At 66.5% G+C, this 113288-nt stretch carries 99 protein-coding genes, 3 tRNA genes and 1 pseudogene (2 of these 103 cut by a window edge); 39 read left to right on the plus strand and 64 right to left on the minus strand.

Translation table 11 applies throughout. The annotated features are described in order from the left end of the window. On the plus strand, positions 1–200 hold the 3' end of the coding sequence (locus tag M1L61_RS06785; protein WP_057503243.1) for a serine hydrolase. It extends 1360 nt beyond the left edge of the window; 200 of the gene's 1560 nt are visible here — the last part of the coding sequence; the start codon falls outside the window, past its left edge; it ends in the stop codon at positions 198–200. Between the two features lie 174 nt (positions 201–374). Further along, a complete protein-coding gene (smrA, locus tag M1L61_RS06790) occupies positions 375–2207 on the plus strand; it encodes a multidrug efflux ABC transporter SmrA (protein ID WP_248854484.1) in 1833 nt (610 codons plus the stop codon). Positions 2208–2246: 39 nt separating this feature from the next. Here smrA and M1L61_RS06795 read toward each other — a convergent pair whose 3' ends face one another. The 4 genes from M1L61_RS06795 to M1L61_RS06810 form a co-directional block, all read right to left on the minus strand. Continuing rightward, positions 2247–3323, minus strand: coding sequence for a TraB/GumN family protein (locus M1L61_RS06795; RefSeq protein ID WP_248854485.1), 1077 nt, complete (start codon positions 3321–3323; stop codon positions 2247–2249). Between the two features lie 2 nt (positions 3324–3325). Then, complete coding sequence (locus M1L61_RS06800; protein ID WP_197601183.1) at positions 3326–4303, minus strand: hypothetical protein; 978 nt, start codon at positions 4301–4303, stop codon at positions 3326–3328. Further along, positions 4281–5003 carry a hypothetical protein gene (locus tag M1L61_RS06805; protein ID WP_248854486.1) on the minus strand — a complete coding sequence of 241 codons (723 nt, stop codon included), beginning with the start codon at positions 5001–5003 and terminating at the stop codon, positions 4281–4283. The genes M1L61_RS06800 and M1L61_RS06805 overlap by 23 nt, the downstream gene beginning before the upstream one ends. Before the next feature lie 68 nt (positions 5004–5071). Continuing rightward, positions 5072–5242 carry a hypothetical protein gene (locus M1L61_RS06810; RefSeq protein WP_157999904.1) on the minus strand — a complete coding sequence of 57 codons (171 nt, stop codon included), beginning with the start codon at positions 5240–5242 and terminating at the stop codon, positions 5072–5074. A gap of 601 nt (positions 5243–5843) precedes the next feature. Between M1L61_RS06810 and agp the strand changes: the two genes are divergently transcribed. Further along, positions 5844–7013, plus strand: a complete 1170-nt coding sequence (agp, locus tag M1L61_RS06815; RefSeq protein WP_248854769.1) for a bifunctional glucose-1-phosphatase/inositol phosphatase — start codon at positions 5844–5846, stop codon at positions 7011–7013. 495 nt (positions 7014–7508) lie between these two features. Here the strand turns inward: agp and M1L61_RS06820 are convergent, their stop codons facing one another. Next, on the minus strand, positions 7509–9317 hold the full coding sequence (locus M1L61_RS06820; RefSeq protein WP_126559932.1) for a DUF885 domain-containing protein: 1809 nt from the start codon (positions 9315–9317) through the stop codon (positions 7509–7511). 112 nt (positions 9318–9429) lie between these two features. Here M1L61_RS06820 and M1L61_RS06825 point away from each other — a divergent pair, with 112 nt between their 5' ends. Together M1L61_RS06825 and M1L61_RS06830 are read left to right on the plus strand one after the other, a co-directional pair. Continuing rightward, a complete protein-coding gene (locus M1L61_RS06825; protein ID WP_019337620.1) occupies positions 9430–9786 on the plus strand; it encodes a GFA family protein in 357 nt (118 codons plus the stop codon). A 5-nt stretch (positions 9787–9791) separates the two neighbouring features. Continuing rightward, the gene (locus M1L61_RS06830) at positions 9792–10598 is read left to right on the plus strand and encodes a DUF4349 domain-containing protein (RefSeq protein ID WP_248854770.1); all 807 of its coding nucleotides are present in this window, start codon (positions 9792–9794) and stop codon (positions 10596–10598) included. 31 nt (positions 10599–10629) lie between these two features. Here M1L61_RS06830 and M1L61_RS06835 read toward each other — a convergent pair whose 3' ends face one another. Together M1L61_RS06835 and M1L61_RS06840 are read right to left on the minus strand one after the other, a co-directional pair. Next, positions 10630–10923, minus strand: coding sequence for a hypothetical protein (locus M1L61_RS06835; protein ID WP_005415831.1), 294 nt, complete (start codon positions 10921–10923; stop codon positions 10630–10632). A 68-nt stretch (positions 10924–10991) separates the two neighbouring features. Further along, positions 10992–11936: a LysR substrate-binding domain-containing protein gene (locus M1L61_RS06840; RefSeq protein ID WP_010486365.1), complete on the minus strand. Its 945-nt coding sequence runs from the start codon at positions 11934–11936 to the stop codon at positions 10992–10994. Positions 11937–12051: 115 nt separating this feature from the next. On the opposite strand from M1L61_RS06840, the gene M1L61_RS06845 reads away from it, so the two are divergent. Then, positions 12052–12924 (plus strand): DMT family transporter, encoded by an 873-nt coding sequence (locus M1L61_RS06845; protein WP_099560113.1) that lies wholly within the window; start codon positions 12052–12054, stop codon positions 12922–12924. A gap of 585 nt (positions 12925–13509) precedes the next feature. Here M1L61_RS06845 and M1L61_RS06850 read toward each other — a convergent pair. After that, a complete protein-coding gene (locus M1L61_RS06850) occupies positions 13510–14412 on the minus strand; it encodes a peptidylprolyl isomerase (protein ID WP_248854487.1) in 903 nt (300 codons plus the stop codon). A gap of 136 nt (positions 14413–14548) precedes the next feature. Here M1L61_RS06850 and M1L61_RS06855 point away from each other — a divergent pair, with 136 nt between their 5' ends. Together M1L61_RS06855 and M1L61_RS06860 are read left to right on the plus strand one after the other, a co-directional pair. Beyond that, positions 14549–14914 (plus strand): PadR family transcriptional regulator, encoded by a 366-nt coding sequence (locus M1L61_RS06855; protein WP_049411468.1) that lies wholly within the window; start codon positions 14549–14551, stop codon positions 14912–14914. Continuing rightward, positions 14911–15900, plus strand: coding sequence for a sensor domain-containing protein (locus M1L61_RS06860; RefSeq protein WP_248854488.1), 990 nt, complete (start codon positions 14911–14913; stop codon positions 15898–15900). Before M1L61_RS06855 ends, M1L61_RS06860 begins: the two co-directional genes overlap by 4 nt. Before the next feature lie 148 nt (positions 15901–16048). Here M1L61_RS06860 and phaZ read toward each other — a convergent pair whose 3' ends face one another. Both phaZ and M1L61_RS06870 read right to left on the minus strand, forming a co-directional pair. After that, entirely contained in the window at positions 16049–17356 is a 1308-nt protein-coding gene (gene phaZ / locus M1L61_RS06865) for a polyhydroxyalkanoate depolymerase (RefSeq protein ID WP_043396483.1), read from the minus strand. Positions 17357–17449: 93 nt separating this feature from the next. Then, positions 17450–18040 carry a class I SAM-dependent methyltransferase gene (locus M1L61_RS06870; RefSeq protein WP_071305495.1) on the minus strand — a complete coding sequence of 197 codons (591 nt, stop codon included), beginning with the start codon at positions 18038–18040 and terminating at the stop codon, positions 17450–17452. A gap of 149 nt (positions 18041–18189) precedes the next feature. Here M1L61_RS06870 and M1L61_RS06875 point away from each other — a divergent pair, with 149 nt between their 5' ends. Then, entirely contained in the window at positions 18190–18645 is a 456-nt protein-coding gene (locus M1L61_RS06875; RefSeq protein ID WP_019337631.1) for a CopD family protein, read from the plus strand. A gap of 313 nt (positions 18646–18958) precedes the next feature. Here M1L61_RS06875 and M1L61_RS06880 read toward each other — a convergent pair whose 3' ends face one another. The 3 genes from M1L61_RS06880 to dnaE all read right to left on the minus strand — a co-directional run bounded on the left by M1L61_RS06880 (position 18959) and on the right by dnaE (position 24556). After that, positions 18959–19918, minus strand: coding sequence for an acetyl-CoA carboxylase carboxyltransferase subunit alpha (locus tag M1L61_RS06880; RefSeq protein ID WP_043396479.1), 960 nt, complete (start codon positions 19916–19918; stop codon positions 18959–18961). Between the two features lie 113 nt (positions 19919–20031). After that, complete coding sequence (locus tag M1L61_RS06885) at positions 20032–20901, minus strand: hypothetical protein (RefSeq protein ID WP_248854489.1); 870 nt, start codon at positions 20899–20901, stop codon at positions 20032–20034. A gap of 64 nt (positions 20902–20965) precedes the next feature. Beyond that, positions 20966–24556 (minus strand): DNA polymerase III subunit alpha, encoded by a 3591-nt coding sequence (gene dnaE / locus M1L61_RS06890; RefSeq protein WP_248854490.1) that lies wholly within the window; start codon positions 24554–24556, stop codon positions 20966–20968. Positions 24557–24992: 436 nt separating this feature from the next. Between dnaE and M1L61_RS06895 the strand changes: the two are divergent. Continuing rightward, positions 24993–25364, plus strand: a pseudogene (locus M1L61_RS06895) (transposase); the annotation flags it as partial. A gap of 226 nt (positions 25365–25590) precedes the next feature. Continuing rightward, positions 25591–25956, plus strand: coding sequence for a transposase (locus M1L61_RS06900; RefSeq protein ID WP_248854771.1), 366 nt, complete (start codon positions 25591–25593; stop codon positions 25954–25956). A gap of 30 nt (positions 25957–25986) precedes the next feature. On the opposite strand, the gene M1L61_RS06905 is transcribed toward M1L61_RS06900, so the two are convergent. The 21 genes from M1L61_RS06905 to M1L61_RS07005 all read right to left on the minus strand — a co-directional run bounded on the left by M1L61_RS06905 (position 25987) and on the right by M1L61_RS07005 (position 48351). Then, positions 25987–26622 carry a ribonuclease HII gene (locus M1L61_RS06905; protein WP_248854491.1) on the minus strand — a complete coding sequence of 212 codons (636 nt, stop codon included), beginning with the start codon at positions 26620–26622 and terminating at the stop codon, positions 25987–25989. After that, a complete protein-coding gene (gene lpxB / locus M1L61_RS06910) occupies positions 26619–27878 on the minus strand; it encodes a lipid-A-disaccharide synthase (protein ID WP_049455669.1) in 1260 nt (419 codons plus the stop codon). The genes M1L61_RS06905 and lpxB overlap by 4 nt, the downstream gene beginning before the upstream one ends. Then, positions 27875–28666 (minus strand): acyl-ACP--UDP-N-acetylglucosamine O-acyltransferase, encoded by a 792-nt coding sequence (gene lpxA / locus M1L61_RS06915; RefSeq protein ID WP_010486342.1) that lies wholly within the window; start codon positions 28664–28666, stop codon positions 27875–27877. Before lpxA ends, lpxB begins: the two co-directional genes overlap by 4 nt. A 16-nt stretch (positions 28667–28682) precedes the next feature. Next, complete coding sequence (gene fabZ / locus M1L61_RS06920; RefSeq protein WP_008265823.1) at positions 28683–29141, minus strand: 3-hydroxyacyl-ACP dehydratase FabZ; 459 nt, start codon at positions 29139–29141, stop codon at positions 28683–28685. Next, on the minus strand, positions 29138–30160 hold the full coding sequence (lpxD, locus tag M1L61_RS06925) for a UDP-3-O-(3-hydroxymyristoyl)glucosamine N-acyltransferase (protein ID WP_248854492.1): 1023 nt from the start codon (positions 30158–30160) through the stop codon (positions 29138–29140). Before lpxD ends, fabZ begins: the two co-directional genes overlap by 4 nt. A 435-nt stretch (positions 30161–30595) precedes the next feature. Further along, positions 30596–32959 (minus strand): outer membrane protein assembly factor BamA, encoded by a 2364-nt coding sequence (gene bamA / locus M1L61_RS06930; protein WP_010486337.1) that lies wholly within the window; start codon positions 32957–32959, stop codon positions 30596–30598. A gap of 74 nt (positions 32960–33033) precedes the next feature. Continuing rightward, positions 33034–34392 (minus strand): RIP metalloprotease RseP, encoded by a 1359-nt coding sequence (rseP, locus tag M1L61_RS06935; RefSeq protein WP_043396457.1) that lies wholly within the window; start codon positions 34390–34392, stop codon positions 33034–33036. A gap of 56 nt (positions 34393–34448) precedes the next feature. Then, entirely contained in the window at positions 34449–35639 is a 1191-nt protein-coding gene (locus M1L61_RS06940) for a 1-deoxy-D-xylulose-5-phosphate reductoisomerase (protein ID WP_010486332.1), read from the minus strand. A gap of 2 nt (positions 35640–35641) precedes the next feature. Further along, on the minus strand, positions 35642–36478 hold the full coding sequence (locus M1L61_RS06945; protein WP_010486331.1) for a phosphatidate cytidylyltransferase: 837 nt from the start codon (positions 36476–36478) through the stop codon (positions 35642–35644). Next, positions 36475–37242 (minus strand): polyprenyl diphosphate synthase, encoded by a 768-nt coding sequence (uppS, locus tag M1L61_RS06950; RefSeq protein WP_191863014.1) that lies wholly within the window; start codon positions 37240–37242, stop codon positions 36475–36477. The genes M1L61_RS06945 and uppS overlap by 4 nt, the downstream gene beginning before the upstream one ends. 5 nt (positions 37243–37247) lie before the next feature. Next, entirely contained in the window at positions 37248–37802 is a 555-nt protein-coding gene (gene frr / locus M1L61_RS06955; RefSeq protein ID WP_010486327.1) for a ribosome recycling factor, read from the minus strand. 96 nt (positions 37803–37898) lie between these two features. Then, entirely contained in the window at positions 37899–38627 is a 729-nt protein-coding gene (gene pyrH / locus M1L61_RS06960; RefSeq protein WP_010486325.1) for a UMP kinase, read from the minus strand. A gap of 121 nt (positions 38628–38748) precedes the next feature. Continuing rightward, positions 38749–40287 carry a GGDEF domain-containing protein gene (locus M1L61_RS06965; RefSeq protein WP_248854493.1) on the minus strand — a complete coding sequence of 513 codons (1539 nt, stop codon included), beginning with the start codon at positions 40285–40287 and terminating at the stop codon, positions 38749–38751. A 258-nt stretch (positions 40288–40545) separates the two neighbouring features. After that, a complete protein-coding gene (tsf, locus tag M1L61_RS06970) occupies positions 40546–41421 on the minus strand; it encodes a translation elongation factor Ts (RefSeq protein ID WP_010486320.1) in 876 nt (291 codons plus the stop codon). 126 nt (positions 41422–41547) lie between these two features. Next, on the minus strand, positions 41548–42354 hold the full coding sequence (rpsB, locus tag M1L61_RS06975) for a 30S ribosomal protein S2 (RefSeq protein WP_005408748.1): 807 nt from the start codon (positions 42352–42354) through the stop codon (positions 41548–41550). 220 nt (positions 42355–42574) lie between these two features. Beyond that, positions 42575–43273: a molecular chaperone gene (locus tag M1L61_RS06980; RefSeq protein WP_248854494.1), complete on the minus strand. Its 699-nt coding sequence runs from the start codon at positions 43271–43273 to the stop codon at positions 42575–42577. After that, complete coding sequence (locus M1L61_RS06985) at positions 43273–43491, minus strand: hypothetical protein (protein WP_010486315.1); 219 nt, start codon at positions 43489–43491, stop codon at positions 43273–43275. Before M1L61_RS06985 ends, M1L61_RS06980 begins: the two co-directional genes overlap by 1 nt. Positions 43492–43651: 160 nt before the next feature. Further along, positions 43652–44689 (minus strand): spore coat U domain-containing protein, encoded by a 1038-nt coding sequence (locus M1L61_RS06990; RefSeq protein WP_010486313.1) that lies wholly within the window; start codon positions 44687–44689, stop codon positions 43652–43654. Next, positions 44686–47064: a fimbria/pilus outer membrane usher protein gene (locus M1L61_RS06995; protein ID WP_248854495.1), complete on the minus strand. Its 2379-nt coding sequence runs from the start codon at positions 47062–47064 to the stop codon at positions 44686–44688. Before M1L61_RS06995 ends, M1L61_RS06990 begins: the two co-directional genes overlap by 4 nt. A gap of 7 nt (positions 47065–47071) precedes the next feature. Beyond that, on the minus strand, positions 47072–47806 hold the full coding sequence (locus M1L61_RS07000) for a molecular chaperone (protein WP_029550703.1): 735 nt from the start codon (positions 47804–47806) through the stop codon (positions 47072–47074). 14 nt (positions 47807–47820) lie between these two features. After that, the gene (locus M1L61_RS07005) at positions 47821–48351 is read right to left on the minus strand and encodes a spore coat U domain-containing protein (protein ID WP_010486309.1); all 531 of its coding nucleotides are present in this window, start codon (positions 48349–48351) and stop codon (positions 47821–47823) included. A 173-nt stretch (positions 48352–48524) separates the two neighbouring features. On the opposite strand from M1L61_RS07005, the gene map reads away from it, so the two are divergent. From map to dapE, 6 genes are read left to right on the plus strand one after another with little or no spacing between them, the layout of a single operon-like run. Continuing rightward, positions 48525–49367 (plus strand): type I methionyl aminopeptidase, encoded by an 843-nt coding sequence (gene map / locus M1L61_RS07010; protein WP_019336946.1) that lies wholly within the window; start codon positions 48525–48527, stop codon positions 49365–49367. A gap of 2 nt (positions 49368–49369) precedes the next feature. Continuing rightward, positions 49370–51997, plus strand: coding sequence for a [protein-PII] uridylyltransferase (locus tag M1L61_RS07015; protein WP_248854496.1), 2628 nt, complete (start codon positions 49370–49372; stop codon positions 51995–51997). Then, entirely contained in the window at positions 51997–53061 is a 1065-nt protein-coding gene (gene dapD, locus M1L61_RS07020; RefSeq protein ID WP_019336948.1) for a 2,3,4,5-tetrahydropyridine-2,6-dicarboxylate N-succinyltransferase, read from the plus strand. The genes M1L61_RS07015 and dapD overlap by 1 nt, the downstream gene beginning before the upstream one ends. A gap of 2 nt (positions 53062–53063) precedes the next feature. Further along, positions 53064–53930, plus strand: coding sequence for a hypothetical protein (locus M1L61_RS07025; RefSeq protein ID WP_019336949.1), 867 nt, complete (start codon positions 53064–53066; stop codon positions 53928–53930). Between the two features lie 31 nt (positions 53931–53961). Further along, positions 53962–54333, plus strand: coding sequence for an arsenate reductase (locus tag M1L61_RS07030; protein WP_012510522.1), 372 nt, complete (start codon positions 53962–53964; stop codon positions 54331–54333). Continuing rightward, the gene (dapE, locus tag M1L61_RS07035; RefSeq protein WP_049455679.1) at positions 54330–55457 is read left to right on the plus strand and encodes a succinyl-diaminopimelate desuccinylase; all 1128 of its coding nucleotides are present in this window, start codon (positions 54330–54332) and stop codon (positions 55455–55457) included. The genes M1L61_RS07030 and dapE overlap by 4 nt, the downstream gene beginning before the upstream one ends. Positions 55458–55580: 123 nt before the next feature. Here the strand turns inward: dapE and M1L61_RS07040 are convergent, their stop codons facing one another. Further along, complete coding sequence (locus M1L61_RS07040; RefSeq protein WP_049411535.1) at positions 55581–56459, minus strand: tetratricopeptide repeat protein; 879 nt, start codon at positions 56457–56459, stop codon at positions 55581–55583. 338 nt (positions 56460–56797) lie between these two features. Between M1L61_RS07040 and asnB the strand changes: the two genes are divergently transcribed. Together asnB and M1L61_RS07050 are read left to right on the plus strand one after the other, a co-directional pair. Continuing rightward, a complete protein-coding gene (gene asnB, locus M1L61_RS07045; RefSeq protein WP_248854497.1) occupies positions 56798–58489 on the plus strand; it encodes an asparagine synthase B in 1692 nt (563 codons plus the stop codon). Positions 58490–58620: 131 nt separating this feature from the next. Next, on the plus strand, positions 58621–60009 hold the full coding sequence (locus M1L61_RS07050; protein WP_159359950.1) for a cation:proton antiporter: 1389 nt from the start codon (positions 58621–58623) through the stop codon (positions 60007–60009). A 123-nt stretch (positions 60010–60132) separates the two neighbouring features. Here the strand turns inward: M1L61_RS07050 and M1L61_RS07055 are convergent, their stop codons facing one another. Continuing rightward, positions 60133–62460 carry a penicillin acylase family protein gene (locus M1L61_RS07055; RefSeq protein WP_019336955.1) on the minus strand — a complete coding sequence of 776 codons (2328 nt, stop codon included), beginning with the start codon at positions 62458–62460 and terminating at the stop codon, positions 60133–60135. A 123-nt stretch (positions 62461–62583) separates the two neighbouring features. Here M1L61_RS07055 and bfr point away from each other — a divergent pair, with 123 nt between their 5' ends. Further along, the gene (gene bfr / locus M1L61_RS07060) at positions 62584–63072 is read left to right on the plus strand and encodes a bacterioferritin (protein WP_010486279.1); all 489 of its coding nucleotides are present in this window, start codon (positions 62584–62586) and stop codon (positions 63070–63072) included. Positions 63073–63316: 244 nt separating this feature from the next. On the opposite strand, the gene parC is transcribed toward bfr, so the two are convergent. Together parC and M1L61_RS07070 are read right to left on the minus strand one after the other, a co-directional pair. Next, positions 63317–65560, minus strand: a complete 2244-nt coding sequence (parC, locus tag M1L61_RS07065) for a DNA topoisomerase IV subunit A (protein WP_057502320.1) — start codon at positions 65558–65560, stop codon at positions 63317–63319. A gap of 59 nt (positions 65561–65619) precedes the next feature. Further along, positions 65620–66501, minus strand: coding sequence for a helix-turn-helix transcriptional regulator (locus M1L61_RS07070; RefSeq protein ID WP_010486276.1), 882 nt, complete (start codon positions 66499–66501; stop codon positions 65620–65622). Positions 66502–66673: 172 nt separating this feature from the next. Here M1L61_RS07070 and emrR point away from each other — a divergent pair, with 172 nt between their 5' ends. The 4 genes from emrR to emrB are packed head-to-tail and all read left to right on the plus strand — an operon-like array spanning position 66674 to position 71403. Then, the gene (gene emrR, locus M1L61_RS07075) at positions 66674–67117 is read left to right on the plus strand and encodes a multidrug efflux system transcriptional regulator EmrR (RefSeq protein ID WP_005415875.1); all 444 of its coding nucleotides are present in this window, start codon (positions 66674–66676) and stop codon (positions 67115–67117) included. Continuing rightward, on the plus strand, positions 67114–68607 hold the full coding sequence (gene emrC, locus M1L61_RS07080; RefSeq protein ID WP_248854498.1) for a multidrug efflux transporter outer membrane subunit EmrC: 1494 nt from the start codon (positions 67114–67116) through the stop codon (positions 68605–68607). Before emrR ends, emrC begins: the two co-directional genes overlap by 4 nt. An 11-nt stretch (positions 68608–68618) precedes the next feature. Further along, a complete protein-coding gene (gene emrA, locus M1L61_RS07085) occupies positions 68619–69800 on the plus strand; it encodes a multidrug efflux MFS transporter periplasmic adaptor subunit EmrA (protein WP_010486273.1) in 1182 nt (393 codons plus the stop codon). 7 nt (positions 69801–69807) lie between these two features. Beyond that, positions 69808–71403 (plus strand): multidrug efflux MFS transporter permease subunit EmrB, encoded by a 1596-nt coding sequence (gene emrB, locus M1L61_RS07090; protein WP_248854499.1) that lies wholly within the window; start codon positions 69808–69810, stop codon positions 71401–71403. Between the two features lie 111 nt (positions 71404–71514). Here emrB and M1L61_RS07095 read toward each other — a convergent pair whose 3' ends face one another. The 3 genes from M1L61_RS07095 to M1L61_RS07105 form a co-directional block, all read right to left on the minus strand. Continuing rightward, complete coding sequence (locus M1L61_RS07095; protein ID WP_010486261.1) at positions 71515–71793, minus strand: hypothetical protein; 279 nt, start codon at positions 71791–71793, stop codon at positions 71515–71517. A 323-nt stretch (positions 71794–72116) separates the two neighbouring features. Further along, positions 72117–72201: transfer RNA gene (locus tag M1L61_RS07100), tRNA-Leu, on the minus strand. A gap of 50 nt (positions 72202–72251) precedes the next feature. Beyond that, a complete protein-coding gene (locus tag M1L61_RS07105) occupies positions 72252–73151 on the minus strand; it encodes a LysR family transcriptional regulator (RefSeq protein WP_029380078.1) in 900 nt (299 codons plus the stop codon). A 99-nt stretch (positions 73152–73250) separates the two neighbouring features. Between M1L61_RS07105 and M1L61_RS07110 the strand changes: the two genes are divergently transcribed. Continuing rightward, the gene (locus M1L61_RS07110) at positions 73251–73997 is read left to right on the plus strand and encodes a sulfite exporter TauE/SafE family protein (RefSeq protein WP_248854500.1); all 747 of its coding nucleotides are present in this window, start codon (positions 73251–73253) and stop codon (positions 73995–73997) included. A 71-nt stretch (positions 73998–74068) separates the two neighbouring features. Here M1L61_RS07110 and M1L61_RS07115 read toward each other — a convergent pair. Beyond that, positions 74069–74153 (minus strand) — tRNA-Leu (locus M1L61_RS07115). A 72-nt stretch (positions 74154–74225) separates the two neighbouring features. Further along, a complete protein-coding gene (locus M1L61_RS07120) occupies positions 74226–74918 on the minus strand; it encodes a hypothetical protein (protein WP_197579175.1) in 693 nt (230 codons plus the stop codon). On the opposite strand from M1L61_RS07120, the gene M1L61_RS07125 reads away from it, so the two are divergent. Further along, on the plus strand, positions 74892–75503 hold the full coding sequence (locus M1L61_RS07125; protein ID WP_197579174.1) for a CFI-box-CTERM domain-containing protein: 612 nt from the start codon (positions 74892–74894) through the stop codon (positions 75501–75503). The genes M1L61_RS07120 and M1L61_RS07125 overlap by 27 nt on opposite strands. 4 nt (positions 75504–75507) lie before the next feature. After that, positions 75508–76614 (plus strand): SPFH domain-containing protein, encoded by a 1107-nt coding sequence (locus M1L61_RS07130; RefSeq protein ID WP_197579173.1) that lies wholly within the window; start codon positions 75508–75510, stop codon positions 76612–76614. 133 nt (positions 76615–76747) lie between these two features. Here the strand turns inward: M1L61_RS07130 and M1L61_RS07135 are convergent. Next, positions 76748–76832 (minus strand) — tRNA-Leu (locus M1L61_RS07135). A 128-nt stretch (positions 76833–76960) separates the two neighbouring features. On the opposite strand from M1L61_RS07135, the gene rnr reads away from it, so the two are divergent. The 3 genes from rnr to rlmB all read left to right on the plus strand — a co-directional run bounded on the left by rnr (position 76961) and on the right by rlmB (position 80871). Then, positions 76961–79420, plus strand: coding sequence for a ribonuclease R (gene rnr / locus M1L61_RS07140; protein WP_049436503.1), 2460 nt, complete (start codon positions 76961–76963; stop codon positions 79418–79420). Positions 79421–79539: 119 nt separating this feature from the next. Further along, entirely contained in the window at positions 79540–80034 is a 495-nt protein-coding gene (locus M1L61_RS07145) for a GFA family protein (protein ID WP_235652101.1), read from the plus strand. Between the two features lie 93 nt (positions 80035–80127). Then, on the plus strand, positions 80128–80871 hold the full coding sequence (gene rlmB, locus M1L61_RS07150; protein WP_005408775.1) for a 23S rRNA (guanosine(2251)-2'-O)-methyltransferase RlmB: 744 nt from the start codon (positions 80128–80130) through the stop codon (positions 80869–80871). 73 nt (positions 80872–80944) lie between these two features. On the opposite strand, the gene M1L61_RS07155 is transcribed toward rlmB, so the two are convergent. Genes M1L61_RS07155 through M1L61_RS07165 form a run of 3 tightly spaced genes read right to left on the minus strand, consistent with a single transcriptional unit; the run spans position 80945 to position 85577 of the window. After that, a complete protein-coding gene (locus tag M1L61_RS07155; protein WP_197598239.1) occupies positions 80945–82384 on the minus strand; it encodes a TolC family protein in 1440 nt (479 codons plus the stop codon). Further along, entirely contained in the window at positions 82381–84339 is a 1959-nt protein-coding gene (locus M1L61_RS07160; RefSeq protein WP_010486241.1) for a MacB family efflux pump subunit, read from the minus strand. The genes M1L61_RS07155 and M1L61_RS07160 overlap by 4 nt, the downstream gene beginning before the upstream one ends. Beyond that, positions 84336–85577 (minus strand): efflux RND transporter periplasmic adaptor subunit, encoded by a 1242-nt coding sequence (locus tag M1L61_RS07165; RefSeq protein ID WP_248854501.1) that lies wholly within the window; start codon positions 85575–85577, stop codon positions 84336–84338. The genes M1L61_RS07160 and M1L61_RS07165 overlap by 4 nt, the downstream gene beginning before the upstream one ends. Positions 85578–85781: 204 nt before the next feature. Between M1L61_RS07165 and M1L61_RS07170 the strand changes: the two genes are divergently transcribed. The 3 genes from M1L61_RS07170 (at position 85782) to M1L61_RS07180 (ending at position 91130) form a co-directional block, all read left to right on the plus strand. After that, positions 85782–86510: a response regulator gene (locus M1L61_RS07170; RefSeq protein ID WP_005408779.1), complete on the plus strand. Its 729-nt coding sequence runs from the start codon at positions 85782–85784 to the stop codon at positions 86508–86510. A 6-nt stretch (positions 86511–86516) separates the two neighbouring features. Further along, positions 86517–87926: an ATP-binding protein gene (locus tag M1L61_RS07175; RefSeq protein ID WP_010486233.1), complete on the plus strand. Its 1410-nt coding sequence runs from the start codon at positions 86517–86519 to the stop codon at positions 87924–87926. Between the two features lie 177 nt (positions 87927–88103). Further along, entirely contained in the window at positions 88104–91130 is a 3027-nt protein-coding gene (locus tag M1L61_RS07180) for a ligand-binding sensor domain-containing diguanylate cyclase (protein ID WP_010486230.1), read from the plus strand. A 411-nt stretch (positions 91131–91541) separates the two neighbouring features. Here the strand turns inward: M1L61_RS07180 and rnt are convergent, their stop codons facing one another. From rnt to pstS (M1L61_RS07235), 11 genes are all read right to left on the minus strand, one after another. Further along, positions 91542–92126, minus strand: coding sequence for a ribonuclease T (gene rnt / locus M1L61_RS07185; protein ID WP_005408782.1), 585 nt, complete (start codon positions 92124–92126; stop codon positions 91542–91544). 234 nt (positions 92127–92360) lie between these two features. Further along, on the minus strand, positions 92361–92882 hold the full coding sequence (locus M1L61_RS07190; protein ID WP_227199831.1) for a DoxX family protein: 522 nt from the start codon (positions 92880–92882) through the stop codon (positions 92361–92363). Between the two features lie 25 nt (positions 92883–92907). Then, on the minus strand, positions 92908–93663 hold the full coding sequence (locus M1L61_RS07195; RefSeq protein WP_043402611.1) for a putative DNA-binding domain-containing protein: 756 nt from the start codon (positions 93661–93663) through the stop codon (positions 92908–92910). Continuing rightward, a complete protein-coding gene (locus M1L61_RS07200; RefSeq protein WP_248854502.1) occupies positions 93656–94531 on the minus strand; it encodes a DUF692 domain-containing protein in 876 nt (291 codons plus the stop codon). The genes M1L61_RS07195 and M1L61_RS07200 overlap by 8 nt, the downstream gene beginning before the upstream one ends. Beyond that, entirely contained in the window at positions 94518–94874 is a 357-nt protein-coding gene (locus tag M1L61_RS07205; RefSeq protein WP_248854503.1) for a hypothetical protein, read from the minus strand. Before M1L61_RS07205 ends, M1L61_RS07200 begins: the two co-directional genes overlap by 14 nt. 259 nt (positions 94875–95133) lie before the next feature. Then, entirely contained in the window at positions 95134–95841 is a 708-nt protein-coding gene (gene phoU, locus M1L61_RS07210) for a phosphate signaling complex protein PhoU (RefSeq protein WP_008265615.1), read from the minus strand. Positions 95842–95917: 76 nt separating this feature from the next. After that, the gene (pstB, locus tag M1L61_RS07215) at positions 95918–96748 is read right to left on the minus strand and encodes a phosphate ABC transporter ATP-binding protein PstB (protein ID WP_005408788.1); all 831 of its coding nucleotides are present in this window, start codon (positions 96746–96748) and stop codon (positions 95918–95920) included. A gap of 19 nt (positions 96749–96767) precedes the next feature. Beyond that, on the minus strand, positions 96768–97631 hold the full coding sequence (pstA, locus tag M1L61_RS07220; protein ID WP_043402618.1) for a phosphate ABC transporter permease PstA: 864 nt from the start codon (positions 97629–97631) through the stop codon (positions 96768–96770). Beyond that, the gene (pstC, locus tag M1L61_RS07225; protein WP_005412771.1) at positions 97631–98599 is read right to left on the minus strand and encodes a phosphate ABC transporter permease subunit PstC; all 969 of its coding nucleotides are present in this window, start codon (positions 98597–98599) and stop codon (positions 97631–97633) included. The genes pstA and pstC overlap by 1 nt, the downstream gene beginning before the upstream one ends. An 82-nt stretch (positions 98600–98681) precedes the next feature. Further along, the gene (gene pstS, locus M1L61_RS07230) at positions 98682–99770 is read right to left on the minus strand and encodes a phosphate ABC transporter substrate-binding protein PstS (RefSeq protein WP_049411494.1); all 1089 of its coding nucleotides are present in this window, start codon (positions 99768–99770) and stop codon (positions 98682–98684) included. A 414-nt stretch (positions 99771–100184) separates the two neighbouring features. Continuing rightward, positions 100185–101201: a phosphate ABC transporter substrate-binding protein PstS gene (pstS, locus tag M1L61_RS07235; RefSeq protein ID WP_014036550.1), complete on the minus strand. Its 1017-nt coding sequence runs from the start codon at positions 101199–101201 to the stop codon at positions 100185–100187. A 552-nt stretch (positions 101202–101753) separates the two neighbouring features. On the opposite strand from pstS (M1L61_RS07235), the gene M1L61_RS07240 reads away from it, so the two are divergent. After that, positions 101754–102986: a porin gene (locus tag M1L61_RS07240; RefSeq protein ID WP_248854504.1), complete on the plus strand. Its 1233-nt coding sequence runs from the start codon at positions 101754–101756 to the stop codon at positions 102984–102986. Positions 102987–103067: 81 nt separating this feature from the next. On the opposite strand, the gene nth is transcribed toward M1L61_RS07240, so the two are convergent. Genes nth through M1L61_RS07255 form a run of 3 tightly spaced genes read right to left on the minus strand, consistent with a single transcriptional unit; the run spans position 103068 to position 104900 of the window. After that, positions 103068–103760, minus strand: coding sequence for an endonuclease III (gene nth / locus M1L61_RS07245; protein ID WP_049436514.1), 693 nt, complete (start codon positions 103758–103760; stop codon positions 103068–103070). Continuing rightward, on the minus strand, positions 103760–104113 hold the full coding sequence (locus M1L61_RS07250; protein ID WP_043402629.1) for a hypothetical protein: 354 nt from the start codon (positions 104111–104113) through the stop codon (positions 103760–103762). The genes nth and M1L61_RS07250 overlap by 1 nt, the downstream gene beginning before the upstream one ends. A gap of 4 nt (positions 104114–104117) precedes the next feature. Beyond that, positions 104118–104900: an enoyl-CoA hydratase-related protein gene (locus M1L61_RS07255; protein WP_043402633.1), complete on the minus strand. Its 783-nt coding sequence runs from the start codon at positions 104898–104900 to the stop codon at positions 104118–104120. 167 nt (positions 104901–105067) lie between these two features. Between M1L61_RS07255 and M1L61_RS07260 the strand changes: the two genes are divergently transcribed. The 3 genes from M1L61_RS07260 (at position 105068) to M1L61_RS07270 (ending at position 107608) form a co-directional block, all read left to right on the plus strand. After that, positions 105068–105769 (plus strand): FKBP-type peptidyl-prolyl cis-trans isomerase N-terminal domain-containing protein, encoded by a 702-nt coding sequence (locus M1L61_RS07260; protein WP_010486198.1) that lies wholly within the window; start codon positions 105068–105070, stop codon positions 105767–105769. A 136-nt stretch (positions 105770–105905) separates the two neighbouring features. Next, the gene (locus M1L61_RS07265) at positions 105906–106709 is read left to right on the plus strand and encodes a CoA pyrophosphatase (RefSeq protein WP_134958521.1); all 804 of its coding nucleotides are present in this window, start codon (positions 105906–105908) and stop codon (positions 106707–106709) included. Continuing rightward, positions 106706–107608, plus strand: a complete 903-nt coding sequence (locus M1L61_RS07270; RefSeq protein ID WP_235652108.1) for a sulfurtransferase — start codon at positions 106706–106708, stop codon at positions 107606–107608. Before M1L61_RS07265 ends, M1L61_RS07270 begins: the two co-directional genes overlap by 4 nt. Positions 107609–107993: 385 nt before the next feature. Here M1L61_RS07270 and M1L61_RS07275 read toward each other — a convergent pair whose 3' ends face one another. Next, positions 107994–108560, minus strand: a complete 567-nt coding sequence (locus tag M1L61_RS07275; protein WP_010486193.1) for an N-acetylmuramoyl-L-alanine amidase — start codon at positions 108558–108560, stop codon at positions 107994–107996. A gap of 72 nt (positions 108561–108632) precedes the next feature. Here M1L61_RS07275 and M1L61_RS07280 point away from each other — a divergent pair, with 72 nt between their 5' ends. After that, the gene (locus M1L61_RS07280) at positions 108633–109160 is read left to right on the plus strand and encodes an alpha/beta hydrolase (protein ID WP_019336678.1); all 528 of its coding nucleotides are present in this window, start codon (positions 108633–108635) and stop codon (positions 109158–109160) included. Between the two features lie 145 nt (positions 109161–109305). After that, positions 109306–111444: a bifunctional 23S rRNA (guanine(2069)-N(7))-methyltransferase RlmK/23S rRNA (guanine(2445)-N(2))-methyltransferase RlmL gene (rlmKL, locus tag M1L61_RS07285; protein ID WP_019336679.1), complete on the plus strand. Its 2139-nt coding sequence runs from the start codon at positions 109306–109308 to the stop codon at positions 111442–111444. 71 nt (positions 111445–111515) lie between these two features. Here the strand turns inward: rlmKL and M1L61_RS07290 are convergent, their stop codons facing one another. Then, complete coding sequence (locus tag M1L61_RS07290) at positions 111516–111845, minus strand: DUF3325 domain-containing protein (RefSeq protein WP_010486188.1); 330 nt, start codon at positions 111843–111845, stop codon at positions 111516–111518. Then, positions 111842–113288, minus strand: the 3' portion of a protein-coding gene (locus tag M1L61_RS07295; RefSeq protein WP_043400388.1) for a PepSY-associated TM helix domain-containing protein. 182 nt of this gene lie beyond the right edge of the window; the window shows 1447 of its 1629 coding nt (coding positions 183–1629); its start codon lies off the right edge, out of view; its stop codon occupies positions 111842–111844. Before M1L61_RS07295 ends, M1L61_RS07290 begins: the two co-directional genes overlap by 4 nt.

A 113288-nucleotide genomic window follows, 5' to 3' on the forward strand; every position in this document is an offset into this window, starting at 1 on the left:
AGCTGAGCGGGCGCCTGGAGCACTGGCAGCACGACACCTTCATCGTGCGCTGGGACGACCGTTCGCTCAACGCCGACGCGTTCGTGAACTTCAGCCTGGACCCGGACGGCAAGGTACGCGAGGTGCGCATGCAGTCGATCTCCGACCTGACCGATTTCAGCTTCGATTTCCAGGACCTGCTGTTCACCCCGGCAACGTAACCCGATGCGGCCCACATGATCGGTAGCGCCGGGCCATGCCCGGCGAGCGCGCAGCGCGGTTGCAGGGGGAATCGCCGGGCATGGCCCGGCGCTACCAGAACCGGGGCATCATCGGCTGGCGTACACATCCGGCGTGGGATATACTTCGCCGCTTGCAAGAGGCGAGGGAATGCAATGTTCCGTTGGTTTGAATCCCTGATTCCGGTGTTCCCGCCCGTGGACGGGCGCATGCCGCCGCGCAAGGTGCTGCCGTTCTACCTGCACTACCTGCGCCCGGTGTGGCCAGTGCTGCTGGCGACCCTGATCGCCGGCCTGCTGCTGGCGCTGGTGGAAGTGGCGATGTTCGATTACCTGGGCCGCATCGTCGACATGGTCGCCGAGCAGCCGGGTGCCGGCTTCTTCAAGCGCCACGCCAATGAACTGGGCTGGATGCTGTTCATCACGGTCATCGCGCGGCCGATCCTGGTCGGCCTGCACAACCTGCTGGTGAACCAGGCGATCGTGCCCGGCCTGAGCAACCGCTCGCGCTGGCTGATGCACAACTATGTGGTGCGGCAGAGCCTGAGCTTCTTCCAGAACGACTTTGCTGGCAGCGTGGCCAACCGGGTGATGCAGACCGGTACCTCGTTGCGCGAGTCGGCGGTGCAGATGGTCGATTCGCTCTGGTACATCGTGGTCTACACCGGCACCGCGCTGTACCTGTTCGCGCAGGCCGACTGGCGGCTGATGCTGCCGCTGATCCTGTGGCTGCTGGCCTACGTGGTGATCCTGGTCTACTTCGTGCCGCGCGCGAAGGAACGGGCATGGATCGCCTCGGAAGCACGTTCGAAGGCAATGGGCCGCATTGTCGATGGCTACACCAACATTCCCACGCTGAAGCTGTTCGCCCATGGCGGGCGTGAGCAGGCCTACGTGGCCGAGTCGATCCGGGAGCTGGCGGTCAAGCACCGCGCACAGACCCGCATCACCACCGGCATGGACCTGACCATCGCCATCGTCAACGGCTTCCTGATTGCCGGTACCTGCGGTCTCGCGCTGTGGCTGTGGAATGGCGGCCACATCACCGTCGGCGCGATCACCCTGGCCACCGGCCTGGTGATCCGCATCCACAACATGTCCGGCTGGATCATGTGGACCATCAACGGCATCTTCGAGGACATCGGCACGGTGCAGGATGGCATCACCACCATCGCCCAGCCGCTGACCGTGCAGGACCGCGAGGATGCGGTGCCGCTGCAGGTGACCCGAGGCGGCGTGCATTTCCAGGACATCCACTTCCATTACGGTAAAAAGGGCGGCGTGATTGCCGGCCTGGACCTGGTGGTGAAGCCGGGCGAGAAGATCGGCCTGGTCGGTCCGTCCGGCGCCGGCAAGTCGACCCTGGTCAACGTACTGCTGCGCCTGTACGACCTGGAAAGCGGCCGCATCCTGATCGACGATCAGGACATTGCCTACGTTACGCAGGAAAGCCTGCGCCAGCAGATCGGCGTGGTTACCCAGGACACCTCGCTGCTGCATCGCTCGATCCGCGACAACCTGCTGTACGGCCGCCCGGATGCGACTGATGAGCAGCTGCGTGCAGCCGTAGCCAAAGCACGTGCCGAAGCCTTCATCGATACGCTGGTGGACGGGCAGGGGCGTCGTGGCTACGACGCACACGTCGGCGAGCGTGGCGTGAAGCTGTCCGGTGGCCAGCGCCAGCGCATCGCCATTGCCCGCGTGCTGCTGAAGGATGCACCGATCCTGGTGCTGGACGAAGCGACTTCGGCGCTGGATTCGGAAGTGGAAGCAGCGATCCAGGACAGCCTGGACCAGTTGATGGGAGGCAAGACGGTGATCGCCATCGCGCACCGGCTGTCGACCATCGCGCGCATGGACCGGCTGGTGGTGATGGACCAGGGCCGCATCGTCGAGACCGGCTCCCATGCCGAGCTGATTGCTGCCGGTGGCCTGTATGCGCGCTTGTGGGCGCGGCAGACCGGTGGCTTTGTGGCTGCCGATCAGTGACTTCGATGTGACCGCGTTGCAAGGTGCCAAGTTACATCGTCACCCGTCCGGATGATTTGAGGTTTCACTTGCTCCGATGTTTGGAGGTCGCGGCTGATCGCCAAAGAACACCCTGGCATCGGGGATGTATCCCTCGTCCACGAGTACCGCGGCCATGCCTCTTGAATGCAGAAGATCATCCAAGGGCAGAGTGGTGAAAACCGTACTGTGCCGCGAAGTAGTTGAGCGGAGCACTGCAACCCAGTGAGTTCGTCTCTGGATATCAAGGTCAATATTCATCGTAGTGGCGATCGCGTCGTTGGTCAGACGAGCCCAGCACCGGGAGGGCGATGGAGGGGCATGCAGGAGCGCGCCCGATTCAATATCTCCCTCTGCCCACGCATGACCTAGCTCATCTAGGTTATCGAGCCAGCGCCGCAGGCTTGATGTGGCATCCGAGAAGCATTTGCGGTCTTTCACGGAGTCAATGTGAAAATTCTGGATAGTTTCCCTGCCCCCTCTCACCCGCATCGGGAAGCGGGCGTTGATCATCGGGATCCCATGATCGCGGGCCATGCGGTCAATGGCTCGAGAAAGTGGCTCACCGGCTCGGGCTCCACTGAATTGCAGTGCAGCATCATGAATTTTCCAAGCCGCGTACATTGGGCGCATCCTCTCAATGCTCGCGTCATGCAGGCCATAGAGAATCTTGAGATCGCTCAATCGCGTGTACTCTTCTTCGGTGAGCTCGTCACGAAGCGTTCTTCTACCTGAAAGGAACTTGAGCTTGCGGATGGCGGGCCACAGAATGAGGCTGCGAAATACCCCGCCATCGTGCTCCACGGTCACGCCCGGAGGGCTCAGAATTGCATCAGACGTCGAGATTGCTGCTTCAACGCTGCGAGTATCGATGGATAGGCTCTTTCTTAGGGGTTGAATCGTGCCCAGTACAAGCAGCGTTGAAGAGCCTTTTCTGAACTGCCAGATGCGCGGGCCGGGGGCTGAGTGGACCGCGTGGATCGCAGGAAGATGAGTTGCATCGGCATTCTCTTGATCCGTTGCGTATCCATTGATGGGCGCCATCGCCATCAGGGCGATGGCCGCCAAGGTAATGGAAGGAGAATGAAATCTATCCATGTTCAATCCAGGCATGCCGTATAACGCGTGTGTGGCTTGGTTCGCGGGTCATTGGAGAACATGTGCCAAGCTTCATCGATTGTTTCGGGGTGGAACATCGGGAACTTGGAGGATTTCATGAAGTGTTGCCTGATGTACTGCCAATAGATGGCCTGAGGTCCCATTGCACGCTCAAGGAAACGATAGACTTCAGCCATCGTCCAGTAGTCAGCTACTTCAGATGGAAGCGATGCTCGCGTCTGTATAGGCTCGATGGCATCTCCGAAAGTAATAGTTGCTCGAAGATCCCGGTCAACGACGGAGATGGCTGGCAATATGCAACTTCCGGTTTTGCGCGCCATTGCGGCGGTTCCCAGCATGATGTCCAAGGGGCGCCCCAAAAATGGAATGCAATAGGTTTCTTCGCGAAAGCGGTGGACATCGGGCATCATGATGACTGCAGCTCTATTTTTCAGTGCGCGAAGCGCTATGCCTATCCCTCTGGCATTCGAGTGGATGATGCTCGCGCGGCATCCGGCGTGATTGAAGAGCCGGTGGTACAGGTCGTCGAACAATTCGTTGCCTGCATGGTTCTTTGGGTCGCCATAGAAGATGTAGATGTCACGCAGATGGCGAATGTGCTCCATTAGACGGACCGCAGACAGGATATAGTGGCCGTGATGCGGCAGTGCGATCACAACTCCCCTGTCGGCAGGGAGCTTTCCATCGATTGAGGAGTAGTCGGAACGGTCGATGCTGTGGACCGCCTCCAACAGTGACGGGCGGCAAAGGTCAGCCAACTGGGAGCTGATGGAGGCTTTCGATTGATACCAGCTGTAGTAGGAATCCATATCGAGTCCGCTGACTTCGCATGCGGAGAGGATGGCTTTCCTTTCCCTATCGGAAAGGGTCAATCCAAGCTGTTGCTCTGTCTGGACGCTGTGCCGAAAGGTGGCCTCCGGGGCAGGCTGACGACTCTCATGTGCTTGACTTTCGTGCATCCTGGACCTCCTTTGCTGGCTGCGATGCGCGGTAGAGGTTCTTGAGTTGTCCATGGAGCCAATCGAAATGCTTGGGATTGAAGTCAGGATGCTTCCAGTACATGTGCATCAGAGCTGAGTGAAAGACACGCTGACGGAATCTGCTCTCGGCTAGCCGTGTAGCAGGCCATCGCTTTGTCTGAACTGGTTGCGCGAGCCAGTCTCCTCCAAGCTTCTGGTTGGAATCCAGATGGTTCGAAATAGTGCGCAGAACGGAAGTGATGGGTGAGCAGGGTGGCAATGTGATCGTGCCATCGCATGTGCCTGTCATGATTTGAAATTCGTGGATGCTGTTGAGGACTCCTTCCACCAAAGGCAGGTAGCGCTGCTGCCCGTGGTGGGACGTCAAGACAGGAGCGTCAAGGCTGGATGTAAGCTGGTCACTGAACACGATAATGGTGTGAATTCCCGCATCACCCTCCAGTTTGCGAAGCGCGTCGGATGGCGTTGTCGAGTAAGCGGGATCTGTGCCAATTATCTCGGTGATCAATCCCCTTCTGCGGAGTTCGATAGCGCGATTAATATTGGATCGAGTCGTCGCGGCAATGATTGCGGTCGATGATGATGTGTCGTTTGGTAAGGGGAATGTACCATCGCATCGCATGCGGCTTTGTTCTGGGCTTTGTGCTATTCGGCTCATGCCGTCATGACTGCGAGTCATCGTGATTCTGATCCTGTTTGATAGTGTTGATGACACGCATCCACGCCGCGTGCCATCAACGGAGTCTGTCAGCGCTCTTCATAATTGTTCGATCCGCAGCAGTCACTGCTGAATGCGGCTACTTTGATTTCGTCCGCCTCGGTTTCAAACACTGCGTCGAGGGATCTTGCATTTGCGCTGGATGATTTCATCCATGCGGCGACGGCGTTTGGATCTGAAATGGTTGCGGATGCGTGCATGACGTATTTCCTTTTATAGGTGTGTGTTGATGACCAGGGCACATCCCTTGGTCGGCATCAAGAATGCGCCGTCCGTATGGCTACTTGCTGTCAGTGGTAGCGGGTTCGTTGCGTAGGACTTCTCTTCTAATTTCTGCATCAGTCTCGTAGTCGAGCAAGCTGCTCTGCGCGTTGTGTCCGTGGCTTGTTCTGATGCGTGGAGCTTCTCTTGAATGTCGGGGCCGGGGATGTAGCGCAGGGCGGCGTCGAGATCCTGGATCGGTTCGGCGCTCGCGTGTATCAATCAGACGAGGACGTGACTCAGGGAGCATCCTCGAGTGGGAGGCGATCACTGGATATCTCACGACTGGATGCGTTTGCATCGCGTGTCGGGGAGGTCATGGGTTGACGGTGCTACCATCCCCATTCGGTAGCTCGGAGAACGGTCTGTTCACCGTTTGGCATTGCCGTGCCGACCGTTGATCAGCAGACATGGGCTCGAGACTCTATCTGCACTATAGGAGCAGTGATGCAGGTTCAATCGTGCTCAAAGACTCGGATGCACTTCCGTATCTTTCGTTGCCTATCGCTGGTGACGAGCCTTGTGACCGCTGTTCCAGCCATGGCGGACAATGGCGAGGTGAGCGGAACACGTGAGGGCTCACTTGAGCAGGTCATCCTGCTCAGCCGCCACAACCTGCGCGCGCCGGTGGTGGCGTCGGGCGCGCTGGCCAATGCCACTCCGGAGCGCTGGCCAGGCTGGGACGTGGGCGCAGGCGAGCTCACCACCAAGGGCGGCGTGCTGGAGGTCTACATGGGCCGTTACATGGGCCAGTGGCTGCGTCAGGCGCAGCTGTTGCCGGCCTCGGGTTGCCCGCAGCTGGCTGACTTCCACGCCCATGCCAACAGCCTGCAGCGCACCCAGGCCACCGCGCAGTTCTTCGTTGCCGGTGCCTTCCCGGGCTGTCATGTCGCGGTCGAGCAGCGCATGGCGCTGGGCACGATGGATCCGTTGTTCAATCCGGTGATCCATAACAGAGACACGGTCTTCCGCGAGCACGCGCTGTCGGCAATGCAGCGAGCGTTGGCCGCATCGGAACTGGCACCGGCACTGTCCGTGGTGGAGCAGATCACCCGCTACCCGCAGTCGGCGGCCTGTGCGGGGCACAGCGAATGCCATCTGATGCTGGCCGACACGACCTTCAATGCGGAACCGGGCAAGGAACCACGCGCGTCCGGTTCGCTGGCCCTGGCCAGCGGGTTGGTCGATGCCTTGTTGATGGAGCACTACCAGGGCAGTGGCATCCCGCGCGAAGGTTGGGGCCGGTTGACCACCGAGGCGCAATGGCAGGCGCTGGCGCAGATCCGCAACCGCTACCAGGACATCCTGTTCGGAACGCCCGAAGTGGCGCGCGATGTGGCCGCCCCGCTGCTGGCAAGAGTGAATGCGTTGTTCGAGGACCCGGCATCGCCAAAGGTGAGCCTGCTGGTCGGCCACGATTCCAACATCGGTTCGGTGCTGGTGGCGTTGGGAATCACGGACTACAGCCTGCCGGGGCAGTACGAGAAGACGCCGATCGGCGGCCTGCTGCAGTTCGAGCGCTGGCGTGATCGTGGGGCCGGTGAAGTGCGTTACCGGTTGGTGTATGTCTATCCCACGCGCGAGCAGCTACGTGGTGCGATCCCGTTGACCGACGCACAGCCGCCGGGCCGGGCGGAGCTGATGCTGCCGGGCTGCGCGCAGTCGGGTTGCAGTGAAGCGCAGTTCAACAACCTGTTGCATTCACCTTGAATCCGGGATGGATGGTGGCGTCGCAGTGTGATGAGACGGAAGCAGCTTCGCGCCCCTTATGCTCGGATTCGAGTAGTCTCCAGCAATCAACCAAGCGATCCCGGTGAATCATGAACATCACGGACTTTCTTGTAATGGACGGCGATGGAGATGAAATATGGGCCGACCCCCATGGCAGCAACATTGCCTTTACGTGTTTTGATTGTGGATATCCGGTGGTGGCTGATGCCTCGGAGAACCAACGTGGGAGCGATGAGGATTGTCCCGCTGCCTGCCGCGGGTGTGGTGTGGAGTACTTCCTCGATTTGAGACTGGACTCGAGGAAGCTGTATATCCACATCGTCTGATTGAGTGGCGGCAGAAGCGGTGCGAACCAAGGTTCGCACCCACCAGGATGGCAGTTCGCACCGCCAGGATGGCAGTTTGCAACCGCCAGAACAGAAAACGGCCCGGGTTTTTCCCCGGGCCGTTTTCATTCAGCTCACACCGGCGCGATCACTCGATCGGCTGGTCCAGCATCAGCTGGCGGGCGAAACGCACCGGCGGTGCGCCGTAGGACAGCATCTGGTCGTGGTAGGCCTTGAGGTTGAACTTGTCGCCCAGCTTGTCCTGCATCGCCTTGCGGGTGTCGAAGTGTTCCTGCGCACCGACAAAGTAGGTCGGTAGCTGCGCCGAGGTCAGCTGTGCACGCACCCACTTGCCCGCTGCCTCGCTCTCCTGCTGGAACGCATCGTGGGTCATCAGGTGCATCGCCTTCTCGCGATCCCAGTTGTCCACGTGCACGCCCTGGTCGAGGATCGCGTTGGAGATCGTGCGCAGGTAGAACTTCAGCTGCACCAGGTGGAACAGCGGGTCGTTGTTGAGGTAGCCCTGCTCCTGCATCATGCGCTCGGTGTAGACCGCCCAGCCCTCGGCGAACAGGCCTGAACGCAGTACCGCACGCAGGGTGGAGGGGAACTTGGCCGAATGCCAGCCTTCCAGGTAATGGCCCGGGGTGCCTTCGTGGATGCTCAGCAGGTGGATCATGCGCGAGTTGTACTCACGCAGGAACGAGTCGACCTGCTTGTCGTTCCAGTCGTCCGGAATCGGCGACACGGCGTAGAAGGTCTTCAGGTTCTTGTCCAGCGGGCCCGGTGAATCGCAGTAGGCCACGGCCACGCCGCGCTGGAATTCCGGCATCAGGATGATGTCCACCGGCGCATCGGGCAGCGTCATCAGGTCGTGCTCGCGCACGAACGCGGTGGACTGCTCCAGTGCGGCCTTGGCATCGTCGACCACCTTGTCGCGTGCCGGCTTGTCGGCGTAGGCCAGTTCCAGCGCGGCCTCGATCGCCTTCTGCTGCTGCTCGTCGGTCGGCTGCGCCGGCATTTCCGGCGCACCCGGCTTGTCCTTCAGCACGGTCTGCGCGATGCCGTACATGTCTTCGCGCACGCGCTTGAGTTCGGCACGTGCACGCTCACCGATCTCCTGGCGCGACAGCGACGAGCTCAGCGCGAACTTCAGCTTCTGGTCGTACTTTTCCGCACCGATGCGGAAATCGCCCTTTGCGTTCGGCACCAGGGTCTTGTCCAGCCAGGTCTGCTGCTCGTCCACCGCCTTCTTCAGGCCGTCGATGGCCGCCTGCAGTCGCTGCTGGTCGGCCTGCGGCAGTTCACCGATGTGCGGCGTGATGAAGGTATCGACGATGCTGAGGATGCCCTTGTTCTGCTTGGCCACGGTCTCGGCATGGATCTTCGGCACGCGGGCCGGATCCAGGTTCTCGCGGGCCTGGGCGAAGATCGCCGGCAGCTTTTCCATGCGCGCGGTGGCCGACTTCAGGCGCTCCGGCAGCGGCGCGAATTCACGCGCCATCAAGCCGTAGATCGCGCTGCCGGCGATGCCGTTGTACAGCTGCGGGTCCCACTTGCCGGACTGCAGCACTTCGGCGTTCCAGATTTCCGACTGCAGCTGGTTGCGCAGGATCGCCGCGTCCACCTGGTTCTCGCGGCCCAGCTTGGCTACCTCGATCTTGTCCAGTTCGCCCAGCAGCGCCTTGTACGCCGCCACGGTCTTCTGCTGGCCGGCGGCGCTCAGGTCGTCCAGTTCGCTGTCGTAGCGGTGGTCGCCGATCTGGGTGGCGCTGACCGGCGACAGCTGCATCCAGGTGTCCAGGGCGCGCTTGGACAGATCGGCGAAGGCGGCATCGACCGCCGCGTCACCGGCCTGCTGGCTGGTGGCCGGGGTGGAAGCGTTGGTCGGGGCGTCGGCCGGCTGGCAACCGGCGAGGGCGGCGACCAGGGCGAGGGCAAGAAGATGCGGGCGCATCGGCGTTCCTGTACAGGGTCAAACCCCGAGCATAGGGCCCCGGGGCTGCTTTGTCCCCGTGCCATAGGATTACCATGGGCGCAGACACGGACCCTCCAGCGGAGCGCAGGACATGGAATACCAGGGAAGCTGCCATTGCGGCAGGATCGCATTCACCGTACAGGCCGAGGCGCCGATCAGCGACGTCATCGACTGCAACTGCTCGATGTGCCGCCGCCGCGGCAGCCTGCTGTGGTTTGCCCCGCGCGAGGCGTTCCAGTTGGCCACCGATCCGGCGGACGTGGCCACCTATCATTTCAACAAGGCCCACATCGACCATCACCATTGCCGTGAGTGCGGTGTCGCGCCCTACAGCGAAGCGGTCGACCCGCGCACCGGCACGCCGATGGTGGCGGTGAACGTGCGCTGCGTGCCGCAGGTGGATCTGGGCACGCTGGCGGTGACTTCCTATGACGGAGCTGCACTGTGAGGCCGATGCGCGCGTGGACGCGCGTGGCGGCGATGCCGGTGCTGCTGCTTGCATTGGCAGCCTGCGCCAAACACGGCGATGCAGCGGCCGATGCGGGCGCCAGTGCCGCCGAAGCTGCCGTCGCTTCACCGGAAGGCGCATTCCTCGCCTACGAACACGACGTGCAGGTGCAGCTGGAAGCGGCGCAGATCGCACCCCGCATCCAGCAGGTGGCGCAGGCCTGCCAGAGCGCGAAGTTCGGCGATTGTGCGGTGCTGCAGGTCGACCAGCGCAGTGGCGAGCAGCCCAGCGGCGAGGTCAAGGTACGTATCGCGCCGAAGGGCACTGAGCCCTTGATCGCGTTGGCCGGTGAGGGGGGCACGCTGCAGTCGCGCAAGACGCGCGCCGAGGACCTCGCTCAGGCGGTGGCCGATACGGCACTGACCAAGGCACGGCTGGAGAAGGAGCACGCGCGGCTGCTGTCCTACCAGGACCGCAAGGACCTGAAGATCGAGGACCTGATGGCGATCACCACGCGCCTGTCCGAGATCGAAGCCGGCGTCGAACAGGCCAACAAGGATTCAGCGCAGCAACGCCGGCGCATCGATACCCAGCTGGTGACGATCCATTTCGACACCACCTCGGGCCAACGCAGCCGCAGCGAAATCGGTGAGGCGCTGAGCGAGTCGGGCAGCATCCTCAGCACCAGCGTGGCGTTCCTGATCCGCGCGGTTGCCGCGCTGCTGCCGGTGGCGGTGCTGGCCTTGATCGCGGCCTGGGGTGTGCGGGCGTGGTGGCGTCGCCGTCGTCGCAAGCTACCCCCCAACCTCTGAGGTGAAGGCTGATGCCGGTAGCCTGCCGGCATCAGCCCTCGTCGGTCTCGTACTCGACGAACACATCCAGTTCCAGGGCCAGCTCCTGCACCGCATCGCGCACCTTCTGCGCGGTGCTTTCATTGCCGACTTCCACTTCCAGCTCGTGGATGCCCGGGCCGATGTCATCGGACAGCCCGGCCGAACTGGAATCGTCGTCGTCCATGTGCGGCATCAGGTCGTCGGTTTCCTCGACATGTTCGATGCCGTCCAGGCCGAGCAGCAGGTCGCTAATGGCGCGGGCGTCGTCTTCGGTTCCGGTGATGCGCAGTCGCAGCATGGCCATGGCATAGGTACGTTGTGGGTTCGCCAGCAGCCTAGCCAGCGTGAAGCAAAGAGCGGGTGAGGGCGCAGTCAGGCGCGTGTGGCCGGGCGCCCGAGCAGGCTGTCCGGCAATGCCGGAATCGGCGTGCGTTCGTCCTGCGCCTGCTCCAGCAACCAGTCGATGAACAGGCGCGCGGTGGGGCTGGGTGGTTGTCCTTCGGCATGCACCACGTGATACGCATAGCGCGCCTTGAGCGCCGGGCCGGGCAGGCGCACCACCTCGTAGCGCTGCAGGTAGGGTTGAGCGATGTGGGTGCGCGCCAGCACCGCACCCATGCCGTATACCGCTGCACGCATCGCATCGGTGCTGTCGGCGAAGGTGTGCATCGGCGGCAGCGGCGACGGTGGGCGCACGCCGGCGTGACGGAACCAGTCGCGCCAACCCTGCGGTGACAGGTCGGTCAGCAGTGGCAGCTCGGCGATGCGGGCCGGATCGTCCAGCGTTTCGACCCCGGCCAGCGCGGGTGAGGCCACCGGGAACAGGTAGTCGTCCATCAGATGCTGCGCACGCAGGCCCGGCCATTGGCCCAGGCCGTAGCGGATGCCGACCTCGGGCCCATTGTCGTCGTAGCGATCCAGGCCGCTGCCGGTGTGCAGCTCGATGCGGATGTGCGGATAGGCCTGGGTGAAGCGTGGCAGTCGAGGCAGCAGCCAGCAGTAGGAAAGCGAGCGCAGCGTGGTGATCCGCAGCGGCACGCTGTCGGCATCCGGCTGCAGATGATGGGCGACCGCCGCGACATCCGTGAAGGCGGCGCTGGCGGCGTCGGCCAACTGCCGGCCCTCCGCGGTCAGGCGCACGCCGCGGGCATGGCGCAGGAACAGCCGGGTCTCCAGTACCTCTTCCAGGCGCCGCACATGGTGGCTGACCGCGCTGGCCGTCAGGTGCAGTTCCTGCGCGGCCTGGGCGAAGTTCTGATGGCGCGCCGCGACCGCGAAGACGGCCAGTGCGGGGAGCAGGGAAGGGCGTAGCTGCACGGCGAGCCTCAAGCCATATTTGTGGCTGGCAGCGATACTACGCGCTTGTGCGGCGGGCGTCTGCACCCGATCCTGTCTGCCTTGGCGAGAAACAGACGATGGACGGAGGCAGGGTATGAATGCGGTCCCACAGGCGGTCGAGCGCGACTGGCGCACGCCGCTCGAATTGACCCTGCTGGGCGCCATCTGGGGCTGCTCGTTCCTGTTCATGCGGGTGGCGGTTCCGTCGTTCGGCCCGTTCGCGCTGGTCGAGGTGCGGCTGGTGCTGGGCGCGCTGGTGCTGCTGCCGTTCCTGTGGCGCGCCCGCGCGCAGTTCCCGCCGCGTCGTTGGCTGTGGCTGGCACCGATCGGCCTGATCAATTCGGCGCTGCCGTTCGTGCTGTTCGCCTATGCTGCCGAGCAGGCGCCGGCGGCGATCGGCGCGATCTGCAATGCGATGACCGTGCTGTTCGCCGCGCTGATCGCCTTCCTGTTCTTCGGCGAGAAGATTGGCATGCGCCGCGCCGGCGCCTTGCTGGTTGGTTTCGCCGGCGTGGTGGTGCTGGCCACCGCCAAGGTATCCGGCCTGAGTATTGGTACCGCAGTGATCGCCGGCGCTGCGGCGTCGTTGCTGTACGGGCTGGGCGTGAACCTGGTGAAGCGGCACATGACCGGCCTGCCATCGGCCGCGGCGGCGGCAGCCACGCTGTCGTGTGCCTCGCTGTGGATGCTGCCGATGGCGGTGACGCACTGGCCACAGGCCGCCATTCCGCTGAAGGCCTGGGGTGCAGCGATCGCCTTGGGCGTGGCCTGCACCGGCCTGGCATTCCTGATGTTCTATCGCCTGATTGGCCGCATTGGCCCGTCACGCGCGTCGACGGTGACGTACCTGATTCCGCTATTCGGCGCGGCGTTTGCGTGGTTGTTCCTGGGCGAGGCGGTGACGGTACAGATGTTGGTGGCGGGGGCGTTGATTCTGGGTAGTGTGGCGGTGAGTCAGAAGGGCTGAGGCGTTTTTGCACATGTTTGCACATGGCACGTGCTGAAGGTGCTTCACTGTTCATGGGCGTTACTTTTCTTTTCGCGCGAAAAGAAAAGTAACCAAAAGAAACGCGCCGCCAGGTCGCGAGCCGCCGTGCTTCGCACGTCGGTCCCCTGCGCTTCTCGGTGAATCAGGGGACGGTGCCGAACTCGCTGCGCTCAGACATCGGCACCTCTTCGCCCCTGATTCCCCTGCGATGCTCGGCTCGCTCAAGGCGGATTCAAGATCAGGGGCAGAAGCGGTCGCTTCGCTCGCCGGGCCTGGCCCGGCGCTACCCAATATCGTCGTGCAGCTGTGGCCTTTGATCTGGATCCGCCTTGAGCGAGCCGAGCACCGCAGGTCCGGCGAGGGCGAAGAGGCGCGGGTGTCTGAGCGCAGCGAGTTCCCGCGCCGTCCCTCGACGGGCCGAGGAGCGCAGGGCACCGGTGCGCAGCACCGGCTCGCGGCCGGCGGAACGTTTCTTTTGGTTACTTTTCTTTGCGTACAAAGAAAAGTAACGCCCATGAACAGTGAAGCACCTTCAGCACGCGCCACGTGCAGGAAGCCAGGCTCCTACCGCACCGGCACCGGAATATTGCAGAGATCGATATGTCCCGCCGGACGCTTGTAGAAATCATCCACGCGATTGCGTCGCGCCTCTACCGTATCGGCGAAGGTCTTCGAATCGGTGCGCAGCACCTGGATCGGCGTGCGCTCTGCCGCCGGCACGTCGCTGGCACGGCGGATCGACACGATCGGCGTACGCAGCTTCGGGTCGGTGTAGAAGCCCATCGGCGCCGGTCCGCGCGGCGTTGCGCTGAGCAGCTCCATGCCCTTCAGCACGCGACCAACCAGCGTGATGTTGCGGTCGAGCTGGCGCGGTGACTGGCCGGTCACCACATAGAGTTCGGCGCCGATGCTGCTGTCTTCCTCGTTGCTGCGGCCGGCACCGAGCATCCCGTAGCAGTGCGCCAGCCAGGCCTTGCCGGCCTGCGGATCCTGGCCGACCGGGAAGCCGTCGACGAAACCGGTCTGCGCGGCCCAGCCATCGCGGTCCGGCAGCACGCTGACCTTCAGGCCGGCGCTGGCGCGCTCGAACTCGGCCGGCAGCTTGCGCGCGGCACTGCCGAACGGCTTGGCCTTGGCTGCGTCATCGGCGTCGGCATCGCCGAACTGCACCACGAAGTTGTCCTGCGAACGGTAGATGCTGGTGCCGTCCCAGAAGTGCTCATGCGCGAAGGTCTGGATGTTGGCCACGTGCCGCGGGGCGAACTGCGGCGCCAGCTCGATGATCACCCGCCCCGCCGGCAGGTCCATGTACAGCAGGTTGGCCGGGTCCGGCGTGCGCCAGTCGCTGGCCGCCGAGGCGTCGAGGATCTGCTGCGGGCTACGGTACGGGGCGGCAGCGCTGGCCAGCGAGGGCAGCAGGCAGGCCAGGGCGAGGGCGGTCAGTGCAAGGCGACGGCGGTGCGGCATGGGAACCCCGGAACATGAACGAGGGTTCGATTCTGCGTGAGCCGCGCAGCCGCGCCAACCGGCACGATGACTAACGACACATTCGCTATACCGAACTTCGCACTACTGTGGACTTCAACGTAGTGGAGGGCAGGTCATGGTCGAAGACGATGTCCACCTGAAGAAGTTCCAGAAGGAGCTCAGCGCCGGAACGGTGTCGCTGGCCCTGCTGGCGGTGCTGGCCCGGGCCGGGGAGCCGCTGTACGGCTACCTCATTGCCAAGGAGCTGGAGCGGGTGGGCGAGGGCGTGCTGAGCGGCAAGCAGAGCGCGCTGTACCCGGTGCTGCGCAACCTGGAGGGCGCCGGGCTGCTGGAAAGCCATGTGGAGCCATCCAGCAGTGGTCCGCCCCGGCGCTACTACCGCATCAATGAACGTGGCCGCGACGTGCTGGCGCAGTGGCGCCAGGCCTGGCAGGCCACCCGTGATTCCGTCGATTCCGTGTTGGAGGGGGTACCGCAATGAACGACCCGAGCCTGGCAGGCCGCGCCCTGCCGACCACCATCCCGCAGTATCTGGCGCAGCTGCGCGCGGCGCTGGAAGATGCCGATCCGGCGATGGTGCAGGACGCGTTGTACGACGCCGAGGAATACCTGCGCTCGGAGCTGGCGGCGCAGCCCGGCCGCAGCGAGGCAGAGGTGATCGCCGACGTGGCCGGCAGCTACGGTGCGCCGGACGAAGTGGCCGAGATCTACCGCGAGACCGAAGTGACGGTGAACCGCGCGCTGCGCACGCCGCGTGCGGATACCGGGCCGGTGCTGCGTGCGGCGGCGGAAGCCAGCGGCGTCGAGCCGGCCTCACCGCCGCCGGCGCCGGTGCAGCGTTCGCTGCTGGCGCGCTTCTTCGGCGTGGTCGCCGATCCGCATACCTACGGCGCGCTGTTCTACATGCTGCTGTCGCTGGCTACCGGCATCTTCTTCTTCACCTGGGTGGTGACCGGCCTGTCGCTGTCGCTGGGCCTGCTGATCCTGATCGTGGGCATTCCGCTGACCGTGCTGTTCTTCGGCTCGGTGCGCGGGCTGGCGCTGCTGGAAGGACGGCTGGTGGAAGCGCTGCTGGGAGAACGCATGCCGCGCCGTCCGCGTTACACCGATCGCAGCCGCACCTGGCTGCAGCGCATCGGCGACATGTTCACCGATGGCCGCACCTGGCTGACCCTGCTGTACTTCGTGTTGATGCTGCCGCTGGGCGTCATCTACTTCACCATCGCGGTGACGCTGCTGTCGCTGTCGCTGAGCCTGATCTGGGCGCCGGTCGCGGCGATCTTCAGTGGCGAGATTCCGGGCGTGTACATCAACGACGTGAACGTGCTGCCGATGGCGGCCTCGCCGCTGGTAGCAATCGCGGTTGCCGCGGCGGGCGCGCTGCTGCTGCTGCTGACGATGCACCTGGCACGCGGCATCGGCAAGCTGCATGGGCTGATCGCGAAGAACCTGCTGGTGCGGTTGTAAGCGGGAATCCACGCTTCGGCAGGTGCCAACCTTGGTTGGCATCACCATCAACGTCGGGATGTTTGACGGGCTCCGCGCTGGTAGGTGCCAACCAAGGTTGGCATCTACCAGGGCGTACCGACCAAGGTCGGCACCCAGCACGGGGGAATTACCCCGCCTTTCGCCGCAACGGGGTGACGTTGCTCTTCTTCTTCGTGACCTTCGCCGCCGGTGCTTCGGCATGCGCGGCGAAGAAGTCGCGCACCTTCGGGTACACCACCTCGCGCCAGCGACGGCCGCTGAAGATGCCGTAGTGGCCGGCACCTTCGACGATGAAATGCTCACGGCGGTCCGCAGTGATGCCGGTGCACAGCGCCTGCGCGGCTTCGGTCTGGCCGAGGCCGGCGATATCGTCCAGCTCGCCCTCGATGCTCAGCAGCGCGGTATCGCGGATCGCCGACGGATCGACCTTCTCGCCGTTGACCACCCACTCGCCACGCGGCAGCAGGAAGTCCTGGAACACCACGGAAATCGTATCCAGGTAGTACTTGGCCGGCATGTCCAGCACGGCGTTGTACTCGTCGTAGAAACGACGGTGCGCGTCGGCATCTTCCAGGTCGCCCTTGACCAGATCGGTGTAGAAATCCCAGTGCGAGCTGAAATGGCGGCTCGGGTTCATCGACAGGAAGCCGGCGTGCTGCAGGAAGCCCGGGTACACGCGACGGCCGGCGCCGGGGTAGCTGGCAGGCACGGTGTGGATGACGTTGTTCTCGAACCACGACAACGGGTTCTGCGTGGCCAGGTTGTTCACTGCGGTGGGGCTGCAGCGCGCATCGATCGGACCGCCCATCATCACCAGCGAGCGCGGCGTGGGCTCGCCACGGCTGGCCATCAGCGAAACCGCGGCGAGCACCGGTACGGTCGGCTGGCACACGCTGATCACGTGCAGGCGTTCGACGCCGAGGTGGCGGATGAATTCCTGGATGTAGGCGATGTAGTCGTCCAGGCCGAACTCGCCTTCGCTGGACGGCACCATGCGCGCGTCGACCCAGTCGGTGACGTACACGCGGTGGTCGCGCAGCAGCGTGCGCACGGTGTCGCGCAGCAGGGTGGCGTGGTGGCCGGACAACGGCGCAACGACCAGCACGAATGGCTGGTTGAGCATGGTATGCAGCTGGTCGGCTTCATTGCTGTGGCGCTTGAAGCGCAGCAGTTTGCAGAACGGCTTGCTCACTTCCTCGTGCACCACGATCGGCACGCGCTCGCCGTCGACCTCGATTTCGTTGATGCCCCATTCGGGCTTCTCGTAATCCTTGCCGATGCGATGGAAGAGTTCATTGACCGCCGCCAGGCGATCAGCGCCCGGCATCTGCGACCACCAGTGACCCTGGTTGGCGAAGAATCTGGCGTTGGCCTGGGCCTGATGCACCCAGGGGGCGAGCAGGTTGCGGGTCAGTTCGTGCAGTTGATAGAGCATGACGACCGAATATGTATGGTCATATGTTGCCGTGCAGCATATCCCATCCCGGTGTCCCGCAGGTTAAGTTGACTGAAAATAATGAATCCGGATTCACATCCGTTCCAGCGCGGCCGCATCGCCTGCCAGGGCGGGGCCGAGCCAGCAGTGCGACCCAACCGGCAGCAGGCCGTGCCGGGCCAGCGTGCGGCGGTACCAGCGCGCCGGGCGGGCCTGGAAGCCCTCGTGGTCGCCTTCGAACGCGTCCTCGGCGGCGAAGGTCTCCAGGAAGGCCACGCCGCCGGTCAGCTCGGCCACGCCGGCCAGGCCGGCGCGCAGCTCGCGGTCGGGCACATAGTGCATCACGTCCGAACACACCAGCAGGTCGACCGGGGCGCAGGGCCGCAGCCAGGCGAAGTCGCCGAAGGCGGCCAGGTTCAGGTTGCGGGTGCGGCCGTAGCGGCGCACAGCGTACTCGCTGCTGTCGAAGCCCAGGTATTCGACCTTCGGACGGAGCTTCAACAGCGGTGCGCGCCAGGCGCCTTCGCCGCAGCCGATGTCCAGCACGCTGCGGATCGGTCGTTCCAGGTAGTACTCGGCGCTGGCCACGGCCAGGGCGACCTTGCGCGCCAGGCGGGCGCTGCCGCCGATGTCGGCACGGCGGTACCAGCGTTGGAAGTAGGCGGCGTCGTAGGTCTTGTCCATGGGGCGGTGCGCGATCGGGGAAAACGGCGCCTATCGTACGGTGTTGCGGCGCGCCATGCGTCGATGTGTCGCGGCGGCGGTGCGTGGGGCGCGGTGGTCACCGCGTGCGAGAATGGCCGCCCATCTACGCCAGCCGCTGGAGCGAGCGCATGCAGAGCTACTACTGGGTGAAGACCTTCCACATCGTGTTCGTGGTGGCGTGGATGGCCACGGTGTTCTACCTGCCGCGCATCCTGGTGAACCTGGCCGAGACCGCAGGCCAGCAGGCCGTGACCGAGCGCCTGCAGCTGATGGGCCTGCGCCTGTACCGCTTCGGCCACTCGATGTTCGGCCTGGCATTCCTGCTCGGCCTGGTGCTGTGGCTGGGTTACAAGGTCATCCCGGATTTCCCGACCATGGTCGCGCCCGGTGGTGCCGGTTGGCTGCATGCCAAGCTGGGGCTGGTGGTGGTGCTGCTGGTGTACTTCAGCTGGATCGGCCGCCTGTTGAAGGGCGTGGCCAAGGGCAGGGCGTTGCCGTCGTCGCGCGCGCTGCGCTGGATCAACGAGATCCCGCTGCTGGCCTTCATTCCGATCGTGTGGCTGGTGCTGGCCAAGCCGTTCTGACAGTCTGTTATCCGTAGAGCCATGCTTGGCTCTACGGGTTCGCGTGATTCTTCGCCAAAGCAGAGGCATCCACGCATGGCGTGGATCTACTGGGTGCAGCTGTGGCTTTTGATGCTCAGGTCCGCCGTGAGCGAGCCGAGCATCGCAGGTGAAACAGGGGCGAAGAGGCGCCGATGTCTGAGCGCAGCGAGTTCGGCGCCGCCCCCTGATTCACCGAGAAGCGCAGGGAACCGGTGCATAGCACCGGCTCGCGTTCGGCGGCGTGTTCTTTGGTTACTTTCTTGCACGAGCAAGAAAGTAACAAGCCGATGAATCAGGCCGCTTCGTACGTGCCGTAGCTGCGCAGGCGGGTGTAGCGCTGTTCCAGCAGCTGTTCGGTGGACAGCTTGTCCAGCGCGTCCAGTTCGTTCAGCAGCACGGCCTTCAGGCGCTTGGCCATCTGGGTCGGGTTGCGGTGGGCGCCGCCGGTGGGCTCGCGCACGACCTTGTCGACCAGGCCCAGGCTCTTCAGGCGCGGCGCGGTCAGGCCCAGCTGCTCGGCGGCTTCCTTGGCCTTGCCGGCGTCCTTCCACAGGATCGAGGCGCAGCCTTCCGGCGTGATGGTCGAGTACACCGCGTATTCCAGCATCACGGTGCGGTCGCCCACGCCCAGCGCCAGCGCGCCGCCGGAGCCGCCTTCACCGATCACGGTGCAGATGATCGGCACCTTCAGTTCGGCCATCTCGATCAGGTTGCGTGCGATCGCTTCGGACTGGCCGCGCGATTCGGCGTCGATGCCCGGCCAGGCGCCAGCGGTGTCGATCAGGGTCAGCACCGGCAGGCCGAAGCGCTCGGCCATCTTCATCAGGCGCAGGGCCTTGCGGTAGCCCTCCGGCTTGGGCATGCCGAAGTTGCGCTTGATCTTTTCCTTGGTGTCGCGGCCCTTCTGGTGGCCGATCACCATCACGGAACGGCCATTGATGCGGGCCAGGCCGCCCATGATGGCCTTGTCGTCGGCGAAGGCGCGGTCACCGGCCAGCTCCTGGAACTCATCGAACATGACGCGGATGTAGTCGGCGGTATACGGGCGCGACGGGTGACGGGCCAGCTGCAGCACCTGCCACGAGGTCAGGTTGCGGAAGATCTGCGCGGTGCGCATGCGCAGCTTGTCCTGCAGCGCGTGCACTTCCGCCTCGACATTGACCGCCGGCCCGGCACTGGCGTTGCGCAGTTCCTGGATCTTGGCTTCCAGGTCGGCGATGGGTTGCTCGAAGTCGAGGTAGTTCGGATTCATCGGAAGCCGTCGTGTAAAGAAGAGGGGAATTCTAGCCGAATGCGTGCAAACCACCCGTACGCCTTCGTCTGGAAGGCGACGGTAGCGCAGCCGGGCAGGGCGCGCCAGTCAGCTCAGGGCACCACCAGCGCGCTGCGGCCCATCAGCTGGCTGCGCTGGGAAACGAAGTCGTTGTAGGCCTCGTTGGCTTCCCGGCCCAGGCCGCTGCCCAGGGTGGCGGTGGCCGAGGTGAAGGCCATCTGCGCGTCGAAGTCCTGCTTGCGCAGGGCCTTCTGTTCATCGGCGGTGGTGGCCTTCAGCCACTGCGCGTAGACCTCGCGCAGCGGCGCGGCATGCGCCTCGAAAGCAGGCACCAGTGCCGGCAGGCTGGCCGGGGCCGGTTCCAGGCTGAACGCCGGGGGCACGTAGCCGGCCGGCTGCTCGCGCTTGAACGCGCCGGGCTCGCCCATGCCTTCTTCCACGTAAGCGATGAAGTCCGGCGCGGTGAACACCTTGGCCACGATCTGGCCGCCGCTGGCGTCGACGTGGGCCACCACCTTTTCCTTCGGGAAGGGCTCGCGCACGCCGTAGGTCCAGGTCTTGTCGATGAACAGTTCGTGGCTCTTCTCGAACGGGCCTTCAAAGTCGACGCCGCCCAGCTCGATGCCGGCCTTGCCGGTGCCGAAGTTCTTCAGCTTGCTCTCGTCGGTGACGTAGATCTCGCGGGCGACCACGTACTCGCTCAGGGTCGGGTTGATCAGTCCGCCGCGGCCATCGACGTAGACGATGAAGCGCACGTCGCCCAGTTTGTCGGTGTGCAGGCGGTGCTCACCGACGGCGAGCGAGATCGGGCGCGAACCCTGTGCGGCCACCGGCAGGTCCTTGCCATCGATGCTCAGCGCCAGCGGCGTGTCGGTCGGGTTGTCGATCTGGAACTCGATCTTCGACGGCGAGCAGGCGGCCAGGGCCAGAGCGGCGGCAAACGGGAACAGCAGGGTCTTCATCGGCAATCGTCCTTGATACTTGGAACGGGGAAACAGGGGGGGCAGGAAAACCAGGGAGCCAGCCTCAGCTGGCCCACGGTGGGCTGTAGCGCACTTTCAGCGTGCGCACGGCCGGGTCGGCGCGCAGCGCCTCCATCAGCTTGGAATCAATGCGTACCGCGCTTTGCCCGGACACATCAAGCATGCCGGCGATGCCACCCTGCGGACCCTTCAGCAGCAGGTCCAGGCGCAGTGGCGTGCGCCCCGGGCGATGGCGGTCGAGCAGGGCATCGATGCGCTCCCAGACCGGGCGCTGCTGGCGCAGGTCCAGGCGCAGCGACAACCGCGTGGCGTAGTTGGCGCAGACCTCGTCGAAGTCCCAGCACTGGCGGATGCGCAGCGCGTAGCCGCCGTTGAACTCGTCCTCGCGCAGGCCGCCCTTGACCACCAGGATGCGGTCCTTGGTCATCAGGTGCCCGAACTCGGCCATCGCGTCGGAGAACGCGCTGCACTCGACGCGCCCGCGCCCATCTTCCAGCTGGATGAAGATCTGGCTCTCGCCCTTGCGACGCACACCGACCACCTGGCCGGCCAGCACGGTCTGTACTTCCGGGCGCCAGCGCTTCTCGCCGCCACCACCGCCACCGCTGTTGGCGCTCCAGATCTTCTCCACCGAACCCAGGTCGTTGCCTACCAGATCGCGCACATCGTCGCGCCAAGGATCGAACGGGTGGCCGCTGAGGTAGAAACCGAGCGTGTCGCGCTCGCCGTTGAGGCGCTGAAGCAGCGGCCATTCTTCGGCTTCGGGCAGGTCCAGCTGGATCGACACGGTGCTCGGGTCGGGCCCGCCAAACAGCGAGTTCTGCCCGGACGCACGCTCGCGCGCCATCTGATAAGTGGCCTTGATCACTTCCGGCAGCTGCAGCATCAGCGAGGCGCGGTTGCGGCCGAGCTCGTCCAGCGCACCACAGTTGATCATCGCTTCCAGCGTGCGCCGGTTGAGCTTGGCCGAGCCGACGCGGGTGCAGAAGTCGAGCAGGTCCTTGAACGGGCCGCCCTTCAGCCGCTCCTCGACCACCGCCTCGCAGGCACCCTGGCCGACGCCCTTGATCGCACCGAGGCCGTACTGGATGGTGTCCGGGGTGACCGCTTCGAACATGAAGGCCGATTGGTTCACCTTGGGCGGCAGCACGGTCAGGCCAAGGTTGCGCACCTCGTCGAGGAAGCCGACCACTTTGTCAGTGTTGTCCAGGTCGGACGACAGCGTGGCCGCCATGAACTCGGCCGGGTAGTGGCGCTTCAGCCACGCGGTCTGGTAGCTGACCAGCGCATAGGCGGCGGCGTGCGACTTGTTGAAGCCGTAGCCGGCGAACTTCTCCATCAGGTCGAAGATCGCATCGGCCTTGGCTTCGTCCACGCCGTCCTTGGCCGCACCTTCGCGGAAGATCTCGCGGTGCTTGGCCATTTCGGCCGGCACCTTCTTGCCCATCGCACGGCGCAGCAGGTCGGCGCCGCCCAGCGAGTAGCCGCCGACGATCTGCGCCATCTGCATCACCTGCTCCTGGTACACCATGATGCCGTAGGTGTCCTTCAGGATGGCTTCGGTGCGCGGATCGGGATAGATGATTTCTTCCTGCCCGTGCTTGCGCGCGTTGAACGAAGGAATCAGGTCCATCGGGCCAGGGCGGTACAGCGACACCAGCGCGATCAGGTCTTCGAAACGGTCGGGGCGCGCGTCCTTCAGCAGGCGGCGCATGCCCGAGGATTCGAACTGGAACACCGCGCCGGTGTTGCCGTTGGCGAAGATGTCCTTGTAGGTGGGCGTGTCGTCCAGCGGGATCGCGGCGATGTCCACCGGCGGAATGCCGGCGCGCTCGTGGCGCTTGTTGATCGCCTTCACCGCCCAGTCGATGATGGTCAGCGTGCGCAGGCCGAGGAAGTCGAACTTCACCAGGCCCACTTCTTCCACGTCGTTCTTGTCGAACTGGGTGACCGGGTTCTTGCCCAGCCCGTTCTCGTCGTGTTCGGCATACAGCGGGCAGAACTCGCTCAGCGGCTCGGGCCCGATCACCACGCCACCGGCATGCTTGCCGGCGTTGCGGGTCAGGTCTTCCAGCTGCAGCGCCAGGTCGATCAGGTCGCGGACATCGTCCTCGGTCTCGTAGCGCTGGATCAGTTCCGGCGAGGCCATTTCCGAGCTGGGGCCTTCCTTGCCCTTGCCCAGTGCATCCTTCAGGTGGATACCCAGGATGTTCGGGATCAGCTTGGAAACGCCGTCGACCAGGCCGTACGGGAAGCCGAGCACGCGACCGGAGTCGCGCACCACCGCCTTGGCGGCCATGGTGCCGTAGGTGATGATCTGGCTGACGCGCTCGCGCCCGTACTTGCGCGCGACGTAGTCGATCACCTCGTCGCGGCGGTCCATGCAGAAGTCGATGTCGAAGTCGGGCATCGACACGCGTTCCGGGTTCAGGAAGCGCTCGAACAGCAGGTTGTACGGCAACGGGTCCAGATCGGTGATCTTCAGCGCCCACGCCACCAGCGAACCGGCACCGGAACCACGGCCCGGGCCGATCGGGATGCCCTGGTTCTTGCCCCACTGGATGAAGTCGGCCACGATCAGGAAGTAGCCCGGGAAGCCCATCTTGATGATGGTGTTGAGCTCGAACTCCAGGCGCTCGAAATACTCTTCGCGGGTCTTGCCCGGCGCCAGCGGATTCTTCTCCAGGCGCTCTTCCAGGCCGTTGCGCGACATCTTCTGGATCCAGGTGTCCAGGGTCTCGTCGTCGGGCACCGGGTAGTTGGGCAGGAAGTAGGTGCCCAGCCGCATCTCGATGTTGCAGCGCTCGGCCAGCGCCAGCGTGTTGTCGATCGCATCGGGGATGTCGGCGAACAGCGCGCACATTTCCTCGGCCGACTTCAGGTACTGCTGGTCGCTGTACTCGCGCGGGCGCTTGGGGTCGTCCAGCACACGGCCGGTGGAAATGCACACGCGCGCTTCGTGCGCGCTGAAGTCCGACGGCGACAGGAAGCGCACGTCGTTGCTGGCCACCACCGGCAGGCCACGCTGGCCGGCGGCCATCAGCGCGAACTGGTTGAAGGTTTCCTCGCCTTCGCGGCCGGTGCGGGTCAGCTCCAGGTGCAGGCCATCGCCGAACACGCGTTGCCAGTCGGCCAGCTGCTGCTCGGCCAGTTCATGCTTGCCGTCCAGCGCCAGGCGCCCGGCCAGGCTCTGCCGGCCGGCCAGCGCGAACAGGTTGGCGTTGCCGGCCTTCAGCCAGTCCGGATGGATGGCCACACCGCCTTCCGGGCGATGGCCTTCCATCCAGGCGCGGGTCAGCAGCCGCGACAGGCTCAGGTAGCCCTCGCGATCGCGGCACAGCAGGGTCATCCGCCACGGGTCCTGGCCTTCCTCGGCGATCAGCACGTCGGCACCGGCGATCGGCTTGATGCCCACGCCTTCGGCGGCCTTGTAGAACTTGACCAGCGCGAACAGGTTGTTGAGGTCGGTCACTGCCAGCGCGGGCAGGCCGAGCTCGACCGAGCGCGACAGCAGGTTGGCCTGCTTGGCCTTCTTCGGGTCCGCCTGGTCCGGTTTGGCCGGCACACGGATGGTGGAGTCCGCCAGCGAGAACTCGGTGTGGACGTGGAGATGTACGAAGCGGGAGTTGGACATGCCGGACCAGGTTGGAGCGCGCGGGCCCCGGGTGCTGACGGGGGAATCGTCGCCGGGGTCGGGAAGCGCTGGAGTGCCCGGTCAGGGTAACGAGGGCGGAGAGGCGCGACAAGCTCTTGACAGGCCCCGGAGGACGACCGGGTTCAGGCGTGCGGGAGCCCGTTTCCTGTAGAGCCGAGCCCACGCTCGGCTGCTGCGGAAAGCCGAGCATGGGCTTGTATGTTCCTCCCGGCTCCTACGCGGTATGTAGGAGCCAGGGTGGAGGGACCGTCAACATGATATCTGCGGGTAGCAGCCGACAGACGAGCCGAGCGATCCCCATCCCGCACCTTAACGTCGATAAAGGATCTAGCGGCCTTTGAGGACCGCCGATGGAGGCAAGCCAACGTGGTGCGGTACCACCCCAGCCCCTCAACAATAGCTGGGAGTTACGCAGATGTCAGATCGTTTAGCCGTCGGCATCGATGCCGACTCAAAGAGCCTTGTGGTGGCGCGCCATGGCACCAAGGGCAGCACTCGAATCCCCAATTCAGCGTCGGCCATCGGTAAGTGGCTGTCCGGCCTGCCGACCAGGACTCGCATTGGGGTGGAGGCGACCAATCGCTACCACGAGCTTGTGGCTCAATCTGCCCAGAAGGCCGGCCACGCGGTCTTTGTGCTCAATCCGCGCGACATCAAGCATTACGCCAAGGGGGTGGCTTGCCGCGGCAAGACCGACTCTGGCGACGCACAGGTTATCGCGCGCTACATCGCCAAGGAGGCCGACAATCTGCACGAGCATGTCGCTCGTTCGCCTGCGCAGGAGCGGCTGCATGTACTGCTCCAGCAACGTGACAGCCTGGTCAGGAGCAAGACGAAGCTCAATCTCTCGCTGGGGTCGGGAGCATCAGAATCCGCACTCTTCGGAGGGGTTTTCAGTAGCCTGAAAGAGGCCATCGCCCTGCTGGATCAAGAGATCCAACGGTTGTGCCGCAGTGGTGAACAGCACGATCTGTATCGACGAATCATGACCATTCCGGGGATCGAGACCGACGGTGGCGGCCTTCATTACCCATCACATCACGCGCTGGCCCTTGGCCAGCTCGGACGCCTGGATTGCCTGCACCGGCCTGGATCCGCGACCCAACGAATCCGGCGCACGGATCGGTCGGCGTCGCCTGTCCAAACGCGGCAGCGCCGGTTTGCGTCAGATCCTCTACATGGCGGCCATGGGCCTGACCCGCTCAAAGGGTGGCAAGCCTCTCTACAACGCCATCCGCGAGCGCGGCCACAGCAGTACTGCCACTTTCAACATTCTGGCGAGAAAACTAGCCAAGATCGCCTGGGGCGTCTTCAAGAGCGGTCGGGACTTTGACCCAGCCATGCTGAAAGTGGGTCAAGCCTGCTTCCAGCAGGCTTGACCGCGAACATAGGATCTCGGCTCTACAAGGTCAACCGAGGCACTCACGTACCGGGGCGAAGCTGCGCCGGTGCTCCATGCAGGGGCCGTGCTCGCGCAGGGCGGCCAGGTGGGCCGGGGTGCCATAGCCCTTGTGTTGCTCGAAGCCGTACTGCGGGTGGCGGGCGTGCACGTCCTGCATGTAGCGATCGCGCGAGACCTTGGCCAGGATCGATGCGGCCATGATCGCGCGGTCGATGCCATCGCCGCCGATCAGCGCCTGCGCCGGCAGTATCAGGCCCTTGGGCACCACGTTGCCGTCGATGCGCGCGAAGCCGGCCACGTGGGCGACCGCGGCGACGACATCGCGCATGCCCTGCAGGGTGGCCTGGTAGATGTTCAGGCGGTCGATGGTGTCCACGTCCACCAGCACCACGTGCCAGGCAAGGGCGCGCTCGATGATGCGGTCATGCAGCTGCTCGCGGCGCGCCGCGGTGAGCTGCTTGGAATCGTCCAGGCCGTTGATGCGTGGCCGTGCCGGGTCGAACACCACCGCCGCCACCGCCACCGGCCCGGCGAGCGGACCACGGCCGGCCTCATCGACGCCGGCAACCAGGCGTTCCGGCTCGATTACCGCGCTGCCATCGAACAGGGCCAGGCTGGCCGCTGCGGCGTGGCGGCGGCTCATGCCTGGGCCTGGTCGCGCATCAGCAGCTCGCCGACGGCGTCGGCGGCACGTGCCGAAGCATTGCGGCGCAGGCGCTCATGCAGGCGTGCATAGGTGTCCTGCAGGTCGGTTACCCGTTGTGGGTGGTCGAACCACTGCTGGATGGCCGCGGCCAGCTTGTCCGGCGTGCAGTCGTGCTGCATCAGTTCCGGTGCCAGGTCCTGCCCGGCCAGGATGTTGGGCAGGGCGAAGCGGTCGACCTTGATCAGGCCGAATGCCTTGACCAGACGGTAGGTCAGTTCGTTGACACGGTAGCCGACCACCATCGGCCGCTTCACCAGCATCGCCTCCAGGGTCGCGGTACCGGACGCCAGCACCACCACGTCGGCGGCGATCATGGCGTTGCGGGCCTGGCCGTCGAGCACATGCGAGTACGCGACCGGCAGCGCCGAGCGTGACAGCTGCTCTTCGATCAGGCGCTTGCAGGCGGGGTTGGCGGCAGGCACCACCACGTGCAGGCCCGGGATGCGTTCGGAGACCTGCCAGGCAGCCTCGAAGAAGGGTTCGCCGAGGCGCGAGATTTCGCCCAGGCGGCTGCCCGGCAGCACCGCCAGCACCTTGGCCGAAGTCGGCAGGCCAAGCGCGGCGCGCGCTTCCTCGCGGTTGCCCTGCAGCGGAATGTCGTCGGCCATCGGATGGCCGACGAAGCGCGCGTCGATGCCGTGCTTGGCATAGATGGGCGGCTCCATCGGGAACAGGCACAGCACCAGGTCGGCGCTGCTGCCGATCTTCTCGGCTCGCTTCTCACGCCAGGCCCAGACCGAGGGGCTGACGTAATGCACGGTGCGCACGCCTCGCTGCTTCAGCCAGCGCTCGATGCCCAGGTTGAAGTCGGGGGCGTCGATGCCGATGAAGACGTCCGGCTGCCAGTCCAGCGCACGCTGGCGGAACGCCGAGCGCAGCTTCAGCAGGCGCGGCAGATGGCGCAGTACTTCGGTCAGGCCCATCACCGCCAGTTCGCTGGCATCGTGCCAGGTCTGGCAGCCGGCGCTGCGCATGGCGTCGCCACCGATGCCGGCGAACTCGGCATTCGGGAAGCGCGCTTTCAGTTCGCGAACCAGGCCCGCACCGAGCAGATCGCCGGAGGCCTCACCGGCCACCAGGGCGATCCGCAACGGGCGCTCGCTGAGCACCCGTTGCGCGGGGACGCTGCCGGTCATCGAGGCCAGCGGAATCACAGCGGCGCCGGCCGGCGCCTGGCCGGTCGTGCTGCTCATCGCAGCAAGGGCCTCTCGGCGTGCTCGATGAAGTCCAGCATGGCCTTCACGTCATCGCTGTCACGCGCCTGTTCGGTCAGCTGCACCTTGGCTTCGGCCAGCGGCAGGCCCGCCACGTACAGGGTGCGGTAGGCACGCTTGATGGCGGAAATGCGCTCGGCGTCGAAGCCGCGGCGCTTCAGGCCTTCGCTGTTGATGCCGCGCGGGCGGCCCAGCGAATCGGTGCCGACCATGGTGAACGGCGGAACGTCGCCATTGGTCAGCGCCCCCATGCCGAGGAAGGCATGCGCGCCGATCCGGCAGAACTGGTGGGCACCGGCGAAGCCGCTGATGATCACGTAGTCGCCCACGGTCACATGGCCGGCCAGGGTGGTGTTGTTGGAGAACACGCAGAAGTTGCCGACATGGCAGTCATGCGCCACGTGCGTGTAGGCCAGCATCCAGTTGTCGTCGCCGATGCTGGTGATGCCGCCGCCGCCGCCGGTGCCACGGTTCAGCGTGACGAACTCGCGGAACACGTTGCGGTCGCCGATCACCAGCTCGGTGCGCTCCCCTGCATACTTCTTGTCCTGCGGTTCGCCACCGACCGCTGCGTGGCCGATGAAGCGGTTGTCGCGGCCGATCTTCGTCGGGCCGTGGATGCTGCAATGGGGGCCGATCACCGTGCCGGCACCGATTTCCACATCGGCACCGATCAGGGTGAACGCGCCCACCTGGACGTCATCGGCCAGGCGCGCGGCCGGGTCGATGACGGCGGTCGGGTGGATCCGCGGTGCGTTGTCAGTCATTCCTGCCTCCAGTGGATCAGCCCTTGGCGCCGGCACACATGACTTCGGCCGAGGCAACGACTTCACCGTTGACCTTGGCTTCGCCGTAGTACCAGCCCATGTTGCGGATCAGGCGCTTCATCTGCACATCCAGCATCAGCACGTCGCCGGGCACGACCTGCTTGTTGAAGCGGGCGTTTTCCACCTTGACCATGTAGAACAGCTTGGACTGCGAGTCACGGCCGAGCGTGAGCTGGGTCATCACGCCACCGGCCTGCGCCAGCGCTTCGATGATCAGCACGCCAGGCATGATCGGGCGGCCCGGGAAGTGACCCTGGAAGAACGGCTCGTTGATGCTGACGTTCTTCTGCGCAAGGATGCGCTTGGCCTCGATGTCGAGCTCAAGCACCCGGTCCACCAGCAGGAACGGATAGCGGTGCGGGAGCAGTTCCTGGATCTGGCAGACGTCGATCGGAAGCTGCAGCGTGTCGTTCATTCTTTCTCCTTGCCAGCAGCCAGGACGCGGCGAGCCAATGCGTCCAGCTGCTTGAAGCGCGCGGCGTTCTTGCGCCACGTGCGGTTGTCGGTCAACGGGGTGCCGGACGAGTACTCGCCCGGCTCATGGATGGAATTGCGGACCACCGACTTGCCGGTGATCACGACCTTGTCGCAGATCTCGAGGTGGCCGACCACGCCGACGTGGCCGCCGAGCAGGCAGTAGCGGCCGATCCTGGCACTGCCGGCGATGCCGGTGCAGCCGGCGATGGCCGAGTGCGCCCCGATCTGCACGTTGTGCGCGATCTGCACCAGGTTGTCCAGGCGCACGTCTTCGTCCAGCACGGTGTCTTCCAGCGCGCCACGGTCGACGCAGGTGTTGGCGCCGATTTCGCAATCGTCGCCGATGCGCACGCCGCCGAGCTGCGGCACCTTGATCCAGTTGCCGGCGTCCATGGCCAGGCCGAAGCCATCGGCGCCGAGTACGGCGCCGGGATGCACGCGAACGCGCTTGCCGAGCTTGACCCGGGTGACCAGGGTGACCCGCGCGATCAGCTCGCAGCCGTTGTCCAGGCTGCAGTCTTCGCCGATCACGCTGCCAGTGCCGATGATGCAGTTCTCACCGACCACGCTGCGCGCGCCGACGGAGACGAAGGGACCGATATGGGCGCTGGCGGCGACCTGGGCGCTGGGATCGATGACGGCGCTGGGGTGGATGCCCGGCGGGCGCGTTGGCGCGATATCGAACAGCGCGGCGATCTTGGCGAAGGTGGTGTACGGGTCCTTGGCCACGAGCGCGGCGCCGGGGGCGGCCTCGGCGTCGTCGGCACGCAGGACCACCAGCGAGGCCTGGCTGTCGGCCAGCTGGGCGCGGTAGCGTGGATTGGCAAGGAAGGTCAGCTGACCAGGACCGGCATGGGCGAGGGTAGCCACGCCATGGATGGCGGTGGCGGGGTCGCCATGGACCTGCAGGCCGAACTGCTCGGCGAGTTGCTGGGCGGTGTAGGTGGGAGTATTCACGGCGGGAGTTTAACGTGTGACGCCATTGCGGTCATGCGGGGTGCGATTGTGCGGCCAACGGCGAGGCCTCTCGTGGCCGGCAGAGCCAGGTTCATGGGCCGGGTCGGACGGGGCGGAGCCGCGGGGGACGGCGCAAGTACGTCCCTGTAGCCTTGATCGCCGCATCCATGCGGCTCACACCCCCGCAGCCCCGCCCCGTCCGGCCTTCGACGGTCTGGCGCGAGTGCCAGCCACGGAAAAACAGAAAAGATCAAAAGCGGGGCGCGCGCTTCCCGCATCTGGACTAAACGAAAACGCCGGGCAGAGCCCGGCGCTTCGCGCCCCGTCTGGTGGAGAGCCCCCCTTTGTTAAGGGGGGCGCGCCAGCGGCGCGGGGGATAGGTGAAATGCGCGGGCAATTCACCGGAGGTGGATCAGTTCTGGGGAACAACGTTCCTCAGAACTGGCCACCGAACGTGAATTGCAGCCGTTCGATCTTGTCATCGTCTTTCTTCTTCAGCGGGAAGGCGTAGCTGATCGAGATCGGGCCGACCGGGGCGCGCCACAGCAGGGCCACACCGGTGGACACGCGCAGTTCGTTGGCCTTGAAGTTGTCCACGCCGTTGTAAACGTTGCCGAAGTCGACGAAGGCTGACACACGTGCCGACGGGCTGTCGAACAGGCGCGGGAAGTAGGCTTCGACCGAACCAACGGTCTTCAGCGAACCACCCAGCGGCTGGCCTTCCGGATAGCCGTTGGTGACTTCGCGCGGGCCGAGGGTGTTGTCTTCGAAGCCACGCACCGAGTTGGTACCGCCGGCGTAGAAGTTCTCGAAGAACGGCAGGCCGCTGGCGGTCACCGTACGGGTGGTGCCGTCCGGGTTGGTCAGCGTGCGGGTGTAGTCGTTGCCATAGGCATCGCCGTAGCCCACTTCGGCACGGGTGTTGATCACCAGCGACGGCATGATCGGCCAGTACTTGCTGATCTGGTAGTTCAGCTTGTAGTACTCGATGGTCGAACCCGGCAGCGTGGTTTCCAGGCCGATGCGCTGGTAGGTACCGCGGGTCGGCATGAAGTAGTCGTTGCGCGAGTCACGCGCCCAGCCCAGCTCGGTGCGCCAGGCATGGAACGTGCGCTTACCGACGGCGTTGATGTAGTCGATGATCGACTGCGGGGTCGAGCCCTGGTAGGTGGTGATCTGGTTGCTGTCGATGCCGAACATCAGCGAGACGGTATCGGTCTCGGTGATCGGCACGCCGAACACCACCTGCGCCGAACCATTGGTGCTGTTGTACTGCGCGGTATTGAAGTCGGAGTAGTCCAGCTCGCGCCAGGACAGGTTGTAGCCCAGCGACACGCCGTCATCGGTGAAGTACGGGTTGGTGTAGCTGAAGCCGTAGCGCTGCAGGTAGCTGCTGCGCGAGGCTTCGACCGACACGCGGTTGCCGCCGCCGAGGAAGTTGTTCTGCGACAGCTGCACCGACGTGGTCATGCCGTAGGACTGCGAGTAGCCCAGGCCGAACACGAAGCTGCCGGACGTGGTTTCCTTGACGTTGTAGACGACGTCAACCTGGTCGTTGCTGCCGCTGACGGCCGGGGTTTCCACGTCCACCGACTCGAAGTAGCCCAGGCGCTGCAGGCGGATCTTGGAGCGGTCGATCGCGGCCTGCGAGTACCAGCTGTTCTCGAACTGGCGCATTTCGCGACGCATCACTTCGTCGGACGTACGTGTGTTGCCACGGAACAGGATGCGACGCACCGACACGCGAGGGCCGGGCACGACCTGCATGTTGATCGCCACGGTCTGCTCGGGGCGGTTGGTGGTCGGGATCGGGTTCACCTTGGCGAACGCATAGCCGATGTTGGACAGCGAGTTGGTGATGGTGTCCGAGCTGAATTCCAGCAGCGCACGCGAGAACGTGTCGCCGGACTTCTGGATCACCATGCGCTCGACGTCCTCCTGCGGGAGGATCGTGTCGCCGCTGACCTTGATCTCGGAGATCTTGTACTGCGCACCTTCGGTCACGCCGGCGGTGAGGAACATGTCGCGCTTGTCGGGGCTGATCGACACCTGGGTCGAATCAATGCTGAAGTCGACATAGCCGCGGTCGAGGTACCAGGAATTGAGCTTTTCCAGGTCGCCGGACAGCTTTTCCTTGGAGTACTGGTCGTCACGGCGGTACCACGACGCCCAGTTGTGCTCCTTGGACTCCCAGGTCTCCAGGATGTCCTTGCTCTCGAACTTCTCGGTGCCGACCAGGTTGACGTGACGGATCTTGGCCGCCTTGCCTTCCTTGATCGCGATCGCGATGTCCACGCGGTTGCGGTCCAGCGGGCTCACCGTCGGGGTGATCTCGACGTTGTACTTGCCGCGGTCGTTGTACTGGCGGCGCAGTTCCTGGGTCACGCGGTCCAGGCTCAGGCGATCGAAGGTGCCGCCCTCGGTCAGGCCGATGTCGGACAGGCCCTTGAGCAGCTGCTCGGACTTGATGTCCTTGTTGCCGGTCACGGTCAGCTTGTTGATCGCCGGGCGTTCCTTGACGGTCACCACCAGGATGCTGCCCTGGCGGTCCAGCTGCACGTCTTCGAAGAAGCCGGTCTTGTACAGGGCGCGGATGGTCTCGCCGACCTTGTTGTCGGTGACCGTCTCGCCACGCTCCACCGGCAGGTAGGTGAATACCGTGCCCGAGCTGATGCGCTGCAGGCCATCCACGCGGATGTCGCTGACAGTGAAGGGCTCGGCTGCCTGGGCCAGGGCGGGAGCGCCGGTGACGGCGGCGAGGGCGAGGGCCAGCAGGCGGCGATTGGGGAGTCGCGTCATGTCACGTCCGGTAGGAAGGTCGATTTCGTTGGTGCGGGATGCCGACGCTGTAGACGGCAACAACATGGAAAAGTTCATCGCGGGACCAGGCCGAGGATGTCGTTGTAGAACGCCAACCCCATCAACCCGGCCAGCAACGCCAGGCCGATGTACTGGCCGGCGGCGATGGCACGCTCGCTCAGCGGGCTGCCCTTGACCAACTCGATAAGGTAATACAGCAGGTGGCCGCCGTCCAAGATCGGGATCGGCAACAGGTTGATGATGCACAGGCTGAGTGACAGCAGGGCAAGGAACTGCAGGAACCAGTCCAGGCCGCGTTTGGCTGAAACATTGGCCACGCGGGCGATGGTCACTGGTCCGGAAACGTTCTGCAGCGAGGCTTTGCCGGTGACGATGCGGCCCATCATGCCCAGCGAATCGGCCGCCAGGCGGCCTGTTTCGCGCACGGCCACGGTGACCGCGTCGAGCGGGCCATAGCGCAGCAGGGTGTCATAGGGCGGGCTGAACGAGGTCGGGAACTGCACGCCGATCTGCCAGATCGGCTCGCCCCTGGAATCCTTGCCCTGGCGCGGGGTGACTTCCAGCGCCAGGCGTTCGCCGCCCCGCAGGACCTCGATCATGCCCGGGCCGCCAGCGCGGCCCAGCGTCTGGATCTCGCCGATGACCTGGTCGGCACCGTCGATGCGCTGGCCGTCGATCGCCACGATCAGATCGCCCGGCTGCAGCTGCCCGGCCACCACGGAGTCCGCGGTGAGCGAATCGACCCGTGCCGGTTGCAGCCACGACTGCCAGTAAAGGCCAGCCAGGATCGGCACGCGTCGTTCATCGAAACCGGGGGGCAGCTGCGACAGCGGCAGGGTGCGCACGCGCACCTGATCGGCCGGGTCCAGCACTTCCAGCGTCACGTCGCGGCGGTCCATCGCTGCGGCGGTCAGCGCCATGCTGGCCTCGCCGAGGGTGACCACCGGGCGCTCGTCCACGCGCAGCACGCGGTCGCCGCTGGTCAGGCCGGCGCTGGCGGCGATGCCGCTGACACGGCCGATGGTCGGCGAATAATCCTGCTTGCCGATCACGAACATCGCCCACAGCAGCAGGATGCACAGCAGCAGGTTGGCGATCGGTCCGGCGGCGACGATGGCGATGCGCTGCCAGACGGTCTTGTGGTTGAAGGCCTGGCCGCGCTCGTGCGGGTGGACTTCGACTTCGCGTTCGTCGAGGAATTTCACATAACCGCCCAGCGGGATGGCGGCGATGGCGAACTCGGTACCGTGCTTGTCCCGGCGCGACCACAGCGGCCGGCCGAAGCCGACCGAGAAGCGCAGGATCTTGACCCCGCACAGGCGCCCGACCCAGTAATGCCCGAACTCGTGGAACGTGACCAGCAGCCCGAGGCTGACGATCATCCACCAGACCGATCCGATGAAGTCAGTCATGCAGGCTCACAGTGGCGGGCAGGGGCGGCGTCGTCATGCGTGTGCGAGGCGGTCGTTCAGGCGGCGTCGATGGCGTTCAGGGTGAGCTGGCGTGCCCGCTGGTCGGCGGACAACAGGACCTCCAGTGTATCGGCTGGCTGGGTCGGCAGTGTTGAAAGAGCGTTAGCAACCAGTTCCGGGATGGTCAGGAAACCGATCCGGCCCTGAAGAAACGCTGAAACGGCCTCTTCATTGGCAGCGTTCAGCACCGCCGGCGCGGTGCCACCGGCCTGCATCGCCTGCCAGGCGAGGGCCAGGCAGGGGAAGGCGTCGGTGTCGGGGGCCTCGAAATCCAGCCGGCCCTGGGCCAGCAGGTCCAGCCCCGCCACGCCCGATTCGATGCGTTGTGGCCAGCCCAGGCCAACGGCCAGGGTGGTGCGCATGTCCGGCAGGCCCATCTGCGCCAGGGTCGAACCGTCCACGAACTCGACCAGCGAGTGGACCAGGCTCTGCGGATGCACCAGCACGTCGATGCGCTCACCGGGGATGCCGAACAGGTGGTGGGCCTCGATCACTTCCAGGCCCTTGTTCATCAACGTCGCCGAATCGACCGAGATCTTCGGGCCCATCGACCATTTCGGGTGGGCCACGGCCTGGGCCGGGGTGACTTGGGCCAGCGCGGCCCGGCTGCGGCCGCGGAACGGGCCACCGGAGGCGGTCAGCAGGATGCGGCGCACACCGGCACCGTCAATGCTGGCGTCGCGCGAGCGCAGGCACTGGAAGATCGCGCTGTGTTCGCTGTCGATCGGGATGATTTCGGCGCCGGCACGTTCGGCAGTGCGGGTCAGCAGCTCACCGGCCAGCACCAGCGATTCCTTGTTGGCCAGCAGGATGCGCTTGCCCGCGGCGGCCGCGGCCAGGGTGGAAGACAGCCCGGCCGCACCGACGATGGCGGCGACTACGGTGTCGCAGGCATCGCTGGCGGCCAGCTGGTCCAGCGCGGCATGGCCGGCATGCGCCTCGGTGGCCAGTCCGGCATCGCGCAGGCCGTCGCGCAGCTCGGCGAACAGTGATGCGTCGGCGATCACCGCGTGCGCGGGCTTGTGCTGGCGGCACAGCGCCAGCAGCGCCTGAACCTGGCGGCCGGCGGCCAGCACGGTGGCCTGATAGCGCTGCGGGTGGCGGGCGATCACGTCCAGCGTGGAGGCACCGATCGAGCCGGTGGCGCCGAACACGGCGACCCGGCGCAGGTCTGCGACAGCATTCATGGTCAGAACCCGAAGATTTCCTTGCCGAGTGCGAACACCGGCACTGCAGCCAGGACGCCGTCGACACGGTCGAGCACGCCGCCATGGCCCGGAATCAGGTGGCCCGAGTCCTTGGCGCCGGCGTGACGCTTGATCAGGCTTTCAAACAGATCACCCAGTACCGAGGCGAACACGGCCACCACCGAGGTGATCAGCAGGCCCGGCAGATGTGCGGTATCGATGCCGGCCAGCCAGCCCAGGCCGACGGCCACGGCGACACCGGCCAGCAGGCCGCCGAACAGGCCTTCCCATGTCTTGTTGGGGCTGATGCGCGGGGCCAGCTTGTGCTTGCCGAAGTGACGGCCGGCGAAATAGGCGCCCGAATCGGCCGCCCAGACCAGTGCCAGGGCAGCCAGCAGCCACAGGTGGCCCTGCTTGCCCGGCGGATCGCCGCCAGCATGGATCAGCACCAGCGCGGCCCAGGCCGGAACGATGGCCAGCGTACCGGCCAGCATCTTCACGATGCGCGAGGGTGCCGACGGTTGCGCGCCGAAATTGAAGAAGCGAAGCCAGACCAGCGCCGCCAACCACCAGGCGACGCCGGCCAGGGTGGTTATCTGGAACAGCACCAGCGTGCTGCCATCGGCCCAGACCAGCAGCACCATCAGCAGCAGGTTCAGCACCAGCAGCACGGTGCGTGCCAGGGTGTCTTCGATGCCGGCCAGCTTCAGCCACTCCCACAGGCCGATCAGCAGCACCGCAGCCGCCGCCGCTGCCAACCATTGGGTCGGCAGCAGCAGGATCGCGGCAATGGCGACCGGCGCCATGATCAGCGCGGCAAGGACTCGGGTCTTGGTCATGGGCTGGAAGTCTCGGTGGCCAGTGCGGCGATCTGGGCGCTGGTCAGGCCGAAACGACGCTCACGGCTGCCATAGGCGTCCAGCGCCTGCTGCAGCAGAGCGGGATCGAAGTCCGGCCACAGCGCCTCGGTGAACCACAGCTCGGTGTACGCCAGCTGCCACAGCAGGAAGTTGCTGATGCGGGTGTCGCCACCGGTGCGGATGAACAGGTCCGGTGGCGGCAGGTCGGCCAGGGCGACCTGGCTGCCCAGCAGCGATTCGTCGATCTGTTCGGGCAGCAGGCGGCCGGCGGCGACCTCGGCGGCCAGTGTGCGCGCGGCGCGGGTGATGTCCTGGCGGCCACCGTAGCTGGCGGCGATCGACAGGGTCAGGGTGGTGTTGTCCGCGGTGCGCTGCTCGGCCAGCTGCATGCGGCTGACCAGCCCGGCGCCGAAGCGTTCGCGCTCGCCGATGAAGCGCACGCGCACGCCACGCCGATGCAACTCGTCCACTTCGCGGTCGAGCGCGCCGAGGAACAGCTTCATCAACGCATCGACTTCTTCCTGCGGCCGGCCCCAGTTTTCGCTGGAGAACGCGAACAGGGTCAGCGCCGGAATACCCAGCTCAAGGCAGCGCTCGATGGTGCGGTTGACCGCACGCGCGCCGGCCCGGTGGCCGATCACGCGCGGACGACGGCGCTGCTGTGCCCAGCGCCCATTGCCATCCATGATGATGGCAATGTGGCGGGGCAGGGCGGCCGGCAACGGAGGCGGGACTGAAGGCATCGACTTCAGACCGACAGCAGTTCTTTTTCCTTGTCGGCAACGACCTTGTCGACGTCCTTGATGTGGGTGTCGGTCAACTTCTGGATGTCGTCTTCACCGCGCTTCTTCTCGTCTTCGCTGATCGCCTTGTCCTTGACCAGCTTGGCGATTTCCTTGTTCGCGTCCTGACGGATGTTGCGGATCGCGATCTTGGCGCCTTCCCCTTCCTTCTGCACCTGCTTGACCAGCTCCTTGCGGCGCTCTTCGGTCGGCGGCGGCATGTTGATGCGGATCGCGGTGCCCAGCGTGTTCGGGGTGAACTCGGCGTTGTAGAGACCCTTTTCGATCTCCTTGATCATGCTCTTGTCGAACGGCGTGACGAGCAGCGAGTGGGCGTCGGCGTTGGAGATCGATGCGACCTGGTTCAGCGGGGTGCTGGCGTTGCCATAGGCGCTGACCGTGACGCGGTCCAGCAGGGCCGGGGTGGCGCGGCCGGTGCGGATCGAGGTGAGGGTGTGCTTCAGAGCGTCGATGCTCTTGGCCATGCGCGTCTGCGCGTTGTTCTTGATGTCGTTGAGCATCGCCCGGTCCTGGGTGTAACTGGAATCGGGCGATTATAGGCGAATACGGGACGCTGCCGGGCCTGAATCGGCCCGGAGCTCGCCTGGCACTCAGGCTCAGGCCGGGTCGCGGCCCTGGACCAGGGTGCCGATGTTCTCGCCGCTGAGGATCTTCAGCAGCTCGCCCGGCTGGCCCATGTCGAACACGCGCATCGGCAGGTCGCTGTCGCGGGCCAGTGCGAAGGCGGCGGTATCCATCACTTCCAGGCCACGGCGGATCACTTCGTCGTAGCTCAGGCTGTCGAAGCGGACCGCGTCGCTATGCTTGTTCGGGTCCTTGTCGTACACGCCGTCAACCTTGGTCGCCTTCAGCAGCAGGTCGGCGCCGATCTCGATCGCGCGCAGGGCGGCACCGGAGTCGGTGGTGAAGAACGGGCTGCCGACGCCGGCGGCGAAGATCACCAGGCGGCCCTTTTCCAGGTGGCGGATGGCGCGGCGCCGGATGTAGTCCTCGCACACGTCGTTGATCTTGATCGCGCTCATCACCCGGGCCTTGGCGCCCAGCTTTTCCAAGGCGTCCTGCATGGCCAGAGCGTTGATGACCGTGGCCAGCATGCCCATCTGGTCGCCGGTGACCCGGTCCATGCCGCCAGCGGCCAGGCCGGCGCCGCGGAAGATGTTGCCGCCGCCGATAACCAGCGCAACTTCGGCGCCTGCCTGCTGGGCTTCGATGACCTCACGGGCCAGGCGGTTGATGATCTTCGGGTCGATGCCGTAGTCCTCATCTCCCATCAGCGCCTCCCCGGATAGTTTCAGAAGGATGCGGCGATAGGCGAGCTTGGACATAGGGACCTCGGGTGCGTGGAAATCGCGGGCGATTCTACGCGCATGCGGCGTCGGGCCAAAGTGTTTTGTGCACTGCGGCGCAAAATCCTGCCATCCGCCCCGGTCAAGCGGGGCGTCCCGTTCAGCCCAGCTCGGCGCCGGCGGTGGCTGAAAGCTTGTCGTGGCCGAGGGCGCCTGGGGAGCGGGCGATCACCCGGTTGCGGCCCAGGTTCTTCGATCGGTACAGCACATCGTCGGCGGCACGCAGCAGGTCCTGCACGTCGGCAAAGCGCTCGTAGCCGCCCTGGGTGGCCACGCCGGCGGAGAAGGTGACGAACAACGGACCTCCCTCCAGCTCGGCCATCGGCGTGGCGACGATGTTGGCCAGTACCCGGCGGATCACGTCCAGGGCCACGCTTTCGCTGGTATTGGGCAGCAGCGCGACGAATTCCTCGCCGCCGAAGCGGGCCACGGTGTCGCTGTTGCGCAGCTGGCCCTGCAGCTTGCCGGCAAAGGCGCGCAGCACCTCGTCGCCGGTCAGGTGGCCGTGGGCATCGTTGATCTTCTTGAAGTCGTCCAGGTCGATGAAGGCCACCGACAGCGGCCAGCCCTGGCGCCCGGCGCGCAGGAACTCCTGCTCCAGCACCGCCTCCAGCTGGCGGCGGTTGAGCACGCCGGTCAGGGCGTCGCGGTGGGCCTGGTCGGCCAGGCGCTTGGCCCGCGCCTCGAATTCGTCGGCGCGGCGGCGCGCCTGGTCGGCATCCTGCAGCTCGCGCAGGTTGCGCAGGGTGGCCAGTTCCTGCGCGTGGTCGATCAGCTCACGGACCCGCGAGGGCGAGTTCAGCCCGGCCTCGAACAGGCTGGCGATGTCCGGCAGGGCCTCGCTGATGCGGGTCAGCACCTGGTCGAAACGGGCGCTGTCGAGTTCCAGCCGGTCATGTACCTGGTGCAGGGCGCGCTCGCGGGCGGCATCGGCATCTTCGTCCAGCCAGATGTCGGCGACCGCGCCGGACAGCTGCACGCAGGCCTGGAACGGCGAATCGGCAGCGTCGTCGTCCTCGCTGTGGCTGATGCTCTCCACCAGATAGCGCGGCAGGCCCCATTGCTCGGCCACCCAGGCGCCGACATCGGCGTGGCTGCAGCCGAGCGCGTCGCGCTCGCGGGCAACCAGGTCCGTGTTGTCACGGGCTTCGCGCAGCAGCGGCAGGTAGCGCTCCGATTCGGCCTGGGCCAGGCACAGCACGCCCAGGTCCTGCAGCAGCCCGGCCAGCATCAGTTCCTCCAGGCGGCGCAGGCCGCGGGCCTGGCCCAGCTGGCTGGCGGCCAGTGCGCTGAGAATGCTGCGCTTCCACGCGCGCTGGCGCAGGTCGTGGTCGGCACCGGCGCCGCCGGTCAGGCCCTGGGTGACGGTGAAGCCCAGGGCAAGGCTGATCGTGGCATTCAGGCCGAGCATGGTCAGTGCCTGGCCGAGGTTCTCGATGCGGCGACGACTGGCGTACAGCGGCGAATTGGCGATGCGCAGCATGCGAGCGCTCAGCGCCATGTCGATGGCGATGATGTCGGCGGCGGTGGCGATGTCCGTTTCCGGGTCCTGTGCCAGTTCGATGATGCGCAGGGCAATACCGGGTGGCGAAGGCAGGTTGCGGCAGAGCGCCAGGGCAGCTGTCAGCTCGGGAGGCATGTCGGGTCGTTCAATTCCATTGGGACAAGAATACCTAGGAATGCATCACAGTCCTCGATTTTCGTTCCTGCTATGTGACTGTGGATTCCCTGCGCCGAGTATCGGCTTGATTCGCGCGCAACGCAAAGGTGCCGGTGTGCGCGGCGTCGGTGTGCGCAACAACAGTTGGAGCATGAGCCTCCCATTGTCCCGGGCATAAAAAAAGAGCCGCGGATTCCCGCGGCTCCTTCTGGTCGCTTCGCAGCCGGAAGGCTGGAATCAGACCTGCATCGCCTTGGCAACTTCAGCGGCGTAGTCTTCCACCACCTTCTCGATGCCTTCGCCGACGATCAGCAGCTTGAAGCCAGCCACGTCGGCGCCAGCGGCCTTGACCACCTGCTCGACGGTGGTGTCGCCCAGCACGTAGGTCTGGCCGTACAGGGTCACGTCGCTGACGATCTTGTTGATCTTGCCGCTGATGATCTTTTCCAGGATCTCGGCCGGCTTGGCCTTGTCCTTTTCGGACATCTTGGCCAGCTCGATTTCCTTTTCCTTTTCGACGAAGTCGGCCGGAACGTCCGAAGCCTTGTTGTGCGGCGGCTTCAGGGCAGCCACGTGCATCGCCAGGCCACGGGCCAGCTCGACGTCGCCGCCGATCAGGTCGACCAGTACGCCAACCTTGCCGTTGGTGTGGACGTAGGCACCGATGTTGCCGGTGGTGTCGACCTTGACCATGCGGCGGATCTGGATGTTCTCACCCAGGGTCTGCACGGCGGTGGCGCGGGCTTCTTCAACGGTGCGGCCATCGGCCAGCTTGGCAGCCTTCACGGCTTCGACGTCGGTGGCGCCCGATGCCAGGGCGGCAGCGGCGACGGCATTGACGAAGGACTTGAAGTTGTCATCGTTGGCGACGAAGTCGGTTTCCGAGTTGACTTCGACCAGCACGGCCTTGCCGCCATCCTGGGCCAGGCCCAGGCGGCCTTCGGCGGCCACGCGGTCAGCCTTCTTGTCGGCCTTGGCGGCGCCGGACTTGCGCATGGCTTCAGCAGCAGCGTCGATGTCGCCGTTGGCTTCGGTGAGCGCCTTCTTGCATTCCATCATGCCGGCGCCGGTGCGCTCGCGCAGTTCCTTGACCAGGGAAGCAGTGATTTCCACGGGATTACCTCACGAAAGAAAGGGGTTGGGCCGGCATGGTGGCCGGCCCGTGTGACACGGTCCTGTCACGCGCCAAAGGCTGCGTGCAGGGAGGGTGGATGCCGGGCGTCCACCCCGGGGCCTGGATCAGGCCTGGGCGTCGTCGCCCTTCTTGGCAGCCTTCTTGGCCGGAGCGCGGCGGGCCGGCTTCTCTTCGCCTTCAGCAGCGGCTTCAGCGAACTCTTCCTCACGCACCGAAGCAGCGTGCGGAGCAGCAGCCTTGCCTTCCAGCACGGCGTCGGCAGCGGCGCGGGCGTACAGCTGCACAGCGCGGATGGCGTCGTCGTTGCCCGGGATGGCGTAGTCCACCAGTTCCGGGTTGTAGTTGGTGTCGACCACGGCGATGACCGGGATGCCCAGCTTCTTGGCTTCCTTGATCGCGATGTCTTCGTGGCCGATGTCGATCACGAAGATGGCGTCCGGCAGACGGTTCATGTCCTTGATGCCGCCCAGCGAGGCTTCCAGCTTGTCGCGCTCGCGACGCAGGCCCAGCACTTCGTGCTTGACCAGCTTCTCGAAGGTGCCGTCGGTTTCACCGGCTTCCAGTTCCTTCAGGCGGGCAACCGACTGCTTGACGGTACGGAAGTTGGTCAGGGTGCCGCCCAGCCAACGCTGGTTCATGAACGGCATGCCGCAACGCTCGGCTTCTTCCTTGATGGTCTCGCGGGCGCTGCGCTTGGTGCCCAGGAACAGGACGGTGCCGCGCTTCTGGGCAACCGACGAGATGAAGTTCATCGCGTCGTTGAACAGCGGGACGGTCTTTTCCAGGTTGATGATGTGGATCTTGCCGCGGGCGCCGAAGATGTACGGAGCCATCTTCGGGTTCCAGTAGCGGGTCTGGTGGCCGAAGTGGACGCCGGCTTCCAGCATCTGACGCATGGTGACCTGGGGCATTGCAATACTCCTGATATGGAACCAGCGATTCCGCCCGCGGGGATAGGTATGCGGGACGCGTGGAAGCGCGATCGGTTCCGGGGTTGGGCTTCCCTGTTGCCTCCGTGGCCGAACTCCTTGCGGAGCACCCCGGCACGGATGGGGGCAGCAGGTGTGGATTCACCGGTGACGTCCGGTGTGGACGGTCTCCCGCGCACGCAGGCGGCAGGAATCCGGTCGATTATAGCCCGCTCGGTGCGCTCGCTGCAATTGCCGGGTCCGGCACGGTCAGATCGACCACGCGGCCGTCCTGCAGCCGGGCTTGGAAATGGCCACGGGCATAGCCGTTGGCATGGGCGGGGAGGGCCCAGCGACGCTCCCGGCCCGCCAGCAGGTAGCCGGCCAGTCCCGGCAGCAGCAGGGTGCGGCGGCCATCGTCGGCGACGAACGCAAGATCGTGCAGGCGGGCGTGTACGGTACCTGCGTTGCTCAATCGCAGAAAGGGATGTGACGTACCGGGTTCGATCCCGGCATGCAGCTCCGGCCACGCCAAGGGCATGGCGTGGCCCCTGAACAAGGGCAGCGAGTACCGTGGCAGGTCCGGTTCAGTGGGAGCCAGAAGCACCCGGTAGGCCTGCTCGACGGCAATGGGTGACCTGTCCCGGGGCAGCAGCCAGATGCGTTGGCGGGTGCCGGGCGGGAGGTCGAGCCGGGCAGGGCTGGCCAGGATCTGGTCGCTGGGCCGCAGCTTTTCCGCGTCGGCCTGCTGTTCCCAGGCCAGGATCCGAACCTCGCCCTGCCAGCGGCCGGGACCGGGGTTGTACAGCCACAGCTCGCTGTGTCCCTCTTCGGCTGGCAGCTGCAGGGTGGTGGGCACCAGGTCCAGCGCCGACGCGGGCAGCGCCAGCAGCAGTACCAGCAGGCTGAGCAGGGTACGCATCAGTAGATGACGGTCACGGCGGGCGCCGCGTCGTCGCTGTCGGCCGGCGGCGCGAGATCGCGGATCTGTTGCGGAAGCTCGGGCGCGTCGCTGCGCTTGTGCGGTGCCGCGCATCGGGTGTTGCCGGCATCACCGCTGCAGCCCTCGACCACGGTCAGCCGGATCTGCAGGGGTGTGCTGCCGGGATCGGCCCACGCGGGCGTACTGGCGACCAGCATCGTCCCGATCAGAAGTGCGCGAACCACCTGCCATCCACCGTGCTGTAGGACCCGTTGCGCGGTATCGGCAGGTTGCGCCGGAACTGTAGAGCCGAGCCCATGCTCGGCTTGCCGGATGCCAGAAAATGAAGCCGAGCATGGGCTCGGCTCTACAGGGGACTCAATAGGTGATCGTCACCTGCACCAGATCGTTGTAGGTACCGGCCGCGGGCTGGCCGGTGACCGGCGGCACCCGGCCATAGATGGTCAGCTGCTGCGCGCTGCCACTTCCGGTGCCGCCAACGGTATCGACGTTGAGGGTACTACCCCAGCGCAGGCTGCGCGCGGCATCGCGGTACAGCTCATAGGGGAGGTAGTAGGTGCCGCTGCCAATGGTGGTGGCCATGCGCCGGGTGGTGGAGGCGCCGGGGTTGTTCTGGCCATTGTTGAGGCTGATCTGGTAGGCAGTGTTCTTCAGGCAGGTCAGCGTGAGCGTGGCGGTCCGGTCGATGTTGGCGGGAATGCTGCCGGTGACGTTGCCGAAGTCCATGCTGGTGGTGACGTAGCTGCCGCATTGCGGCAGCACGTTGGCAGTGGCGGTGAAGCTGAATGCCCCACTGGCGCTGTTGGTGCCGGTCGCGCCGCCGTTGCAGGTGGCCGGCACGGTGGCGGTGCCGAGCAGGACTTCGTTCCAGGCCCAGGTAAGCACCACGTTGGCGCCGCTGAAGGTGCTGCTGTAGGCACCCGAAGCGAGGATCTGGTTGGCAGGGATCTGCGCGAACAGCTGCACGGACTGCGCACCGCTGCCGCCGGTCAGCAGCGGCACGCTGTAGCTCATGGTCAGTTCCTGCGCGGGTGGCGTGCCGCGCGGCACCAGGCCGGTGGCCTGGCTGTAGCTGGCGGTGTTGTACAACTGGAAGTTCATGGTGTCGCTGGTGGAGGTGGACATCGTGCGGAAGGTGGAGCTGCTGCCGCCGCCACTGCCAGCGCCGATACCCACGCAGACGCGGACACCGGTGGTGGCCAGCAGGCTCAGTGCGGCGGTGGTGCAGGTCACCGTGATGTTCAGCGTTGCCGCCGTAGGGCCGGGAGCGTTGCTGTTGATGTTGCCGAATGGCAGGGTCGGGTTCGCGATTGCCGTGCAGACCGCTGTCGCCCGGGCCGGCAGTGCCGCGAGCAGGCCGGCGACCAGCAGCACGCCGAGCAGCAGCACCCTCACGGCGCGACCTCCGGAATGCACTGCAGCGGTGCCGGCTTCGGCCGGGCGCCAGACGCCACCACCTTGGGCTGGTCGGGTACCTTCACCCGGCACTGGCCGCGGCTGGTGGTGATGTACAGCACGCTGCCGGCAGCGATGTCTTCCAGGTACAGCAGGCCGTCATAGCCCACCGTGGCCTGGCGTCCATCGGGCAGCTGCACTTCGCTGCCCACTTCCAGTGGCTGCCCGTCCATGCTCTGAAGCGTCAGGCTCAGAGAGGGACGCGAGCGCAACTGGAACGTCACGTGGGTACCGGCGCGCTGGCGCGGCGTCACCCAGTCCTCGATGCGGTCGGCACGCATGTCCTCGGGCAGGTCCAGGGTGTCGATCGAGACCCGGTTGCGCTGCCAGGACAGCAGCGGGCTGACCAGCAACAGGCCACGATCATCGGTGACGCCGATCAGGCGGTTCTCCAGACGCACCGGCACGCCGCCGACGCCGTTGGTGCTGATTACCGCGAACGCGTCCGAGACCTCGCGGGTGGCGAACGCGTGCCCGCCCATCCAGACCAGGCTGCCACTGGCGCTGCCGTAGGCATAGTTGAGCCCGCCCTGGCGCGAGGCGCCGAACGAGTAGCGGCCGATGTCATTGAGGATGCCGACTTCGGCCAGGCCGCCGTTGCCGTCCTCGCCGTGGCGCACCTGCGCGCGCCAGCCGATGCCGCCTGCACTGCCATCGCCGGGCACCGGCTGGGTGACGTCGGCCACCCAGGTCTGGCTGTCGCCGTTGCGCTGGCTGGACAGACTGGCCTGGCGGTTGTTGCCCAGGCTGGCGGTCACTGACAGATAGATGCTGCGGTCATCACTCTGGTCCAGGTTCTGGTTCACCGACAGGTAGGCCGACCAGCGCTGGCTCCAGGTGCGCGACCAGAACAGGCTGGCATAGCGGTTGTCTTCGCCATCGGGGTAGCGCAGGCGCAGGTAGCTGGCGCTGAGCGTGCCCAGCCGCAGCAGATCCAGCCCGACCGTGGCCTGTTCGCTGATGCTCGGCGGCAGGTTGCCCTGCAGCGCGCCGAGGTCACGGTAGTCGCCGTGGCTGCGCACGCTGCGCAGGTTGACGTTGAGACGGCGGTTGTTCCAGCTGTAACCCAGTGCCCACTGCCCGCCCTGCAGGCCGTGATGGTTGCTGTGCGCGTAGGCCGCATTGAACACGCCGGCGCCGCCCAGCAGCCACCAGCCGCCGATGCCGGCCTGGGCCAGGCCACCTCCGCCCTCGGCATGCGCTTCACCGGTGAAGGTATCGCTGATGCCGCCGCGCCAGCTGGCACTGGCCACGGTGCGATCGTCGTAGGCGAAGGAGCGCTGGCCGAAGTCCTGGCGCAGGTGGCCGACGCCGACCGACCAGTCGGACAGTCCCTTGGCCAGCAGTTGCTGGGTGCCATAGAAACTGAAATCCAGTGTCTGCATGCGGCCGAATGCGTCGGTGACCACGACCTGTGCGTTGCCGGTGCCGCTGATGCCTGGCTGCGCGGCCAGCTGGAACGGGCCGACCGGGACCTGGCCGCTGTACTGGCGCAGGCCGTCGACATACAGCTCGACGGTGGAGGGCACCACGGCCTGGCCGAGGAAGCTGGGCGTGGGAGTGAGCACGCGATACGGCTGCAGGCCGTAGTTGCGGCCGATCTGCAGGCCGCCCAGGCGCACCGGGCGGGTCCAGTCGACGAAGCCGCTGTAGAAATCGCCGACCTCCAGCGTCATCGCCTTGTCGGGGAAATCCAGGCTCCAGCGCGTATCCAGGCGCACGCTCTCACCGCGCCAGCGACGATCGCCGGGCTGCTGGTAGCGTCGGCTGACCGCGGTGTTTTCGAAGGTGCCGTTGCCGACGCCGAACAGGCGCAGTTCCGAGCTCAGGCTGAGGTTGCCGAGCGTATCCACCCGGCTGCCATACACGTCATAGTTGAGCAGCAGTCCGGGTGAGGCACTGCCTGCAGGGGCGCGCGTCTGCGGGCGGCTGAGCACGGTAGTCGGCAGGGTCAGCTGGTCCAGCGGCACGTCCAGCGCCAGGGTCTGCAGGCGTGCGTCATAGCGCACCACCGCGCCGCTGATCTGGTCCAGGTACACCGGTGCATCGCCGTTGGCGCTGAAGCCGAGCTGGCGCAGCACGTCGGGGCTGGCCTGCAGGCGGCCACGGTTCTCGATGAAAGGCATCAGGCCGCGTGGGGTGCTGTTGAGCGCCACGTCCAGGTACAGCGTCTGGTTGGCGGTCAATGGTGTGGGCGGTGGCAGGATCGCATCGGCGGAGATGCCTGATACATCGGCGGCGGTGGTGGCCGCTGCACCGGACACATCGGCGGCTTGGATCGCCGCAGGAGCCAAGGCAGCAAGCAGCGCACCCATCAACGCCTCAGCGAGCCGATGGAGGCGACAGCGGCGTCTGTTCCGACTCGCCATTGAGCTTGGCCGTGATCTGGTCGTTGTCGCGGTCGATCGCCGTGCGCTCGATCGGCCAGCGCATCACCTGCCCGGGCAGCACGTATCCCAGCAGTCCGGGATGCACGATGCGCGGGCGCGTGGCACTACCCAGCGCGAGATCGGCGATCTGCGCATAGCTGTTGCCCGCGTTGGCCACCTCGACGCCGTTGCGGCCATCGGGCAACTGCACCAGGCGGGCCTGCAGCTGCGGCGCGAGCTTGCCGGCGGCGGGCTGCACGAACACCGGTATCGAATAGCGCAGCACGAACTGCATCCCTTCGGCACGGGTGGCCAGATCGGGCACCTCGTCGACGATCAATCGGTAATGCTGCTGTGCAGGCGGTGGCGTCCTGTCCGGACGCATCACCCGGACCAGCTGCTGCTGTCCGGCAGCCAGTTCCTGCATCGGCGGGGTGACCACCAGCCCATCGGTGGGCAACAGTTGTTCCTGCCCGTCCTGCTGCACCCAGCGGAACACCCGCACCTGCAGCTTCACCGGCGAGGTGCCGCTGTTGGTCAGCCAAAGCTCGCCGGCGCGCTGGCGCGCTTCCAGCTGCAGGCTGGTCGGGGCGACCTGCAGGCTGGTGGCTTCGACCGGGGCGGCGAGTACCAGGCTCAGGACGAGCAGCGCCACGCCGGTGGCGCGCCACGGGCGGGGTCGGGCCATGCGGGCGTGCTCCATCAATAGGTGATCGTGGCGGTAACCGTATCCAGGTAGTTGCCGGTCGCCGGGTTGTTCGTACTGAGGTTCAGGATCTGGCCGTAGACGATGTAGGGCACGGCCAGCCCGGTGCCGATGCCAGCCTGGGTGTTGGTGCCGGAGGTGGCACCCCAGACCAGGGTGTGTGCGGCGTCCTGGTAGAGCTGGTAGCCGACGTAGTTGTTGGCGGTCACCGCGGCGTTGGTGTTCTTCATCCGGCGGGTGGTGACGTCATTGGCGGTGCTGGCGTTGGCACCTGCATTCAGTGAAATCGTGTACGGGGTCAGTGCCGAGCACTGGGCGGTGACCGTGCCCTGGCCCAGGGTGGGGGTCGCCGTGGTCGAGGCGGCGGTGCCGAAGTCGACGTTGGTGGCCGCCGCGGCGGTGATGGTGCAGGCCTTGGTGACCACCAGGGTGACATTGAAGGTGGTGGTGTCTGCGGCCAGGGCCGGGCTGGACAGCAGAACCCCGGTCAAAGCCCAGGCAAGCGGGGAACGAAGCGCGGATCGCATGGACAACCTCCCTGACCCGAAGGTCCGTTGAACAAGGCGAAGGCGGCACGTTCGGCACCGCTTCGGCGACGGTGACCCCAGCTTAGGTGGCGTAAGTGTCTGTATTCCGTGATAAATGAGGAGGCGAAAGGGTGGTGGGGGTCACGCTTTCACTTTCCTTGCCGGAACCGTGCATGGCCCGGATCGCCAGTTGGGTGGCGTTCGTTCAGATTGTGGCCGGATCGGCGATAATGGCGGCCATGAGCGTGAATCTGAAAACCCCGCAGGAAATCGAGATGATGCGAATCGCTGGCCGCCTGGCCAGCGAAGTGCTCGACATCGTCACCCCCCACGTCAAGCCCGGTGTCACCACCGAGGAACTGGACCGCATCTGCCACGACCACATCGTGAACGTGCAGGGCGCCATTCCGGCCAACGTCGGCTACCGCGGCTTCCCGAAGACCGTGTGCACCTCGGTCAACAACGTCATCTGCCATGGCATCCCCAGCGAAGGGAAGGTGCTCAAGGATGGCGACATCATCAACATCGACGTCACCGTCATCAAGGATGGCTGGCACGGCGACACCAGCCGCATGTACTTCGTCGGCACGCCGTCGGTGATGGCCCGCCGCCTGGTGGAAACCACCTACGAAGCCATGTGGCGCGGCATCCGCGCGGTACGCCCGGGTGCCACGCTGGGCGACATCGGCCATGCCATCCAGAGCTATGCCGAAGGCGAGCGTTTCAGCGTGGTGCGCGAGTACTGCGGCCACGGCATCGGCAAGGTCTACCACGATGAGCCGCAGGTGGTGCATTACGGCCGCCCGGGCCAGGGCCTGGTGCTGCAGCCGGGCATGACCTTCACCATCGAGCCGATGATCAACGAGGGCACCCGCTACAACAAGGTGCTGCCGGATGGCTGGACCGTGGTGACCAAGGACCGCAAGCTGTCGGCACAGTGGGAGCACATGATCGCGGTCACCGAGACCGGCGTGGACGTGCTGACCCTGTCGCCGGGCGAGTCGCAGGTCTCCTGAGGATGCTGCCGGCGAGTTCGCTGCTGGACACGCCGGCCGCGTCGCTCAACGACCCGGACTGGGCTGCTGCCGCGCGCCAGGCGCTGCAGCAGGCCGACGCGCGCCTGTACCGCCGCTTCGACCAGGCCGACAACATCGAGCGCCTGCTGGCGCTGCGCGCGCGCGCCGCCGACCATCTGATCCGCCTGGCGTGGCAGCGTTGCCTGGCCGCCGATAGCGGGCTGTCGTTGTTCGCGGTGGGTGGCTATGGCCGCGGTGAACTGTTCCCGCGATCGGACATCGACCTGCTGGTGTTCGGTGATCCGCCGGCACAGTTGGCGCATGAATCCGCACTGGCACGCCTGTTCGCACTGCTGTGGGACTGCGGGCTCGCAGTCAGCCATGCGGTGCGTTCGGCGCCGCAGTGCCGTGAGGCGGCGGCGGACCAGACCGTGCTGACTGCACTGATCGAGGCGCGCCCGATCCTGGCCGATGATGCGGCACGCCGCGCGCTGCGCGAGGCCATCGACGATCGGGAACTGTGGCCGGCACGCGCGTTTTTCCTGGCCAAGCTGGAAGAGCTGCGCAACCGCCACCAGCGTTTTGGCGACACCGCCGACAACCTGGAGCCGGACCTGAAGGATGGCCCCGGTGGCCTGCGCGATCTCAACACGCTGGGCTGGATGGCACTGCGTGCCTTCGGCGTGCGTGACCTGGAGGCGCTGGTCGGGCTCGGCCATCTGGGCGCCGACGAAGCGGCAGCACTGAAGCGCGAACGTGCGGTGCTGGCGCGGCTGCGTTTCGGCCTGCACCTGGTGGCGCGACGCCCCGAAGAGCGGTTGCGCTTCGATTACCAGAAGACCCTGGCTGCACGCCTGGGCTTTGAAGACGATGCCGAGAATCTCGGTGTCGAGAAGATGATGCAGGGCTTCTACCGCGCCGCGCTGGTGGTGCGCCGGATCAGCGACCGCCTGCTGCAGCGCTTCGAGGAGCAGTTCGACGGCGAGGCGCAGCCGGAGCCGTTGACCGTGGGCTTTTCCCTGCGCCGTGGCTACCTGGCGGCCAACGAAGCCGACTGGCCGCGCGGCGATATCGGCCAGGTGTTCGCACTGTTTGCCAGCTGGGCCAACAATCCGCAGGTGCGCGGCCTGCATTCGCTGACCGCGCGGGCGCTGGCTGAAGCGCTGCCGCTGTTGCCGGCCTACGACCAGGCCGACGCCGATGCGCGCGAGCAGTTCCTGGCGTTGCTGCGCGGCCAGCGCCCGGTCGATACGCTCTCGCGCATGGCACGGCTGGGCGTGCTTGGCCAGTGGATTCCCGCCTTCGCCCAGGTCAGTGGGCGTATGCAGTTCGACCTGTTCCATGTCTACACCGTCGACCAGCACACGCTGATGGTCCTGCGCAACATCGGCCTGTTCGCCAGCAGCCGTGCCGACGAGCGCTTCTCGATCGCGCATGAAGTGTGGCCACGCCTGCGCAAGCCGGAGCTGCTGCTGCTGGCCGGCCTGTTCCATGACATCGCCAAGGGCCGTGGCGGCGACCATTCGGAGCTGGGCGCGGTCGATGCGCGCGCGTTCTGCCAGGCGCATGCGCTGAGCACGTCCGACACCGAACTGGTGGCGTGGCTGGTCGAACAGCACCTGCGCATGTCGGTGACCGCGCAGAAGCAGGACATCGCCGACCCGGAGGTGATCCATCGCTTCGCCACCCTGGTCGGCAGCCGCGACCGCCTGGACTACCTGTACCTGCTGACCTGCGCCGACATCGCCGGCACCAGCCCGAAGCTGTGGAATGCCTGGAAGGACCGCCTGCTGGCCGACCTGTACTTCGCCACCCGGCGCGCGCTGCGCGAGGGGCTGGAACACCCGGTGCCGGCAGCCGAGCGCGTGGCCGAGGCGCGTGACAGCGTGCGCGCGCTGGTGCGCGAGCGGGGTTACGACGATGCCACCATCGACCGCCAGTTCGCGGTGATGCCGGATGAGGGCTTCATCCGCCTGCGCCCGGAGCAGCTGGCCTGGCAGGCCGCCGCGCTGGTGCCGGTGAAGCAGGGCCAGGCGCTGGTGAAGGTACGCCGGATCAGCGTCGACGACCCCGCGCTGGAAGTATTCGTGCATTCGCCGGACCGCGACGGCCTGTTTGCCGCCATCGTGATGACGCTGGACCGCAAGGGCTACGGCATCCACCGCGCACGCGTGCTGGACGGCCCGGCCGATACCATCTTCGATACCTTCGAAGTGAACCCGGCCGATACCTTCGCCGATGGCAGCAGTGCCAATCTGGAAGCGGCGCTGCGCGACGCACTCAGTGGTGACCTGTCGCGCCTGCGGCCGTCACGCCGGGTGGTGCCACGGCAGCTGCGGCACTTCCGCTTTGCCCCGCGCATCGAATTCCGCGATGAGCCGGGTGCAACCCGTTTCGCCCTGGTCGCTCCCGACCGCCCCGGCCTGCTGGCCGATGTGGCGTTCGTGCTGCGCAACCAGGGCCTGCGCGTGCATGATGCGCGCATTGCCACGTTCGGCGAACGCGCCGAAGACACCTTCGTGATCAGTGACGAACACGACCTCCCCCTGACTGAACCTGCCCGGCAGCAGTTGCATGACGCGATGCTGGCCTGCCTGGACCCTGATCGAAACGCCGGAGACCCCGCCTGATGGCCACCAAGCCCGCCAAGAAGACCGCCGCGACCCCCAAGAGCGCAGCGGCCCGGAAACCTGCTGCCGCCGCACCGGCCGCGAAGAAGACCACTGCGCCGAAGAAGGCCGCTGCGGTGAAGGCCCCGGCGAAGAAAGCGGCTGCAGCGAAGAAGGCACCGGCCAGGAGCGCCGAAGCCGTCCGCGCCGAAACCATCGCCCGCAAGTCGCTGCGCAAGCCGTCGGCACCGGGTGTGGAAGAGCTGAAGTTTGGTATCGAGAGTGCCTTCGAGCGCCGTGCCACCTTGACCCTGCACGAGCTGGAAGGCTCGACCAAGCCGCTGGTCAACCGCGTGATCGACGGCCTGGAGAGCGGTGAGTTCCGCGTCGCCGAGCCGGATGGCCAGGGTGGCTGGAAGGTCAACGAGTGGCTGAAGAAGGCCGTGCTGCTGTATTTCCGCGTCAACGACATGGCGGTGGTCGATGCGCGCCCGGCGCCGTTCTGGGACAAGGTCGAATCGCGCTTCGCCGGTTATGACGAAGCGAAGTTCCGCCGCGGCGGCGTGCGCGTGGTGCCGGGCGCGATCGCCCGCCGCGGTACCTACTTCGGCAAGGACGTGGTGCTGATGCCGAGCTTCACCAACATCGGCGCCTACGTCGGCGAAGGCACCATGGTCGACACCTGGGCCACCGTCGGTTCGTGCGCGCAGATCGGCCAGCACTGCCACCTGTCCGGTGGCGCCGGCATCGGCGGCGTGCTGGAGCCGCTGCAGGCCAGCCCGACCATCATCGAGGACCACTGCTTCATCGGTGCCCGTTCGGAGGTGGTGGAAGGCGTGGTGGTCGGTCACCACAGCGTGATCGGCATGGGCGTGTTCCTCAGCCAGAGCACCCGCATCTACAACCGTGCCACCGGCGAAATCACCTACGGCTACATCCCGCCGTACAGCGTGGTGGTGTCCGGCTCGCTGCCGAGCAAGGACGGTACCCATTCGCTGTACTGCGCGGTGATCGTCAAGCAGGTTGATGCCAAGACCCGCAGCAAGACCAGCGTCAACGACCTGCTGCGCGGCCTGGCCGACTGAAGGTGGCTGCGCCGGAGGATCTGGCGCAGTCCGCGATCTACCGGCATCCGTCCGACACCCTGTTCGGGCGGATGCTGCCGCGCCTGCTGCACGCCCCGCGCTGGACCCGGCTGCGCCGCGCACTGTCGCGGCGCTGGCCGATGCCGGCGATGGTCAGCGATGTGCGCGATGTGGTCTACGTGAGCTGGTGGGTCGATGTGCGCCACGCACCATCGCCACCGCCGGGCCATCATTACGTGGTCCATGCCGGACGTACGCCTTACACCATCCTCAGCTACCGTCACGGCCACTTCGGGCCGGCGTTGGCCGGACCGCTGCGCTCCCTGATGCCGTCTCCAAGGCAGAGCAACTGGCGCTGGTACCTGCGTCGTGACGACGCTCCGGACGGGACACCGGTGGTGCTGTTCGACCGCAACGTGATGGACCAGCTGCCCTTCGTCGCCGGCGCGCGTGCCTTCAGCGATGCCATGCAGCCGCATCTTTCCACCCGCTTCGAACATGCGGTGCGCACCGATGGCCGTGGGAATACCCGGATCGAAGGCGGGCAGGGCAGTGCGCCGGAGCTGTACCTGCAGTGGCAGGCTGCTGCGGGCTGGGAGGACGCGGCATGGACGGCGGCTTTCGGTGGCCATCAGGCCCTCCTGCGTTTCCTCACCTGCCAGGACGAGGCCATCGCCCGTACCTGCGACTGTCGCTGGGCCAGCACCCGTATCGCGCTGCCGGTCGAGATCGACCGCCTGCAGCCGCTGCAGCTTGAAGGCGAGCTGCAGTGCCCGCGCCTGCAGGCGCTGGGTGTGAACCTGACCGAGGGGCTGGCCTTCCTGCTGCCACGGGTGCCGTTCCGGGTCGTGTCCGAGCGCCTGTTGTGAGATTCTGGCCCTCTGTTTTCCAGCATCACAGATGGCCATGAGCACCACTGTCTACGGTTTGAAGAACTGCGATACCTGCAAGAAGGCGACCAAGTGGCTGGACCGCTTCGGCGTGCCGTACACCTTCGTCGACTACCGCGACAACAAACCCAGTCCGGAAACCCTGCTGGCGTGGGCAGCGCAGCTGGGTGGCCTGGCGGCGATGGTGAACAAGTCGTCCACCACCTGGCGGCAGTTGCCGGACAACCGCAAGGCCGCCGATTCCGAGGCCGAATGGAAGCTGCTGCTGCGCGAGTACCCGCAGCTGATCAAGCGCCCGCTGGTGGTCACCGCCGACGGCACGGTCAGCCAGGGTTTCAGTGACAACGGCTTCAAGGCCCGCTTCGGCGTGGGTGACGCATGAGCGCGGTCCTCGACCTGACCTGCGAACTGATCGCACGACCCTCGGTGACGCCGGATGATGCTGGCTGCCAGGCACTGCTGGCGGCACGCCTGAAGCAGGCCGGATTCCAGTGCGATCACCTGCGCCTGGGCGAGGTCGACAACCTGTGGGCGACCCACGGCCAGGGCGCGCCGGTACTGGTACTGCTGGGCCATACCGACGTGGTGCCGACGGGTCCGCGCGAGGCCTGGACCAGCGACCCGTTCACGCCGCAGATCCGCGATGGCGTGCTGTATGGCCGTGGCGCCGCCGACATGAAGGGCAGCGTGGCCGCGTTCGTGGTCGCCGCCGAGCAGTTCGTCGCCGCGCATCCCGATCACCCCGGTACGCTGGCGGTGCTGCTGACCAGCGACGAGGAGGGCGACGCCATCGATGGCGTGCGCCACGTCGCACGGTTGTTCGCCGAACGCGGCCAGCGCATCGACTGGTGCATCACCGGTGAGCCGTCATCGACCGCGATCCTGGGCGACCTGCTGCGCGTGGGGCGTCGTGGCAGCCTGTCGGCCAAGGTGCGCGTGCAGGGCGTGCAGGGCCACGTGGCGTATCCGGAAAAGGCACGCAACCCGATTCACCAGGCGGCTCCGGCCCTGGCCGAACTGAGTGCACGGCGCTGGGACGAAGGCTACGAGAGCTTTCCGCCGACCAGCCTGCAGATCTCCAACATCCACGCCGGCACCGGTGCCAACAACGTGATTCCCGGCGAGCTCGAAGTGGATTTCAACATCCGCTACAACCCGCACTGGGATGCGCCGAAGCTGGAGGCGGAGATCACCGCACTGCTGGACCGGCATGGCCTGCAGTACACGCTGAAGTGGCACCGCAGCGGTGAGCCGTTCTACACCCCGGAAGGCACGCTGCGCGCCACCGCCCGTGCAGTGCTGGCCGAGCACATCAGCCGTGCCCCGGAAGAAAGCACCGGCGGCGGCACGTCCGATGCCCGCTTCATCGCGCCGCTGGGTGCGCAGTGCATCGAAGTGGGGCCGGTGAACGCCAGCATCCATCAGGTGGACGAGAACGTGCGCGTGGACGATCTGGAAGCGTTGCCGGGGCTGTACCAGCGGCTGGTGGAACGGCTGCTGGTGTGAGCCTGCGACGGTGGGTGCCGACCGTTGGTCGGCACGCCCCCCGCCGGAGCTACATCTCTGTAGAGCCGAGCCATGCTCGGCTGATGTCTACCGGCAGAAGCAGCCGAGCATGGCTCGGCTCCACTATTCCGAAAAGAGGAAGAACGGCGGCTCGACCGCTTTCTTCCAGTAACTCGGCGCCGCCATGTAGAAGCGCTGCGCCTCGGCCTTGGCAAACCAGCGCGCCGCCGCCTCGGTGTCCTTCTCCACCCCCGGCGCGCTGCGGCCCAGCAGCAGCCCGGCGAAGTACTGGCCGAACACATTGCCCTTCTCGCCAGCGCGCTGGTACAGCTGCAGCGCACGCGCCGGATCGCGCGGCAGTCCCATGCCCCCCTCCAGCAGCGCGCCCAGGTCTACCTGCGCTTCGGCATCGCCACGCTCGGCACGGCGCTGGATCTGCGCAACCCGCGGATGCACGGTGTCATCCTGTGCGGCCACCGCATCCGGCAGTCGCGACGACGAACTCGGGTATCGCTTGTAGATCATTTCGCGCAGGTCCCAGCGCAGCGCCTGTTGCGCGTCGCCACGCTGACGATAGGCCTTGGCGAGTTCGTAGAACGCATAGGGATTGCCGTGGTAGGCCGCCGCCAGATAGGCGCGTTCGCCACGTCGCCAGGATGCGCGCAGCACCGGTGCCGGGTTGATGTGGGGGCTGTCGGCATGGCGCAGCGTGCCGGAGATCCAGATCCGGCCCAGTGCTTCTTCCGCCTTGGTGTTGTGGAAGGTCCAGGGGGCGACCGCTGCGGCACGCTCGTAGTAGGCGATGGCGCGCGGATCGTTGAAGCGCTCGAAGGTTTGCGCGGTATCGAAGGCACCCTCGAAGCTGCCGTCGGTGCCGCGTTGTTCCAATGCCTGCCGCTGGGATTGCGGCAGCGTAGAAGGCGGGGGCAGGGTCTGGCAGGCCGCCAGGCCCAGGCAGAGCAGGGCGGCCAGTGCCCCGATGCGTCCATTGCAGTGTTGCATTCCTGTTACACCGGTTCAGGGCGCGCCATTATGCGCCTCAGGCGTGGTTGCCGACGCAACTGTTGCGCCGCGCCGGAAACAGGGGTAGGGTCGATGCCATGTCGATCCGCCTGGCCACCGCCGTCAATAACAACAACCGCAATAATCTGCGCGCGAATAATCGTGCGCGGCCGATGCGGGACTGCGCCCTGGGTAGATAGACAGCAACACACGCCCGGACACCAGAAAACCCGCATCAGCCGATGCGGGTTTTTTTGTGCCCGGGCGCCGCCCACCCGGGCCTGGATGGCCGGTCGAACACCTTCCCACCCGTGAAATTCCCCAACAGGAGCTCCCCCATGTGTTCGATCTTCGGAATCTTCGGCCTGCAGGCTGGTGACGATCTTCCGGCCCTGCGCCGCCATGCGCTAGAACTGTCGCAGCGCCAGCGCCACCGTGGCCCGGACTGGAGCGGCGTGTACCTCGACGAAGGCGCGCTGCTGGTCCACGAGCGGTTGGCCATCGTCGACCCGGCCGGTGGTTCGCAGCCGCTGCTGTCGGCCGATGGCCAGCTGGCGCTGGCGGTCAACGGCGAAATCTACAACCACCAGCAACTGAAGGCCGCACTGACTACCGCCTACGACTTCCAGACCGGTTCGGACTGTGAAGTGATCAACGCGCTGTACCGCCAGGGCGGATCGCCGGCGCAGTGGCTGGAGCAGCTCAACGGCATCTTCGCCTTCGCCCTGTGGGATCGTGCTGCCGGACGCGTGCTGGTGGCGCGGGATCCGGTTGGCGTGGTGCCGTTGTACTGGGGCCACGATGCCCAGGGGCGCCTGCGCGTGGCCTCGGAAATGAAGGCGCTGGTCGATACCTGTGCCGACGTCGCGCAGTTCCCGCCGGGCCACTATTTCGACAGTGCCCGCGGTGAGCTGGTGCGCTACTACCAGCAGCCGTGGCGCGACTATACCGACGTGCAGGGCCGCCAGGCCGATCTGGCCGAACTGCGCCAGGCGTTCGAGCATGCGGTGGAACGCCAGCTGATGAGCGATGTGCCGTACGGCGTGTTGCTGTCCGGTGGCCTGGATTCGTCGCTGGTGGCGGCAGTTGCCGCACGCTACGCGCGTCGCCGCATCGAGGATGGTGGGCAGACCGAAGCCTGGTGGCCGCGGCTGCATTCGTTCGCGATCGGTTTGAAGGGCTCGCCTGATCTGGCCGCCGCCGCGATCGCCGCCGAGGCACTTGGCACCGTGCATCACGGCTTCGAATACACCTTCGAGGAAGGCCTGGATGCACTGCCAGAAGTGATCCGCCACATCGAAACCTACGACGTCACCACCATCCGTGCATCGACGCCGATGTTCCTGCTGGCACGACGGATCAAGGCGATGGGGGTGAAGATGGTGCTGTCCGGCGAGGGCAGCGACGAGATCTTTGGTGGCTACCTGTATTTCCACAAGGCGCCGGATGCGCGTGAATTCCACGACGAGCTGGTACGCAAGCTCGACGCCCTGCACAACTACGACTGCCTGCGTGCCAACAAGTCGATGATGGCCTGGGGCGTGGAGCCGCGCGTGCCGTTCCTCGACCGTGAGTTCCTCGACGTGGCGATGCGCTTCGATGCCGCGCACAAGATGGTCGGTGCCGGGTTCGGTGGCCGTCGCATCGAGAAGGCGGTGCTGCGCGAGGCGTTCGATGGCTACCTGCCGGACAGCATCCTGTGGCGCCAGAAGGAGCAGTTCAGCGATGGCGTCGGCTACGGCTGGATCGACGGGCTGAAGGCGCATGCCGAAGCGCAGGTGAGCGACCGTGTGCTGGCGGCTGCCGACAAGCGCTTCCCGCACAACCCGCCGCAGACCAAGGAGGCGTACTACTACCGCCACCTGTTCGAGCAGTTCTTCCCGAGCCGCGCGGCCGCCGAGACCGTGCCGGGCGGCAAGTCGATTGCCTGTTCGTCGCCGGCGGCCATTGCCTGGGACGCCAGCTTTGCGGCGGCGGCCGACCCTTCCGGCCGCGCGATCGTCGGCGTGCACGAACAAGCCCTGGCGTAATGCTTCCGCCGGGCACGGCGCGGCGCTACCGAGCGATGGTAGCGCCGGGCCACGCCCGGCGAGCACAAGGAGGACTTAATCTCCTCCGTCCCCTTTTTGCGACGTATCATCGGCGCCCTGCACATTGGGGAATGTTCATGGACGTACCGCGCGGCAGCCAACGGCCGCCGATGAAGTGGGGATGGCGCTATCTGGCGTGGGCCGCGCTGCCCTTGCTTGCCGGTGTACTGCTGGCACGCTTCGCTGGCCCTGCTGCACCCGCTGCGGTTGCCCGCGCTACGGCTGTGGCCGAGGGCGGCTGGGCGCAGCATCTGGCCTCGCCGCTGGGCCTGTTCCTGCTGCAGTTGCTGGTGCTGTTGCTGGTGGCCAAGGGGGCGGGCGCACTGCTGAAGCGGCTGGGCCAGCCGGCGGTGATCGGCGAGATGGCGGCCGGCCTGATGATGGGCCCGCTGGTGCTCGGCAGCCTGTTGCCGCAGCTGCATGGTGCCCTGTTCCCGGTCAGTTCGCTGGGCCCGCTGGGCATGCTCAGCCAGCTGGGTGTGCTGATGTTCCTGCTGGTGGCCGGTGCCGAGCTGGACCTGGCGGCGCTGCGCGGGCGCCGGTGTTTCGCCTTCACGGTCAGTCATGCCGGCATCGCGGTGCCGTTCGTGCTCGGCGTCGCCCTCGCAATCTGGCTGTATCCGCAGCACGGCCCGCAGGGCGTGGGCTTCACTGCATTCGCACTTTTCGTTGGTATTTCGATGAGCATCACGGCCTTCCCCGTGCTGCTGCGCATCCTTGCCGACCGCGGTATCACGCAGACACCGCTGGGGCAGACCGCCATCGCCTGCGCGGCATTGGGCGATGCCACCGCATGGTGCCTGCTGGCGCTGATCGTGGCGGCTGCACAGGCCAGCGGATGGCTGCCGGCCAGCCTCAACCTGCTGTGCGTGGTCGCCTTCGTGGCGCTGATGCTGGGGCTGGTGAAGCCGTGGTTCGCCCGCCAGCAGATCGTGCCGGGGCGTGAAGGGCGCTGGCTGCTCGGCATGCTGCTGCTGTCGCTGGGCAGTGCCCTGATCACCGAGATGCTCGGCATCCATGCGCTGTTCGGTGCATTCGCTGCGGGGGTGGCGGTGTCGTCCAACGCGCAGCTGCGCAACCTGTTGATGGCCCGCGTCGAGCCGTTTGCGGTGACCCTGCTGCTGCCGTTGTTCTTCGCCATGACCGGCCTGCGCATGCGCGCCGATGCGCTGCAGGCCAGCGACATCGTGCTGTGCGCGGTGGTGATCGCGGTAGCCACGGCCGGCAAGCTGCTGGGCACCTTCAGTGCCGCACGCAGTGCGGGCATGCCCACGCGCGAGGCGTGGCGGTTGGGCGCGCTGATGAACACCCGGGGCCTGATGGAGCTGATCGTGCTCAACCTGGGCTACGAGCTGGGCCTGCTCGGCGACCGCCTGTTTGCAGTGCTGGTGATCATGGCGCTGGTGACCACGGCGATGACCGGGCCGCTGCTGAACCTGATCGAGCGGCGCAGGGGCTGACCCGGTAGCGCCGCGCCGACATTCTGTGGAGCCGAGCCCATGCTCGGCTCCGCGCCAGAAGCAGCCGAGCATGGGCTTGGCTCTACAGCGTGCAGCGCACCCTTGGGCATGTGGGTGCCGCCGTCAGCGCGCTGGCACCAGCGTCATCGTGTGCTGCGCCTTGCCGGGCAGGAACGGCGTCGGCCGCCCATGCACCCAGTCTTCGTGGCCGGCGCCCCAGTACGGCGACAGCGGGTGCCCGCTCTGGCCGCCGGGCATGTGCACGATGCCGTCGGCCTCGTGGCCGGGCGAGACCACCATGCGCTCGGAGGCGCCGAAGTTCGGCGTCTGCACCCGCGGCATATCACGGTCGCCGGGCAGCTGGTCGGCGGGCATGCACAGCCAGCGCTTGGCAACCTCGGGCAACGCCCGTGCGATCGGGTGGCAGAGCGCCGCGGTGTTGCGTTCGCCCCAGGTGCGCTTGGCCAGCGGGCCCTGCTTGGCCAGCTCGCTCTCGGTGCGGCGTGCGGCATCAAGCAGCAGCGTGTCCCAGCTGTCGTAGGCCGGTGGCAACAGGTTGGCGGGGCGTTGCTGCAGCATCGGCCAGGCCACACCTTCCAGCTGCGCCAGGCGCGGATCCAGATAGTCATCGCCCAGCTGCGCGTTGGCCGGGGCCAGCAGTGCATCGGACAAGGTATCCATCACCTGCGTGCGGAACGCGCGCACCACCCGGTAGCTGACCGAGCTGGCCGAGGCCCGGCCGCCCCACTGGTGGCTGACGGACTTCAACCGCTTCAGCGCAGGATCGTCACTGCCTTCGATGACGTCATGCAGCAGTGCCCACCAGCGCTGCAGGAACACGGCGCGGTCGTCGAGCTGGATCGCCAGCAGGTCGTGTTCGTCGAAGCGCTCCTGGATCGCCAGCAGGTCGCGGATCTGCCGCGCGCGCGCGCCAAGGTCATAGCCAGCGTTGCCGACGGTAGCCAGCGCCTCGCCGTCGAGGACGCGACCGTTGGCGGTCCACAGGCGATGGTTGGGGGGATCGATCAATGCCGGTGAGGCATCGCTGCGGATTGGCCATGGCGCGCAGTCCTGGTTGCTGGCGGCGGTGAAGCCGGCCGGTGCACAGCCCGGACCACGATCCGGGCGGGCGCCGATCAGCCGCCAGGCGATGCGTCCGCTGCGGTCGCCGACCACCAGGTTCTGCGCGGGGATGCCGGCGTGGTCGGCGAACTGCAGGGCACCGTCCAGGTCACCGGCACGGGCCAGGTCACCGAAGTCCAGGCGCACCGCGCCGGGCAGGTGGGCGACCCAGCGCAGCGCATCGCCACTGCCATCGGCATGGGTATGCAGGATCGGGCCCCAGGCGGTTTCGCGCACCGGGAACAGCACGTCGGCCTGGCCAGCCACGGCGATGCGTTCTTCATGCACGGTCACGGCGGCGTTGGCCGGTTCAGTGCGGTAATCGGCGGTATCGATGTAACTGTTGGTGAAGCCCCAGGCCACGTGCCCGTTGCTGCCGACGATCACCGCCGGCAGGCCGGGCAGCGAGAAGCCGGTGACGTCGACCTGGCCGCCCGCGGCCTGCGGGTCGGGATAGCGCAGGCGCACACGGAACCACAGGCCGGGCGCGCGCAGGCCCAGGTGCATGTCGTCGGCGACGATCGCGCGACCGTCGGCGGTGAGTGCACCGGCCACCGCGAAGTTGTTGCTGCCGATGACATCGGCCTCTTCCTGCCCGGTGCCTGGCGTCCCCTTCAACGTGCGCAGATCCAGCTGGCTGGCATCGGGGAGCGTGGCGTTGCCGGTCGGTTCGCCGAACAGCGGTGCATCCCATTCGGTGCCGTCGTGGGCGATCAGCGCGTACAGCGCGGGCGGCACCACTGCGCGGATGCGGCTGAGCGCAAGCTCGGTCTGGTTGTTCGGATCCTGCAGGTCGGCGTACATGGCCAGACCGGTCAGCACGCTGTCGCTGACCTGCCACGGTTGCGGTGACTGCCGCAGCAGCAGGTACGCCCACGGCCGCACGGAAAGGCCGGCCAGCCCTTCGTTGACACCGTCGACGTAGGCACGCACGGCCGCGCCGTTGTCGCCCAGCGCGGCCTGCAGGTTCGCCTCGGTGCGCGCGCGCAGCCGATGCACGCGCATGCGTTTGTCGGCGTCGATGGCCTTCGGTCCGAACAGCGCCGACAGCTCACCGGCGGCGCTGCGGCGCATCAGGTCCATCTCGAAGTAACGTTCCTGCGCATGCACGCGGCCCAATGCGCGCATCGCGTCGGCCTGGCTGCCCGCAGTGATGGTGACCACGCCCAGCGCATCGCGCTCGATGGTGACCGGCTTGGCCAGCCCCGGCAGCGCATGCTCGCCGTCCAGATCGGCCAGGCTGCCGCGCAGCAGCAGCCACAGGACCAGTGCGGTGACCAGCACGATGGCGATCAACACGCCCAGCACCCAACGCCATGTACGTCGCATCGCACGTCCTTTCCGAACTCGTGGGCCGATTGTAGCCGCAGGCGCAACTGCGACTGATTCCGATTAGATCACCGTATTTTGAAATGCGGCACCCTATGTCACATCGATTCACAGGAGCCCCCCATGAAAGGCAACCCGGACGTCATCGCCTGCCTGAAGGAACTGCTGCGCGGCGAGCTTGCAGCCCGCGACCAGTACTTCATCCATTCCCGCCGCTACGAGGACCAGGGCCTGTTCGCGCTGTACGAACGCCTGAACCACGAGATGGAAGAGGAAACCCAGCACGCCGATGCGCTGCTGCGCCGGATCCTGTTCCTCGGTGGCGACCCGGACATGCGCCCGCATGCCACCGAGCCGGGCAAGACCGTGGAAGAGATGCTGCAGAAGGATCTCGACACTGAATACGCGGTTCGGAACAATCTCGCCGCCGGCATGAAGCTGTGCGAAGAGAACGGCGACTACGTGAGCCGCGACATCCTGCTGGCGCAGCTGAAGGACACTGAGGAAGACCACGCCTGGTGGCTGGAGCAGCAGTTGGGCCTGATCAAGCGCATCGGCCTGGAGCTGTACCAGCTGAGCAAGATCGACGGCAACGGCGCCCCGGCGCACTGAGCCGACGTCGCTCTCTGTAGAGCCGAGCCATGCTCGGCTGCTGTTGGATCCGAGTCGAGCATGGCTCGACCCTACAAAGTTCTGTCGCCCGCCAGCACCGGAGCACCGCCAGCCAGCTTTCGCCAGCCAGCTGCTCCACCGCCCGCCAGCCGACAACGAAAAAGCCGGGGAATGCCCCGGCTTTTTCGTGTCTGACGTCAGGCAAGGCGTGTCAACCGAGGTTGACACCCACCAGGCGGGCGCCTTACTCCACCGACAACCCTTCCACCTTCTGCCAGCCGCGCGGCAGCAGGTGGCCGCGGGTGGCGCGGGCGCCGAGGTAGGCATCCAGCTCGTTGAACTTCAGGCCCATGGTGCGCTGGCCGCTGCGCACCTGCAGGGTCTGCCCCGGGCTGATCGCCACGATGGCGACGACGCGTTCAGTGGCGAGCTTGGCCTTCGGGATCTCGATGATCTTGTTGCCCTTGCCCTTGTCCAGTTCCGGAAGGTCGTTGGCGGCGATCGCCAGCAGGTTGCCGGAGCTGGTCACTGCCACGATGCGATCGGTGGCGACATTGGCGACCACCGACGGGGTCAGCACCGACGAACCTGCGGACAGGTTCAGCATCGCCTTGCCGGCCTTGTTGCGACCGATCAGGTTCTCGAAGCGGGTGACGAAGCCATAGCCATGACTGGAGGCCAGCACGAAGCGGGTGTCCGGCTCGGCACTGGCCAGGGTCACGAAGCTGGTACCCGCTGCCGGCGAGAAGCGGCCAGTCAGCGGTTCGCCATTGCCACGTGCGGAGGGCAGGGTGTGCACCGGCGTCGAGTAGGCGCGGCCTTCGCTGTCGAGGAACGCGACCTGCTGCGTGCTGCGCGCACGCACCGCGCCCTGCAGCCCGTCGCCGTCGCGGTAGGAGAGGGCGGACGCATCGACGTCGTGGCCCTTGGCGGCACGGATCCAGCCCTTCTCCGACAGCACCACGGTCATCGGCTCGCTCGGCACCAGCTCGGTCTCGTCGATGGCCTGTGCGGCCTGGCGCTGCACCAGCGGCGAACGGCGTGCGTCGCCGAACTTCTTGGCGTCGGCGGTCAGTTCATCGCGGATCAGCTTCTTCAGCTTGGCCTTGCTGTCGAGGATGCCGAGGATCTTCTCGCGCTCCTTGGCCAGTTCATCCTGCTCGCCGCGGATTTTCATTTCCTCCAGGCGGGCCAGCTGCTTCAACTTGGTTTCCAGGATGTACTCGGCCTGTTCCTCGGACAGGCCGAAGCGCGCGATCAGCGCGGCCTTCGGCTCGTCTTCGGTACGGATGATGTGGATCACCTCGTCCAGGTTGAGGAAGGCGACCAGCAGGCCTTCCAACAGGTGCAGGCGGCGCTCGACCTTCTGCAGGCGGTGCTGCAGGCGGCGGGTGACGGTGTTGCTGCGGAAGGTCAGCCATTCGCTGAGCAGCATCTTCAGGTTCTTCACCTGCGGACGGCCGTCCAGCCCGATCACATTGAGGTTGACGCGGTAGCTGCGTTCCAGGTCCGTGGTGGCGAACAGGTGGCCCATCAGCTGCTCGGCGTCGACACGGTTGGAACGCGGCACCAGCACCACGCGCACCGGGTTGGCATGGTCGGACTCATCGCGGATGTCTTCCAGCCACGGCAGCTTCTTGGCGCGCATCTGTGCGGCGATCTGCTCGATCACCTTCGACGGCGACACCTGGAACGGCAGCGCGGTGACCACGATGTTGTGCGCTTCCTTGGTGAAGGTCGCACGTGCGCGCACGCTGCCGTTGCCGGTCTCGTAGATGTTGCGCAGGTCATTGGCCGCGGTGATGATCTCGGCGCTGGACGGATAGTCCGGGCCCTGCACGTGCTCGCACAGGTCGCGCACGCTGGCATCGGGGTTGTCCAGCAGGTGCAGCAGCGCGCTGACGATCTCGTTGAGATTGTGCGGCGGCACGTCGGTGGCCATGCCCACGGCGATGCCGGTGGTGCCGTTCAGCAGCAGGTGCGGCAGCCGCGCCGGCATCCAGGTCGGTTCCTGCAGGGTGCCGTCGAAGTTCGGTGCCCAGTCGGTGGTGCCCTGGCCCAGTTCGCCCAGCAGCACTTCGGCGATCGGGGTCAGCTTGGATTCGGTGTAACGCATCGCCGCGAACGACTTCGGGTCGTCGCTGGAGCCGAAGTTGCCCTGGCCCTCGATCAGTGGGTAGCGGTACGAGAACGGCTGGGCCATCAGCACCAGCGCTTCGTAGCACGCGCTGTCGCCGTGCGGGTGGTACTTACCGATGACGTCGCCGACGGTGCGCGCGGACTTCTTCGGCTTGGACGCGGCGTTCAGGCCCAGCTCGCTCATCGAATAGATGATGCGGCGCTGCACCGGCTTCAGGCCGTCGCCGATGAACGGGAGGGCGCGGTCCAGGACCACGTACATCGAGTAGTCGAGGTAGGCGCGTTCGGCGTACTCGCGCAGCGGCAGTTGTTCGAATCCGTGGAACACGGGGCGGGCAAGTTCGGTCATGCGGCGTTGTTACCTGTTGTCAGGAGGCGGCGACGGCGTCGCCGCTCGCAATCCTGTGATTATCCGGATGCGGCGGGGGATGCCAAGCCGCGTGCAGGGTCCAGCCCGGTTTCCAGGCCGTGGCCGGCCCGTGCCAGGTAGCGCCCCGGCGGCAGCCCGAAGTGGCGGCGGAACACGGTGACGAAGGCGCTGGCGCTGCTGAAGCCCAGCGCGTGGGCGATGTCGGCCACGCTGCGGCCGTCGGTCAGCTGGCGCAGGGCTTCGGACAAGCGGGCCTGCTGCCGCCACTGGGCGAAGCTGAGCGTGGTCTCGTCGCGGAAGTGACGGGTCAGGCTGCGCGGCGACAGGCCGGCCCAATGCGCCCATTCGGCCAGGCTGCGCTCGTCAGAGGGGTCGGCCAGCAGCTGCGAGGCGATCTTCAGCAGGCGCCGGTCGTGCGGCATCGGTAGATGCATGCGCTGGCGCGGCGCGGTGCGGATCTCGTCCAGCAGCACCTCGATGATGTGCTGGCGCTCGGGCGTGGTGTCATAGCCCAGCGGCCATTCGCAGATGCGATCGGCCAGCGCCTGCGCCAGCTTGGACAGGCCCAGCACGCAGGGATCGGCAGGCAGGGTGGCGCAGGCCGGCGCGGCCAGTGCCATGCCCCAGCCGCGCAGCGGGCCGTCGAGGGTGACCGTATGCGGCTCCAGCGGCGGCATCCAGCCGGCCGAGCCCGGCGCCAGTGACCATGTCCCGTGCGAGGTCCGGGTGGTCAACAGGCCGCGCTCCACGCAGATCAGCTGCGCGCGCTGGTGATGATGCCAATCCACTTCTCGGACCAATCCCTGCGGGCTGTCGAAGCGGAAGGCGACAGCCGGTGGCCCGTCATTGCGCTCGAACCAGTCCAGTGCGTCATCCCTGAGCAGGCGCTTGGAAGGGGGAATTTCTGCCTTGTTCATCATATCCGCTGGCTGAAATGTGTCATCCATTGGCTGAATTGTACTACCGGGCCACCTGACCAGATCATTAAGGTAGGCGCCTTCATTGATCCAGCCCACTGCTGCAACACAGCATTCGATGCCAGATCGAATATTTCCATTGAGAAATATTTTTTTTGGAAGAGAATGCTCCCCCATGATCTGTCCTGCAACCACTCCCCCCAGCTTCGGCCTGCTGCTGCGCCAGGTGCGCGACGGCCTGGTCCGTCAACTCGACGCATCCATGGCTGAAGAAGACCTGGGTATCGGTTTCACCCACTACATCGGGTTGAAGGTGCTTTCCAACATGGCCCCGTGCACGGCCAACGAGCTGGCCCAGGCCATCGACCAGGTGCCCAGTGCGGTGACCCGCCTGTTGGACAAGCTGGAGGCGCTGGGCTGCGTCCGCCGCGAGCCGCATGCGCAGGATCGGCGGGCGCTGCAGATCGTACTGACCGATGAAGGCCGCGCGCTGTGGGCGCGGCTGAAGCTGCGTGGCGACGCGGTGATGGATTACGCCCTGCGTGATCTTTCCGCCGACGAGCGCACGCTGCTGCTGTCCCTCCTTACCCGAATCCGCGATTCCCTGACGACCCCATGAACCCGATCCCGCATTCCACTCTCCGCCGGTCCGGGCGCGCGCTGCTGGTGTCAGCGCTGGCCCTGGCCCTGGCCGCCTGCGCCAGCAGTCGTGGCCTCAACCCGCAGGGCCACGTGCTTGACGTGGACAGCCTGCACAGCGAACGCACCTTGGCCGACACCGACCTGAGCGCCACCGGCTTCCCGGCGCGGGACTGGTGGAAGGCGCTGGGCGATGCGCAGCTGGACGCGCTGGTTGCCGAGGGCCTGGCCGGCCACCCGAGCCTGGACGCCGCCGACGCGCGTCTGCGCCAGGCCCAGGCCCAGGTCGGCACCGCACGTGCCGACGAACTGCCGAGCCTGTCGGTGTCCGGTGGCTACACCGGCCTGCGCCTGCCTGAGTCGATGGTCGGCAGCGAGATGGGCGGTCGCTACGGCGGCAGCAGCCAGGTCGCCTTCGACTTCAGCTACGGCGTGGACCTGTGGGGCGGCAAGCGCGCTGCCTGGGAAGCCGCCGTGGACGGTGCGCATGCCGCCACCGTCGAGGCGCAGGCCGCACGCCTGAGCCTGTCCACTGGCATCACCCAGGCTTATGCCGACCTCGCCTATGCGTGGCAGCTCAATGATGTGGCCGAAGAAGAACTGGCCCGCTCGCAGAAATCGCTGGAGCTGACCCGCCAGCGCCGCAGCGCCGGCATCGACAGCGACCTGCAGGTGCGCCAGGCGGAGGCCCGGGTACCGGCCGCGCAGCAGCAGGTGCAGGCCGCACAGCAGCGCATCGACGCGGCCCGCACCGCACTGGCCGCGCTGGTTGGCAAGGGCCCGGACCGTGGCCTGTCGATCCAGCGCCCGCAGCCGCTGAACCCGGTGGCGCTGCAGCTGCCGGGCGTGCTGCCCAGCGAACTGCTCGGCCGTCGCCCCGACATCGTCGCCGCGCGCTGGCGCGTGGAAGCGGCCGACAAGCAGATCAAGGTGGCAAAGACCAAGTTCTACCCGAGCTTCAACCTGACCGCGCTGGCCGGCGTGGTCGCCCCGAACGTGGGTGACCTGCTGAAGAGCAGTTCCACCTTCGCCTACATCGGCCCGGCGCTGAGCCTGCCGATCTTCGAAGGCGGCAAGCTGCGCGCCAACCTGGCCAACACCGATGCGCAGTACGACCTGGCGGTGGCCAACTACAACCAGGCCGTGCTGGACGCGCTGCGCGATGTGGCCGACCAGGTCAACGCGGTGCGCTCGCTGGCGCAGCAGGCGCATTCGCAGCAGCAGGCCGTGGACACCGCACGCTCGGCCTTCGACCTGGCCCAGCAGCGCTACCGCGCCGGCATCGGCAGCTACCTGGACGTGCTGACCGCGCAGTCCACGCTGTTGCAGTCGCAGCAGCAGCTGGCCGGCCTGCAGTCGCAGCAGGTGCAGACCTCGGTGCGCCTGAGCAAGGCGCTGGGCGGTGGTTTCCAGCCCGCTGACGCCGACCGCGCACCGATCGCCTCCCATTCCGATTCCTCGCATTCCTGAAGACTTCCGCCATGAGCCAGACCCAAGACACCGCGGCCCCGGCCGCCTCCAACCGCCGCGGCAACCTGCTGCGCGGCCTGTTCGTGATCGTCGTGCTGCTGCTTGCCGCACTGGCATTGTGGTACTTCATGTTCGGCCGTTGGTTCGAAGAGACCGACGACGCCTACGTGCAGGGCAACCAGGTACAGATCACCCCGCTGGTGGCCGGTACCGTGGTCGCCATCAACGCCGATGACGGCATGCGCGTGGAGCGCGGCCAGCTGCTGGTGCAGCTGGACCCGTCCGACACGTCGGTGGCGCTGCAGCAGGCCGAAGCCAACCTGGCCAAGACCGTGCGCCAGACCCGTGGCCTGTACCGCAGCGTGGAAGGTGCGCAGGCGGACCTGAACGCGCGCCAGGTGACCCTGAAGCGCGTGCGCGAAGATTTCGCTCGCCGCAAGGATCTGGCCGCCACCGGCGCCATTTCCAATGAAGAACTGGCCCATGCGCGTGACGAGCTGGCCGCTGCCGAAGCCGCCGTGGCCGGTTCGCGCGAGACCGTCGAGCGCAACCGCGCGCTGGTCGACGACACCGTGATCGCCACCCAGCCAGACGTGCAGGCGGCCGCCGCGCAGCTGCGCCAGGCCTTCCTCAACAACGCCCGCGCCGGCATCGTCGCGCCGGTCACCGGCTACGTTGCCCGTCGTTCGGTGCAGGTCGGCCAGCGCGTGCAGCCGGGCAACGCGCTGATGGCGGTAGTGCCGACCGAGCAGATGTGGGTCGAGGCCAACTTCAAGGAAACCCAGCTGCGCCACATGCGCCTGGGCCAGGAAGTGGAGCTGAAGTCGGACCTGTACGCCGGTGACGTGAAGTACAAGGGTCGCGTCCAGAGCCTGGGCCTGGGCACCGGCTCGGCGTTCTCGCTGCTGCCGGCGCAGAACGCCAGCGGCAACTGGATCAAGATCGTGCAGCGCGTGCCGGTCCGCATCGCCATCGATGCCAAGCAGCTGGCCGAACACCCGCTGCGCATCGGCCTGTCGATGAAGGCTGAAGTGAGCCTGCGCGACCAGAAGGGCGAAGTGCTGCCGAGCACTGCGGCCAAGGGCACGGTGTTCGACACCGACGTGTATGCCAAGCAGCTGCATGATGCCGACGAGGTGATCCATACGATCATCCAGGGCAACCTGCCGCAGCAGCAGGCGAAGGTGGGCTGAGGTCGCCATGTCCGCACAAGCTCCAGCCGCGCCCGGCGCGCCCGGCGCTCCGGGTGCACCGGCGGCGCCGGGTGCGGCCTCCGGGTTCCTGCCGCCCAGCGTCGCCCTGTGTACCGTCGGCCTGGCGATGGCCTCGTTCATGCAGGTGCTCGACACCACCATCGCCAACGTCTCGCTGCCGACCATCGCCGGCAATCTCGGTGCCAGTTCGCAGCAGGCGACCTGGGTCATCACCTCGTTTGCGGTCAGCACGGCCATCGCGCTGCCGCTGACCGGCTGGCTCAGCCGCCGTTTCGGCGAACGCAAGCTGTTCGTCTGGGCCACGCTGGCCTTTGTCATCACCTCGCTGCTGTGCGGCCTGGCGCAGAGCATGGGCATGCTGGTGCTGTCGCGTGCGCTGCAGGGCTTCGTGGCCGGCCCGATGTATCCGATCACGCAGTCGCTGCTGGTCTCGATCTACCCGCGTGAGAAACGTGGGCAGGCATTGGCGCTGCTGGCGATGATCACGGTGGTTGCGCCGATCTGCGGCCCCATCCTCGGTGGCTGGATCACCGACAACTACAGCTGGGAATGGATCTTCCTGATCAATGTGCCGCTGGGCATCTTTGCCGCGCTGGTGGTGGGCAACCAGTTGAAGGGGCGCCCGGAGCACATCGAGAAGCCGAAGATGGACTATGTCGGCCTGGTCACCCTGGTGATCGGTGTCGGTGCGCTGCAGCTGGTGCTCGACCTGGGCAATGACGAGGACTGGTTCTCGTCGATGAAGATCGTGGTGCTGGCGTGTGTGGCTGTGGTCACGCTGACGGTGTTCCTGATCTGGGAACTGACCGACAAGGATCCGATCGTCGACCTGAAGCTGTTCCGGCATCGCAACTTCCGCGCCGGTACGCTGGCGATGGTGGTGGCGTACGCGGCGTTCTTCAGCGTGGCCCTGCTGATTCCGCAGTGGCTGCAGCGTGACATGGGTTACACCGCGATCTGGGCGGGCCTGGCGACGGCGCCGATCGGCATCCTGCCGGTGATCATGACCCCGTTCGTGGGCAAGTACGCATCGCGCTTCGACATGCGAATGCTGGCCACGGTCGCGTTCATCGTGTTGTCGATGACCAGTTTCCTGCGTTCGAACTTCAACCTGCAGGTGGACTACACCCACGTGGCCGGCGTGCAGTTGATCATGGGCATCGGCGTCGCGCTGTTCTTCATGCCGGTGCTGCAGATCCTGCTGTCGGACCTGGATGGGCGCGAGATCGCGGCGGGCTCCGGCCTGGCCACCTTCCTGCGTACGCTGGGCGGCAGTTTCGCGGCGTCGCTGACGACGTGGCTGTGGGCGCGGCGCACCCAGGTGCACCATGCTGACCTGACCGAGCACATCTCGGTCTATCAGCCGGGCATGCAGGACCAGGTGACGGCGATGGGGCAGGGCGACCTGCAACATGGTGCCGCGGTACTGAACAACATGATCAACCACCAGGCATCGCAGATGGGCTTCAACGACATCTTCTTCCTGCTGGGCTGGATCTTCCTGGCGATCATCGCGTTCCTGTGGCTGGCCAAACCGCCGTTCGGCGCAGGCGCAGGTGCGGCCGCCGGCGGCGGGCACTGAAAACTCCCTGGAAACACGTGCTGTATTTTGACCCCGCCGCAAGGCGGGGTTTTTGTTTGTGCAACGCGGGTCGCACGGGCCCTGCCGTTGGGGGAGTGCAGCGGCGCAGGTTCAGCGCGTGCGATAGATGCGCTTGAACACCACCCGATCACGGAACAATCGGGAAATGGCCCACATTCCCGCCACAAGTACGGCGCCGCACGTGATCCAGCCGGCAGTGGCCTGCAATCGGCTGCCGACCAGTGCGCCGCAGATGATGGCGGCGACAAAGACGAACATTACGGCCTCCTTCGATGCGCCGTAGTGGACCTCGGCCTGGCATCCCACGCATACGCGTACGCCGTGGTTCGAGCCGGTGTGGCAGTGAGGGCAGATGATGCTGCGCTGCATTGGGGCGTCCTTTGGGGAAAAGGGGGCGCTGGTCAGGTCGTGGCGATAGACCTGCAACCGGCTCCCGTAAATCTGCCTTCCACCGAAAAGGAATCGGGTAGATCTCCGACTAGGAAAATTACGAATTGAACGCGCAATGTGAAATGCGACCCAGAAGAAAGCCGTTCAGGGTTTGGTGACGACGCGCTGGGAGGAGGTATGCATCAGCGGGTGACGCCTGGGTGGTGCGAGATACGACAGTTCGAGCGGTAGATGCGATGCCACGCTCGCCAAACCCCGGAAACGAAAAAACCCGCTTTCGCGGGTTTGATCATCTTGAGTCGTGGTGCCCAGGAGAGGACTCGAACCTCCACGGTTTTACCCGCTAGTACCTGAAACTAGTGCGTCTACCAATTCCGCCACCTGGGCGACTCAGGAGACGAATTGTGCGGTACGGCAGAGGATGTGTCAACAACATTTCACAGCTTTTTCTGCGGCTGCACGCCCAGGTGAAGCAGCAGGCTGCGCATTGCCGATGACAACTGCGCCCACTCGGCAAAACAGGCGCACAGGCGGCGCTGTGCCCACGCATCGGCGAGCGGTACGGCGACGGTATGCGTGCTGCGCCGATGCTGGCGGGCGATGGTCCGCGGCACGATGCCGATACCAATGTCGTGGCCGACCATGATGCACACCCCTTCGAAGGTCTTCATGCGGATGCGCACATCCAGGCGCCGCCCGATGTCGCGTGCCTGGTCCTCGATGTAGGTCTGCAGTGCATTGCCATCGGCCAGGGCGACGAAAGTCTCGCCGGCAACATCGGCGAAGGCCAGGCTGCGCCGCGATGCGAGGCGATGGTCTGCGGGCAGCAGCATCACCAGTGGATCTTCGGCCACCACATGCTGCTGCAGGCCGGCAGCGTCGACCGCATCACTGATGATGCCGGCCTCGGCCTGGCCAGCGCTGATCGCACGCACGACTTCGGGGCTGGTGCGCTCCAGCAGTTCCACGTGCAGGCGTGGGCGTTCGGCCAGCCACGGTGCCAGCCGCGAGGGCAGGTAGTTGGTCAGCGCAGCGGTATTGGCATACAGATGCAGGGTACCGCGCGCGCCATGCGCGAATGCCTGCAGTTCGCCGCGCAGCTGCGCCTGCTGCTGCAGGATCAGGCGTGCATGGTGGGCGAGGGCGGCGCCGGCTTCAGTCAGGCTGACGCCACGCGGATGGCGGTTCAGCAGCACGGTGCCGGCATCGGCTTCGATCGTGCGCAGGCGTTCGCTGGCCGAGGCCAGGGCCAGGTTCGCCTGCGCCGCGCCGGCCGTGATGCTGCCCGCCTCGGCAATCGCCAGGAACAGGCGCAGGTCGGCGATATCCATCCGCATGTCATGCCCTCATCGCAACGCCCGAGCCTTCGGATCAGCCGAAGGGTGGGCCGGGAAGACCGCATTGTGCGCCGGGCGACGGCCCGATCCAATGAAGGCATGAATGAATCGATGTACTTCTACGCGCTGCTGGTGGTGGTGTTCGTGCTGGCTGGCGTGGTCAAGGGCGTGACCGGCATGGGGTTGCCGACGGTGGCGATGGGGCTGCTCGGTGGCGCGTTGTCGCCGGTGGCGGCGGCATCGATGCTGTTCATCCCCACCTTTGTCACCAACGCGTGGCAGCTGTTGTCCGGGCCGTCGCTGGGCCCCATCGTGCGGCGCCTGTGGCCGATGATGCTGGCGGTGGTGGCGGTGACACTGGGTTCGGCGGCGCTTCTGGTGCGGGTCGATCGCACCTGGTCGCGCGTTGCGCTGGGAGTGGCGCTGGTGGTCTATGCCGTCTATGCCCTGCTTGCACCGGTGTTTCGCGTGCCGCAGCGGCGCGAGCGTTGGCTGGGGCCGCTGGTGGGGGCATTGTCGGGCGTGGTGACCGGCGCCACCGGCGTGTTCGTGATGCCGGCGGTACCGTATCTGCAGTTGCTGGGATTGCAGCGCGAGGAGCTGGTGCAGGCGTTGGGGCTGGCCTTCACTGTGTCGACGATTTCGCTGACCACCGGCCTGGTGCTGCATGGCGCATTCGGCATCCAGCAGCTGGGGCTGAGTGCGTTGGCGGTGCTGCCGGCATTGCTGGGCATGTGGCTGGGGCAGGTGATCCGGCAGCGCATCAGCGCACGGGTGTTCCGCGCCTGTTTCCTCGGGTTCCTGCTGCTGCTTGGGCTGGAGCTGGTGTTGCGGCCGCTGTTCTGATGCCGGTGGCCGCAATGCCGGATTCCGGGCATGAAAAAACCCGCTTTCGCGGGTTTTTCTCATTCTCGACGTGGTGCCCAGGAGAGGACTCGAACCTCCACGGTTTTACCCGCTAGTACCTGAAACTAGTGCGTCTACCAATTCCGCCACCTGGGCGTCGAGGAGCGAGATTATGGGGTGTTGTGACGGGGGTGTCAACACCTGTGCCCGGTATGCCTGCGAGGGGGCTCACAAGGGCAGCCAGGCCCCCATGCATCCCACCCGTTTGCCGTCTGGATTGCCGCACGTTTTGGCCCGATGATGCAGCGCTGACCGATGCGGCGCAGGGAGCATGCCTGCCGTGGTCGGGTTGGAAACGAGATCCTGGCATGCAGCAGCAAGGAGTGAATGGTGGAGTGTCGGTCGTGCGGTGCGCCCCTGCGGGCAGCAATGCGGGTGTGTGCCTACTGTGGAAGCCTGGCGGAAGAGGCAGCGGCGGTCGGGCCCGCGATGGATGCCGGGAGTGCCGGCGAAGCGGAGCCGCGTGCCCTGGAGGCCTCCTTGCGTCGCGAGCTCGCGTTTCTTGTCGAGCAGCAGGTTGAAACCGGTCATCCGAGCATTGCCCGGAAGATTGAAAACGTCGAGCGGAGGCTCGGCGCACTTTTGCAGCAAACAGGGGGAGTGTAAGTGTCGGATGCAGCAGATTCCTTCGTCGAGAAAACCTTCGACGAGTTCACCGAAAAGACCGAAATCACGCATGTCCAGCAGTTCATGTGGGGAGAGGGCAACCTCTACATCCGCGATTACCTGGACGAGGTCGCCATCAGCTCGGAAAATCTGAGCGCGTTCAATGCCCGGTTTACACTGCGGCGTGTCAAGACGGCTGAGCTCGATGTCCTTGTGCTCGATTGCGTGGTGATCCGTGCCGATGATTGGTTCCATGCGCGCGATGGTGTGATCATCTTCAATTGCGACCAGGTCAATCAACGGGTCGAGTTCACCGAGCAGGACACCCAGGTCGAGCACATCGGTGGCCAGCTGTTCTGCTTCGAGAATGGGCGTTACATCATCTCCGAAGCGCTTCTGAAGATGATCTGCGCTGCTCAGGTCCTGAAAGTGCGCATCCAGGGCGCGACCGTCCATTCGGATCCGCCGCTGGACTGGTGCCAGGGATTCCAGAAGTACTGCAGGCAGTTCTACAACAACGTCTACGATGCCAGCGCCTGGCCCGAAGCGGTGGCCGGTGGCCTGCCGCCGCCGGCGAAGACGGGGTGTTTCATTGCCACGGCGGCCATGGGCTCATATGAGGATGGCAGCGTGCGGGTGCTGCGGCGGTATCGGGACCGCGTGCTGCGCAGGACAGCGGCAGGCCGCCGCTTTGTCAGGCTCTACTATCGCTGCTCGCCGCCGGTGGCTCGCCTGATCGAGGGCAGTGCGCTGGCCCGTGGCGCTACGCGGGTGCTGCTTGTTGCACCGCTGGCTGCGTGGGCGCGCCGTCGCCTGTCTGCCAACATGATCGAGGCCTGACTGCATGGCGCTCATTGATGTCGTTGCGTTCGAGAACACTGCGCAGGACTTCGTCTGGAAGTTTCCCTCCACCCGCCTGAGGTGGGGTTCGCAGCTGGTGGTGAAGCCCGGCCAGGTCGCGTTCTTCGTCTACCGCGGCACCATCCGCGAGGAGGTGCGCGAAGGGACGATTACGCTCGATACGCACAATCTGCCTTTCCTGACCACGCTCACCAGCGTGCCGTTCGGAATGGACAGTCCGTTCCAGGCCGAAGTCTGGTTCGTCAATCTCGTCTCGAAGCTGGACAACCTGTGGGGGACCCGTCGCCCGATCCAGCTGGAGGATCCCCGATACGGCGTGGTCGTGCCGGTGCGCGCCTATGGCCAGTACGGTTTCCGGATCACCGACGCGCGGCGGTTCCTGGAGTCGCTGGTGGGGGCGGGGACCGGCTTTTCGGCCGGGCAGGTGGTCGAGTACTTCACCGGGGTGGTGCTGCAGGCCGTCAACGTGCACCTGGCGCGCGCGCTGACGACGCTGCGCATCTCCGTCGTCGAAGCGTCGCTGCACCTTGAGGAGATTGCTGCGCAATGCAGTGCGGCCATCGATGAAGAGATGGGTCAATTCGGTGTCAGCGTCGTCAATTTCTACTTCCACTCGGTCAACGTACCGGAAGACGATCCGAGCTTCCGGCGGCTGAAGGAACTGAAGGAAAAGACGGCTGAGCTGAACATGCTGGGGCGCGATATCTACCAGTACGACAGGTCGATCGACGTGTTGAAAACCGCAGCGGCCAACGAAGGCAACCCGGCGGTGCAGGCCGGGCTGGGGCTCGGTGCTGGCCTGGGGTTGGGGCGGGGCATGGCAAGTCAGCTGGATGCGCTGACGCCGCGCCTGCCGGCACAGCCTCCCTCGCTTCCTGTCGCCACGCAGTACTTCCTGGCCGTGGACGGCAATGCGTCGGGGCCTCACGGCCTTGAGCAGGTGTTGCGCCTCCTGCGTGAGCGTCGCATCACTGTGGAGACACTGGTCTGGCATGAGGGATTGTCTGCCTGGAAGGCGGTGCGGGAGATCCCGCCGCTTGCAGAAGGGGGCATGCCACCGATCCCGGGTGACCCGCCGCCGCTGCCCTAGCGCCTCTACCGGTTATCCGCCGGGACGCCGATGGCGGCGTCCCGTTTCCATGCCGCCATTGCTGGCGTGGGGGACGGGCATAACGCAAAAACCCCGCCATGGCGGGGTTCTGTGCGGCCGAAGCCTTGAAACGTGGTGCCCAGGAGAGGACTCGAACCTCCACGGTTTTACCCGCTAGTACCTGAAACTAGTGCGTCTACCAATTCCGCCACCTGGGCGTTCCAGAGGCGCAATTGTGAAGATGAATCCGCAGGCTGTCAACGACTTCCTGAATATTTTTCACGCAAGGCCTTCAAGACGGCCACTGACCCGTTCTGCACGCCGTCAACGGCTACCATGTAGGGCGATGACTACCAAAAAACCAAGCAAGGGCGGGAGCACCTCCCGCAGCCAGGGCCCGAAGAAGGGCGCCAAGGCGGGCGCAGCCCGCACCACCAAGCCGGGCAAGCCGTTGCCGGGCTGGTTCCCCGAATTGAATGAAGGCGGCGCACCACCGCGTGGCCGCAAGGTCCGCAATACCGACGCGCCAGGCCCGACCCCGGGCCGCAAGCTGCCGCCGACCGGCAAGGTGATCGACGATCCCTATGCCGCGCGTGAAGCGGAGAAATACGAACAGCCCATCGCCAGCCGCGAGGCCATCCTGGCCCTGCTGGAGCGCTGCGAAGGGCCGCAGACCGCCGAGGAACTGGGCGCACGCCTGGGCCTGACCGCACCCGATCGTGCCGAAGCGCTGTCGCGCCGGCTCGGTGCCATGGTCCGTGATGGCCAGCTGGTGCAGAACCGCCGTGGCGGCTTCGCCCCGATCCAGACCCTGAACCTGGTCACCGGCGTGGTGATCGCCAACCCGGAAGGGTTCGGCTTCCTGCGCCCGGTCGAGGGGGGCGACGACCTGTTCCTGCCCCCGTATGAAATGCGCAAGGTCATGCACGGTGACAAGGTGCTGGCCCGCGTGACCGGCATCGACCACCGTGGCCGTCGCGAAGGCAGCATTGCGCGCGTGCTCGAACGCGGCATGACCCGCCTGATCGGTCGCTTCAGCATTGAAATGGGCATCAATTACGTGGTGCCCGATGACAAGCGCATCCAGCGCAACGTGCAGGTACCGCCGGACCAGACCGGTGGCGCGCGCGATGGCCAGCTGGTGGTCTGCGAACTGACCCAGGCGCCGGACAGCCGCCGCCCGCCGATCGGCCGCATCATCGCCGTGCTCGGCGACAAGCTGACCGCATCGCTGGTGGTGGAGACCGCGATCCACGGCCACGAGCTGCCGTTCGAGTTCCCGCAGGAGGTGCTGGACGAAGCCGCCTCGGTGCCGATGGTGGTTGAACCGGCGATGATCGGCGACCGTGTCGATCTGCGCAGCACGCCGCTGGTCACCATCGACGGTGAAGATGCCAAGGACTTCGACGACGCGGTGTACTGCGAGCCGAATGCCGACGGTTTCCGCCTGGTGGTGGCGATTGCCGATGTTTCGAACTACGTCCGTCCCGGCACGCCGCTGGACGAGGAAGCGCAGAAGCGTGCGACTTCGGTCTACTTCCCCGGCTTCGTGGTGCCGATGCTGCCGGAGACGCTCTCCAACGGCATCTGTTCGTTGATGCCGAAGGTCGACCGCATGTGCTTCGTCTGCGACATGCAGATCGACCGCGACGGCCTGGTGACGCATTCGCGCTTCTACGAGGCGGTGATGAACTCGCACGCGCGCCTGACCTATACCCAGGTGTGGAAGGCGGTGGGCGAGGACGATGCCGATACCAAGGCCTGGATGGGTGACCTGCTGCCGCAGGTGCAGCGCCTGCACCAGCTGTACAAGGTGCTGTCCAAGGCACGCGCCAAGCGCGGTGCCATCGAGTTCGAAAGCAGTGAAGTACGCTTTGTGCTGGACAACCGCGGTGAAGTGACCCAGGCCGGCATGCTGGTGCGCAACGACGCGCACAAGCTGATCGAGGAATGCATGATCGCGGCCAACGTCGAGGCAGCGAAGTACCTGCTGTCGCGCCACGTGCCGGCCCCGTACCGCATCCACGAGAAGCCGCCGGAGACCAAGTACGCCGACCTGCTGGAATTCCTCAAGGAGTTCAAGCTGAGCCTGCCGCCGTGGTCCAAGGTGCGCCCGGGTGACTACACCAAGCTGCTGAAGAAGATCCGCGACCGCCCCGATGCCACGCTGCTGGAATCGGTGCTGCTGCGCAGCCAGAGCCTGGCGATCTACAGCCCGGAGAACCACGGCCACTTCGGCCTGGCGCTGGAGGCGTACGCGCACTTCACCTCGCCGATCCGTCGCTATCCCGACCTGCTGGTGCACCGCGCGATCAAGCATGCGCTGTCCGGCAAGCCGTTGGACAAGTTCACCTACAATGCGCGCGAAATGGCTGCGCTGGCGCTGCAGTGCTCCGAGCGTGAGCGCCGTGCCGATGAAGCCGAGCGCGAGGTCGACGAGCGCTACCGCGCGGCGTGGATGGAAAAGCACGTGGGTGGCCAGTTCGATGGCGTGATCAGCGGCGTGACCAGCTTCGGCCTGTTCGTCGAGCTGGATGAGTCGAAAGTGCAGGGCCTGGTGCACGTGACCCAGCTGCCGCAGGACTATTACAAGTTCGACGCGACCCGCAAGACGCTGACCGGCGAGCGCCGCGGCAGCAGCTACCGTCTGGGCGATCGCGTGCGGATCCTGGTGCTGAAGGCCAGCATGGAAGAACGCAAGATCGACTTCCGCCTGGTCGAGCACAAGGGCGAGGACGAAGGCGAGGGCCTACCGCCACTGCCGGAGCGCGGCAAGCCGGCCAAGCGGACGAAGAAGCAGTATTGAAAGGTGTGCCGACCAACGGTCGGCACCTGCCTCACCCGGTAGGTGCCAGCCGTTGGTTGGCACATCCCTCACCCGGTAGGTGCCAACCTTGGTTGGCACGACGTTACGGAGGACCGCAGATGCAGGGCCAACCCGAGTACAGCGGCGGCTGCCAGTGCGGCGCGATCCGCTTCCAGGCGCGTGGCGCGCTCACCGACAGCTCGATCTGCCATTGCCGGATGTGCCAGAAGGCCTTCGGTGCCTACTACGCGCCGCTGGTGTCGGTGCGCGGCGTGCAGTTCAGCTGGACCCGCGGCCAGCCGCGCTATTTCCAGTCGTCCAACGTGGTGCGGCGTGGCTTCTGCGCCGACTGCGGTACGCCGCTGACCTACGAGGCGCCGGACGGCGTGGCGGTGGCGGCCGGTGCCTTTGACGAACCCGAGCGCCTGCCGCCGACGATCCAGTACGGAGTCGAGCGCAAGCTGCCCTTCGTCGACAGCCTGGCCAGCCTGCCGGCGCGACGTACCGAGGAAGACATCGCCGCGCTGGATTTCCTGGCCACGATCGTGTCCCACCAGCACCCCGACCACGACACCCCGCACTGGCCGCCGCGCAGCCGTTCAGCCGGGGGATGAACGGCCGGTAGCGCCGGGCCATGCTCGGCGAGCGCGAAGCGCGGCCGCCGCCGATGCTCTACCATAGCCACCCCCTTTCCGGTCCCCGCCCGCATGAGCAAGAACAGCCAGTGGATTGTCGGCGTCAACGCCGTCGCCTCCTCCATCGAGAACGACGCCGAGAACGTCCGCGAAGTGCTGGTCGAGGCCGGTGCGAAGAACCCGCGCCTGACCGAGATCGAGGAAAACGCCCGCCGCAAGGGCATCGACGTGCGCAAGGTGAACAGCCAGGCGCTGGATGGCGTGGGTGGTTCGGTGCGCCACCAGGGCGTGGCCGCGCGCTATGCCGCCGCCCGTACCTACAGCGAGAACGAGCTGGAAGGCCTCGTCACTGCCGCCGAGGGCAAGGCCCTGCTGCTGGTGCTGGACGAAGTGCAGGACCCGCACAACCTCGGCGCCTGCCTGCGTTCGGCCGCTGCCGCCGGTGCGACCGCAGTGATCATCCCCAAGGACAAGTCGGCCACGGTCAATGCCACCGTGCGCAAGACCTCGGCCGGTGCCGCCGATCTGATCCCGGTGGTGGCGGTGACCAACCTGTCGCGCTGCCTGAAGGACCTGCAGAAGCAGGGCGTGTGGATCTATGGTCTGGCCGGCGAAGCCACCGCTTCGCTGTACCAGCTGGACCTGAAGGGCAACATCGCCCTGGTGCTGGGTGGCGAAGCCGACGGCCTGCGCCGACTGACCCGCGAGAACTGCGATGGCCTGGTCAAGATCCCGATGCCGGGCGAGATCGAGAGCCTGAACGTCTCCGTCGCCGCCGGCGTCAGCCTGTTCGAGGCCGTGCGCCAGCGCGGTTGATCTGTAGAGCCGAGCCCACGCTCGGCTGCTCTTCGTTGCAGCCGAGCGTGGGCTCGGCTCTACAGGACGGGCCTCAGCCCGCGCTGCCGCCCAGCGCCTTGAACAGGGTCACGTCGTTGTTCAGCTGGCCCTGGCGCACGCGCGCCAGTGACAGCTCGGCGTCGCGCCGGGTCTGCTGTGCCTCCAGCCAGGTGCGCAGATCGGTGGCACCCACGCGGTAGCGCACTTCCTGCGCGCGCTCTACTTCCACCGCTTCGTCATACGAAGCCTGCGAGGCCGCCACCTGGCGCGCCAGCTGCTCACGTGCCGACAGCGCGTTGTCCACTTCCGAGAGCGCGGTGTACAGCGTCTTGCGGAAGTTGGTTGCAGCAATCTGGTACGCCGTACCGGCGATGTCGGTATCCAGCTGCGCGCGCTGCAGGTTGAGGAACGGCAATGACAGGCCGGCGCCCAGCGTGGCCACCGGGTTGCGCAGCACATCGCCCAGCGAGGTTGCACTGGAGCCGAGGCTGCCGGTCAGGCTCAATGCCGGGTAGTACTGGGTCGCGGTGACCTTGATGGTCTTCAGGCTGTTGCGCAGGCGCAGTTCGGCTGCGCGCAGGTCGGGACGGCGGCCGAGCAGGTCGGTCGGCAGGCCTTCGTTGATCCCGGGGCTGCGTGCGGCCAGCAGGTCCTGCGGCTCGTCCTGCTGTGGCCACGGCGTGCCGTCCAGCAGCACGGTCAGCGCATTGCGCACTTCCACCCGCTGCTGTTCCAGCGCGCTCTGCGAGGAGCGCTGCGACTGCAGGTTCTGCAGTGCCTGGCGTACTTCCAGGCGCGATACCGCACCGGCGTCGAAGCGAGCCTGGACCAGTTCGCGGGTACGTTCCAGCCGCTCCAGGTTGGCCTGGCCGGTGGCGATCGACTGGTTGAGATAGGCCAGGTTCCAGTACTGGGTGATGGTGTCGCCGATCACCAGCAGCGCGGTGTTCTGCCGGTCTTCCTCGCTGGCCTCGGCTTCCCAGCGGGCGATGTCGCGCTGGGTGCGCAGGCGGCCCCACAGATCGACCTCCCAGCCCAGCGAAACGCCGGTGGAGTAGCTGCGGCGCCAGTCATCAGCCTGGTCGGTGGCGCGGCTGGCGCTGCCACTGACCCCGGAGGACGAAGGCTGCGGCCACAGCGCGTTGCTGGCCAGGCCAGCCTGCAGGCGCGAACGCTGCACGGCCAGGCCGGCGGCGGCCAGATCGCTGTTGGCGGCCAGCGCCTGCGCCACCAGGCGGTCCAGTCGTTCATCGCCGAAGCCGGTCCACCAGGTGTCCTGGCGGATGTCGCGGCCGGGTGTATCCAGGCTGCTGCGCGGGTCGTCGGCGGGTGCATTGAGAGTGGCGTCGCCACGCCCGTAGCTGGCCGCCACGTCGGGGGCCTGCACCGGGTAGCGGCCCACCGATGCACAGCCTGAGAGGGCGAGCAGAACAGCGCCCACCAGCAGCAGGCGCGAGGGAGCAGGGAAGGGCAGTCGGGTCATCATCTTCATTCGCGGGCCAGGGCCTCCACCGGGTCGAGCTGCGCGGCATTGCGCGCGGGCAGGAAGCCGAACGCCACGCCGATCAGGGTCGAACAGGCGAAGGCGGCGACAATCGAGGCGGTGGAGAACAGCACCTGGAAGTCGCTGGCGAAGCGGCCGATCATCGAGCCCAGCAGCAGGGCCAGGCCGATGCCGAGCACGCCGCCGAGCAGGCACACCAGCACCGCTTCGATCAGGAACTGTTGGCGGATATCACTCTGCCGCGCACCCACGGCCATGCGCACGCCGATCTCACGCGTACGCTCGGTGACCGACACCAGCATGATGTTCATCACGCCGATGCCACCGACCAGCAGCGCGATGGCGGCGATCGCGCCGATCAGCAGCGTCATCGTGCGCGTGGTCTGTTCGATGGTCTGGCGGATCTCGGCGCTGTTGCTGAGGAAGAAATCCTCGGTGCCATGGCGCATCGTCAGCAAGCGGGTGATCGCTTCCTGCGCCGCATCCATCGGCGTGTCGTCGTCCACGCGCACGGTGATGCTGGAGACGTGGCTCTGGCCGAGCATGCGCGACATCACCGTGGTGTACGGCACCCACACGCTGAGGCTGGTGCTGCCGCCGAAACCGAAACTCTGGCGCTTGGCCACGCCGACCACGCGTGCTGGCACGTTGCCGAGCAGGATCACCTGGCCGACCGGGTCGACATCGGGGAAGAACTGGGTCTGGGTGTTCTCGTCGATCACCGCCACCTGGCCGAGGCCCTTCACTGCATCACTGTCGAAGAAGCTGCCACTGAGCAGGGTCACGCCCTTGACCCGGAAGAACTGTTCACCGACGCCGCTGACCTGGGCGGTGGACGACTGGTTGCGGTAACGCGCGGTGACCGAGGTCGACACGCTGGGCGTGGCGCTGTCCACGTAGCTCTGCTTTGCCAGTGCATCGGCATCGCTGGCCTTGAGCGTCTGTACCCGCGCCGACCGCATGTCGCCGAAACCACGGCCTGGATAGACGTCGATGGTGTTGGTGCCGAGCGCGCTGATGTTCTGCAGGATCTGCTGCTGCGAGCCATTGCCCAGCGCCACCACCGAGACCACCGAGGCGATGCCGATGATGATGCCGAGCATGGTCAGGAAGGTGCGCAGCCGATGCGCGTTCATCGCCAGCAGTGCCATGCGGAACGCTTCGGTGAAGCGGTCGCGGGCCGCCCGCCAGCTGTTGCCGCGGGCGACGCCGGTGCTGGCCTCGCGCTGCGCACGGTAGGTCGGTGCGTTCGGGTTGGCGCGGTCGGCGATGATCTCGCCGTCGCGGATCTCGATGATGCGCTGTGCGTGTTCGGCCACGCTCATGTCGTGGGTGACGATGATGATGGTGTGGCCTTCGGCGTGCAGCTCGCCGAGGATCGCCATCACTTCCTCGCCGGATTTCGTGTCGAGCGCGCCGGTGGGTTCGTCGGCCAGGATCACCTCGCCGCCGTTCATCAGGGCACGTGCGATCGACACGCGCTGCTGTTGGCCACCGGACAGCTGCCCCGGCTTGTGGTGCATGCGGTCGCTCAGGCCCAGCCGCTGCAGCAGCTGCTCGGCCCGTGCGTTGCGCACTGCGCCGGGGCTGCCGGCATACACCGCCGGCACTTCCACGTTGCCGCGCGCGTCCAGGTCGCCCAGCAGGTGATAGCGCTGGAAGATGAAGCCGAAATGTTCGCGGCGCAGTTCGGCCAGTTCGTCCGGTTCCATCTTCCCGGTTTCGCGGCCGGCCACCTGGTAGCTGCCACGGGTAGGGCGGTCGAGGCAGCCGAGGATGTTCATCAGCGTCGACTTGCCCGAGCCGGACTGGCCGACGATGGCCACCATCTCACCGGCGTGGATGTCGAGATTGACGTCGCGCAGAACGGCGATCACATCATCGCCGGCCGGGAATTCGCGTCGCAGGTCGCGCAGGCGCAGCAGCGGCGCCGTCGTGCTCATCGGCGCCCCATGCCCGGGCCGCCGACCCGCATCTGCATGCCGCCGCGGTTGCCGCCGCCGGCGCTGGCACCGGTCGCACCGGCTTCGCCCACCACCACGCGCTCGCCTTCCTTCAGGCCGGACAGGATCTCGGCCGAGGCGCCGTTATTGATGCCCACGGTGACCTTGCGCGGCTGCGGCTGGCCCTTGTCGTCCAGCACCCGCACCATGCGCTCGTCGCCACGGCGCTTCGGCCCCAGTGCCACCGCCGGCACCATCAGCACATTCTTGGCCTGCTTGAGCAGCACGGAGACCTGGGCGGTCATGTCGATGCGCAGCGTGCCGTCCGGGTTCTCCACATCGAACAGCGCGTTGTAGTAGACCGCGCTGCTGGAACTGGAGCTGGACGAACTGCTGGAGCTGGACGAATTCTCGTTGGCGATCGAGGCCGGCGCCGGATTGATCTGGCGCAGGGTGGCGTGGTACTTGCGGTCCGGGTCGCCCAGCGTGGTGAAGTAGACCGGCATGCCGGCCTTGATCTTGACCACGTCGGCCTCGGAGATCTCGGCGTTGACGGTGACCACGTCCAGCCGCGCCAGCATGACGATGGTCGGCGCGGTCTGGTTGGCGTTCACGGTGCGGCCTTCCTCGGCCACCACCGCCACCACGGTGCCGTCCATCGGCGCGGTGATGCGGGTGTAGGCCAGGTTGGCACGGGCGGTGCCCAGTTCGGTTTCACGGCCCTTGATCTGCGCCTCGTAGGACTGCAGCTGGGCGCGGGCGGTCTTCAGCTGTGCCTCGGCGGCATCGTATTCCTGGCGCGAGGTGGCTTCGGCGGCGAGCATCTGCTGCTGGCGCGCGAACTCCAGTTCGGCCTGGCGCAGGGTGGCCTGCTGCACGGCACGCTGGGCGGTGACCTGGTCCAGCGAGGCCTGCGCGTTGAGCACCTGGTTCTGCTGGGTGGTGGCGTCGATCTCGGCGATCAGATCGCCTTCCTTCACGGTGTCGCCCAGCTGCACCTTCAGCGACTTGATCTGGCCCGAGGCCTGGGCACCCACGCTGACCAGCTTGTAGGCGTCGATCACACCGGTGGCCTCCACCGTCTGCTCGATGTCACCACGGCTGACGGGCGTGGTCGCCACCGCCGGGGCGGCGGGCTTGCGCAGCAGCCACCAGGCGGCTGCGGCGACGGCAAGGGCAAGCAGGGCGATCAGTATCAGGCGACCCCGGCGGGTCGCGGGCAGCAGGCGGAACGTCACGTCGTGGCTTCACTCTCGGGGCCGCGGCGGCGGCGTTGGTGGGCATTGTGAAGACCGGGCGATGGGCGGCTCAATCCTCGGGGTATGTCTCTATGTAACACTGTCGGTGAATACGCGTAACCACAGGTATCCCGCCCACGGGTGGATACACTGGTACGCATTGCCCCGGATGCGGTTCAGCTGCCGACACGGGATGATCGCGACATGGAGACTGAAAACACGATGCACCGACTGCTGATCGTCGACGACGACAACGACATCCGCACCCTGCTGGCCGAACAGCTCGGCCGTGCCGGCTACCAGGTGAGCACGGCTGCCGACGGCACCGCCATGCGCCAGTTGCTGGACCGCGAGCACGTGGACCTGATCGTGCTCGACCTCAACCTGCCGCGTGAGGATGGCCTGACCCTGTGCCGCGACCTGCGCGCACGCTCGAACACGCCGGTGATCATGCTGACCGCACGCGCCGAGCCGATCGATCGCGTGCTGGGCCTGGAAATGGGCGCCGACGACTACCTGGCCAAGCCGTTCGAACCGCGCGAGCTGCTGGCGCGCATCCGCAACGTGCTGCGCCGGACCGAGGCGCTGCCGGCCAACCTGGAGCCGCTGGCGGTGCGCCGTGCGCGCTTCTCGCGGTGGGTGTTCGATCTGGAGCATCGCCACCTGGTGGACCCGGACGATCGCGTGGTGGTGCTGTCCGGCGCCGAGTTCCGCCTGCTGCGGGTGTTCATCGCCCATGCCAACAAGGTGCTGTCGCGCGAGCAGCTGGTCGCGCTCAGCAGTGGCCGCAACTACGAGGCACAGGATCGCGCGATCGACCTGCAGGTCAGCCGCCTGCGCAACAAGCTGGGCGACGATGGTGGCCCGGACGGGCTGATCAAGACCGTACGCAACGAAGGCTATGTACTGGCCTCCTCGGTGAACCTGGAATAAGCCGCGATGAAGCGCCTGCGCCATTTCCTGTCCTCGATGGTCGGGCGGTTGTTCGTGATCCTGCTGCTGGGCATGAGCGTGGCCGCGATCGGCGCGACCATGCTGGCCACCTCCAAGCGCCAGCAGGAGTTCGAGCGGCAGAACCTGAACCGCATCGCCGACCGCCTGCAGGGCTACGTCAACCTGCTCGACGGCAATCCCGAGCTGCGTGAGCGCCTGCTCGAAATCGGTGGGCCGAGCGTCCGCGCGCTGCAACCCGGCGCGCGCCTGGGGCGGGCCGACACGGCGTTGATGGAAGTCCTGGATGACCGGCCGGGGCCGGTCGCTCGCGCGCATGTGCACTTCGCTTCGTTCCGCTCCTGCATTCCCAAGCTGCAGGACCTGTTGCCGCCGCCGCCGCCCGGGCATCGCAAGCACCCGCGCGAGCGTGATCCGGCATTCATCCCGCCCAAGTGCCGTGCGGTCGACGTGACCCTCAACGACGGCACGTTGCTGAAGCTGGCGCTGGATTCGCCGGCGGTGGCGCACAACGGCATCCTCGCCGTTGATCCGTGGTTCCTGACGCTGCTGGTGCTGGCGATCGCGGTGCTGGCCTACATCGTCGCGCGCATCGCCAGCGCGCCGTTGCAGGAGCTGGCGGCCGCCGCCGAAGACCTGGGCGACGACCTGCAGCGCGATCCCCTGCCGCTGCGCGGGCCGCGCGAGGTGCAGCGTGCTGCCGAAGCCTTCAATGCCATGCAGCATCGCCTGCAGCGGCACCTGGCTGAGCGCACGCAGATGCTGGCGGCGATCACCCATGACCTGCAGACCCCGCTGACCCGCCTGCGCCTGCGCCTGGAGAACGTCAGCGACGAGGTACTGCGCGAGCGCCTGATCGGCGATCTGGCCGCGATGCAGGCGTTGGTGCGCGAAGGCCTGGAGCTGGCGCGCAGCGCTGAGAGCGCCGAGCAGCGTGCCGCACTGGACCTGGATTCGCTGCTGGAGAGCATCGTTGAAGACACCGCCGAGGGTGGCGGTGATGTCGTCTTCGAAGGGGGCAGCGGTGCGGTGTTGATGTTGCGTCCGCTGGCCATGCACCGGCTGTTTTCCAACCTGGTGGACAACGCGGTGATGTACGCCTACCGGGTGAGGGTACGGGTCGAGCGCAGTGGCGGCGCGATCACCGTGGTGGTGGCCGACGACGGCCCCGGCCTGGCCGAAGATCAACTGGAAGCCGTGTTCGACCCGTTCGTGCGGGTGGAGACCTCGCGTTCGCGCGAAACCGGCGGCGCCGGTCTGGGCTTGACCATCGCCCGCGCTCTGGCCGAGAAGGATGGCGCGCGGCTGTGGCTGCGCAACCGCGCCGAAGGCGGGCTGGAGGCGGTAGTGCAGTGGCCGGCCAGTGCACAGGTAACGCCGCCGGGGCGCGCGGGCTGAGTCTTCGCGGCTGGCGATGGTGACGCCGTGGGCCGGGTTTGGCCTATCATCTGCGCATCTTCCCAGTTTCCCCCCGATGAGCCAGCCCGTTCCCGCCGGCATGCCGTTCAGCGCTGCCTGGCAGCTCCCGCATGCTGCCAGGCCCGGCAGCCCTGCCTGGCCGCCGCCGCTGCACTGATGGCCGGACAGGGGGACATCGGGCGCTGGGCGGAGCGCTGCGGATCAGGTATCGGTCGATGGCTGCGACAGGGCCTGCTGTGGCTGCTGCTGGCCCTGTCACTGCCGGTGGCTGCGCAGGAGGGGGCACCGCCGCTGCGCGATTACGCCATCGATGTATGGACGTCGCGCAACGGCCTGCCACACAACTCGCTGCGCGACATCGCGCAGACCCCCGAAGGCCACCTGTGGTTCGCCACCTGGGAAGGCCTGGTGCGATACAACGGCCTCGATTTCACCGTGTTCGACCGCAGCACCCGCCCGGGCCTGCGCGACAACGGCATCGGTGCGCTGTTCGTCGACCGTCAGGGCGGGCTGTGGATCAGTGATTCGCGCGGCAACGTCAGCCACCGCGGTAACGATGGCCAGTGGCGGGTCTGGGAGCACCAGGCCGATACCCCGCAGGTACTGATCCAGTCCATGCAGATGGACAGCCAGGGCCGCCTGTGGCTGCTCTATGAAGGCAAGGGCATCGGCTATCTGACGCCGGACACCGGCATCGTCTACCAAGCGCCGGCCGCCGACCTGCCGATGGCGATGAGCTTCACCAAGCTGGTGGTCGATGCGCAGGACCGGGTCTGGGCCGGTACGTTGGACGGGCTGGTGCTGCGCGACAACGACGGCGTGCTCAAGCGGGCGCCCGCGGCGTGGGGGCTGGGCGCCGGCAGTGGCCTGTCGTGGCCGTACCGCGCTCCGGACGGCGCGCTGTGGATCGTCGCCGGCGAGCGCCTGTACCGCGTGGAAGATGATCAGCTGGTGCTGATGCACCGCCTGCCGGGCCAGCTGCACCTGACCTCGATGCTGCAGGATCGCCATGGAGACCTGTGGCTGGGCACCGAGAACCAGGGCCTGCTACGGATCTCCTCGCATGGACTGGAGCGGCTGCCGGCGGGCCTGAACCTGCCGGGTGGACGCGTGGTCAGCCTGCGCGAGGATGCCGAGGGCAGCATCTGGGTCGGTGCCAACGGCGGCCTGTACCGCCTGCGCGAAACGCTGTTCAGCAGCTACACCGAGCGCGATGGCCTCAGTGGTGATTATGTGCGCACCGTGTTCGAGGACCGCGACCGCCAGCTGTGGGTCGGCAGTGCCAGCGGCCTCGATCTGCAGACCGCCGATGGCCGCTTCCGTGCGATGCCGCTGCACAACCGCGGCGGCAAGGCACCTTCGGTGCTCAGCCTGGCGCAGGGCCCGGACGGTGACCTGTGGGTCGGAACGTTCGGCGATGGCGTCTACCGTCTTGGTCGTGACGGCCGGCTGCGGCACAACTATGCCGCCGCCGATGGCATGCCGGGTGGCAACATCCGCGCGATCAGCGTGGACCCGCAGGGTGTGGTCTGGGCCGGCACGCAGAAGGGCGTGGTCCGCATCGACGGTGACCGTGTGCAGGTATCGAACGTCCCGGGCATGCCCGGCGGCCTGATCACCGCACTTGAGCACGATCATCAGGGCAACCTGTGGATCGGCACCATCGAGGGAATCCGCGTGCTGCGCGGCGACCACGTGCAGTCGATCGACCTGGCGCCGCTGGGCGGTGGCCGCAGCGTGTTCGGCTTCCATCAGTTGGGCGACGCGATGTGGATCAGCAGCGACCGCGGCCTGTACCGCTGGCGGAACGGCACGCTGGCGCGGGTGGGGCTGGAGCAGGGCATGCCGGTAGATGCGGTGTTCCAGCTGGTGCCGGATCGCCTTGGCAATGTGTGGATCAGCAGCAACCGCGGTGTACTGCGCACCGACATGGCCACCCTCAACGCCGTGGCCGATGGCCGCGCACCCCGGGTGATGGTGGAGCGCTACAACGAGATCGACGGCATGGCCAATGCGCAGGCCAACGGCAGCTCCGGGCCATCGGCGATCCTGCGCCAGGACGGCACGTTCTGGGTGGTCACCGCCGGTGGCCTGAGCACCGTCGACCCGCAGCGCCTGCAGCGTTTCCGTGAGCGCCTTTCACCGCCGGCAGCGATTGAAAGCGTGCAGGTGGATGGCGCACCGGTGCATTGGGAGGGCCCGGACCGCAACTACATTCCCGGCGGCCGTCGCTTGACGGTGAGCTATGTCGGCCTGAGCTACCTGATGTCTGACCGGATCCGCTACCGCACGCGGCTGGATGGCCTGGATGCGGGGTGGGTCGAACGCGGCCCGCAGCGCAGCGTGGAGTTCGTCGGCCTGCCGCCGGGCGATTACACCCTGCACGTGGCCGCTGCCCATCCGAGTGGCAGCTGGGGCCAGCAGGAAGCGGTATGGAGCTTCACCGTGGAGCCGTTCTGGTGGCAGCGACGCAGTGTGCAGGGGCTGGGTGGACTGTTGCTGCTGGCCGGGCTGGTGGCGCTGTACCGCCTGCTGCTGCAGCAGCTGAAGGCCAGCAACCTGCGCCTGGCGCGGCGGGTGGACGAGGCCACTTTCGACCTGCAGGCGAAGACCGTGCACCTGCAGGCGCTGAACCAGGAAAAGACCGAACTGGCCGAGCGCCTGGCACGCCAGGCCGAGGCCTTCGAACGGCAGGCCCGCGAAGATGCGCTGACCGGCCTGGCCAACCGCCGTGCCTTCGATGAAACGCTGGCCCGCGACTTTGCGCGTTCGCAGCGCAGTGGTCATCCGCTGTGCCTGGTGGTGCTGGATATCGACCACTTCAAGGACGTCAACGACCGCCACAGCCACAGCATCGGTGATGCGGTGCTGGTGCAGGTGGCGCGGCTGATCGCCGCCGCCAGCCGCGACTCGGACCTGCCCGCGCGGACCGGTGGCGAAGAGTTCGCGCTGCTGCTCAACGACACCCGCCTGGAGGAAGCCGCACAGCTGTGCGCACGCCTGCGCGGCCTGTTCCATGACCACCCCGACTGGGCCGGTGTGGACGGCCTGCGCGTGACCTTCAGCGCGGGGCTGGTGGAGCTGGACGCCGACGACCGCACCCCGGCGCTGCTGTACCAGCGCGCAGACCGCGCGCTGTACCGCGCCAAGAGCGACGGCCGCGACCGCACGAGCATTGGTTGATCGCATCCACGCATGGCGTGGATCTACTGGAGTGCCGCACCAACCGGCGGTGCCGACCAATGGTCGGCACCCACCAAAGGAGTACCCACCACAGAGGTCGTCGGCAGCCCCAACGAGCGCAGCGATCCGCTGTTGCTCCTGCTTTTCTGATCTTTCCGTGGCACCCAGCAACGTGTCCGTGGCCGGACGGGTGGGCTGCGCAGGGGCGTGAGCCGCATGGGCCTGAGGCATGCCTCGGGCGGGTTGGGCCGGATGCCCAACCCCGGTCTTGCCGTGTGCGCAGGACAGCGCACACGAGCAGCCGGCGACCGAGATTACATGGACGTACTTGCAGCGTCCCCTGCGCAGTCCACCCGTCCGGCCCAACGGATGATTCGCTTCACGCCACGAGGGGCTCCGCCGTTGGCCGCTTCACCGCGGCCAGGCGTTGGCGATGGTGCAGAACAACCGCGCGGTCTGCTCGGTGTCATACACCGCGCTGTGCGCCTCATTGGCATCCCACCCCAGCCCGGCGGCCGTGGCCGCACGTGCCAGCACGGTCTGCCCGTAGGCGATGCCGGCCAGGGTCACTGTGTCGAACACGCTGAACGGATGGAACGGATTGCGCTTGTGACCGGTTCGGGCCACCGCCGCATTGACGAAACCGAGATCGAAATGGGCGTTGTGGCCGACCAGGATCGCGCGCTGGCAGCCGTATTTCTTCATCGCCGCACGCACCGGGGTGAAGATGTGGTCCAGCGCGGCCTTTTCTTCCTTGGCCAGCCGGAACGGGTGGTCGAGGATGATGCCGGTCACTTCCAGCGACTTCGGGTCGATCTCCAGGCCTTCGGCCGGCACCACGTGGGCGCTGGCGGTCTGGCCGGGGTAGAGCAGGCCGTTCTCGTCCATCTCGATCGGCACCGCAGCGATCTCCAGCAGCGCATTGCGCTGGCTGTCGAAGCCGCCGGTTTCCACGTCCACCACCACCGGCAGGAAGCCGCGGAAGCGTTGTGACATCGCGCGCTGCGCCTGGGGTACTACGGAATCGGGAGCGGCGGCAGGTGCGGGGGTGGGGTCAGTCATGCGTGAATTCTAGCAGAGCGACCCTGAGCACCCGGCCAGCCTGTGGCGCACGGGTTCCCTGCGCAGGCGTGTGTCGACCAAGGTCGACACCTACCGGGCACCGCACGCTCAGGCTTCCGGTAGGTGCCAACCTTGGTTGGCACGGTGCGCGCCGACCACGGGCGGTGTCTACCGGGCCGCGGGCCGTGCCGTCGTGCCCGATGGCTGCCACCGCGCCAACCACGCATCCACGCTCAGCCTGCCGGCGCCGGTGAAGATCAGCGGCAGCAGCATCGCCATGAACAGCACCGGCAGCTTGAAGTTGCCGAAGCCCTGGTCAGTGATCGCGTAGCCCATGGCGAGGTCAGACAGCGAGTTCCACTCCATCGGCCAATGCACCGCATAGGTGGCCACAACGGTCAGCACCAGCAGGCTGGCCGCGGCAAACCGGGTGCCGAAGCCAACCAGCAGGCAGGCCGCGCCGATCAGTTCGAACCAGGTGGCCAGTTGCCAGTTCAGGGTGGCCGGCAGCTGGTCGAACGGGAACGGGAAGGCATCCTGCAGGTCGGCGAACCAGTTCTGGCCGTGCAGTTTTTCGCGGCCGGATTCGAAGTATTCCCAGGCCAGCAGCAGGCGCAGGCCGAGCGGGGCCAACCAGGGGGCGAGACGGTCCAGCTGGCCACGCGCGGTGGCCAGGGTCGGGAGGTTCATCGGCGGTTCTCCGGGGAAAGGGGCGTCAGCCTGGGACTGCGAGCGGGCCGATCACGCCGGCCTGCAGGAACTGCTGCAGCAGCGCGGCACCGGGTCCGGCCAGCGCGTCCTCGGCCAGGCCGTGCGCGGCGGCCAGGTGCCGCAGGTAGCCATGGCCATCCAGGCCGGGGTGTTCGCCGATGCTGGACAGCAGGTACACCGCCAGCGGGCTGAGTACGGCAAAGCGCACCTCGCCATCGGCCTCGCGACGAACCAGCAGGCCGGTCGGTTCCGCCGGCGGTTGTGACGGTGCGTCCTCGGCACCGAGCCGGTGCACGGGCCACTGATACAGCAGCGGCCATGCCAGTGGCGAGCGCTGCAGCGGCACCCGCAGCGGGTCGATGCCACCCGGCGCAGGCAGAGGCTCGGCAGGAAGCTGGTACAGCGCGGTTTCCACCCACTCGTAATGAGCAAGTTCGGCCAACGCCGGGTGCGGCAGCTGTGGCTGGGCCTGCAGCCACTGCACGAATTCGGCGGCCAGTTCGGTGAACAGCGGCGTCTGGCAGCGATGGGTCGCGAAGTACTGGCGCACCAGTCCGCTCCAGGCCGGTTCGCCGAGCAGGCGCACGCAGACCGGGAAGCCGTTGCTCAACAGGCCGAGCAGGTTGTTGAACAGCAGCCGTTGGTACACCGCCACCCGGCGTGGCTCCAGACCGGCCGGTGGTGGTACGCCCTGCGGATCGCGCAGGTGAGCGGTGAACGCGTGCTGCTGCGCGCGCAGGGTGTCGGTGGTGTCAGCCATGTACAGCCCCGGCGTGCGCGGCCTGCAGGCGGCGGATGGTCTGCAGTTCGCCCTGCAGTTCGGCGTAGGGCGGGAAATTGAAATCGCGTTCGAGCAGGGTGGGGCGTGGGCCGATGCGCGCGTAGGTACGCGCCAGCAGCTCCCAGACCGGATCGATCACTGCGCTGCCATGGGTATCGATCTTCAGGTCGGGTGCCTCGTCCAGGTGCCCGGCCACGTGCAGGCAGACGATGCGCTGTGCAGGCAGGCCGGCGATGAAGGCATCGGCATCGTAGCCATGGTTGCAGGCGTTGACGTAGACGTTGTTGACGTCCAGCAGCAGGTCGCAGTCGGCTTCGGCGAGCACCGCATTGGTGAACGCCAGCTCGTCCATCGCCGGCTCCGGTGCCAGGTAGTAGGACACGTTTTCCACCGCGATGCGGCGACCCAGCAGGTCCTGAACGCGGGCGATGCGCGCGGCGGTGTGGCGCACCGCTTCGTCGGTGAACGGAATCGGCAGCAGGTCGTACAGGTGGCCGTCGTCGCTGCAGTAGCTCAGATGTTCGCTGTACAGCGGCACGCGGTGCATTTCCAGGAATTGGCCGACCTGTTCCAGCAGCTGCGTATCCAACGGCGCACTGCCGCCCAGCGACAAAGACAGGCCGTGGCAGCTCAACGGATGGCGCTGCGCCAGTTCGGCCAGCGCATCCCCAGCGGGGCCACCGACATGGATCCAGTTCTCCGGTGCGCATTCGAGGAAATCGAAGTCGCCCGCCGGTGCATCGCGCAGATCCTGCAGCAGCGCCCTGCGCAGCCCCAACCCGGCGGCCGCCGCATGAAGCGGCGACCGCAGGTGGACGGCGCTGGCGCGGACGTCAGTGCTTGGCACCGCACTTGCCTTCGCCGCACTTGCCCTCGGCCGCCTTCTTGTCGCCGGTCTTGGCCTTGGCGCCTGCCGCGGCACCGGCGGCCTTGCCCTTGTCGGCGCCGCACTTGCCTTCGGCACTCTTGCCGTCGGCACCACATTTGCCTTCGGCGTGCTTGGTCGCGTCGGCGGCCATCTTGGTATCTGCTGCCTTGGCATCGGTGCTGGCCTTGGCTGCCTGGCCGGCCACCAGATAGCCCTGGGCCAGGTCGCTCATGCTCAGCGCCGAGGCACTGGCGGTCATGCCCAGGCCGGCGGCCAGGGCGGTAGCAGTCAGCAGGGACAGGGTCTTGTTGGAACTGCTCATCGGTCGTGCTCCTGGGTGGTGTGGGCGGGTGCCCGGGTGGCCGGCAGGGATGCCGGTGGAAACGATGGTGCAGCGATCCTACTCAACGAATCCTCGCCAAGACCTCAAATTTTCGTGAGGTTTGTTACAGAAGCATCCGGAAGGTTCGCACCGGGCAAGCCCGGCGCCCACAACGCGGGTGGAACGCCCAGAAACAAGAAGGCCGCTGTCACCAGGACAGCGGCCACCTTGGAGTCGACTCCGGTGTTGCAGTGCAGCGTCAGGGCTGGCCGGTGCTGGAGGTTTCGTCGCGCTTCTCGCGCGGCGGCAGCGGCTGCTCGCCGTGCACCAGGAACCACACGTTCTCGGCGATGTTGGTGGCGTGGTCACCCACGCGCTCCAGGTTCTTGGCCATGAACAACAGGTGCGTGCACGGGGTGATGTTGCGTGGGTCTTCCATCATGTAGGTCAGCAGCTCGCGGAACAGCGCGGTGTACTGCGCGTCCAGGCGGGCATCGTCCTCGCGCAGTGCCAGTGCGGCGTCGGCGTCGTTGTCGCGGTAGGCGGCAATGGCGCGGCGCACCTGCTGCGCGGCCAGGCGGCCCAGTGCGCGCAGGCCCTGGATCTGCGGCAGCGGCGGCACCTTGCCCAGTGCGATCGAGCGCTTGGCGACGTTGGCCGCATAGTCGCCGATGCGTTCGATGTCGGCGGGGATGCGCAGGCCGGCGAGGATCTCGCGCAGGTCGCGCGCCATCGGGCCACGCAGCGCCAGGCGCATCACGTCGTGGCTGATCTGCTGCTCAAGCGCATCGATCGCTTCGTCGTTGGCGATGATGCGATGGGCGGCGTTCTCGTCGCGCTTCTCGATCACGTCCATCGCCGCTTCGAGCTGGGCGACGGCCATCTCGCCCATGCGCACGATTTCGGCCACCAGGCGCTGCTGCTCTTCGTCGTAGCTCTTGACGATGTGGTCGTTGGGAAGATTCATGGTTGTTCCACTCTGTAGAGTCGAGCCATGCTCGACTGCCGTTGTCTGTAGAGCCGAGCCACGCTCGACTGCCGTTTCAGCCGAAGCGACCGGTGATGTAGTCCTCGGTCTGCCGCTGCGACGGCTGCGAGAAGATCACTTCGGTGCGGTCGTGCTCGATCAGATCGCCCAGGTACATGAAGGCGGTGTAGTCGGACACGCGCGCGGCCTGCTGCATGTTGTGGGTGACGATCACGATCGTGTACTCGTGCTTGAGTTCTTCCACCAGCTGCTCGATGCGGCTGGTCGAGATCGGATCCAGCGCCGAGGTCGGCTCGTCCAGCAGCAGCACCGACGGGCGCAGGGCCACGGCACGGGCGATGCACAGACGCTGCTGCTGGCCACCAGACAGGCCCAGCGCGCTCTGCCCCAGCTTGTCCTTCACTTCGTCCCACAGCGCGCCCTGGCGCAGCGCCTGCTCGACACGGTCGGCCATGTCGGCCTTGCTCAGCTTCTCGTGGTGGCGGATGCCGTAGGCCACGTTCTCGAAGATGGTCATCGGGAACGGCACCGGCTTCTGGAACACCATGCCGACCTTGCTGCGCAGGCGGTTCATCGGGTACTTCGGCGACAGGATGTTCTCGCCGTCCAGCAGCACTTCACCGCGCGCCTCCAGCTTCGGGTACAGCGCATAGATGCGGTTGAAGATGCGCAGCAGCGTGGACTTGCCGCAACCGGAGGGACCGATCAGCGCGGTCACGCGCTTTTCCGGGATTTCCAGGTTGATGCCCTTCAGGGCGTGGAACTTGTCGTAGTAGAAGTCCAGTCCACGTGCAGCCAGCTTCACCGGCGACGGCGTGTGCAGGCTCTCGTGCGAGGACGGCACGGCGATGCGCTGCATCGGCACGGCGTTGGAAAGGTCGTTCATGGCGTTATCCACGGAAAGGTCAGTCATGGGAGATACGGTTGCGCAGCAGGATGCCGCGGGCGGCAAGGCTGACCAGCAACACGAAGACAGTCAGCACCAGGGCACCGGCCCAGGCCAGCACCTGCCAGGATTCATACGGGCTGCCGGCGAACTGGTTCATCACCACCGGCACCGAGGCCATCGGCTGGAAGATGTTGTTGTTCCAGTACTGGTTGCCGAAGGCGGTGAACAGCAGCGGCGCGGTCTCGCCGGAAATGCGGGCCAGCGCCAGCAGGATGCCGGTGATGATGCCGGCCGATGCACTGCGGTACAGCACCTGCACGATCACCTTCCACTGCGGGATACCCAGCGACAGGGCCGCCTCACGCATCTGCGAGGGCACCAGGCGCAGCATCTCGTCGGTGGTACGCACCACCACCGGCAGCACGATGAAGGCCAGTGACAGGGCACCGGCGAACGCCGAGAAGTTGCCGCCGGTCTGCATCACGTACAGGGTGTAGACGAACAGGCCGAGCACGATCGATGGCGCCGACAGCAGGATGTCGTTGACGAAGCGGACCACGGTGCCGGCCTTGCGGGCGTTGCCGTACTCGGCCAGCCAGGTGCCGGCCAGCACGCCCAGCGGGGTGCCGATGCCGATCGCCAGCGCGCACATCACCGCGCTGCCGAAGAAGGCGTTGGCGAGGCCGCCTTCCTGCATCGGCGGCGGCGTCATCTTGGTGAACAGATCCCAGTTGATGCCAGCCATGCCCTTGGAGGCCAGGGTGAACAGGATCCAGCCCAGGAAGAACAGGCCGAACAGGGCGGTGGCGCAGGAGGCAGTGATCGCAACGACATTGCCGATGCGGCGGCGCAGGTACAGCGAATCAGCGGTGGTGGACATCAGTTGCCCTCCTTGCGGGACAGGCGCATCAGCATCAGGCGGGCGATGGCCAGCACCACGAAGGTGACGATGAACAGGACGAAGCCGAGCAGCAGCAGGGCCGAGCGGTAGGTTTCAGTGGCTTCGCCGAAATCATTGGCGATCAGCGCGGCGATGGTGGTGCCCGGTTCCAGCAGCGACGGCGACAGGCGCACGCTGTTGCCGATAACGAATGCCACCGCCATCGTCTCGCCCAGAGCGCGGCCGAGGCCGAGGAAGATGCCGCCGATCACCGCCGAGCGGGTGTAGGGCAGGACGATGTCCCAGCTCACTTCCCACTTGGTGGAACCCAGCGCGTAGGCCGATTCCTTCAGGCGGGTCGGCACGGTCAGGAACACTTCGCGCATCACCGAGGAGATGAACGGAATGACCATGATGGCCAGCACGAAACCGGCGGTAAGCATGCCGATGCCCAGCGGCGGGCCCTGGAACATCGGGCCGATGATCGGCCATTCGCCCAGGGTTTCGTTGAGGAACGGGGTGACGTACTCGGTCATCACTGGCACCAGCACGAACAGGCCCCACATGCCGTAGATGATCGAGGGGATGCCGGCCAGCAGTTCGATGGCGGTACCGACCGGGCCACGCAGCCAGCGCGGCGCGACTTCGGTGAGGAAGAAGGCGATGCCGAAGCTGACCGGCACGGCGATGACCATCGCGATGACGGCGGTGACCAGGGTGCCGTAGATCGGGGCGAGGGCGCCGAACTTGTTTTCGACCGGATTCCAGTCGGCGGAGAAGAAGAAGCTCAGGCCCTGCATCTGCAGGGCATGGCGGCCGCCCCACAGCATCGACAGCGCGGCGCAGGCCAGGGCGATCAGGACGAAGATGACGGTGCCGACCAGCACCCATCGGAACAGTTTGTCGTTGCGGGCATCACGCGCATCGCGCGTGGACGGGGCGGCTACAGGCTGGGCGATGGCATTCATGGGGACGGCAGGGCCAGGAAGGGGCGGGGCGGCATGGCGTGGAAGAAGCGGTGCCCGCGCGGGGCGGGCACCGTCGGGTCCATCACTTCAGGTCGGTCGCCCAGTAGGCCTCGATCTGCTTGACCAGTTCGGCCGGCAGCGGCACGTAGTGCAGCTCGTTGGCCTGGGCCTGGCCGTTCTCGAAGGCCCACTTGAAGAAGGCCAGGGTGTCCTGGTTGCGCTTGGCGTCCTTCGGCTTCTTCTGCATCAGCATGAAGTTGGTGGCGGTGATCGGCCACGCCTGCTCGCCCGGTGCGTTGGTGATGACCAGGTTGAAGTCCTTGGCGCTGGCCCAGTCGGCGCTCGCGGCCGCTGCGGCAAAGGTTTCCGCGCTCGGCTCGACCCAGTTTCCGGCCGCGTTCTGCATGGCGGTGTACGGCATGCCGTTCTGCAGCGCGTAGGCCAGTTCGACGTAGCCGATCGAGCCCTTGATCTGCTTCACGTAGGAAGCAACGCCTTCGTTGCCCTTGCCACCGACGCCGTCCGGCCACTGCACCGAGGTGCCCTCGCCAACCTTGCTCTTCCACTCCGGGCTGACCTTGGACAGGTAGTTGGAGAAGTTGAAGGTGGTACCCGAACCGTCCGAACGATGGACCAGGGTGATCTTGCCGTCCGGCAGCTTCACGCCCGGGTTGGCGGCGACGATGGCCGGGTCGTTCCAGGTCTTGACCTTGCCCAGGAAGATGTCGGCAAGCAGGGCGCCGCTCAGGCGCAGCTTGCCGGCTTCCAGGCCTTCGATGTTGACCACCGGCACCACGCCGCCGATGGCGGACGGGAACTGCGCAAGGCCGGCCTGGGCCAGCTCTTCGCTGCTCAGCGGCTTGTCGGAGGAACCGAAGTCGACGGTGCCGGCCTTGATCTGGGCGATACCGCCGCCCGAGCCGATCGACTGGTAGTTGATCTTGGCACCGGTGCTGGCGTTGTAGTCAGCCGACCACTTGGAGACCAGCGGGAAGATGAAGGAAGCGCCGGCACCGGACACTTCGGCGGTCACCTTGGCACCGGCAGCGGCCGGGGCCGCGGCACCGTCGGCAGCCGGCTGCTGCGCGGCCTGCTTGTCGCCACCGCAGGCCGACAGGCCCAGGGCGATGGCCAGGGAAAGGGCGGCAAGGCCGGCCGAGTGCAGTTTCATGGTCACTCCATAGCGGGGTAGAGCCGACGACGTCGGCGGATGCGGCTATGAAATGATGTTTTTGTTACAGCCGTATTACGACCATGACAGAGGTGTCCTGGATCACGTTCTGACAAGGGTTTCACGGGGTTGGCCGGCCCTTGGCAGGAGCCCTGAGACCCCGGATCTGCGCATCGATATGACGGCCTGGGCGCTGGGTAGAGTCGAGCCATACTCGACTGCTCCCTGTCCTCGGTAGCTGCGGACCGTTGGTCTGCACGCTCCAGCACCCAGCCGAGCATGGGCTCGGCGCTACAGAGCCTGGTGCACCCCAAAAACAAGAAGAGCGCGAGATCTCGAGGATCTCGCGCCCGGGTGGGATCGGCGGGGGAGAGAGGACCCGCCGATCCCGTTCCTGCGGGGGAACGCGCTTGCTTACTTCAGGTTCTGCGACCAGTAGGTCTCGATCTGGCGGACCAGGCTGTCCGGCAGCGGCACGTAGTCCAGCTGGCGGGCCTGGGCGTCGCCGCTCTTGTACACCCAGCGGAAGAACTCCTGGGTGGCCTTGCCATTGGCAGCGTTCTTCGGCTTCTTGTGCACCAGGATGAAGTTGGTGGCGGTGATCGGCCAGGACTCGGCGCCCGGGGCGTTGGTCATCACCAGGTAGAAGTCCTTGGCGCTGGCCCAGTCGGCGCTGGCGGCAGCAGCGGCGAACGAGGCGTCGCTCGGCTGCACGAACTTGCCGGCGGCGTTCTTCATCGCGGTGTACGACAGCTTGTTCTGCAGCGCGTAGGACAGTTCGACGTAGCCGATGCCGCCCTTGATCTGCTTCACGTAGGCAGCAACGCCTTCGTTGCCCTTGCCGCCGATGCCGGCCGGCCACTGGACCGAGGTGCCTTCACCGACCGAGCTCTTCCACTCCGGGCTGACCTTGGACAGGTAGTTGACGAAGTTGAAGGTGGTGCCCGAGCCGTCCGAACGGTGCACGACGGTGATCTTGGCGCTCGGCAGGGTCACGCCCGGGTTCAGCGCGGCGATGGCCGGGTCGTTCCAGGTCTTGATCTTGCCCAGGAAGATATTGGCCAGCACGGTGCCGTCCAGCTTCAGTGCGCCCGGGGCGATGCCGGCCACGTTGACCACCGGCACCACGCCGCCGATCACCGACGGGAACTGTGCCAGGCCCGAAGCCGCCAGCTCTTCCGGCTTCAGCGGGGCGTCGGAGGAGCCGAAATCAACGGTCTTGGCCTTGATCTGCGCAATGCCGCCGCCGGAACCGATCGACTGGTAGTTGACCTTGTTGCTGGTGGCAGCGTTGTAGTCGGCCGACCACTTCGACATCACCGGGTAGATGAACGAGGCGCCCGCGCCGGTGATTTCAGCGGCGTTGGCGGCGAACACGGACGACGCTGCGAAGACGGCAACGGCAACGCGCGACTTGAAGGCGTGGATCACGGGGTGGCTCCTGGGTTGATTGGGATGCGGGGTTACCCGCCCGGCGCACATTCCATAACGGTTCGATGACAGCGCGGGGACCGTTGTATGACGCAACCGTTACAGCGCTGCCCGGCGCCCGTACAGCAGGGGCGTGAAGGTTCTGAGTGTTGCGGACAACGTGATGACCAATGCGCTGGAGACGGACGTGGCCCGGTTGCGATCACGTTCCATATGTCGCTGATGACCTGCCCGGTGTAGTCGTCAATGCCGTCCCTGCCTGGCATTCCGCAGTGACGCCGCGTCATCCGCACGAAACCAGCAATGCCGGTGAAGGTCGCGCGGCGATCGGCCCGCGCATGGATGCTGATACGTCACGCCATATGCCGCAAGGAATCGACAAGCATGTGGCCACAAATGAGTCGTACGCATGACCGCACGAAGAAATCTGTGGTTGGTGCTCAATCTGTCATTCGGCTGTCATGGTTTTAACGGAACGTTCGCAAAACGCTTGACCGGCCTGCCGGCGTGGCGTTCTGCCCAAGCCATTCCAACCCTCTGGAGAAATCCAAAATGCGTTCCCATTTGCTCGCCGCCGCGGTCGTTGCAAGCCTCGGTCTGGTTTCCGCCGACGCCTTCGCAGCCCCCGCCAGCTCGGGCGTATCCCAGGCACAGTTGCAGCAGCTGCAGGCACAGATTGCTGCGCTGCAGGCCCAGGTCCAGCAGTTGCAGAACGATTCGCAGGCGCTGCAGGCGCAGTCCGACGCGCAGTCCGAAGTGAACATCACCCAGGCGCAGGCCCTGGAAGGTGCGCAGAAGACCCAGACCAGCGTCGACAAGCTGGCCAAGCTGGTCAATGACAACAAGATCGGCGGTCGCATGTTCTTCGACCTGACCAACATCGACAAGACCAGCAACGGCAAGGACACCGCCGCCAGCGGCACCGGTCTGGACGTCAAGCGCTTCTACCTGACCGTCGATCACAAGTTCAACGACATCTGGTCCGCCAACCTGACCACCGACTTCCAGTACAGCTCGGCCATCGGCAACACCGAACTGTTCGTCAAGAAGGCCTACGTACAGGGCAGCTTCGACCCGGCCTTCAACCTGCGCGTCGGTGCCGCCGACATGCCGTGGATCCCGTACGTCGAGAAGTTCTACGGCATGCGCTATGTCGAGAACACCCTGACCGACCGCCTGAAGTACGGCAACTCGTCCGACTGGGGCCTGCACGGCTTCGGCAACCTGGGCAACAACTTCAACTACGCCATCTCGGTGGTGTCCGGCGCCGGTTACAAGAACCCGACCCGCAGCAAGGGCATGGACGTGGAAGGCCGCGCGGCCTATACCCCGAACGAGAACTTCGTGGTTGCCGTCGGTGGCTACAGCGGCAAGCTGGGCAAGGAAACCGACATCCAGAGCGCCGAGAACACCTACACCCGCGCCAATGCGATGGTGGCCTACGCCAGCAGCGACTTCCGCGTCGGTGGCGAGTACTTCCAGGCCAAGAACCTCAACAACGTGATGACCGTTGCCACCGACAAGACCAGCGGCTGGTCGGTGTGGGGCAGCGTGCGCGTCACCGACGGCGGCATCAACGTGTTCGGTCGTTACGATGACACCGACGTCAGCAAGACCCTGGACCCGACCCTGAGCGACAAGTACTGGAACGTCGGCGTCGAGTTCCCGGTCATGAAGAACCTCAAGCTGTCGACCGTGTACAAGTACACGCACCTGGCCAACGCCAGCGACAAGAAGAACGACAAGACCAAGGAATTCGGCGTCTGGGGCGACCTGTCGTTCTGATGTCCTGAAGCACCCTTGTCTACAAGCAAAGACGGCGGGCCCTGTGCCCGCCGTCTTTGTTTTGTCACACCACGAACGCGGTCACGCCTCGGCCGTGGTCTTTTCCTTGAACCGGCACAGGTCGGCGATCACGCAGCCCGGGCAATCCGGCTTGCGCGCCTTGCACACATAACGCCCGTGCAGGATCAGCCAGTGATGCGCGTCGAGCAGGAACTCGGCCGGAATCACCTTCACCAGTTTGTCTTCCACTTCACGCACGTTCTTGCCTGGCGCCAGGCCGGTGCGGTTGGAGACGCGGAAGATATGCGTGTCCACCGCCATCACCGGCTCGCCGAATGCAGTGTTGAGCACCACGTTGGCGGTCTTGCGTCCAACGCCTGGCAGCGCTTCCAGTTCATCGCGATCGCGCGGCACTTCACCGCCGTGCTTCTCCAGCAGGATCGCACAGGTGGCGATCACGTTCTTCGCCTTGGCGTTGAACAGGCCGATGGTGGCGATGTACTGCTTCAGCCCGTCCTCGCCGAGTGCGAGGATCTTCGCCGGCGTGTTGGCGACCGGGAACAGACGGCGCGTGGCCTTGTTGACGCCGACGTCGGTGGCCTGCGCCGACAGCGCGACCGCCACCAGCAGCTCGAACGGCGAGCTGTACTCCAGTTCGGTCTTCGGGTGTGGATTGAGTTCGCGCAGGCGGGTGAACATTTCCACCACGTCGGCGCGCGGCATCGTGCCGCCACGCCGCGCCGGGGCGCGTGCGGTCTTCTTCAGGGTGGCCATTACTGCTCCTTGCCGCTGGCGCGGGCCTTGGCCCGGGCGAGGATGGCGGCGGCTGCGGCGGGCAGGGCGGGTTTCACGTCCGGCGCCGGGGCCGGCGTACGGCGCGCATCGCGCTCGGCTTCGCGCCGTGCCAGCCGCACCGCACGCGCACGGTAGCGTTCGCGTGCGGCCCAGGCCGTATGCAATTGCTGCTGCGCCTGCTGCAGGCGTCGCGGAAGGTCCGGGTGACCGGGCAGCAGCTGTTCGTCGCCGGCGCGGGCGACGTAGTCCATCAGGCCTGCCTGCAGGGCACCATCGAGATCGTCTGCCTGGACCCGGGCGAACAGCTGCGCGGGGTTGGGTCGGGATGCCATGGCGTCAGCGGTTCTGGAAGGCCGGCGGACGGCGCTGCAGGAACGCGCTGGTGCCTTCGCGCATGTCCTCGGTGGCGAACAGCAGGCCGAACTGCGCGCTTTCGTACTCCAGCCCTGCCTCCAGGCTGCATTCGCCACCCACGTGCACGGCATCCAGCAGGCCACGCAGGGCCAGCGGCGCCGAGCGCGCCAACTGGCGGGCGACATCCTGCACACGGTTGTCCAGCGCGTCGGCAGGCACCACCTCGTTGACGATGCCCAGTTCCAGCGCACGCGCGGCGTTGATCGGTGCACCCAGCAGGCACAGCTCCAGGGTGGCGGCGCGGCCGCACAGGCGCAGCAGGCGCTGGCTGCCGCCGAAGCCGGGAATCAGGCCGAGGTTGATCTCCGGCTGCCCGACCTTGGCCGTATCGGCAGCGATGCGCAGGTGGCAGGCCATGGCCAGCTCCAGCCCGCCGCCCAGGGCGAAGCCGTTCACGCGCGCGATCACCGGCTTGGGCATGCGCTCGATCTGGCGCATCAGGGCCTGGCCGAGCAGGGAGAAATCACGTCCCTGAACCGCACTGAGTGTGTTCATCTCGGCGATGTCGGCCCCGGCCACGAACGCCTTCGGACCGGCACCGGTCAGCACCACCACGCGCACGTCCGGGTCGGCAGCGGCCGCGCTGAACGCCTCGGCCAGCGCCTGCAGGGTCGCGGCATTCAAGGCGTTGAGCTTGTCCGGGCGCTGGACGGTCACGGTGCGGATGGCGCCGTCGTCGGCGACAGCGATCAGGGCATCGGCCACGGGAAAACTCCTGAAACGTTAAAAAAAAGTGAGATTGAACTCCGCCAACGCAGACGGGTCTTAGCCTGCATCGTGAGTAGCGGTTACACGTTGTGCCCGTTATCCTAACCCGTCGCCTCAGGGCGGCGCAGAACGTCCCTGAGTTACCACCCCTGGAGAACTGTTTGATGAAGTTGCGTTCTATCGCGGTCGCCGTCGCGGCCCTGGCCCTGACGGGCAATGCCTTCGCCCAGGACGTCTCGTCCGAAAAGGGCAAGCTGAGCTACTACTTCGGTTACGACTACGGCAACAACCTGGCGGAGCTGACCGGTCGTGGTGAGCAGCTGGACATCAACTCGGTGGTGAAGGGTCTGCAGGACGCCTACGCCAAGAAGCAGCCGGCGATCACCGCCGACCAGCTGAAGCCGGCCGTTGAAGCGTTCCAGAAGCGCGAGCAGGGCCGTGCCCAGGCTGCCAAGGCCGAGTACGAAAAGGCTGCTGCCGAAAACAAGACCAAGAGCGATCAGTTCATCGCGGCGAACAAGGCCAAGGCCGGCGTGCAGTCCCTGCCGAGCGGCGTCCAGTACCGCGTGATCGAAGCCGGCAAGGGCGCCAAGCCGACCCAGGCCAGCACCGTGCAGCTGGAAGTGGCCGGTCCGTTCCCGTACGGCCAGCGCCCGACCGAAGCCCGTCCGGCCCAGCAGATTCCGTCGATCAAGGTCAGCGACGTCGAAATGAAGGCCATGCGCGAGACCCTGCTGCAGATGCCGGCAGGCTCGAAGTGGGAAGTCACCCTGCCGCCGGACCAGGCCTACGGTGCCGACCCGCGCACCCCGTTCCCGCCGAACGTGGCTGTGCAGTTCGAGATCAAGCTGGTCAGCGTCAAGTAAATCGAAGCCGTAAACGAAACGCGCCGGTGATTCCACCGGCGCGTTTTTGTTTGCGCGGAGCGCGACGGTGCCACGCACCGCATCTGCACCCCGCGCAAATTCAGCCCGATCGCGCTACTGTTGCCGGGTGCAAACAATGGAAGAAACGGCGCGTGTTGTCGCAAGTCCCTGCATCGGAGTGTGCACGCTGGATCCGGACCGGCAATGCACCGGCTGCGGGCGGCACATCGATGAAATCGCACGGTGGTCGTCGATGAGCAACGAGGAGCGCAGCCGCATCCTGCATCGCGTGCAACCCCTGCGTGAACAGCTGCAGCAATCACTGCGCGGCTCGCTGGCCGATCACGAACGCTTGATGCGCGCGCTGCATCCACTGGCCGAGCCGCCGGCCGGCGACGGCTGGAACCGCAGCGAACTGAGTGACCTGCTGCCGCCGGGGCCACCTGTGGAAGCCGCCGTACTGGCCGGCATCGTGCCGCGCGCCAATGGCGCACAGGTCATCCTTACCCGTCGCACCGAAACCCTGCGCCAGCATGGTGGCCAGGTCGGCTTCCCCGGCGGGCGCACCGAACCCGATGACCGCGACGCACTGGCGGCCGCGCTGCGCGAGAGCCAGGAAGAAATCGCCCTGGCTCCGGGGCAAGTGCAGGCGCTGGGTTATCTCGATCCCTTTGTGACGATCACCGGCTACCGGGTCACGCCGGTGGTGGCCGTGGTCGATCCGGACTTCGTGCCGGTGCCGCAGCCCAGCGAAGTGGCCGAGGTGTTCGAGGTGCCGCTGGATTACCTGATGGCCGCAGACAACCTGCGCCAGGTCGAAATCAATCACCGCGGCCGCATCCGCCACGTCCTTGAGTACGGCTGGCCCGGCCAGCGTATCTGGGGCGCGACCGCCGCCATTCTCTACAACCTGCGTCGCCGCCTGGAGCAAGTGCAATGAAGCCGATCGATCCGCCGTGGACCACGCTTGTCGATGTCGCCAGCCTGGCGGCAGCATTGGGTGAGGACGTACGTGTCGTCGATGCACGTGCCACTGCCAGCACCGCCGTACGCGTGGTCGATGCGCGGTCCTCGCTGGCCGACCCGCAGGCGGGTAGCGGCCAGTATCTGGCGGGGCATGTTCCGGGCGCGGTGTATGCCGACCTCAATCGGGACCTGTCGGATCTGACCCGCAGCGGCCACGGCCGTCATCCACTGCCGGACAGCGATGCCTTCGCCGCGAAGCTCGGCCAATGGGGTATTGGTCCCGACACCCAGGTGGTGGTCTACGACGGCAGCGACGGCAGCATGGCCGCCTCGCGCCTGTGGTGGCTGCTGCGCCTGATCGGGCACCGCAAGGTGGCCGTGCTCGATGGTGGTATCACCGCCTGGCAGGCCGCAGGGCACCCCTTGGCGACGGGGCAGGATGAGGTGACCGCGCTGCCGGCTTACCCGGGCCGTTTCGACACCACCCAGATTGCCAATGCCGACGAAATCAGCGCACGCCTGAAGCACGCGCCGGGCTGGCTGGTCGACGCACGCGCGGGCGAACGTTTCCGCGGCGAAGTGGAGCCCCTCGACCCGGTTGCCGGCCACGTGCCGGGCGCGGTCAACCGTCCGTTCGCCTTGAACGTACTGGACGGCCGCCTGCGCGACGCACAGGAACTGCGCGCCGAACTGCAGGGCGTGATCGGCAATCGTGATCCGCAGCAGGTGGTGCTGATGTGCGGTTCCGGCGTGACCGCCTGCCACCTGCTGCTGGCGATGGAAACGGCCGGCCTGAGCGGCGCACGCATCTATGCCGATTCCTGGAGCGGCTGGGTGAGCGACAGCAGCCGCCCGGTGGCGACCGGCGCCTGACTCTATCGTCTCGATTTCCACGCAAAGAGCAGTCGAGCGCGGAGCCTCTCGAGAGCCGAGCGGCCGGCTCCACGCGCATGGCGATGCGTTCAAATCATCGGCGCCCGCAGGTCATGGAGCGCGGCTCGACTCTACAAAGGCACCCTCCGATCGATCCGACTCCGTGCCGACCAACGGTCGGCACCCACCAACAGCAGCAGAAATCTGTCGAAGGCGGGGTGGGTCCGGTTGCGGGGGTGTCCGCGGCATGGATGCCGCGGCCAAGCCCCCATGGACGGGTTTACGGCGTCCCCCGCAACCGGACCTACCCCGCCATCCCAGGGAATCCTGCTGTTGCCCTTGCTTCGGCCGTTGCCTCTGCGGGTGCAGGGCGCAGCCCTGCCGCTTACCCAACAGGCTGCAGCGGCACCTTCGCCAGCACCCGCGCCCACGGGAACAACGGTCCCGGATCACGCTTGCGCGCCACCGTCAGCGTCGGATCATCGCTGGCCGGCACCTGCTCCAGATCCAGCTGGTCGTGCCCGGCAATCCGCCGCAGCGACGGATAGCGCGCCACCAGCGCCAGCAGCAGCGCCTCCAGCGCCGCCAGCTGTGCCTCGGTGTAGGCCTCGTCCATCGCCTGATGGCGGCTGTCGAACCAGTCCGGGTAGCGCCCGGTGTTGACCAGCTCGATGCCCAGCGTATGCGCGTTCATGCCGCGCACGTGGTGGGCCACCCGTTCCGGTGCCACGTACTGCACCACGCTGCCATCGCGGTCGATGTAGAAGTGGCCGCTGTTGCCGGCGCCGCTGTCATACAGCACGCGCTCGCCGTACTCGCGGGCCATCGCCAGATCGGGCAGCTCGGTGCAGTGGATCACCACCATCTCCAGCGTGGCCGGGTCGCGCAGCGGCAGGCGGTCTTGATAGGGCAGGGGCTGCAGCTGCAGGTCGGGAAGGAGCGGGTTGGGCATCCAGCGATGCTAGCATTGCGGCATGAACCTGCCTCCTCTTTCGCCGCCGACCCGCTCCCACGGAGCGCGTGCATGAGCCGCGGCCACTGCATCCTGTCCCACGGTTTCGAGAGCGGCCCGGAAGCGACCAAGGTCACCGCGCTGGCCGACGTGGCGCAACGCCTGGGCTGGACCCATGAACGCCCGGACTACACCGACCTGGACGCGATGAGCGAGGTCAGCCGGGTGGGTGACGTGCGCACCCGGCTGCAGCGCCTGGTGGAACGTACCGCCATCGCCGCCCAGCAGGGCCCGGTGGTGCTGGCCGGCTCCAGCCTGGGCGCCTACATCTCCGCCATCGCCTCGCTGCAGGTGCCTGTGGCCGGCCTGTTCCTGATGGTGCCGCCGACCACCATGGGCCCGATGCCGGCGCTGGATGCTGCGGCGGTGCCGACCACGGTGGTGCAGGCCTGGCATGACGACGTGGTACCGGCCGCCGGGGTGATTGCCTGGGCGCAGGCGCGTTCGGCGCAGCTGCTGCTGGTCGACGACGGTCACCGCCTGGAGCACCACGTGGAGGCCTCCGCGCAGGCCTTCGAGCGCCTGCTGCGGCAACTGTGAAGCCCGGGCGCACGGCGCGCCCGCCCGCTTTGACTACAATGACAGCCCCGGCGCCCCCGGCGCGGGCCTGCCGGCCGTGCCTACGGCCCTCCTTTCCGACTGGCCCGGCCCCTGTGCCGCGCCCGACCATCTGCGAACCGATTCCGTGAAATTCTTCGTCTCCTGCGCCAAGGGCCTGGAATACCTGCTTGCCGATGAACTGTCGGCCCTGGGCCTTGCCAAGGCCACTGCCACCATTGCCGGCGTCAACGCCGAGGGCGAACTGGAGCAGGCGCTGCGGATCGTGATGTGGTCGCGCCTGGCCAGCCGCGTGCTGTGGCCGATCGACGAGTTCGAGTGCCCGGACGAGCAGGCCCTGTATGACGGCGTGCGTGCGCTGCCGTGGCATGAGCACATCAAGCCGGAGATGACCCTGGCGGTGGACGCACATGTGTCCGGCGACAAGATCACCCACGCCCGCTTTGCCGCCCAGCGGATCAAGGACGCCATCGTCGACCGCATGCGCGATGAGGGGCTGGAACGTCCCTCGGTCAACACCGACCTGCCGGACGTGCGCGTCAACCTGTCACTGCGCAAGGGCCGTGCCTCGCTGTCGATCGACCTCGGCGGCGGCCCGCTGCATCGCCGGGGCTGGCGCGGGGCCGCCCACGAGGCACCGCTGAAGGAAAACCTGGCTGCCGCGCTGCTGCTGCGCGCGCAGTGGCCGCGCCTGCACGCCGCCGGTGGTGGCCTGCTGGACCCGATGTGCGGCAGCGGCACGCTGCTGATCGAGGGCGCGCTGATGGCCGCCGACGTCGCTCCCGGCCTGATGCGCCATGGCAGCCTGCCGCCGAGCCGCTGGCTGGGCTTCGACAAGGCCGCCTGGAAGACCATCCAGAGCGAAGCGCGCGACCGTGAGGCCGCAGGCCTGGCCGCGCTGAAGCCGGTCATCCACGGCAGCGACATCGACCCGACCGCGATCCAGGCGGCACGCGAGAATGCCGAGGTCGCGGGCGTCGCCCACGCGATCCGCTTCACCCGCGCCGACGTCGCCGACCTGGCCGCGCCGGAGCAGGAGATCGGCGCGGTGGTCTGCAACCCGCCGTACGACGAGCGCCTGGCCGCCGATCCGGCGCTGTACCGCGCACTGGGCAACGCCCTGCAGAAGGCCGTGCCGCAGTGGCGTGCCAGCCTGCTGTGCGGCAACGACGAGCTGGCCTTCGCCACCGGCCTGCGTGCGGGCAAGAAGTACCAGATGTTCAACGGTGCGCTGGAATGCGCGCTGATCGTCTGCGACCCGATCGCCGTGCCGGGCCGTGACCCGGCGCAGCCGCGCGAGCTGAGCGAAGGTGCGCAGATGGTGGCCAATCGCCTGCGCAAGAACCTGAAGAAGTTCAAGAGCTGGCGTGCCCGCGAGGACATCACCTGCTTCCGCGCCTACGACGCCGATCTGCCGGAGTACGCGGCGGCCATCGATGTCTACGAGGAAGACGGTGGCAAGCGCCGCACCTTCCTGCATGTGCAGGAATACGCCGCACCGGCGGCGATTCCCGAGAACGACGTGCGCCGCCGCCGCAACGAACTGCTGGCGGCAGCGCGCGAAGTGTTCGGCGTGCCGCCGGAGCAGGTGTCGATGAAGTCGCGTGAGCGCGGCAAGGGCGGCAGCAAGTACGGCCGCTTCGAGCAGCGTGACGAGTTCATCGTGGTGCGCGAGAACAACGCGCTGCTGCAGGTGAACCTGTTCGACTACCTCGATACCGGCCTGTTCCTCGACCACCGCCCGCTGCGCCGGATGATGGCCGAGCAGGTGCGCGGCAAGCGTTTCCTCAACCTGTTCTGCTACACCGGCGTGGCCAGCGTGCAGGCCGCGGTGGCCGGTGCCGCCAGCACCACCAGCGTCGACCTGTCGGCCACCTACCTGCAGTGGTGCTACGACAACCTGGCGCTGAACGGGCAGGGGGGCAACCAGCATCTGCTGGTCCAGGCCGATGCCATGGCCTGGCTGGAAGGCGACCGGGGCCAGTACGACGTGATCTTCTGCGACCCGCCGACCTTCTCCAACTCCGCGCGTGCCGATGACTTCGATGTGCAGCGCGAGCAGTTGAAGCTGCTGCGCGCAGCCGTGGCGCGGCTGGCACCGGGCGGCGTGCTGTATTTCTCGAACAACTTCCGCCGCTTCAAGCTGGAAGAGAACGCCATCGCCGAATTCGCCCAGTGCCGCGAGATCACCGCGCGCACCATCGGTCCGGATTTCGAGCGCAACGCGCGCATCCACCGCGCGTGGGAACTGAAGCGGTTGGGGTAAGTCCGTCAGTGCCGGCCGATGGCCGGCACCACCCATCTGGCCAGTAGATCCACGCCATGCGTGGATGGCGGTTACAGCAACCCCACCACCAGCCCGGCCACCGGCAACGCGATCGCCAGCGGCGCGATCCACTTCGGTCGGTACGGGTACAGCCCGAACGACAGCGCCACACCGCCCAGGGTCATCGTGCCCAGCCACAGCACCGGGCCCATCGCCCAGCCATGGTCGACCACGCACAACGCGAACGCCACCGTCAGCAGGGCCCAGCCCAGCACCCGCCACTGCGTGCGCCGTGCCGGGGGAGCTGCAGCCTTGCCGTGCAGGTCGTGCTGGTGCTTTTCCATCGCCAGCGACAGGGCGGTGAACGCAGAGAACGACAGCGTCAGAGCCAGCAGCATCATGCGCTGGCCTCCGCTTCGGCCGCTTCGACTGATGCCTTCGGCGCTGCTGCGGCAGCCGCGCGCTTCTTCTTCTCGGCCGCACTCAGCGGTGGCGTCCAGCGCTGCATGCGCCAGCCGCACATCGCCAGCATCGCGCCGAAGGCAATCATCGACAGATCAACGCCGGCCAGCACCCAGTCACCGTTGCGCAGGGTGACGCCCAGGTGGGCATGCGTGGTCAGCGCGTTGACCACCGGCACCAGCGCGAACGCGGCGGCGCCCAGGTACAGCTGCCACGCCCACATCATCCGCTTCGGCCAGATGAAAGCGGCCAGCAGCGCGCCGCCCCAAGCGTAGAAGAACACGTTGGCTTCCGCACTCGAGCGCTCGGCGATGTCCAGCGGCAGCAGGCGGTTGCCCCAGAAGTAGGCGGCAAAGGCGATCGGCAGGCCGGCCACGGTGCCGATGTTCAGCGCATCGACCAGGCGTAGGCCGAAGCCGATGCGTCCGCTCTTGGCATGCTTGGGACGTTCCTTCACCGCCCACAGCACCACGCCGCTGGCGACCATCAGGCAGCCGACCAGGCCGGACAGGAAGAACAGTGCACGCAGGCCCCAGTCGGCAAAGCGTGCCAGATGCAGGCCGTACAGCACGCCGCGGGTGGCGGTGGCGCCACCGGAGGGCGGTGTTTCTTCCAGCAATGCACCGCTGACCATGTCGTAGCGCACGGCCGGGGTGTCGGTGGACAGGCGCTTGCCATCACGCTGGCGGATGTCGATCACCGCATTGGCCGCGCCCGGGTTGGACACGGTGAAGCCGGCCACTTCCACGCCGTGCCAATGCGCACGCGCGCTGTCCAGCAGTTGCGCGATCGGCAGCGGTGTTGCGCGGCCTTCGGCCGGCGCGGTCACCTCCGGCATGCCGCCGAAGGCTTCGCTGAAGAACTTGTCCTCGTCCTGCGGGTAGGCGACTTTCACGCCCCACGGCAGGTACATGATCATCAGGGTGACGATGCCGGTGTAGGTGATCATCGCGTGGTAGGGCAGGGCCATCACCGCGCTGACGTTGTGGAAATCGAGCCAGGAGCGCAGGCCCTTGTCCTTGCGGAAGGTGAAGAAGTCCTTGAAGATTTTCTTGTGGGTGATGACGCCGGTGATGATCGCCACCAGCATGAACATCGCGCAGAAGCCGACCAGATAGCGTGCCCACAGCACCGGGATGTAGTGCAGGTCGAAGTGCAGGCGGTAGAAGAAATCACCGCCGCGGGTCTCACGGGCCTTCAGTGCCTGGCCGGTGTTGGGGTCGAGCGTGGCATCGCCGAAGCCGCCTCGACGGCCACGGCTGGGGTCGGCCAGTTCCGGGGGCAGTCGCCAGAACATCTGCATGGCCGGGTTGCGCGGCTGCGGCAGGGTGACGAACCAGTTCTCGGCCTGCGCGGCGTTGGCCTGCAGGTAGTCCACCGCG

This window comes from Stenotrophomonas sp. NY11291, from assembly GCF_023277365.1.
GTDB classification, from domain to species: domain Bacteria; phylum Pseudomonadota; class Gammaproteobacteria; order Xanthomonadales; family Xanthomonadaceae; genus Stenotrophomonas; species Stenotrophomonas geniculata.

What these genes read in the sequence shown, in the direction of transcription:
- smrA (WP_248854484.1), top strand. Translation starts at nt 375, where the DNA reads ATGTTCCGTTGGTTTGAATCCCTGATTCCGGTGTTCCCGCCCGTGGAC.
- M1L61_RS06795 (WP_248854485.1), bottom strand. Translation starts at nt 3,323, where the DNA reads ATGGATAGATTTCATTCTCCTTCCATTACCTTGGCGGCCATCGCCCTG.
- M1L61_RS06800 (WP_197601183.1), bottom strand. Translation starts at nt 4,303, where the DNA reads ATGCACGAAAGTCAAGCACATGAGAGTCGTCAGCCTGCCCCGGAGGCC.
- M1L61_RS06805 (WP_248854486.1), bottom strand. Translation starts at nt 5,003, where the DNA reads ATGACTCGCAGTCATGACGGCATGAGCCGAATAGCACAAAGCCCAGAA.
- M1L61_RS06810 (WP_157999904.1), bottom strand. Translation starts at nt 5,242, where the DNA reads ATGCACGCATCCGCAACCATTTCAGATCCAAACGCCGTCGCCGCATGG.
- agp (WP_248854769.1), top strand. Translation starts at nt 5,844, where the DNA reads ATGGCGGACAATGGCGAGGTGAGCGGAACACGTGAGGGCTCACTTGAG.
- M1L61_RS06820 (WP_126559932.1), bottom strand. Translation starts at nt 9,317, where the DNA reads ATGCGCCCGCATCTTCTTGCCCTCGCCCTGGTCGCCGCCCTCGCCGGT.
- M1L61_RS06825 (WP_019337620.1), top strand. Translation starts at nt 9,430, where the DNA reads ATGGAATACCAGGGAAGCTGCCATTGCGGCAGGATCGCATTCACCGTA.
- M1L61_RS06830 (WP_248854770.1), top strand. Translation starts at nt 9,792, where the DNA reads ATGCGCGCGTGGACGCGCGTGGCGGCGATGCCGGTGCTGCTGCTTGCA.
- M1L61_RS06835 (WP_005415831.1), bottom strand. Translation starts at nt 10,923, where the DNA reads ATGGCCATGCTGCGACTGCGCATCACCGGAACCGAAGACGACGCCCGC.
- M1L61_RS06845 (WP_099560113.1), top strand. Translation starts at nt 12,052, where the DNA reads ATGAATGCGGTCCCACAGGCGGTCGAGCGCGACTGGCGCACGCCGCTC.
- M1L61_RS06850 (WP_248854487.1), bottom strand. Translation starts at nt 14,412, where the DNA reads ATGCCGCACCGCCGTCGCCTTGCACTGACCGCCCTCGCCCTGGCCTGC.
- M1L61_RS06855 (WP_049411468.1), top strand. Translation starts at nt 14,549, where the DNA reads ATGGTCGAAGACGATGTCCACCTGAAGAAGTTCCAGAAGGAGCTCAGC.
- M1L61_RS06860 (WP_248854488.1), top strand. Translation starts at nt 14,911, where the DNA reads ATGAACGACCCGAGCCTGGCAGGCCGCGCCCTGCCGACCACCATCCCG.
- phaZ (WP_043396483.1), bottom strand. Translation starts at nt 17,356, where the DNA reads ATGCTCTATCAACTGCACGAACTGACCCGCAACCTGCTCGCCCCCTGG.
- M1L61_RS06870 (WP_071305495.1), bottom strand. Translation starts at nt 18,040, where the DNA reads ATGGACAAGACCTACGACGCCGCCTACTTCCAACGCTGGTACCGCCGT.
- M1L61_RS06875 (WP_019337631.1), top strand. Translation starts at nt 18,190, where the DNA reads ATGCAGAGCTACTACTGGGTGAAGACCTTCCACATCGTGTTCGTGGTG.
- M1L61_RS06880 (WP_043396479.1), bottom strand. Translation starts at nt 19,918, where the DNA reads ATGAATCCGAACTACCTCGACTTCGAGCAACCCATCGCCGACCTGGAA.
- M1L61_RS06885 (WP_248854489.1), bottom strand. Translation starts at nt 20,901, where the DNA reads ATGAAGACCCTGCTGTTCCCGTTTGCCGCCGCTCTGGCCCTGGCCGCC.
- dnaE (WP_248854490.1), bottom strand. Translation starts at nt 24,556, where the DNA reads ATGTCCAACTCCCGCTTCGTACATCTCCACGTCCACACCGAGTTCTCG.
- M1L61_RS06905 (WP_248854491.1), bottom strand. Translation starts at nt 26,622, where the DNA reads ATGAGCCGCCGCCACGCCGCAGCGGCCAGCCTGGCCCTGTTCGATGGC.
- lpxB (WP_049455669.1), bottom strand. Translation starts at nt 27,878, where the DNA reads ATGAGCAGCACGACCGGCCAGGCGCCGGCCGGCGCCGCTGTGATTCCG.
- lpxA (WP_010486342.1), bottom strand. Translation starts at nt 28,666, where the DNA reads ATGACTGACAACGCACCGCGGATCCACCCGACCGCCGTCATCGACCCG.
- fabZ (WP_008265823.1), bottom strand. Translation starts at nt 29,141, where the DNA reads ATGAACGACACGCTGCAGCTTCCGATCGACGTCTGCCAGATCCAGGAA.
- bamA (WP_010486337.1), bottom strand. Translation starts at nt 32,959, where the DNA reads ATGACGCGACTCCCCAATCGCCGCCTGCTGGCCCTCGCCCTCGCCGCC.
- rseP (WP_043396457.1), bottom strand. Translation starts at nt 34,392, where the DNA reads ATGACTGACTTCATCGGATCGGTCTGGTGGATGATCGTCAGCCTCGGG.
- M1L61_RS06940 (WP_010486332.1), bottom strand. Translation starts at nt 35,639, where the DNA reads ATGAATGCTGTCGCAGACCTGCGCCGGGTCGCCGTGTTCGGCGCCACC.
- M1L61_RS06945 (WP_010486331.1), bottom strand. Translation starts at nt 36,478, where the DNA reads ATGACCAAGACCCGAGTCCTTGCCGCGCTGATCATGGCGCCGGTCGCC.
- uppS (WP_191863014.1), bottom strand. Translation starts at nt 37,242, where the DNA reads ATGCCTTCAGTCCCGCCTCCGTTGCCGGCCGCCCTGCCCCGCCACATT.
- frr (WP_010486327.1), bottom strand. Translation starts at nt 37,802, where the DNA reads ATGCTCAACGACATCAAGAACAACGCGCAGACGCGCATGGCCAAGAGC.
- pyrH (WP_010486325.1), bottom strand. Translation starts at nt 38,627, where the DNA reads ATGTCCAAGCTCGCCTATCGCCGCATCCTTCTGAAACTATCCGGGGAG.
- M1L61_RS06965 (WP_248854493.1), bottom strand. Translation starts at nt 40,287, where the DNA reads ATGCCTCCCGAGCTGACAGCTGCCCTGGCGCTCTGCCGCAACCTGCCT.
- rpsB (WP_005408748.1), bottom strand. Translation starts at nt 42,354, where the DNA reads ATGCCCCAGGTCACCATGCGTCAGATGCTGGAAGCCGGCGTCCACTTC.
- M1L61_RS06980 (WP_248854494.1), bottom strand. Translation starts at nt 43,273, where the DNA reads ATGCGTACCCTGCTCAGCCTGCTGGTACTGCTGCTGGCGCTGCCCGCG.
- M1L61_RS06985 (WP_010486315.1), bottom strand. Translation starts at nt 43,491, where the DNA reads ATGCTGGTCGCCAGTACGCCCGCGTGGGCCGATCCCGGCAGCACACCC.
- M1L61_RS06995 (WP_248854495.1), bottom strand. Translation starts at nt 47,064, where the DNA reads ATGGGTGCGCTGCTTGCTGCCTTGGCTCCTGCGGCGATCCAAGCCGCC.
- M1L61_RS07000 (WP_029550703.1), bottom strand. Translation starts at nt 47,806, where the DNA reads ATGGCCCGACCCCGCCCGTGGCGCGCCACCGGCGTGGCGCTGCTCGTC.
- M1L61_RS07005 (WP_010486309.1), bottom strand. Translation starts at nt 48,351, where the DNA reads ATGCGATCCGCGCTTCGTTCCCCGCTTGCCTGGGCTTTGACCGGGGTT.
- map (WP_019336946.1), top strand. Translation starts at nt 48,525, where the DNA reads ATGGCCCGGATCGCCAGTTGGGTGGCGTTCGTTCAGATTGTGGCCGGA.
- M1L61_RS07015 (WP_248854496.1), top strand. Translation starts at nt 49,370, where the DNA reads ATGCTGCCGGCGAGTTCGCTGCTGGACACGCCGGCCGCGTCGCTCAAC.
- dapD (WP_019336948.1), top strand. Translation starts at nt 51,997, where the DNA reads ATGGCCACCAAGCCCGCCAAGAAGACCGCCGCGACCCCCAAGAGCGCA.
- M1L61_RS07030 (WP_012510522.1), top strand. Translation starts at nt 53,962, where the DNA reads ATGGCCATGAGCACCACTGTCTACGGTTTGAAGAACTGCGATACCTGC.
- dapE (WP_049455679.1), top strand. Translation starts at nt 54,330, where the DNA reads ATGAGCGCGGTCCTCGACCTGACCTGCGAACTGATCGCACGACCCTCG.
- M1L61_RS07040 (WP_049411535.1), bottom strand. Translation starts at nt 56,459, where the DNA reads ATGCAACACTGCAATGGACGCATCGGGGCACTGGCCGCCCTGCTCTGC.
- asnB (WP_248854497.1), top strand. Translation starts at nt 56,798, where the DNA reads ATGTGTTCGATCTTCGGAATCTTCGGCCTGCAGGCTGGTGACGATCTT.
- M1L61_RS07050 (WP_159359950.1), top strand. Translation starts at nt 58,621, where the DNA reads ATGTTCATGGACGTACCGCGCGGCAGCCAACGGCCGCCGATGAAGTGG.
- M1L61_RS07055 (WP_019336955.1), bottom strand. Translation starts at nt 62,460, where the DNA reads ATGCGACGTACATGGCGTTGGGTGCTGGGCGTGTTGATCGCCATCGTG.
- bfr (WP_010486279.1), top strand. Translation starts at nt 62,584, where the DNA reads ATGAAAGGCAACCCGGACGTCATCGCCTGCCTGAAGGAACTGCTGCGC.
- parC (WP_057502320.1), bottom strand. Translation starts at nt 65,560, where the DNA reads ATGACCGAACTTGCCCGCCCCGTGTTCCACGGATTCGAACAACTGCCG.
- M1L61_RS07070 (WP_010486276.1), bottom strand. Translation starts at nt 66,501, where the DNA reads ATGATGAACAAGGCAGAAATTCCCCCTTCCAAGCGCCTGCTCAGGGAT.
- emrR (WP_005415875.1), top strand. Translation starts at nt 66,674, where the DNA reads ATGATCTGTCCTGCAACCACTCCCCCCAGCTTCGGCCTGCTGCTGCGC.
- emrC (WP_248854498.1), top strand. Translation starts at nt 67,114, where the DNA reads ATGAACCCGATCCCGCATTCCACTCTCCGCCGGTCCGGGCGCGCGCTG.
- emrA (WP_010486273.1), top strand. Translation starts at nt 68,619, where the DNA reads ATGAGCCAGACCCAAGACACCGCGGCCCCGGCCGCCTCCAACCGCCGC.
- emrB (WP_248854499.1), top strand. Translation starts at nt 69,808, where the DNA reads ATGTCCGCACAAGCTCCAGCCGCGCCCGGCGCGCCCGGCGCTCCGGGT.
- M1L61_RS07095 (WP_010486261.1), bottom strand. Translation starts at nt 71,793, where the DNA reads ATGCAGCGCAGCATCATCTGCCCTCACTGCCACACCGGCTCGAACCAC.
- M1L61_RS07105 (WP_029380078.1), bottom strand. Translation starts at nt 73,151, where the DNA reads ATGCGGATGGATATCGCCGACCTGCGCCTGTTCCTGGCGATTGCCGAG.
- M1L61_RS07110 (WP_248854500.1), top strand. Translation starts at nt 73,251, where the DNA reads ATGAATGAATCGATGTACTTCTACGCGCTGCTGGTGGTGGTGTTCGTG.
- M1L61_RS07120 (WP_197579175.1), bottom strand. Translation starts at nt 74,918, where the DNA reads ATGGAACCAATCATCGGCACGGATCACCACGCAATCGAGCACAAGGAC.
- M1L61_RS07130 (WP_197579173.1), top strand. Translation starts at nt 75,508, where the DNA reads ATGGCGCTCATTGATGTCGTTGCGTTCGAGAACACTGCGCAGGACTTC.
- rnr (WP_049436503.1), top strand. Translation starts at nt 76,961, where the DNA reads ATGACTACCAAAAAACCAAGCAAGGGCGGGAGCACCTCCCGCAGCCAG.
- M1L61_RS07145 (WP_235652101.1), top strand. Translation starts at nt 79,540, where the DNA reads ATGCAGGGCCAACCCGAGTACAGCGGCGGCTGCCAGTGCGGCGCGATC.
- rlmB (WP_005408775.1), top strand. Translation starts at nt 80,128, where the DNA reads ATGAGCAAGAACAGCCAGTGGATTGTCGGCGTCAACGCCGTCGCCTCC.
- M1L61_RS07155 (WP_197598239.1), bottom strand. Translation starts at nt 82,384, where the DNA reads ATGAAGATGATGACCCGACTGCCCTTCCCTGCTCCCTCGCGCCTGCTG.
- M1L61_RS07160 (WP_010486241.1), bottom strand. Translation starts at nt 84,339, where the DNA reads ATGAGCACGACGGCGCCGCTGCTGCGCCTGCGCGACCTGCGACGCGAA.
- M1L61_RS07170 (WP_005408779.1), top strand. Translation starts at nt 85,782, where the DNA reads ATGGAGACTGAAAACACGATGCACCGACTGCTGATCGTCGACGACGAC.
- M1L61_RS07175 (WP_010486233.1), top strand. Translation starts at nt 86,517, where the DNA reads ATGAAGCGCCTGCGCCATTTCCTGTCCTCGATGGTCGGGCGGTTGTTC.
- M1L61_RS07180 (WP_010486230.1), top strand. Translation starts at nt 88,104, where the DNA reads ATGGCCGGACAGGGGGACATCGGGCGCTGGGCGGAGCGCTGCGGATCA.
- rnt (WP_005408782.1), bottom strand. Translation starts at nt 92,126, where the DNA reads ATGTCACAACGCTTCCGCGGCTTCCTGCCGGTGGTGGTGGACGTGGAA.
- M1L61_RS07190 (WP_227199831.1), bottom strand. Translation starts at nt 92,882, where the DNA reads ATGAACCTCCCGACCCTGGCCACCGCGCGTGGCCAGCTGGACCGTCTC.
- M1L61_RS07195 (WP_043402611.1), bottom strand. Translation starts at nt 93,663, where the DNA reads ATGGCTGACACCACCGACACCCTGCGCGCGCAGCAGCACGCGTTCACC.
- M1L61_RS07205 (WP_248854503.1), bottom strand. Translation starts at nt 94,874, where the DNA reads ATGAGCAGTTCCAACAAGACCCTGTCCCTGCTGACTGCTACCGCCCTG.
- phoU (WP_008265615.1), bottom strand. Translation starts at nt 95,841, where the DNA reads ATGAATCTTCCCAACGACCACATCGTCAAGAGCTACGACGAAGAGCAG.
- pstB (WP_005408788.1), bottom strand. Translation starts at nt 96,748, where the DNA reads ATGAACGACCTTTCCAACGCCGTGCCGATGCAGCGCATCGCCGTGCCG.
- pstA (WP_043402618.1), bottom strand. Translation starts at nt 97,631, where the DNA reads ATGTCCACCACCGCTGATTCGCTGTACCTGCGCCGCCGCATCGGCAAT.
- pstC (WP_005412771.1), bottom strand. Translation starts at nt 98,599, where the DNA reads ATGAATGCCATCGCCCAGCCTGTAGCCGCCCCGTCCACGCGCGATGCG.
- pstS (WP_049411494.1), bottom strand. Translation starts at nt 99,770, where the DNA reads ATGAAACTGCACTCGGCCGGCCTTGCCGCCCTTTCCCTGGCCATCGCC.
- M1L61_RS07240 (WP_248854504.1), top strand. Translation starts at nt 101,754, where the DNA reads ATGCGTTCCCATTTGCTCGCCGCCGCGGTCGTTGCAAGCCTCGGTCTG.
- nth (WP_049436514.1), bottom strand. Translation starts at nt 103,760, where the DNA reads ATGGCCACCCTGAAGAAGACCGCACGCGCCCCGGCGCGGCGTGGCGGC.
- M1L61_RS07250 (WP_043402629.1), bottom strand. Translation starts at nt 104,113, where the DNA reads ATGGCATCCCGACCCAACCCCGCGCAGCTGTTCGCCCGGGTCCAGGCA.
- M1L61_RS07260 (WP_010486198.1), top strand. Translation starts at nt 105,068, where the DNA reads ATGAAGTTGCGTTCTATCGCGGTCGCCGTCGCGGCCCTGGCCCTGACG.
- M1L61_RS07265 (WP_134958521.1), top strand. Translation starts at nt 105,906, where the DNA reads ATGGAAGAAACGGCGCGTGTTGTCGCAAGTCCCTGCATCGGAGTGTGC.
- M1L61_RS07270 (WP_235652108.1), top strand. Translation starts at nt 106,706, where the DNA reads ATGAAGCCGATCGATCCGCCGTGGACCACGCTTGTCGATGTCGCCAGC.
- M1L61_RS07275 (WP_010486193.1), bottom strand. Translation starts at nt 108,560, where the DNA reads ATGCCCAACCCGCTCCTTCCCGACCTGCAGCTGCAGCCCCTGCCCTAT.
- M1L61_RS07280 (WP_019336678.1), top strand. Translation starts at nt 108,633, where the DNA reads ATGAGCCGCGGCCACTGCATCCTGTCCCACGGTTTCGAGAGCGGCCCG.
- M1L61_RS07290 (WP_010486188.1), bottom strand. Translation starts at nt 111,845, where the DNA reads ATGATGCTGCTGGCTCTGACGCTGTCGTTCTCTGCGTTCACCGCCCTG.